The sequence below is a fragment of the Citrobacter sp. JGM124 genome (genome assembly GCF_018257795.1).
Taxonomy (GTDB): domain Bacteria; phylum Pseudomonadota; class Gammaproteobacteria; order Enterobacterales; family Enterobacteriaceae; genus JGM124.
The window spans coordinates 1-115,343 of record NZ_JAERJD010000002.1 but is presented as its reverse complement, the minus strand read 5'-3'; the positions used below and the strand labels follow the sequence as shown (position 1 = coordinate 115,343).

95 protein-coding genes and 8 pseudogenes are annotated in these 115,343 nt (G+C 46.6%); 51 read left to right on the top strand and 52 right to left on the bottom strand.

Annotated elements, in window-relative coordinates; all coding sequences use genetic code 11:
• Positions 1 to 418 precede the first annotated feature (418 nt).
• From JK154_RS03075 to JK154_RS03065, 3 genes are all read left to right on the top strand, one after another.
• Positions 419 to 2,299 carry a beta-glucoside-specific PTS transporter subunit IIABC gene (locus JK154_RS03075; RefSeq protein ID WP_211991044.1) on the top strand — a complete coding sequence of 627 codons (1,881 nt, stop codon included), beginning with the start codon at positions 419 to 421 and terminating at the stop codon, positions 2,297 to 2,299.
• Between the two features lie 17 nt (positions 2,300 to 2,316).
• Complete coding sequence (locus tag JK154_RS03070; RefSeq protein ID WP_211991043.1) at positions 2,317 to 3,735, top strand: glycoside hydrolase family 1 protein; 1,419 nt, start codon at positions 2,317 to 2,319, stop codon at positions 3,733 to 3,735.
• A gap of 269 nt (positions 3,736 to 4,004) precedes the next feature.
• On the top strand, positions 4,005 to 4,829 hold the full coding sequence (locus tag JK154_RS03065; protein ID WP_211991343.1) for a BglG family transcription antiterminator LicT: 825 nt from the start codon (positions 4,005 to 4,007) through the stop codon (positions 4,827 to 4,829).
• 248 nt (positions 4,830 to 5,077) lie between these two features.
• Here the strand turns inward: JK154_RS03065 and JK154_RS03060 are convergent, their stop codons facing one another.
• Positions 5,078 to 6,025: an AEC family transporter gene (locus JK154_RS03060; RefSeq protein WP_211991042.1), complete on the bottom strand. Its 948-nt coding sequence runs from the start codon at positions 6,023 to 6,025 to the stop codon at positions 5,078 to 5,080.
• A 64-nt stretch (positions 6,026 to 6,089) separates the two neighbouring features.
• Positions 6,090 to 7,721: a benzoylformate decarboxylase gene (mdlC, locus tag JK154_RS03055; protein WP_211991041.1), complete on the bottom strand. Its 1,632-nt coding sequence runs from the start codon at positions 7,719 to 7,721 to the stop codon at positions 6,090 to 6,092.
• A gap of 582 nt (positions 7,722 to 8,303) precedes the next feature.
• Between mdlC and JK154_RS03050 the strand changes: the two genes are divergently transcribed.
• Entirely contained in the window at positions 8,304 to 9,023 is a 720-nt protein-coding gene (locus JK154_RS03050; protein WP_249215752.1) for an AzlC family ABC transporter permease, read from the top strand.
• A complete protein-coding gene (locus tag JK154_RS03045; protein ID WP_211991039.1) occupies positions 9,020 to 9,310 on the top strand; it encodes an AzlD family protein in 291 nt (96 codons plus the stop codon). The genes JK154_RS03050 and JK154_RS03045 overlap by 4 nt, the downstream gene beginning before the upstream one ends.
• 107 nt (positions 9,311 to 9,417) lie before the next feature.
• Here JK154_RS03045 and JK154_RS03040 read toward each other — a convergent pair whose 3' ends face one another.
• Both JK154_RS03040 and cysI read right to left on the bottom strand, forming a co-directional pair.
• The gene (locus JK154_RS03040; protein WP_211991038.1) at positions 9,418 to 9,873 is read right to left on the bottom strand and encodes an Lrp/AsnC family transcriptional regulator; all 456 of its coding nucleotides are present in this window, start codon (positions 9,871 to 9,873) and stop codon (positions 9,418 to 9,420) included.
• Between the two features lie 125 nt (positions 9,874 to 9,998).
• A complete protein-coding gene (gene cysI, locus JK154_RS03035) occupies positions 9,999 to 11,687 on the bottom strand; it encodes an assimilatory sulfite reductase (NADPH) hemoprotein subunit (RefSeq protein WP_211991037.1) in 1,689 nt (562 codons plus the stop codon).
• 708 nt (positions 11,688 to 12,395) lie between these two features.
• Between cysI and JK154_RS03030 the strand changes: the two genes are divergently transcribed.
• Positions 12,396 to 13,451, top strand: coding sequence for an NAD(P)-dependent alcohol dehydrogenase (locus tag JK154_RS03030; RefSeq protein WP_211991036.1), 1,056 nt, complete (start codon positions 12,396 to 12,398; stop codon positions 13,449 to 13,451).
• Between the two features lie 105 nt (positions 13,452 to 13,556).
• Here the strand turns inward: JK154_RS03030 and JK154_RS03025 are convergent, their stop codons facing one another.
• The 3 genes from JK154_RS03025 to JK154_RS17830 all read right to left on the bottom strand — a co-directional run bounded on the left by JK154_RS03025 (position 13,557) and on the right by JK154_RS17830 (position 14,622).
• Complete coding sequence (locus JK154_RS03025; RefSeq protein WP_211991035.1) at positions 13,557 to 13,961, bottom strand: cupin domain-containing protein; 405 nt, start codon at positions 13,959 to 13,961, stop codon at positions 13,557 to 13,559.
• A 10-nt stretch (positions 13,962 to 13,971) separates the two neighbouring features.
• Positions 13,972 to 14,202 (bottom strand): carboxymuconolactone decarboxylase family protein, encoded by a 231-nt coding sequence (locus JK154_RS17835; protein ID WP_349291093.1) that lies wholly within the window; start codon positions 14,200 to 14,202, stop codon positions 13,972 to 13,974.
• Positions 14,203 to 14,346: 144 nt separating this feature from the next.
• Positions 14,347 to 14,622: a carboxymuconolactone decarboxylase family protein gene (locus JK154_RS17830; protein ID WP_349291088.1), complete on the bottom strand. Its 276-nt coding sequence runs from the start codon at positions 14,620 to 14,622 to the stop codon at positions 14,347 to 14,349.
• A 194-nt stretch (positions 14,623 to 14,816) separates the two neighbouring features.
• Here JK154_RS17830 and JK154_RS03015 point away from each other — a divergent pair.
• A pseudogene (locus tag JK154_RS03015) lies at positions 14,817 to 15,709 on the top strand (LysR family transcriptional regulator).
• A gap of 123 nt (positions 15,710 to 15,832) precedes the next feature.
• Positions 15,833 to 17,137, top strand: a complete 1,305-nt coding sequence (yjjJ, locus tag JK154_RS03010; protein WP_211991034.1) for a type II toxin-antitoxin system HipA family toxin YjjJ — start codon at positions 15,833 to 15,835, stop codon at positions 17,135 to 17,137.
• Between the two features lie 264 nt (positions 17,138 to 17,401).
• Here the strand turns inward: yjjJ and JK154_RS03005 are convergent, their stop codons facing one another.
• The 5 genes from JK154_RS03005 to JK154_RS02985 are packed head-to-tail and all read right to left on the bottom strand — an operon-like array spanning position 17,402 to position 22,029.
• The gene (locus JK154_RS03005) at positions 17,402 to 18,115 is read right to left on the bottom strand and encodes an ABC transporter ATP-binding protein (RefSeq protein WP_211991033.1); all 714 of its coding nucleotides are present in this window, start codon (positions 18,113 to 18,115) and stop codon (positions 17,402 to 17,404) included.
• A gap of 6 nt (positions 18,116 to 18,121) precedes the next feature.
• A complete protein-coding gene (locus JK154_RS03000; RefSeq protein ID WP_211991032.1) occupies positions 18,122 to 19,156 on the bottom strand; it encodes an aliphatic sulfonate ABC transporter substrate-binding protein in 1,035 nt (344 codons plus the stop codon).
• Positions 19,138 to 20,265, bottom strand: coding sequence for an LLM class flavin-dependent oxidoreductase (locus JK154_RS02995; RefSeq protein WP_211991031.1), 1,128 nt, complete (start codon positions 20,263 to 20,265; stop codon positions 19,138 to 19,140). Before JK154_RS02995 ends, JK154_RS03000 begins: the two co-directional genes overlap by 19 nt.
• A 13-nt stretch (positions 20,266 to 20,278) precedes the next feature.
• The gene (locus JK154_RS02990; protein ID WP_211991030.1) at positions 20,279 to 21,157 is read right to left on the bottom strand and encodes an ABC transporter substrate-binding protein; all 879 of its coding nucleotides are present in this window, start codon (positions 21,155 to 21,157) and stop codon (positions 20,279 to 20,281) included.
• A gap of 53 nt (positions 21,158 to 21,210) precedes the next feature.
• A complete protein-coding gene (locus JK154_RS02985) occupies positions 21,211 to 22,029 on the bottom strand; it encodes an ABC transporter permease subunit (RefSeq protein WP_211991029.1) in 819 nt (272 codons plus the stop codon).
• Positions 22,030 to 22,222: 193 nt separating this feature from the next.
• Here JK154_RS02985 and JK154_RS02980 point away from each other — a divergent pair, with 193 nt between their 5' ends.
• Positions 22,223 to 22,867, top strand: a complete 645-nt coding sequence (locus tag JK154_RS02980) for a CGNR zinc finger domain-containing protein (protein ID WP_211991028.1) — start codon at positions 22,223 to 22,225, stop codon at positions 22,865 to 22,867.
• Between the two features lie 210 nt (positions 22,868 to 23,077).
• Here JK154_RS02980 and JK154_RS02975 read toward each other — a convergent pair whose 3' ends face one another.
• Complete coding sequence (locus tag JK154_RS02975; RefSeq protein WP_211991027.1) at positions 23,078 to 23,959, bottom strand: LysR substrate-binding domain-containing protein; 882 nt, start codon at positions 23,957 to 23,959, stop codon at positions 23,078 to 23,080.
• Positions 23,960 to 24,062: 103 nt separating this feature from the next.
• Here JK154_RS02975 and JK154_RS02970 point away from each other — a divergent pair, with 103 nt between their 5' ends.
• Complete coding sequence (locus JK154_RS02970; RefSeq protein ID WP_211991026.1) at positions 24,063 to 24,767, top strand: SDR family oxidoreductase; 705 nt, start codon at positions 24,063 to 24,065, stop codon at positions 24,765 to 24,767.
• Positions 24,768 to 24,893: 126 nt separating this feature from the next.
• On the opposite strand, the gene JK154_RS02965 is transcribed toward JK154_RS02970, so the two are convergent.
• The 4 genes from JK154_RS02965 to JK154_RS02950 all read right to left on the bottom strand — a co-directional run bounded on the left by JK154_RS02965 (position 24,894) and on the right by JK154_RS02950 (position 29,251).
• Positions 24,894 to 25,958 carry an alpha/beta fold hydrolase gene (locus JK154_RS02965; protein WP_211991025.1) on the bottom strand — a complete coding sequence of 355 codons (1,065 nt, stop codon included), beginning with the start codon at positions 25,956 to 25,958 and terminating at the stop codon, positions 24,894 to 24,896.
• 107 nt (positions 25,959 to 26,065) lie between these two features.
• Positions 26,066 to 26,650 carry a flavodoxin gene (locus JK154_RS02960; RefSeq protein WP_211991024.1) on the bottom strand — a complete coding sequence of 195 codons (585 nt, stop codon included), beginning with the start codon at positions 26,648 to 26,650 and terminating at the stop codon, positions 26,066 to 26,068.
• 1,081 nt (positions 26,651 to 27,731) lie between these two features.
• Positions 27,732 to 28,202 carry a zinc-binding dehydrogenase gene (locus JK154_RS17695; protein ID WP_249215751.1) on the bottom strand — a complete coding sequence of 157 codons (471 nt, stop codon included), beginning with the start codon at positions 28,200 to 28,202 and terminating at the stop codon, positions 27,732 to 27,734.
• A gap of 170 nt (positions 28,203 to 28,372) precedes the next feature.
• Positions 28,373 to 29,251, bottom strand: coding sequence for an MBL fold metallo-hydrolase (locus JK154_RS02950; RefSeq protein ID WP_211991023.1), 879 nt, complete (start codon positions 29,249 to 29,251; stop codon positions 28,373 to 28,375).
• Between the two features lie 158 nt (positions 29,252 to 29,409).
• On the opposite strand from JK154_RS02950, the gene JK154_RS02945 reads away from it, so the two are divergent.
• Complete coding sequence (locus tag JK154_RS02945) at positions 29,410 to 30,300, top strand: LysR substrate-binding domain-containing protein (RefSeq protein ID WP_211991022.1); 891 nt, start codon at positions 29,410 to 29,412, stop codon at positions 30,298 to 30,300.
• A gap of 182 nt (positions 30,301 to 30,482) precedes the next feature.
• Here JK154_RS02945 and JK154_RS02940 read toward each other — a convergent pair whose 3' ends face one another.
• Together JK154_RS02940 and JK154_RS02935 are read right to left on the bottom strand one after the other, a co-directional pair.
• Entirely contained in the window at positions 30,483 to 31,547 is a 1,065-nt protein-coding gene (locus JK154_RS02940) for a methylated-DNA--[protein]-cysteine S-methyltransferase (protein ID WP_211991021.1), read from the bottom strand.
• Positions 31,534 to 32,307 (bottom strand): isocitrate lyase/phosphoenolpyruvate mutase family protein, encoded by a 774-nt coding sequence (locus tag JK154_RS02935; RefSeq protein WP_211991020.1) that lies wholly within the window; start codon positions 32,305 to 32,307, stop codon positions 31,534 to 31,536. The genes JK154_RS02940 and JK154_RS02935 overlap by 14 nt, the downstream gene beginning before the upstream one ends.
• Before the next feature lie 269 nt (positions 32,308 to 32,576).
• Between JK154_RS02935 and dsbG the strand changes: the two genes are divergently transcribed.
• Positions 32,577 to 33,350 (top strand): thiol:disulfide interchange protein DsbG, encoded by a 774-nt coding sequence (gene dsbG, locus JK154_RS02930; protein WP_211991019.1) that lies wholly within the window; start codon positions 32,577 to 32,579, stop codon positions 33,348 to 33,350.
• A gap of 349 nt (positions 33,351 to 33,699) precedes the next feature.
• On the opposite strand, the gene glsB is transcribed toward dsbG, so the two are convergent.
• Together glsB and JK154_RS02920 are read right to left on the bottom strand one after the other, a co-directional pair.
• On the bottom strand, positions 33,700 to 34,623 hold the full coding sequence (gene glsB, locus JK154_RS02925; RefSeq protein WP_211991018.1) for a glutaminase B: 924 nt from the start codon (positions 34,621 to 34,623) through the stop codon (positions 33,700 to 33,702).
• Between the two features lie 78 nt (positions 34,624 to 34,701).
• Complete coding sequence (locus tag JK154_RS02920; protein WP_211991017.1) at positions 34,702 to 36,303, bottom strand: methyl-accepting chemotaxis protein; 1,602 nt, start codon at positions 36,301 to 36,303, stop codon at positions 34,702 to 34,704.
• 334 nt (positions 36,304 to 36,637) lie between these two features.
• Between JK154_RS02920 and JK154_RS02915 the strand changes: the two genes are divergently transcribed.
• On the top strand, positions 36,638 to 37,807 hold the full coding sequence (locus tag JK154_RS02915; RefSeq protein WP_211991016.1) for a sugar transporter: 1,170 nt from the start codon (positions 36,638 to 36,640) through the stop codon (positions 37,805 to 37,807).
• 57 nt (positions 37,808 to 37,864) lie between these two features.
• On the opposite strand, the gene JK154_RS02910 is transcribed toward JK154_RS02915, so the two are convergent.
• Complete coding sequence (locus tag JK154_RS02910; protein ID WP_211991015.1) at positions 37,865 to 38,536, bottom strand: MarC family NAAT transporter; 672 nt, start codon at positions 38,534 to 38,536, stop codon at positions 37,865 to 37,867.
• Between the two features lie 208 nt (positions 38,537 to 38,744).
• Here JK154_RS02910 and JK154_RS02905 point away from each other — a divergent pair, with 208 nt between their 5' ends.
• Complete coding sequence (locus JK154_RS02905) at positions 38,745 to 39,149, top strand: MarR family transcriptional regulator (RefSeq protein ID WP_211991342.1); 405 nt, start codon at positions 38,745 to 38,747, stop codon at positions 39,147 to 39,149.
• 20 nt (positions 39,150 to 39,169) lie between these two features.
• Positions 39,170 to 39,547 (top strand): MDR efflux pump AcrAB transcriptional activator MarA, encoded by a 378-nt coding sequence (marA, locus tag JK154_RS02900; protein ID WP_211991014.1) that lies wholly within the window; start codon positions 39,170 to 39,172, stop codon positions 39,545 to 39,547.
• A gap of 69 nt (positions 39,548 to 39,616) precedes the next feature.
• Here marA and JK154_RS02895 read toward each other — a convergent pair whose 3' ends face one another.
• The gene (locus tag JK154_RS02895; protein ID WP_211991013.1) at positions 39,617 to 40,537 is read right to left on the bottom strand and encodes a LysR substrate-binding domain-containing protein; all 921 of its coding nucleotides are present in this window, start codon (positions 40,535 to 40,537) and stop codon (positions 39,617 to 39,619) included.
• A gap of 165 nt (positions 40,538 to 40,702) precedes the next feature.
• On the opposite strand from JK154_RS02895, the gene JK154_RS02890 reads away from it, so the two are divergent.
• Entirely contained in the window at positions 40,703 to 41,329 is a 627-nt protein-coding gene (locus JK154_RS02890; protein WP_211991012.1) for a LysE family translocator, read from the top strand.
• Here the strand turns inward: JK154_RS02890 and JK154_RS02885 are convergent.
• Positions 41,326 to 41,580: a DUF2526 family protein gene (locus JK154_RS02885; protein WP_211991011.1), complete on the bottom strand. Its 255-nt coding sequence runs from the start codon at positions 41,578 to 41,580 to the stop codon at positions 41,326 to 41,328. The genes JK154_RS02890 and JK154_RS02885 overlap by 4 nt on opposite strands.
• A gap of 284 nt (positions 41,581 to 41,864) precedes the next feature.
• On the opposite strand from JK154_RS02885, the gene JK154_RS02880 reads away from it, so the two are divergent.
• From JK154_RS02880 to JK154_RS02870, 3 genes are read left to right on the top strand one after another with little or no spacing between them, the layout of a single operon-like run.
• Positions 41,865 to 43,115: an SrfA family protein gene (locus tag JK154_RS02880; protein WP_211991010.1), complete on the top strand. Its 1,251-nt coding sequence runs from the start codon at positions 41,865 to 41,867 to the stop codon at positions 43,113 to 43,115.
• Between the two features lie 2 nt (positions 43,116 to 43,117).
• Positions 43,118 to 46,087 carry a virulence factor SrfB gene (locus JK154_RS02875; protein WP_211991009.1) on the top strand — a complete coding sequence of 990 codons (2,970 nt, stop codon included), beginning with the start codon at positions 43,118 to 43,120 and terminating at the stop codon, positions 46,085 to 46,087.
• Positions 46,084 to 48,222 carry a virulence factor SrfC family protein gene (locus JK154_RS02870; protein ID WP_211991008.1) on the top strand — a complete coding sequence of 713 codons (2,139 nt, stop codon included), beginning with the start codon at positions 46,084 to 46,086 and terminating at the stop codon, positions 48,220 to 48,222. Before JK154_RS02875 ends, JK154_RS02870 begins: the two co-directional genes overlap by 4 nt.
• Positions 48,223 to 48,356: 134 nt before the next feature.
• Here the strand turns inward: JK154_RS02870 and JK154_RS02865 are convergent, their stop codons facing one another.
• The 4 genes from JK154_RS02865 to JK154_RS02850 all read right to left on the bottom strand — a co-directional run bounded on the left by JK154_RS02865 (position 48,357) and on the right by JK154_RS02850 (position 54,621).
• The gene (locus tag JK154_RS02865) at positions 48,357 to 51,494 is read right to left on the bottom strand and encodes a CusA/CzcA family heavy metal efflux RND transporter (protein ID WP_211991007.1); all 3,138 of its coding nucleotides are present in this window, start codon (positions 51,492 to 51,494) and stop codon (positions 48,357 to 48,359) included.
• 9 nt (positions 51,495 to 51,503) lie between these two features.
• On the bottom strand, positions 51,504 to 52,769 hold the full coding sequence (locus JK154_RS02860; RefSeq protein WP_211991006.1) for an efflux RND transporter periplasmic adaptor subunit: 1,266 nt from the start codon (positions 52,767 to 52,769) through the stop codon (positions 51,504 to 51,506).
• Between the two features lie 99 nt (positions 52,770 to 52,868).
• Complete coding sequence (locus JK154_RS02855; RefSeq protein WP_211991005.1) at positions 52,869 to 53,213, bottom strand: copper-binding protein; 345 nt, start codon at positions 53,211 to 53,213, stop codon at positions 52,869 to 52,871.
• A gap of 22 nt (positions 53,214 to 53,235) precedes the next feature.
• A complete protein-coding gene (locus tag JK154_RS02850; protein ID WP_211991004.1) occupies positions 53,236 to 54,621 on the bottom strand; it encodes a Cu(I)/Ag(I) efflux RND transporter outer membrane protein in 1,386 nt (461 codons plus the stop codon).
• 188 nt (positions 54,622 to 54,809) lie between these two features.
• Between JK154_RS02850 and JK154_RS02845 the strand changes: the two genes are divergently transcribed.
• Together JK154_RS02845 and JK154_RS02840 are read left to right on the top strand one after the other, a co-directional pair.
• Entirely contained in the window at positions 54,810 to 55,493 is a 684-nt protein-coding gene (locus JK154_RS02845) for a copper/silver response regulator transcription factor (protein WP_211991003.1), read from the top strand.
• Positions 55,483 to 56,931 (top strand): Cu(+)/Ag(+) sensor histidine kinase, encoded by a 1,449-nt coding sequence (locus JK154_RS02840; RefSeq protein WP_211991002.1) that lies wholly within the window; start codon positions 55,483 to 55,485, stop codon positions 56,929 to 56,931. The genes JK154_RS02845 and JK154_RS02840 overlap by 11 nt, the downstream gene beginning before the upstream one ends.
• A gap of 76 nt (positions 56,932 to 57,007) precedes the next feature.
• Here the strand turns inward: JK154_RS02840 and murQ are convergent, their stop codons facing one another.
• On the bottom strand, positions 57,008 to 57,907 hold the full coding sequence (murQ, locus tag JK154_RS02835; protein ID WP_211991341.1) for an N-acetylmuramic acid 6-phosphate etherase: 900 nt from the start codon (positions 57,905 to 57,907) through the stop codon (positions 57,008 to 57,010).
• Positions 57,908 to 58,256: 349 nt separating this feature from the next.
• Between murQ and JK154_RS02830 the strand changes: the two genes are divergently transcribed.
• Both JK154_RS02830 and JK154_RS02825 read left to right on the top strand, forming a co-directional pair.
• Positions 58,257 to 59,114: an SIS domain-containing protein gene (locus JK154_RS02830; RefSeq protein WP_211991001.1), complete on the top strand. Its 858-nt coding sequence runs from the start codon at positions 58,257 to 58,259 to the stop codon at positions 59,112 to 59,114.
• 186 nt (positions 59,115 to 59,300) lie between these two features.
• Complete coding sequence (locus JK154_RS02825) at positions 59,301 to 60,221, top strand: bestrophin family ion channel (RefSeq protein ID WP_211991000.1); 921 nt, start codon at positions 59,301 to 59,303, stop codon at positions 60,219 to 60,221.
• Positions 60,222 to 60,267: 46 nt separating this feature from the next.
• Here JK154_RS02825 and JK154_RS02820 read toward each other — a convergent pair whose 3' ends face one another.
• A complete protein-coding gene (locus tag JK154_RS02820; protein ID WP_211990999.1) occupies positions 60,268 to 60,678 on the bottom strand; it encodes a rhodanese-like domain-containing protein in 411 nt (136 codons plus the stop codon).
• 90 nt (positions 60,679 to 60,768) lie between these two features.
• Between JK154_RS02820 and ftrA the strand changes: the two genes are divergently transcribed.
• Both ftrA and tam read left to right on the top strand, forming a co-directional pair.
• Positions 60,769 to 61,752, top strand: a complete 984-nt coding sequence (gene ftrA / locus JK154_RS02815; protein ID WP_211990998.1) for a transcriptional regulator FtrA — start codon at positions 60,769 to 60,771, stop codon at positions 61,750 to 61,752.
• A gap of 426 nt (positions 61,753 to 62,178) precedes the next feature.
• Positions 62,179 to 62,937 (top strand): trans-aconitate 2-methyltransferase, encoded by a 759-nt coding sequence (gene tam, locus JK154_RS02810; RefSeq protein ID WP_211990997.1) that lies wholly within the window; start codon positions 62,179 to 62,181, stop codon positions 62,935 to 62,937.
• 55 nt (positions 62,938 to 62,992) lie between these two features.
• Here tam and JK154_RS02805 read toward each other — a convergent pair whose 3' ends face one another.
• Positions 62,993 to 63,427, bottom strand: a complete 435-nt coding sequence (locus tag JK154_RS02805) for a multidrug/biocide efflux PACE transporter (RefSeq protein WP_211990996.1) — start codon at positions 63,425 to 63,427, stop codon at positions 62,993 to 62,995.
• Positions 63,428 to 63,515: 88 nt separating this feature from the next.
• Between JK154_RS02805 and JK154_RS02800 the strand changes: the two genes are divergently transcribed.
• Positions 63,516 to 64,385, top strand: a complete 870-nt coding sequence (locus JK154_RS02800; RefSeq protein ID WP_211990995.1) for a LysR family transcriptional regulator — start codon at positions 63,516 to 63,518, stop codon at positions 64,383 to 64,385.
• A gap of 87 nt (positions 64,386 to 64,472) precedes the next feature.
• Positions 64,473 to 65,096, top strand: a complete 624-nt coding sequence (locus JK154_RS02795) for a LysE family translocator (RefSeq protein ID WP_211990994.1) — start codon at positions 64,473 to 64,475, stop codon at positions 65,094 to 65,096.
• 62 nt (positions 65,097 to 65,158) lie between these two features.
• On the opposite strand, the gene JK154_RS02790 is transcribed toward JK154_RS02795, so the two are convergent.
• Together JK154_RS02790 and dcp are read right to left on the bottom strand one after the other, a co-directional pair.
• Positions 65,159 to 65,347 carry a YdiH family protein gene (locus tag JK154_RS02790; protein ID WP_211990993.1) on the bottom strand — a complete coding sequence of 63 codons (189 nt, stop codon included), beginning with the start codon at positions 65,345 to 65,347 and terminating at the stop codon, positions 65,159 to 65,161.
• 86 nt (positions 65,348 to 65,433) lie between these two features.
• Complete coding sequence (gene dcp / locus JK154_RS02785) at positions 65,434 to 67,479, bottom strand: peptidyl-dipeptidase Dcp (RefSeq protein ID WP_211990992.1); 2,046 nt, start codon at positions 67,477 to 67,479, stop codon at positions 65,434 to 65,436.
• Positions 67,480 to 67,689: 210 nt separating this feature from the next.
• On the opposite strand from dcp, the gene ydfG reads away from it, so the two are divergent.
• The gene (ydfG, locus tag JK154_RS02780) at positions 67,690 to 68,439 is read left to right on the top strand and encodes a bifunctional NADP-dependent 3-hydroxy acid dehydrogenase/3-hydroxypropionate dehydrogenase YdfG (protein WP_211990991.1); all 750 of its coding nucleotides are present in this window, start codon (positions 67,690 to 67,692) and stop codon (positions 68,437 to 68,439) included.
• 84 nt (positions 68,440 to 68,523) lie between these two features.
• Here the strand turns inward: ydfG and JK154_RS02775 are convergent, their stop codons facing one another.
• Complete coding sequence (locus tag JK154_RS02775; RefSeq protein ID WP_211990990.1) at positions 68,524 to 68,850, bottom strand: YnfA family protein; 327 nt, start codon at positions 68,848 to 68,850, stop codon at positions 68,524 to 68,526.
• A 106-nt stretch (positions 68,851 to 68,956) separates the two neighbouring features.
• Here JK154_RS02775 and JK154_RS02770 point away from each other — a divergent pair, with 106 nt between their 5' ends.
• Both JK154_RS02770 and speG read left to right on the top strand, forming a co-directional pair.
• Positions 68,957 to 69,301, top strand: coding sequence for a DUF1283 family protein (locus JK154_RS02770; RefSeq protein WP_211990989.1), 345 nt, complete (start codon positions 68,957 to 68,959; stop codon positions 69,299 to 69,301).
• Between the two features lie 57 nt (positions 69,302 to 69,358).
• On the top strand, positions 69,359 to 69,880 hold the full coding sequence (gene speG, locus JK154_RS02765; RefSeq protein ID WP_211990988.1) for a spermidine N1-acetyltransferase: 522 nt from the start codon (positions 69,359 to 69,361) through the stop codon (positions 69,878 to 69,880).
• A gap of 109 nt (positions 69,881 to 69,989) precedes the next feature.
• On the opposite strand, the gene JK154_RS02760 is transcribed toward speG, so the two are convergent.
• Both JK154_RS02760 and JK154_RS02755 read right to left on the bottom strand, forming a co-directional pair.
• Positions 69,990 to 75,428, bottom strand: a complete 5,439-nt coding sequence (locus tag JK154_RS02760) for a hypothetical protein (RefSeq protein WP_211990987.1) — start codon at positions 75,426 to 75,428, stop codon at positions 69,990 to 69,992.
• The gene (locus JK154_RS02755; protein WP_211990986.1) at positions 75,371 to 75,625 is read right to left on the bottom strand and encodes a hypothetical protein; all 255 of its coding nucleotides are present in this window, start codon (positions 75,623 to 75,625) and stop codon (positions 75,371 to 75,373) included. The genes JK154_RS02760 and JK154_RS02755 overlap by 58 nt, the downstream gene beginning before the upstream one ends.
• 388 nt (positions 75,626 to 76,013) lie before the next feature.
• On the opposite strand from JK154_RS02755, the gene JK154_RS02750 reads away from it, so the two are divergent.
• Positions 76,014 to 76,268, top strand: a complete 255-nt coding sequence (locus tag JK154_RS02750; RefSeq protein ID WP_211991340.1) for a DUF1161 domain-containing protein — start codon at positions 76,014 to 76,016, stop codon at positions 76,266 to 76,268.
• 90 nt (positions 76,269 to 76,358) lie between these two features.
• On the opposite strand, the gene bioD is transcribed toward JK154_RS02750, so the two are convergent.
• The 3 genes from bioD to JK154_RS02735 form a co-directional block, all read right to left on the bottom strand.
• Positions 76,359 to 77,039: a dethiobiotin synthase gene (bioD, locus tag JK154_RS02745; protein WP_211990985.1), complete on the bottom strand. Its 681-nt coding sequence runs from the start codon at positions 77,037 to 77,039 to the stop codon at positions 76,359 to 76,361.
• A 121-nt stretch (positions 77,040 to 77,160) separates the two neighbouring features.
• Positions 77,161 to 78,378: an ROK family transcriptional regulator gene (locus tag JK154_RS02740; protein WP_211990984.1), complete on the bottom strand. Its 1,218-nt coding sequence runs from the start codon at positions 78,376 to 78,378 to the stop codon at positions 77,161 to 77,163.
• 116 nt (positions 78,379 to 78,494) lie between these two features.
• Positions 78,495 to 79,406 (bottom strand): LysR family transcriptional regulator, encoded by a 912-nt coding sequence (locus tag JK154_RS02735; protein WP_211990983.1) that lies wholly within the window; start codon positions 79,404 to 79,406, stop codon positions 78,495 to 78,497.
• 175 nt (positions 79,407 to 79,581) lie between these two features.
• Between JK154_RS02735 and JK154_RS02730 the strand changes: the two are divergent.
• From JK154_RS02730 to yjiA, 6 genes and pseudogenes are all read left to right on the top strand, one after another.
• Positions 79,582 to 80,757, top strand: a pseudogene (locus JK154_RS02730) (MFS transporter); the annotation flags it as partial.
• A 72-nt stretch (positions 80,758 to 80,829) separates the two neighbouring features.
• The gene (locus JK154_RS02725; RefSeq protein ID WP_211990982.1) at positions 80,830 to 82,314 is read left to right on the top strand and encodes a carboxypeptidase M32; all 1,485 of its coding nucleotides are present in this window, start codon (positions 80,830 to 80,832) and stop codon (positions 82,312 to 82,314) included.
• Between the two features lie 152 nt (positions 82,315 to 82,466).
• Positions 82,467 to 82,886: an acid resistance repetitive basic protein Asr gene (asr, locus tag JK154_RS02720; RefSeq protein ID WP_211990981.1), complete on the top strand. Its 420-nt coding sequence runs from the start codon at positions 82,467 to 82,469 to the stop codon at positions 82,884 to 82,886.
• Positions 82,887 to 83,285: 399 nt separating this feature from the next.
• A complete protein-coding gene (locus JK154_RS02715) occupies positions 83,286 to 84,092 on the top strand; it encodes a serine protease (protein ID WP_211990980.1) in 807 nt (268 codons plus the stop codon).
• Positions 84,093 to 84,512: 420 nt separating this feature from the next.
• Positions 84,513 to 86,666, top strand: coding sequence for a carbon starvation CstA family protein (locus JK154_RS02710; RefSeq protein ID WP_211990979.1), 2,154 nt, complete (start codon positions 84,513 to 84,515; stop codon positions 86,664 to 86,666).
• 329 nt (positions 86,667 to 86,995) lie between these two features.
• Positions 86,996 to 87,967, top strand: a complete 972-nt coding sequence (yjiA, locus tag JK154_RS02705; protein WP_211990978.1) for a GTPase — start codon at positions 86,996 to 86,998, stop codon at positions 87,965 to 87,967.
• On the opposite strand, the gene btsR is transcribed toward yjiA, so the two are convergent.
• From btsR to JK154_RS02690, 3 genes are all read right to left on the bottom strand, one after another.
• Positions 87,962 to 88,681: a two-component system response regulator BtsR gene (gene btsR, locus JK154_RS02700; RefSeq protein ID WP_211990977.1), complete on the bottom strand. Its 720-nt coding sequence runs from the start codon at positions 88,679 to 88,681 to the stop codon at positions 87,962 to 87,964. The two genes, yjiA and btsR, sit on opposite strands and share 6 nt — an antisense overlap.
• Positions 88,675 to 90,372 carry a sensor histidine kinase gene (locus JK154_RS02695; RefSeq protein ID WP_211990976.1) on the bottom strand — a complete coding sequence of 566 codons (1,698 nt, stop codon included), beginning with the start codon at positions 90,370 to 90,372 and terminating at the stop codon, positions 88,675 to 88,677. The genes btsR and JK154_RS02695 overlap by 7 nt, the downstream gene beginning before the upstream one ends.
• 500 nt (positions 90,373 to 90,872) lie before the next feature.
• The gene (locus tag JK154_RS02690) at positions 90,873 to 91,799 is read right to left on the bottom strand and encodes a succinylglutamate desuccinylase/aspartoacylase family protein (protein WP_211990975.1); all 927 of its coding nucleotides are present in this window, start codon (positions 91,797 to 91,799) and stop codon (positions 90,873 to 90,875) included.
• Positions 91,800 to 92,131: 332 nt separating this feature from the next.
• Here JK154_RS02690 and JK154_RS02685 point away from each other — a divergent pair.
• A pseudogene (locus JK154_RS02685) lies at positions 92,132 to 93,687 on the top strand (ABC transporter substrate-binding protein).
• Positions 93,688 to 93,993: 306 nt separating this feature from the next.
• Positions 93,994 to 94,320 (top strand): Arc family DNA-binding protein, encoded by a 327-nt coding sequence (locus JK154_RS02680; RefSeq protein ID WP_283093654.1) that lies wholly within the window; start codon positions 93,994 to 93,996, stop codon positions 94,318 to 94,320.
• A gap of 128 nt (positions 94,321 to 94,448) precedes the next feature.
• Here the strand turns inward: JK154_RS02680 and JK154_RS02675 are convergent, their stop codons facing one another.
• The gene (locus tag JK154_RS02675; RefSeq protein WP_211990973.1) at positions 94,449 to 94,706 is read right to left on the bottom strand and encodes a colicin E3-like toxin immunity protein; all 258 of its coding nucleotides are present in this window, start codon (positions 94,704 to 94,706) and stop codon (positions 94,449 to 94,451) included.
• Positions 94,707 to 94,715: 9 nt separating this feature from the next.
• Positions 94,716 to 95,126 (bottom strand): annotated as a pseudogene (locus JK154_RS02670) (colicin E3/pyocin S6 family cytotoxin); the annotation flags it as partial.
• A gap of 272 nt (positions 95,127 to 95,398) precedes the next feature.
• Between JK154_RS02670 and JK154_RS02665 the strand changes: the two are divergent.
• The 3 genes and pseudogenes from JK154_RS02665 (at position 95,399) to ttcA (ending at position 98,645) form a co-directional block, all read left to right on the top strand.
• Positions 95,399 to 96,610 (top strand): annotated as a pseudogene (locus tag JK154_RS02665) (IS3 family transposase).
• 103 nt (positions 96,611 to 96,713) lie between these two features.
• Positions 96,714 to 97,664 (top strand): annotated as a pseudogene (locus JK154_RS02660) (site-specific integrase); the annotation flags it as partial.
• 48 nt (positions 97,665 to 97,712) lie between these two features.
• Positions 97,713 to 98,645 (top strand): tRNA 2-thiocytidine(32) synthetase TtcA, encoded by a 933-nt coding sequence (gene ttcA / locus JK154_RS02655; protein ID WP_211990970.1) that lies wholly within the window; start codon positions 97,713 to 97,715, stop codon positions 98,643 to 98,645.
• A gap of 275 nt (positions 98,646 to 98,920) precedes the next feature.
• Here ttcA and zntB read toward each other — a convergent pair whose 3' ends face one another.
• Positions 98,921 to 99,907 carry a zinc transporter ZntB gene (gene zntB, locus JK154_RS02650; RefSeq protein WP_211990969.1) on the bottom strand — a complete coding sequence of 329 codons (987 nt, stop codon included), beginning with the start codon at positions 99,905 to 99,907 and terminating at the stop codon, positions 98,921 to 98,923.
• A gap of 495 nt (positions 99,908 to 100,402) precedes the next feature.
• On the opposite strand from zntB, the gene JK154_RS02645 reads away from it, so the two are divergent.
• Entirely contained in the window at positions 100,403 to 100,834 is a 432-nt protein-coding gene (locus tag JK154_RS02645) for a hypothetical protein (protein ID WP_211990968.1), read from the top strand.
• Between the two features lie 75 nt (positions 100,835 to 100,909).
• Here JK154_RS02645 and JK154_RS02640 read toward each other — a convergent pair whose 3' ends face one another.
• Positions 100,910 to 101,242, bottom strand: coding sequence for a hypothetical protein (locus JK154_RS02640; protein ID WP_211990967.1), 333 nt, complete (start codon positions 101,240 to 101,242; stop codon positions 100,910 to 100,912).
• Between the two features lie 400 nt (positions 101,243 to 101,642).
• Between JK154_RS02640 and JK154_RS02635 the strand changes: the two genes are divergently transcribed.
• A complete protein-coding gene (locus JK154_RS02635) occupies positions 101,643 to 103,049 on the top strand; it encodes a hypothetical protein (RefSeq protein ID WP_211990966.1) in 1,407 nt (468 codons plus the stop codon).
• Positions 103,050 to 103,280: 231 nt separating this feature from the next.
• Here the strand turns inward: JK154_RS02635 and JK154_RS02630 are convergent, their stop codons facing one another.
• On the bottom strand, positions 103,281 to 104,492 hold the full coding sequence (locus JK154_RS02630; RefSeq protein WP_211990965.1) for an MFS transporter: 1,212 nt from the start codon (positions 104,490 to 104,492) through the stop codon (positions 103,281 to 103,283).
• Between the two features lie 107 nt (positions 104,493 to 104,599).
• Here JK154_RS02630 and JK154_RS02625 point away from each other — a divergent pair, with 107 nt between their 5' ends.
• The 5 genes from JK154_RS02625 to JK154_RS02605 all read left to right on the top strand — a co-directional run bounded on the left by JK154_RS02625 (position 104,600) and on the right by JK154_RS02605 (position 107,868).
• Positions 104,600 to 105,556, top strand: a complete 957-nt coding sequence (locus JK154_RS02625) for a LysR family transcriptional regulator (protein ID WP_211990964.1) — start codon at positions 104,600 to 104,602, stop codon at positions 105,554 to 105,556.
• Positions 105,556 to 105,732 carry a hypothetical protein gene (locus JK154_RS02620; protein ID WP_211990963.1) on the top strand — a complete coding sequence of 59 codons (177 nt, stop codon included), beginning with the start codon at positions 105,556 to 105,558 and terminating at the stop codon, positions 105,730 to 105,732. The genes JK154_RS02625 and JK154_RS02620 overlap by 1 nt, the downstream gene beginning before the upstream one ends.
• Positions 105,733 to 105,872: 140 nt before the next feature.
• Positions 105,873 to 106,439: a TetR family transcriptional regulator gene (locus JK154_RS02615; RefSeq protein WP_211991337.1), complete on the top strand. Its 567-nt coding sequence runs from the start codon at positions 105,873 to 105,875 to the stop codon at positions 106,437 to 106,439.
• A gap of 63 nt (positions 106,440 to 106,502) precedes the next feature.
• Entirely contained in the window at positions 106,503 to 106,979 is a 477-nt protein-coding gene (locus tag JK154_RS02610; protein WP_211990962.1) for a nuclear transport factor 2 family protein, read from the top strand.
• Between the two features lie 424 nt (positions 106,980 to 107,403).
• Positions 107,404 to 107,868 carry a hypothetical protein gene (locus tag JK154_RS02605; RefSeq protein ID WP_211990961.1) on the top strand — a complete coding sequence of 155 codons (465 nt, stop codon included), beginning with the start codon at positions 107,404 to 107,406 and terminating at the stop codon, positions 107,866 to 107,868.
• A gap of 41 nt (positions 107,869 to 107,909) precedes the next feature.
• On the opposite strand, the pseudogene JK154_RS17690 reads toward JK154_RS02605, so the two are convergent.
• Both JK154_RS17690 and JK154_RS02600 read right to left on the bottom strand, forming a co-directional pair.
• Positions 107,910 to 108,122, bottom strand: a pseudogene (locus JK154_RS17690) (IS110 family transposase); the annotation flags it as partial.
• Positions 108,123 to 108,496: 374 nt separating this feature from the next.
• The gene (locus JK154_RS02600; RefSeq protein ID WP_211991336.1) at positions 108,497 to 110,119 is read right to left on the bottom strand and encodes a peptide ABC transporter substrate-binding protein; all 1,623 of its coding nucleotides are present in this window, start codon (positions 110,117 to 110,119) and stop codon (positions 108,497 to 108,499) included.
• A gap of 279 nt (positions 110,120 to 110,398) precedes the next feature.
• On the opposite strand from JK154_RS02600, the gene mpaA reads away from it, so the two are divergent.
• Complete coding sequence (mpaA, locus tag JK154_RS02595; RefSeq protein ID WP_211990960.1) at positions 110,399 to 111,109, top strand: murein tripeptide amidase MpaA; 711 nt, start codon at positions 110,399 to 110,401, stop codon at positions 111,107 to 111,109.
• On the opposite strand, the gene ycjG is transcribed toward mpaA, so the two are convergent.
• On the bottom strand, positions 111,069 to 112,070 hold the full coding sequence (gene ycjG, locus JK154_RS02590) for an L-Ala-D/L-Glu epimerase (protein ID WP_211990958.1): 1,002 nt from the start codon (positions 112,068 to 112,070) through the stop codon (positions 111,069 to 111,071). The genes mpaA and ycjG overlap by 41 nt on opposite strands.
• 225 nt (positions 112,071 to 112,295) lie before the next feature.
• Here ycjG and tpx point away from each other — a divergent pair, with 225 nt between their 5' ends.
• Positions 112,296 to 112,802, top strand: a complete 507-nt coding sequence (gene tpx / locus JK154_RS02585) for a thiol peroxidase (protein ID WP_211990957.1) — start codon at positions 112,296 to 112,298, stop codon at positions 112,800 to 112,802.
• A gap of 77 nt (positions 112,803 to 112,879) precedes the next feature.
• Here the strand turns inward: tpx and tyrR are convergent, their stop codons facing one another.
• Positions 112,880 to 114,442, bottom strand: coding sequence for a transcriptional regulator TyrR (tyrR, locus tag JK154_RS02580; protein ID WP_211990955.1), 1,563 nt, complete (start codon positions 114,440 to 114,442; stop codon positions 112,880 to 112,882).
• A 145-nt stretch (positions 114,443 to 114,587) separates the two neighbouring features.
• A pseudogene (locus JK154_RS02575) lies at positions 114,588 to 115,280 on the bottom strand (TIGR01620 family protein); the annotation flags it as partial.
• Positions 115,281 to 115,343: the final 63 nt, after the last annotated feature.

Here is a 115,343-nt window from a genome sequence, read left to right as displayed (position 1 = left end):
ATGAGTTATGTGGAATCTGCCAGGGTAATATAATGAATATCTTGCAGATTTCACGCTGTACCGGGTTGACGACTATATAACTATGGCTGAAAAATACTTCTCGTACTCGTGAGTTACACGTTGTATACACCTTCCCATATTCCTGCCATATTCAGTATCAATTATTTGGGGGAGTAACGGACTTAACTTAATGCTGAAAAGTTATTTTCATGCGCTAAATCACAAATTTTAGCAACGGGAATTGTTTCCCGGCACCAGATTATTTATATCTGTTTGCAATGTAAGGACGTTATTGGGCATAGCCTGAGCGAAACCTGACCTGACCGTAGATATCGTTATATTTTCGATATTCTGCAGTGAGGTCAGGTTTTTTTTTGGGCTCTGGAAAATAAGCCAAGTATACCTTTAAGGTAACTATATGAATAATAAAGAACTAGCGACTGATATCCTACGTATGGTCGGCGGTGAAGAAAATGTAATCAATGTTGTGCACTGTGCGACACGGTTGCGCTTTTCTCTCCGAGATATACAAAAAGCAGATGTAATAGCATTGGAGAATCTGGATGGTGTGATAACGACCATGAAGGCTTCTGGTCAATTTCAGGTAGTGATAGGTAATCGTGTGGCCGATGTTTACCGGCAACTTTGTAATATTTCCTCACAGCTGAATGATGACACGCCTAATCAGAGTGGTCACCAAACTCAGAAAACAAATGCGGTTAGTCGCTTAATTGATATTATTTCATCAATTTTTACACCACTACTCGGCGCAATGGCTGCGGCGGGGGTTTTGAAAGGTTTACTAAGCATTATTCTCAGTGAAGGCTGGATGAACAAAACTGAGACTACCTATATTATTCTTTCTGCAGCTGCTGATAGTCTTTTCTATTTTTTACCTATATTACTTGCCGTAACAACGGCACGTAAATTTCAGGGCAATATCTATGTTGCAGCCTCTATTGCTGGGGCTCTCATTTATCCGACAATTCTTGAACTCTATACCAATGATGTAGAAACCACGTTTTTTGGTATACCCGTTATGATTATGAAGTATACCTCATCAGTCATTCCTATCATTCTCGCTATTTGGGTCATGTGTCATCTTGAACGCTTACTTAATCGGCTGATACATGAAACTGTTCGGAGCATTGTAACGCCTTTTTTATTGCTAGTTATTATCGTTCCTTTAACCCTGCTGACGATTGGTCCAATCGGTATTTATACCAGTGAAATAGCCGCTAGCTTCTTTGTCATGATCTTCAGCTTTAACTCTATTTTAGCCGGCGCACTGATTGCTGCAGTATGGCAAATATTGGTTATCTTTGGAATGCACTGGGCATTCACCCCGGTCATCATTAATGATATTACAACCATCGGCCGCAGCACGCTAAAGGCAGCTACGGTACCTGCAGTATTTGCCCAGGCAGGGGCAGTTCTCGGCGTTATGCTAAAAACCAAAAATAAGAAAATGAAGGCGCTGGCTGGCAGTACATTTATAACGGCATTGTTTGGTATCACCGAGCCTGCGGTTTATGGTGTGACATTGAAACTGAAAAAACCGTTTATTTGTGCTGTCATTGCGGCTGCCGTGGGGGGAGGTATCGTTGGCTACTCGAATAGTGCAGCAATTTCTACAGGTATTCCAAGTCTGATTACACTCCCCATTTTTTACGGTGAAGGTTTTGTTGGCCTTTTGATTGGTATTAGCGTTTCTTTTGTACTGGCTGCTATCCTGACTTATATCGTTGGCTTTAATGACACACCGGAAGATGTTGCCAACAAAGATCCACTGGTTGTAAATCCAGAAGATCTTAAAAATACACCAGAGACTAAACAACCTGCGCCATTAGCTGAAAAGATCAGTGCTCCAATGAGTGGCAAGATTATGGCGCTGAGTGAAGTGAACGATAAAGTGTTTTCCAGTGGTGTTGTTGGTCAAGGATTAGCGATTCAACCGGATAGCAATCAAGTATTTTCACCCGTTAATGGTGTGGTCGCCGCTACCTTCGACTCAGGTCATGCATTACAAATCATTTCGGACAATGGCGCGGAGATCCTCATTCATGTGGGGCTGGATACTGTTCAGCTAAATGGGCAGTTTTATACTTTACATACGGCAGCAGGGCAACAAATCAAACAAGGTGATCTATTAATAGACTTTGACAGGATTGCTATCGAAAAAGCAGGCTATGACACAATTACCCCAGTGATAATAGCTAATGCAGAAGACTATAAAAATATAGAAATACCTGAACAGCAGAAGGTATGCCCGGGTGACTTGTTGCTAACATTATCTTAAGAGTTAAGGAGTGAATAATGAAATACCGTCAGTTAAAACCTTTTCCAAGTGATTTTTTATGGGGAGCATCTACCTCTGCTTATCAAGTTGAAGGCGCATGGAATGAGGGTGGGAAAGGACCATCGGTTATCGATGCCCGGACACATTATCCTGAGGGAACCACTGATTTTACTGTTGCCAGTGATCATTATCATCGTTATCGGGAGGATGTTGCATTATTTGCAAAATTGGGGTTTAAAACATATCGGTTTTCTATTGCCTGGACGCGTATTATTCCTGATGGCGATGGGGAAATTAATCAGGAAGGTATCGAGTTTTATCACAATTTAATTAATGAAATTTTAAAACACAATATTGTACCTATTGTAACTATGTATCATTTTGATCTGCCTCAGGCATTGCAACAACAGGGTGGGTGGTACAATCGTAAGACAGTAGATGCTTTTATTCGTTATGCAAATGTTTTATTTGAAGAGTATGGTGAGAAAGTTAACTACTGGCTTACTATTAATGAACAAAATCTAATGATTTTACAAGGTGAGGCATTAGGAACATTGGATCCTCATCTGGCTACACAAGCCGATAAAAAGAAAAACCTTTACCAGCAAAATCATCATATGATGGTTGCGCAGGCGGCGGTAATGTGTGATTTACATAGTAAATTCCCACAGTCTAAAATTGGGCCAGCCCCTAATATTGCCGTCATTTATCCAGCAAGTAGTAAGCCAGAAGATATTCTCGCTGCATTCAATTATAATGCCATTCGTAACTGGCTATATCTGGATATGGCTGCTCGCGGTGAATATAATTCACTGGCCTGGCAATACATGGTCGAAAAAGGCTATGCCCCGGAAATATTACCTGGTGATGTGGATATTCTTAAAAGCGGGAAACCAGATTTTATTGCTTTTAACTATTACACAACACAAGCCGTTGAAGCCAGCCGTGGTGATGGCCAGGATGAAGTTATTCGTGGTGGTAATAAATTACTGAAATCAGGTGAAGAGGGGGTTCACCGTGGAGCAGCAAATCCATATTTACCACGTACTGAGTTTGGAACTGAAATTGATCCAGTTGGCTTTAGAAATACACTGCGTGAAATCTGGGATCGCTACCATTTGCCATTGTTGATTACTGAAAATGGATTGGGAGCATTTGATAAACTTAATGATCAGGGTGAAATTGACGACAGTTATCGTATTGATTACTTACAGCGTCATATAGAGCAAATGCAACTGGCTATTACCGACGGTGTGGAGGTTTTTGGCTATACGCCATGGTCCGCTTTAGATTTGATATCCACCCATCAAGGTTGCTCTAAACGTTATGGTTTTATTTACGTCAATCGTGATGAGTTTGACTTAAAAGATCTGCGCCGCATACCTAAAAAGAGTGCTGCCTGGTATAGTGATGTGATAAAGAAAAATGGTATTTAATTGCTTAATATCAATTGGTTAAATTAACGTCACTTACCGATAAAGTCGCACAGCAAGTTGACACGGAAATGCGTTAGGATGTAGTGTTGAAGAAGAGAGAAAACGTAAAATTTCTCTCTTCTTTTATAGATGTTAGTGATGCTTTTTTTGCTAATTATCTCTGTATCTGATCGCATCATCACGGGTGATTTGATTAGTGTAATAAACGTACTCTATGGCGATACCAGTGGCATGGGATACGGAACGTATTGTTGAAAGAGGTAGTAGTGATTACAGTAAAAAAAATATTAAGTAATAATGCTGTTATTGCCTTAGATGATCAACATCGTGAAATTGTTGCAATTGGTCGTGGGATCGGTTTTGGAAAAAAAGAAGGGGATGATGTCGACGCTCGTATCATTGAAAGCCAGTTTTTGAAAAAGAGTGGGGGAGTTAGTGATGTTATCAATGAGCTAGTGAATACAATACCTATAGACTGCCTGCTTATAACACAACATATTTTGCAATTAGCACAAGCGCGCTTATTTATTACTGTACAGGAAACCTTGATTTTTGCATTGAGTGATCATATCAATTTTGCGGTACAACGTTATAAAAAAGATCAGCAAATAAAAAACATGTTATTGTGGGATATAAAGAAGTTTTATAGTGCGGAGTTCTGTATTGCTCAGGAAGCATTGCAATTGATCAATGAAAAATTTGGTGTGCAGTTACCTGAAGATGAAGCAGGATTTATTGCACTACATATAGCCAATGCTCAGACTAATGATATGCATGGTACCCTGCAAAGTGCCACCATCATCAAAGATATTTTAACAATCATTAAAATAGAGTTAAAAATAAATCATGACGAGAACAGTATTAACTATCAAAGATTGATCACGCATTTAAAATTTTTTTCTATCCGCATGTTACACCGAAAAAATATCGAGCATGAAGATAAGCAGCTTTATGAGGGTATCAAAGAGGCAATGCCTGATGCATGGTTATGCGCTCGTAAAATAAGCGGTTATGTGAGTAAAAACTATGGTGATCCCCTGACCATGGATGAAATGATGTTTTTGACCATTCATATCAACCGGCTGATTGAGTGACTCATTACTTACGGCCTGTCATATAAGACAATAACTCTATCCCTGATAATAAAGTCTCCTCTTTATAATATATACTCTCCGGTGAGTATATCTCTTGCCAGGAGAGTAAAAGCCAAAAATAATCTGACAGAAACCAGTAATGTTTTAGTAACTGTCAGACCCAGCTACAGGCTCAATATTCATGAAGAGAATTAATCACCTTGCCATATATTTAAATGAATACTCTTCAGTCAGCATTATAATACTGGCTAACTACTGGTAAGCCAGATAAAACCTCCCATTGTGATCACTGAAAGAATAGTACTCCAAAACAAGGTTGATGCCATTTCTTGTTCTCCTGTCTTATATTCCACAGCAAAAATGACAGCTATTGATGCCGTTGGAATCGCTAACGTAACGGAAACTAAACTGCGTTCTACATGGGGTATTGATAATGCAATCATCATGGCAAGGATAACTAAAGGTAATACAATATTTTTACTTAACACATTGATTATCACAGGGACAGAAACACTTATTTTCTGTGCGTAAAGTACAGCACCGACGGCAAACAAAGCAACGCCTCCGGTAGCTTGACCTAATAAAATAAAAGAACCTTTTAAAAATTTTGGCATATCCAAACCAATCAATAATAAAATAAAGGCAAGGATAGGGGCCCAAACAACAGGCTGTATCAGTGAGTTCTTTATACTGTTAATAAATATTGAAAAAACATTTCCGTTGCTTTTCTGTGAATCATTATTGCTACCGGCTAAAAATATCAATGCTAAAGGGACCTGAATCAAATTCATTAACAGACTACCGACAGCAATAGCAATATCAGCCTCGGCAGGAAACAATACCCCCAGAACAGGTGTGCCAACAAAAGGTACAGCAGGGCCTGCGATGGCAATAGCACGCAGTGCAGCCAGCCGGGAACTTGATTTGAAAAGAATAAATGAGATAAGAAAGACAGCAGCAAATCCACCGATCATTCCAATGAATACCCATAAGAAAACATCAGCATTCTTGACAATGTCAGTTAGCGGTGTGCTGAGTATCCCTGAAAATAATAACAAAGGTAATGCGTACAGCATGACCATTCTGTTTAATACCGTCGCCTGGTCTTTATTAAATTCATGGCGGGAGCCAGCAAAATATCCGAGTAACAATGTTACAACGATAGGTAATAATGCGGTGATGATTGTATCTAACATTAAGTGACCTCTTATTTTAGAGGGTAGGGCGTAGTAAATAATCTACGCCCTTGGTTTTGTTTAATTATAATAAAGGTGGTGTTGTTGGAACAACAGGCACTTCAATGACGGTAGGGACTGAGCGCGAAAAAGCTTCTTTACATATTTCGTTTATTTCATCCAGCGTCTCAGCCCTGACGCCAATACAACCATAACCTTTTGCCAAAGAAACAATATCCAGATCTGGCAAATCAAGCCCCGGAACGCCTGGCGCATTCTCCAGTTCAGCGAAAGACTTCAGAATGGCGTATTCACCGTTGCGCGGCACAACAAATAGTACAGGCAATTTAAGCTGAGCGGCCGTCCATAACCCTTGAATAGAGTATTGTAACGACCCATCCCCGATGATGACCAGAACAGGACGATTTCGGCCACTGTCTCTCTCCGCCAGAGCTATACCTATGCTTGCAGGCAAATTCCAGCCTAAGCTTCCACTCGCGAACGTATAAAAAGAATCAGGTTGATTAATCGGCCATGCGGTATGCAGTTCACCCAAATTAGAAGGTGACTCTTCAATAAGTACAGTGTTATCCGGTGTAAATTGACGAAGTCCCTGAAAAAGAGCTAACGGAGAAAGGAGTCCACCTTTTTCTTCCGTCGTAGATGCAGCAGGGTGAGGAGACATTCTATGTTTTAGGCGCGGGGGTTCAGATACCGAGGCATTTCTCTCTGTTACAAGCCCAACTAATGCTTTTAATGCCAGTACTGGGCTGGATAATAGGCTATCGCCAACAGGTGCTCTTCCCGCTTCACCCGGATCATCTGTGATATGGAGTAGTTGTAAACCTTCTGGAATATACTCGCCCGCGACATAAGGATAATACCGGAATACAGGGGCGCCAATGACAATAGCAACATCATACCCCGCGAGTTTTTCTGATAATGGCCCGATAGCAAAAGGTAGCCCCCCCGCGTAGAGCGGGTGCTCTTCAGGAAAGGAGGGAACCTCTGATGCCGGGGCGCAGAATACATGGCAATTTAATTTTTCGGCTAATTGAATGCCAATATTCCAGCCTTCTCCTTTGGCAATACCCGGGCCATATATCAGCGCCGGCTTTTTAGCTTTTGATAGCTTTTCTGCAAAGTCAGATATACGAACAGGGTCTGGCCCAATTTGCGAGGCCACACTACGCACGACGGCACTCTCTGAAGCGGGCTTATCCCAGTCATCTAAAGGGATGGATAAGAATACAGGGCCTGCAGGGGGTTGCACTGCCATTGCATAAGCACGCATAAATGCAGCAGGGACATCTTCTGCTCTGACAGGTTCATAGCTCCATTTTATCCAGGGCTTAGGGAGTTCAGCAGGTGATACATTTGTTAGCCACGGCTCCATAAGAAGCATTTCACGTGTTTGATTTCCTGCGGTAATAATCAAAGGCGTTTTATTTTGAGCGGCTGTCATAATATTGCTCATTGAGTTACTAATGCCAGCGGAAGTGTGGACATTAACAATGGCAGGTTTTCTGGTCGCCTGAGCATAGCCGTCTGCTGCGCCTACAGCCGATGACTCATGCAGTGTTTGTATATAACGGAAATCTTTAGGGAAATTTTTTAAAAAAGTTTCTTCAGTTGAACCAGGATTACCAAATAAAGTGGTTAATTGCAGTTCACGTAATAGTTCAAAAGTGACATCACGAATCGTTTTCACAGTCATAAGTGTTCCTTATATCCTATAAGATAAATTGTATTGATGGATACTAAAGTTATTCTTATTTAGTTCCCATAATTAAATCCACTCACGTGTATAATAGGATACAGTATAGCCCCGATTATGAACTCAACAAGTCTGTTATGGCTGGATGTCCATGCCATTAATATATGATGCATTATAAAAAATAATTATTATGTATTCTCGCTGTGATAACTAAAATGTACAGAGTGGCAATATATTTTATATTAATGATATATTTTCTAGCCTTGTGAAATAAACTGTAATGCCATTATTTAAAATAATTACCTACATCTATGCTGAACTGTACATCTCTTTGTGAGTGATACTGGCTCAGGTCTGGGGCATGGTGGTCTCAACTGTGCAGGGCATTTCTTTGATGCTGAATACCACAGAAAGCCTCACTATTTCACCATGATAAATCACTACGCAATAGTTAACTTATAAAATAACAATCACAGCAATAGGGTGCCAAAAAATCTTGAAAATGATACCGCATCGCAACCCTATGCCAGTAAAGGTCACTTAAAATAACTGATCTTAAATAGGTCAGTTATGCGAAAAAAAATGCACAATTATTTGCCACAATGCAGAACAGAAATCAGACGCGGCGCTATTGCGTCTTTGCCCGTGTTGTTCGGTTTGATCCCCTTTGGCCTACTATTAGGTACCCAGGCTGTACAAAAAGGTTTGTCCGTTGAAGCACTGGCGTTGATGACAGGCCTCAATTTTGGCGGGGGTTCTGAATTTGCAGCAATTGCTTTATGGAGTTCCACACCTCAAATGCTGACTATCGTATTGGTCAGTATACTGGTGAATAGTCGGCATCTGGTTATGGGCGCATCGCTTACGCCCTATATCCGGCACCTTCCTCGGCGTAAAGCCTTGCCAGCCCTGTTTTTAATGTGTGATGAAAGCTGGGCAATCAGTATCGCCGATGCTCGTCGGCGTCAGGTTTCGGGTGAGGCGGAGTACCTTAGCCTGGCATTTTATCTGGGACTTGCCAGTTCGATGTGGATTATATGGGTAGGCTCAACCGTGGCAGGGGCTTTAATTGGGCCGCTGTTGGGGGATATTACCCGCTTTGGATTTGATATGGCGTTTCCTGCCGTTTTTTTTGTGTTGCTAAAGGGAATGTGGAAAGGGGTATATGCAGCATTACCTTGGCTGGTTAGTCTCATTTCCGCCGGTGTCACCTGGCATTTTGTTCCTGGTGCAGCTTATGTGCCGGTAGGTGCTTTCAGCGGTATCGTCACTATTCTATTTCTGCACAGGAAACCTGTATGAGCCTTACCCTGATGACCATTCTTTTTATGGCTATAACAACCTGGTTAACACGTATCACCGGGTATTTGTTACTCCGTGACAGAGTATTAAGCCCTCGTTTATCAGCTGTCATGGAGATAGCGCCCGGCTGTGTCCTGATCACCGTAATTGCACCACACTTTGTGACAGCAGAACTGGCTGATATTATGGCCTTGTTGATTTCATTGTTGGCAGCAATACGTTTTTCATTGTTTCCGGTGGTGATCATCAGTGTCGTTACCACGGCCATATTACGTTATTTATTTTAAGAAAATATCCTGTAAAAAATGATACCGCATCCTCCTTCGCGGAGCCGGATGTATTATTTTATATCGTTCCTGGTGATTATCGGCGGGTTGAATTCTCCCGCCGATAATTATTTAAGAGGAAGTTCAGACGTTTGTTTAATGGTTTGCATCGGGAGATCGGTTTTCAGGCTTTGGACGCCACGAATGCGTGCCAGGTGATCAGTCTGGAATTTTCTGTAGGTACTTAAATCAGATGTGACGACACGCAGCAAAAAATCACAGTCACCAGCCATTAAATGACACTCTACAACTTCAGGTAGTTGTTTGATTTCTCGGCAAAAGTGTTCGACTGTTTCCTCATCCTGACGAGTCAGCCAGACCCTGACAAAGACTGTCATATCCAGACCAAGCGTCCTGGGATTAAGTATGGCAACATACCGGCTAATCATACCGGCTTCTTCGAGCGATTTAACTCGCCTCAAGCAAGGGGAGGGAGAGAGCCCGACTTTATCCGCCAGAATATTATTCGCGATTCGACCATCTCGTTGTAATTCTTTCAGAATCCGAAGGTCTGTCTCATCCATTTTTAGCACCCATTCTGTATATCGTCATAAGTAACGAGGCATTATGCCATATAGCGATATTTTCATGTTTGTTTAAAAGAAAAGACAGTTCCTGGGCAGGCACTGCACCGATTCTCAGATTTTGGTTACAGGTAGAAGTCTACCGTGGAATTCAATACTGGCTGAACGATCTTGCTACGAATGGCGTAGTCACCAAAGGCTTCGTTTTTTTCACGATATTTTGCCCATTTGGTCAGTAATGAATCCAGAATGAGAATGATATCCTCCAGTTTTTGATTTTCCTGATAAATTCTGGGGATTCGGGTTCCCTCTCTATTACCACCGAGATAGAGGTCGTAACGACCTTGTGCGCGCCCCACCAGCCCAATTTCAGCGAGCATAGCCCGGCCACATCCGTTAGGGCATCCTGTTACACGAAAAATTACCGATTCCGTAGGGATATCGTTGCGTAAAAAAATCTCTTCCAGGCGGTCAATAATATTCGGCAAGACACGTTCCGCTTCAGCCATGGCTAACGGGCAGGTAGGATAAGACACACAGGCCATAGCGTGTTTACGTTGGGAAGAAACACTGTCATCAATCAACCCATACTGACGAGCCAGGGTATCAATCTGCTGTTTATGTTCCTCAGATACACCAGCAATAATAATATTTTGGTTGGGCGTCAGCCTGAAGTCTCCTTGATGTATTTTTGCAATAACAGCCAGTCCTGTTTTTAATGGTTTACCTGGTTTATCAATTAAGCGCCCACTTGGGATAAAAAGCGTCAAGTGATATTTGTTATCTGTGCCACTGACCCAACCGATACGATCCCCTCTGTGGGTGAATTGATAAGGTTCGACAGGCTGGAATACCAGACCAGCCCTCTGTTCAACCTCTGATTTGAATACTTCGACACCTACTCTGTCGAGGGTATACTTTGTTTTAGCATTACGTCGGTTAGTCCTGTTTCCCCAATCTCTCTGTGTTGATACAACTGCGGCTGCAACAGATAACGTTGCTTCTAATGGAATAAATCCCAGTTCACTGGCAAGACGAGGGTACGTTGTTTTATCCCCCTGCGTCATTGCCAGTCCGCCGCCTACCAGAACATTAAATCCCTGTAGTTTTCCCTCTTTACCCACCGCGATAAAATTGAGGTCATTGGCATGCAGATCCACGTCGTTCTGAGGCGGGATCACCACCGCAGTTTTAAATTTTCTGGGCAGATAACTATTACCTAAGATGGTTTCTTCCTCTGGGTGTTTTATTTTTTCACCATCCAGCCAGACCTCAGCATAGGCATTTGTTCGTGGTAAAAGGTGTTCAGAAATTTTTTTCGCCCAGTCGTAGGCTTGCTGATGGAGCGCAGATTCAACAGGATTAGACGTACATAATACATTGCGATTCACATCCCCGGCAGTTGCTCGTGAATCCAGCCCCAGATGGTGCAATAATTTATGTACTGGTTTGATATTTTTTTTCAGTACACCATGCAGTTGTAATGCCTGGCGGTTGGTTATTCTGATGCTGCCGTACTGTGTATGTTCTGACGCAAACTTATCAATACCAATCCATTGTTCAGGCGTTATAATTCCTCCTGGCAACCGCACCCGGAGCATAACAGTGTGCAAGGGTTCGAGCATTTGCCCTGTTCGTTCTGCTCGTATATCTCGGTCGTCCTGCTGGTACATCCCGTGAAATCGAATCAGCTGAAAGTTATCACCAAGAAACCCGCCAGTTAAGTCATTAGTTAAATCTTCTTTGATTGTTCCTCGTAATAGATGACTTTCTGACTTTAGTCTCTCATTGTCCGATAATTTTTTATCACTCATGAATACTTACCTTGATTGGTGTTTCGCTATTAATAAAGAAAATAAGTGCTATGTACGTTGTGTGATATAAACAGTTCAGTCTTTTTTTTAGATGGCAGAAAAACACAAAATAAGAATAAGATATGCGATAAGATTATTATGGTGTGAATGTGTGCTGAGGTACTGATGTCGAGTGGCAATTTTATTTATCAGGTAGGGTGGAAATAAAATAAGACGTTATTTATAACACGTCATTAAATATGGAAGAGTGTCTTAAATAAGTTATAAGCATTGGCCGGTAACAAAAAATGATGTTTTTCTCAGCACTATTGTTCACAGTTGAGGGCATGATGGTGGTCAATAGCAGCGGTTTATGGCACGACTCTTAAAAGAGTCTGCGATCTATGGTCTGAGCAGGGTACCTTCCCGGGTTCAGGGGATGTATCAACATGTCCTTTTTTCTTTCAAACCCCGTGCGGTTTGATTCATGAGTAAAGCTCATAAGGGCAAGTTCCGTGACGGGCTTAACCTGATCTTTTCTAACCGTTATGCTTGATGGGTGATCAGAAAGCGGGCAGGTGTTATCTGAGCCAGTACAACAAGATGACAGCATATGAAAGCCATTGTAGCGTTTATGAACAGGCCTAATCATGCACTCTGTTGCCATCTGGCGTTATTTATCTTGAGCGTGAATTCCACGCTATGTTACCCCCATTCGGAGATTTACTTATGACCTTAAATGTGAAGGGTTATGCCGCTTTTGCAGCAAAAGAAGATTTGGTTCCACATAATTTTATTCGCCGTGACCCTCGCGATAATGATGTCGTTATAGAGATTTTGTATAGCGGTGTTTGCCATTCAGATCTCCATAGTGCTTTTAATGACTGGGGAGGTGCTAAATATCCGATGGTTCCAGGACATGAAATCATTGGGCGTGTTATTGAAGTAGGGAAGGCGGTCACGAAATTTCGCGTGGGTGACTATGCCGGCGTGGGTTGTATGGTGGACTCTTGTCAGCACTGTAAACCATGCGAGCAAGGGCTGGAGCAATATTGTGAGGAAGGGAATACCTTAACTTACAATGATACCGACAGACATGACAATATGCCTACCTATGGTGGTTATTCTGACAAAATTGTGGTGACGGAGAAATTTGCTGTCAACGTTCCTGATACTCTGGATTTAAAAGGTGCAGCACCATTGCTTTGTGCCGGTATCACGACCTGGTCACCACTTCGCCACTGGAACGTTGGCCCGAATAGCAAAGTGGCTGTTGTCGGGTTAGGCGGGCTGGGGCATATGGCCATTAAACTGGCAAAAGCCCTGGGTGCCGAGGTGACGCTTTTCACTCGCTCACCGAATAAAGAGGCAGATGCCCGCCGTTTAGGCGCAGCGCATGTTGTTCTTTCCACTGATGCCGGGCAGATGCAGGATGCACATAACCAGTTTGATTTAATTATTGATACCGTTCCTTATGTCCATGACCTTAACCCTTATATTCCGACGCTGGCTCTGAGTGGAACTTTAGTCCTCGTTGGCTATCTGGGTGATCTGAATCCTATGCTGAACAGTACGCCGCTGATTCTGGGGCGAAAATCTGTGGCCGGGTCAGTTATTGGTGGGATTGCAGAAACGCAGGAAATGATAGATTTTTGTGCCAGGCATAATATCACCTCCGATATTGAACTGATCAATATTCAGGACATCAATACCGCCTGGCAACGGATGCTGAAGAGTGATGTCAAATATCGGTTCGTGATTGATATTGCATCGCTGAACGCCTGACAGAAATAGATATCTTTATTTTAACCATCTCCAGTGGAGATGGTTTTTTTTAAGCTATCGCCGGGCCGCTCGCCGTTTATTGACCACGTTTAGCAATAGCATGACTTATAGTGAGTTATAGTGTTCGTCATCTACCGGCTCAAGCCATTCATTCGATGCTCCCTCAGCAGGAACTTCGACAGCGATATGGGCAAACCAGCTATCTTTTGCCGCACCATGCCAGTGTTTCATTCCCGGAAGAATATTAACAACATCACCCGCGACCAACGGACGGGCGGGTTTATTCCATTCCTGATACCAGCCCTGGCCACCGGTCACCAATAATATTTGCCCCCCTTTATGGTGAATATGCCAGTTATTACGGCAACCAGGTTCAAATACGACATTACCTATTGTCACCCCTTCAGTCGATAGCATATTCAGGTAACTTGTACCCTGAAAGTATTGTGCATAAGCTTCGTTTTTAGGCCCTTTGGGAAAAATACCGTTTCCGTCAAATTTATCGTTCATAATAGCCTCATTAATTTGATGTTTTATTTTCATTATCCAAAAATTGTGTCAGTGTGTTCCTGGCATCCGTTACTGAAATATCCCCACATTCTGTTTCCAGTATGTCGATAAAATGGTGGAGCTGTTTGGTGGTCAGCCCGCTATTTCGGCTGATGGCATAATGGCTACTGAGTTGGCTGCTGACGCCGGGCATCACCGCAAGGGCCGATATTGTTGCCAGTTCCCGGGTAGACCAATTCAGTACATCACGTTGGAAAAGGTCACCAAAAAGATGAGCCTTAAGAAATTGGTCAATGGCTGGCGCAAACTCAAACAGTGCCCCAGTGACCGGTTTCCCAACAAGCCGAGTCTGATTCTCTGTACCGCCTGCCAGACTATTCCAGTTTTATGGCACTGGGGATGCATTCCGGCCTGTTTCATCAGTAACGCCTTTCCTGTGTCTGTTTTCCAGCACGGCCATCAGGGCAGAAATCGCATTCAAACTTCTGGGAAATCCACAATAGGCATAAAGATGAGTTAATATTTCCTTGAGTTCATTTATGGTTATCCCCGCATCCAGCCCCTTATGCAGGGCATTATGTAATGGCTCTATCTTTCCAATGGCGGCATACGCTGCAATAGGAATGACTGCTTGTTGTTTCTCGTCGAGCCTGTGTTGCATATACAATCCTCCAAACTGTGTGGCCATCATTGCTTATGACAGTGTCTGTATGCGGTGCCGATCCCGTTACCGGCAAAACTTGTCTGGAGTAAAGTGTACCAACTGAGATTCAGAAGAGTTATAGGGGTAAAATGATTGTGTTTATGAGCCAATTTCATGATTCAATGATCAATTCAATATTCTGAGGGTAAAGTGTGCTGAAAGAAAACTTTCATGAACTGCAGCTATTTCTGGCTGTGGCACAGGAGCGGAGCTTTACCCGAGCTGCCGCTAAACTGGGTGTTTCCCAGTCGGCGTTGAGTCATGCAATGAAATCCCTGGAGTCCAGGCTCAATATCCGTTTACTCACCCGTACCACGCGTAGTGTGGCACCGACTGAAGCAGGAGAACGAATTATCGCTTGCCTGGAACCCCGTTTGATGGAACTGGAGCAGGCGCTTGAACAGCTGGTTCAGCTTAATGGTATCGCCGCAGGGAATATTCGTATTTCAGCGGGGGAACATGCGGCAAAGAGTCTGGTGTGGCCTAAACTCAAGCCTTTTCTGCGAGAATACCCCGAAATTAATGTTGAACTGGTCGTCGACAATGGTTTTGTGAATATTGTTGAAGGCCGCTTTGATGCGGGAGTTCGTCTGGGGGAAGCCTTGACAAAGATATGGTCGCAGTGCGCATCGGGGCAGATTTGCGGCTGGTTGTCGTGGGTTCACCTGATTACTTCTCCCGTTATGGCATTCCTGATACGCCACAGGATCTTCAACACCATCGTTGTATCAATATGCGGCTTCCTACATTGGGTGGCTTATACCATTGGGAATTTGAAAAAGAAGGTAAGACACTGCAAGTTAAGGTTGATGGGCAGCTCACTTTTAATCATCTCTCTGAGCGTATTGATGCCGCCGAGTCCGGATTTGGGTTGTCGTTCATTCCAGAAGATGCGGTTCAACAACAACTGGAATCGGGGGCGTTGATTGAGGTATTACGCGACTGGAGTTCGGTGTTTCCAGGCTATTACCTCTACTATCCTAGCAGAAAACAACATCCGCCCGCATTTGCTCTACTCATAGATGCGTTACGCGATTCTGGTTAAAACGTCACAGGCCCGTCAAGAAGGCAAAGCCCTATCCAATGGCGGTGACAGGATCCAAAATAGCTGCTACATTATCTATTCAATAAGCTATTCACTGACCTATTCAACAAGCGATTCAATATAATGACAAACCGAGCCGATATGATATGCCAGTTACTACGACAGTCACCAATGACTGCCTTGCAACTTGCTGAAATAATTGGCGTTAGTCAGCCTACCATGTCACGGACATTAAAAACGCTGGGCGACAGTATTGTACGAATTGGGGCAGGGGTATCTATTCAATATGCGTTACGTGATGCATTTCGCGGATTCAGTTCCGCCCCTATTTATCGAATAAATGAAGAGGGGCAAGTAAAAACGCTGGGTAAACTTACGCCGGTTCATCCTGCTGGATTTGTCATGGAGCAGGCTGACAATGTTTGTCTCCACAGTGACGGGCTGCCATGGTGGCTATTTGACATGAGGCCACAGGGTTACCTCGGGCGTGCCTATGCCTCAACCTATTCAGCGAGTTTGGGGCTGTCTTCTAATCCAGAAGACTGGAGTGATACGGATGTCATCAGAGCGTTACTTGCTCATGGGCATGATGCAATAGGGAACCTGTTAATAGGAGAACAGGCAAGAAATCAATTTCTGGAGATGCCGTTACCGGCTCCCGTAGATCGGGCAACAACCTATCCGAATTTGGCACTGGCTGTCAGTTCCGGTGAGATACCGGGCTCCTCTGCTGGCGGTGAGCAACCCAAATTTTGTACTTATACCGACCGTGGGCACGTAATCGTGAAATTCACGGCACTGGACGATAACCCGGTAAGTGAACGGTGGCGGGATTTATTACAAGCTGAACACCTGGCGTTACAAGTGCTGGGCGTAGAAACGGAAGTGTTTGATTTTGAAGGGCAGCGTTTCCTGGAGATCCCGCGGTTTGACCGCGTGGGTCCATTGGGGCGTATAGGTCTTTTTTCTTTACGTGCCCTGGATGCGGAGTTTATCGGTAGAGCCAGAGATCATTGGCCAGTACTGGTTAATGAACTCGTTCAGCAGAAATATGTTCACCCGGATGCGGCTATTGGCACAGCGCGGCTTTGGGCATTTGGAATGTTGATTGGCAATACTGACATGCATCACGGTAATCTGTCATTCATCAGCGGCCATGGACGTCCCTACCATCTTGCGCCGGCCTACGATATTTTGCCTATGGGATTTGCCCCTAAATCAGGTGGCGAGATCGTAAACACGCTTCGTCCGGTGACACTGATTGAAGCAATTAGCGCAGAAACTTGGCGGGAAACACTGTCACTGGCTGAAGACTTCTTCGTTTTAGCCAGTGACAGCAGCCAATTGTCTGCCAGTTTTACCCCATGCCTTGAGGCATTACGCCGCCATCTTGATGACGCCAAATCACGATTGTCACGGTTGGGATAGTTGTTGTCATTGCAAAACAGGGGATTTCATTCGTCTGGTTTGTTATATCAGAGTCATTCATCTTTGCGCTACGTGAAATCTGCAGGGTTATGGACCACCAACATATCTCAGATTTCACGTAGCGATGCACGAAGTGATGGGTATTTGTACAGAACTTAGCAGCGTGACAAATAGCACTCGGGTAATAAGTCTGAAAGTACTGAAACTCTGCGGAAAAAACCGCCCAGTTAACCGCATCCCTCTGTGTTATAACCCACATTGAGGCTATCCTTCTGCTGTTTCTGCATAAACACCAAGATGTGCAAGTAAATCAGTTTTTAACCCATCAAGAATCGGATCAATCATCCGCCGCGGTCGGGGAACCTGCACCACAAGATTGGCAGTGATTCGTCCCGCGTCCAGCACAACGATCCTGTCTGCCAGCAACAGCGCCTCATCCACATCATGAGTAACCAGCAAAACACCTGGCTGATGACGGCGCCATAAATCCAGAACCAGCTTATGCATACTTGAACGGGTCAAGGCATCCAGCGCACCGAACGGTTCGTCCAGTAGTAGTAGCTCAGGTTCCCGGGCCAGCGCCCGGGCCAGCGATACCCTTTGTGCCTGACCACCAGAAAGCGTTAATGGCCATACTGCAGATTTGTCCCCCAGCCCGACTTCCTCCAGAGCCGCCCGGGCTATTTGCTGCTTATTTTTTGCTTTCAGGTTAAGTACGACGTTACGCCAGACGCGAAGCCATGGGTAAAGTCTGGGTTCCTGAAATGCCACAGCCACAGAGCCCGGTATTTCCAGCTTGCTGGCATGATAGCCTTCATCCAGACCTGCAAGGATACGCAAAAGTGTCGACTTTCCTGAACCACTACGACCGAGTAGGGCAACAAACTCGCCGGAAGCAATGTTCAACGTAATACCATTGAGTACCGGCGCGTTATCGGTGAAACTGCGGTACAAAGCCTCTATTTTTACACCGCTCATGCTTTCTCACTCCTGCTGTGCCACATTGTACAGACTGTTGTTCACATCGATCCGCTTTGTGGCCATGCCGCTGCGGGTGTAAAAGTCTGCGATTTCGTTGAACTCTTTCAGCGTTGTATCGTCCGCGGGCACTATGGTTGAGGGGGGAACCTGGCGAATAATATCCGCCACTTCTTTGGGGATGCCGGCCTTTTCATTCAACTCGGCTACTCGTCCCGGATGGGACTGTACCTCGTCTGCTTCTTTACGCATGGCGTCATACACTGCCCGCACCAACAATGGATGTGCTTGGGCAAAGCTGCGCGTTGTTACATGGACATTACGATTGAGCGAACCAATATCACTGGCGTAAGCCACCACCCGAGCGCCCGGCTCCGCCTGACCCATGGCAAAAAACTGTTCCCATACTGCCCAGGCATCAACCTGTCCTTGAGCAAACGCGGTTGCCGCATCAGTAGGGGAAAGGTAGACCACATTGACTTTTTCGATGGGTATATGATTATGCTCGAGAGCCAGCCGCAACAAGTATTCGCCGGTCCCCCCCTGATTGACGGCCACTTTTTTGCCAACCAAGTCAGCCACTGTTTTTATCCCACTCGCCCCGGTGGCAACAATTCCTTGATCTTTGCCTGAACTGCGTTCCACCGCGAAAACGACTAAATCATGATCATCGGCGGCAGCGCTAATAAAGGACGTGGAACTGCCGCTGCCAATATCAATACTGCCACCGCGCAGGGCTTCGGCTGTAGGGACATAAGCAGGGAAGGCCGGTTTCCAGTCTACGCGGCCGCCAGCGGACTTAACCTGGTTGTCAATTAAACCATCCAGCTGGGCGAGGGTTAAAAAATTAAAAGCCTGTAACGGGGATATACGCACAGTACCGGTATCCGCTACTGCGGGGGTTGGTTGTGCGCTGGCCAGGCCACAATGCGCCGCGACCCAAAGTGTGGCGATGCCGGTACCAAGGAAGCGGATCAATTTACGGCGCGCCTGTCCTCGAATGTTTAGTGCTGCTGAAGGGTTCAAACCAGATTTTTCCATGCTGTGTCTCTTTCTTTAGTCCAGGCCGAGGTGATGCCTGCGTCCGTCTTACGGGCAACCGGCAGATGAGGTAAAACTAATTCAGCGAAACGATAAGCTTCTTCCAGTAAAGGCATTCCGGATACAATAAAAACATCAATACCGGCATCGCGATAATCCTGGATACGCGCCAGAACCTGACTCGCACTCCCCACCAACGCTGTGCCCGGCCCGTGTCTGACCAATCCAATCCCGGACCATAAATTCGGGGCAATTTCCAGTTCCCTCAGATCCTTGGGCTTATTGCCTTGATGCAACGCGGACATACGCTGCTGGCCAACGGAGTCAATCCCGGAGACATAACTCTGTGCCCCGGCGATAGATTTCTCATCCATATGGTCATACAGATCTTGTGCCGCAGCCCAGGCTGCCTGTTCCGTTTCTCGAACAATGACATACAGACGAATACCAAATTTAATCTTGTCCGCCCGCCCATATTTGGCTGCTAATTTGCGTACATCGCGTATTTTCTCTTCGGCTTGTTGCGGGGTTTCTCCCCAGGACAGATAAGTATCAATATGTTTGGCTGCTACCTCATGAGCGGCCGGAGAAGAACCGCCAAACCACAATGGAGGCCGAGGTTGTTGATAGGGGGGCAGGGGCACTCCGGCATTTACGACGTTAATATATTTCCCTTTGAAGGTGACCGTTTCACCACGCAACAGGGCATTTAATACTGTCAGATATTCATCTGTGTAAGCGTAACGTTCGTCGTGACTTAAATGTACGCCATACTGCGCCATCAGTTTCGCATCACCATTGACGATATTCACCCGCAGCCGCCCGCGAGAAAATTGATCAAAAGTGGTGATCATTTTCGCCAGCAATGTGGGGGACAGTAACGGAGGATGGGCCGCTATCAGGTGTTGAAAATCATCGGTGTAGGGGATTAGTGAAGCACCCTGAACCCAGGCATCGTGCGCCCCTGTGGCCAGTAATGCCCCTGTGAACCCCAAATGGTCAACGGCTCTGGCCAGTTGCTGAAAATAGGGATAGGTTAACGTCCGCGCACCATCAGGACGCCAGGGGTAACGCCCATCCGGGCCAGTTAAATACCATAATACTTCCATTACATACTCCGCATTAGTTAACTGAAGAAGAAACAGCGAACCTATTTGTGACAGTGTCACTAATATCTCGACCGCCGGAAAGCAAACCATATTTCGCGAACAGATCAGCGTGTAACTGCTGCTCAGAAAGAAAACTGTCATCTGGCGGCGTTATCCCCCAGGGGCGGGACTGGAGTGCGGGCAACCACTGCTCGGCACTATTCCCGTTGACACCATCCAGCAACCTTGCCGCTTCGAATGGGTCATCTTCAGTAGCCTTATCAGAAATGACCAAGGCTTCGTATAACGCCTTGACTACCTCGGGACGTTGTTCCAGCACTTCATGAGTTCCCCAGTAAACCGAACGATTAGAAAAATGCACGCCGGGGCTGGCTAATACGCGCAAAGGGATTTTTGAGGCAAGCGTGGAGTAGAGTGGGTCTGTTGTGACCATGGCGTCCAGTAGCCCAGCAACCAATGCATCACCTGCGGTGGCAGGCAATAACTCCACCGCATTAACGTCATGCCAATGCAACCCCGCATAGTCCAGTTCTGCGGCAAGAAATTGCTGATGCCAGGAGATCGGCATCAGGGCAATATTTTTACCGACCAAATCCTGCAGGCTGTTAATAGGGGAATCGCGGTGAACGACCAGGCCTCCTTTTTCCTTTCGCGACCCTGACATACCGAATACAGCAATATCCAGCCCCTGATCACTTGCCAAAAGCGGCGGCGTAGCACCGGTTCCTGCAAGCTGTATCACGCCTAAACGTACCAACGGTAAGGTCTGTGCCCCGGCGGAGTGTATGAAGAAATCGATCCCCTGATCACGCAGGGCTTCTGTTTGTGTCTTCCTGCGGGCAAGAATCGACAGGGAGGGATTCTGCGGATGTACGCCAACGATAACCGTCATTCTTTTTTCCTCGAACAGGCAAATTTACATGTTGTTATAAGTAAAACGTGTCATCACCCGGCGTAAGCAACCCGCCAGCACAATAACCATTTCTCCAAGAGACGAACTAAGTAATCCGTGAATAAACCCAGCAGGGCGTACAGGCACACGCAGACCATCATGATATCGGTGCGCACAAACTGCCTGGCAGAGGTAAGCAGGAAGCCAATGCCGGAGTTAGCCCCCACCGTTTCTCCGACGATGATGGCAATCCATCCCAGAGCCAAAGCAAAGCGCAGACCCAAGAGTAGTGTGGGCAAGGCAGCAGGTAATAACACCTGAAAGGCGATCGCAAAACGTCCCATCTGTGCGACTCGTGCCACTTCCACCAGCTTAATATCCACGTTGCGAATACCGCCAAACGTGTTGACATAAAGTGGAACCATCACGCCGAGTGCCACCAGCAATATCTTGGGTGTTTCATCGATGCCAAACCATAGAATAAAGAGCGGTACTAAAGCGGTGAACGGAATGGTGCGGATCATCTGCATGGGTTTATCTAACATATCTTCACCCAGCCGGGAAAACCCGGCGATAAGTCCGGCGCTTAAACCTACGGCAATGCCTAACAATGCCCCCCAAAAGACACGAGTCAAACTGACCCACAATGCCTGGGGGAGGGTGCCATCAAGCATTAATTCCAGCGCTTTCATGAGAATACGATCAGGGCCAGGTAACACCCGGGCATTGAGATATCCTGTTGCTGAAAAAACATACCAAATTAGCACCAGCACCAGCGTTGAAAGCCATCCACGCAGGGCTCTCCACCACCGGCGGGGGGGACGAGGCTTATATGGCACCGCTGCGGTTGTATCGTTAATGATTGTGGTCATATAGTCGTGTCATGGATTAAATACATGACACGACTATATGAATCTGATCCTGGATAGACAAACATCAATTCTGGATAACCTTATGAAGGAATTTGGTAACGCAAATCACTACAAAGTTTTATACTCTGCATTAAGATTCTGTCTGCCTGCGCGCACAAAACCCACACAACAGACTATTTTAGGCAGGAAAATCATGAAAATACCTTTTCCCGCGATAACGCCACCGCCGCAAAATACGGCAGTGGAACCTGTATCGCTTCCTGCCGTTACTGAGAAAGAGTTAAGTTTGAAATTTCGGGCGGGATGTCTGGCGCTATACTTGGTAGAGACACTCGGGGAATGGACGCGAAGACGTTTTGAACGCATTATGAATGAAGATATTTGGCGTGACTGGCTGCATCATGTTGACCTGCCCCAGCCCGTTCAGCCAATATCCGAAGAAGACTTGGTGCAGATGCGCGAACTGCGTGCGGCAATTTATGTCGTTGTGCAAGCGGTACGTCGGGGTGACATCCCACCATCAGCAGAACTCGCATGTATTAATGGCTGGGCCGGGAAGGCTCCACCTCCCGTGGCTCTGGATAGCCAGGGTACAGGTCTTGACCCATACACGAGGGTGACCCAGCATCAGGTTCTGGCCTTAATTGCGAGGGACGCGGTAACATTACTCAGCGGGCCGCTGCGTGACAGGATCCGCGAATGTGCCAGTACCCAGTGTCCGGTGCTTTTTGTCGACAGATCGCGGCGGGGGGATCGTATCTGGTGTTCTGCGAGCTGCGGTGCTCGTCTTGCCACAGCTCGTTATCGCCACCGTCATGCATCATCATCCCACTGCTAGAAAAATCGTCTCGTGATGGTGATGTTTTCAGAATAAATACTTGCCTTTTAACCACCTGAAAGCGGTCTCCAGGCTTGTATAACAGATAACAGCGGCACACAGAATGGCTGATTATTGCTCTTTGTTGGCACAATAACGGTTGCGCGTCTTTTGCCCGGAAGCAGCGTCTGTCTGCAAGTGAATACAGTGTTCATCGCCCCGCAGTGAATATCATTCCCGGGAAATATGCCTGAGGTGTTTTAAACACCACTCCCATACTGCTTGTGCCGCTTTACTATTGACACTCGCACGTTTTCGTACCAGATAATAATCACCTTCAACATTACCCGCGTCTGCGACCATGACCAGTCTGCCTGCTTTAACGTCAGCAGCAACAAAAACTTCGCAAGCCAGCGCGACACCCTGTCCGGCCATTGCTGCATCAAGAGCAAGTGTCGTCTGGTTAAATAGTGCCCCGGGAGGCTTTCCGGCGGTCTGTAAAAAATCTGGCCAGCAGTTATTAGTGTCATGCAACAGCGGAAATGTACTTATCTGACTTGCGGCCAAAGGCAGAGCGATATTTTCAAGCAGGCGTGGGCAGGCTACAGCTATCAGGTGCTGACGAAAAAGCAGTTCTCCTTCCATCGTTGAAGGTAATGGGGCCCGGGACAACCGCACGGCGATGTCGACCTGATCGCGATCAAAATCCGCCAGGGTCTCTGTGGCGACGGTTCGTAGTTCTATGCCGGGGAAGGCAGCCTGAAACTCTCCCAGGAGGGGGATTATCAGTTTTGCGGCAACGGTTGGCGTCACGCTGATTGTTACGACATCCGGACGTGCCTGCAATCGGCTGGTTGACTCCACAAGGGTATCAAAAGCACGAGTGACGTCAGCAAGATAAGCTGTACCTTGTTGAGTAAGCGAAAGTCCCTTGGGAAGGCGATAAAACAATTTAAGCCCCAGATGATCCTCCAGTGCACGAATTTGTTGCGCGACCGCGCCTTGTGTCACGCCCAATTCTTCTGCTGCAGCACGGAAACTTAGTTTTCGCCCGGAGGCTTCAAAAGCACGTAAACCATTCAGTGATGGCAAAGCCCTGCGAGACAGCAACATAAATTAACCCTGTAGTTTTTCTACATCCATGACGTTTATTTATAGTGCGATAATACACAGTTTTCCTGACAGAATAGTTTTTTTATAAGGAGAGAAAACCATTATGGCTGTAGAAAAAGTGGTAATTATTACCGCAGGTGGGTCAGGTATCGGTGCTAAAACGGCCCGCAGGCTGGCGCAAGATGGACACAAGATTGCAATACTCTCATCATCTGGTAAAGGCGAGGATCTTGCCCGAAAACTGGGAGGTATTGGATTAACGGGGTCTAACCAGTCAGATGAAGACTTGCAGCGTTTAGTCGACCTTGTTATGCAGCGGTGGGGCCGAATTGACGGTCTCGTCAATTCGGCGGGTCATGGTCCCCGGGCAGATATTCTCGATCTGACGGACGAAGACTGGCATAAAGGAATGGAAATCTATTTCCTCAATGCTGTCCGTGCTGCGCGCCTTATTACACCCGTCATGGTGGCACAGGGTGGGGGCGTTATTGTCAATGTCTCGTCAGCCTGGACATTTGAGCCCGTTGACATTTTCCCTACTTCAGCGGTGTTTCGTGCCGGCCTGGCCGGTTTCACTAAGATTTTTGCTGACAAATATGCAAAAGATAATGTCCGCATGAACAATGTCATGCCCGGATGGATTGACAGTCTTCCGGCAACCGAAGAAAGGCGCAACAGCGTACCAATGAAACGGTACGGCAAGACTGAAGAAATTGCAGCGACCATCGCTTTCCTGCTATCGGAGGGCGCCGGGTATATTACTGGTCAGAATATTCGCATTGATGGTGGCGTCACCCGTGCAGTATGAAATAAAACAGCCGGATATCCGGCTGTTTTGAATAGATCCGACCACAAACCTCAGATTGTCCTGGTTCCACTATTCGTTCAAGTTTGTATTGAGCTATCAGTGATGAAGACGCAATATGATCTCTTTTTATTGCAAATCTTTTTCCTTCAGGAATTTATTCACTAAATCAGCAATTTGTACATTATTCATGTCAGAGAACGGGAAGTGGGTATTCCCTTTGATTCCTACGTCAGGAAGGTGAATAACGGTCACATCCCCGCCATGCTTGTTCACCACGTCACGCCACTCCCGGGCCATCGCCAGACGTACGCGCCAGCTGTCCTGTGCGGGCATAGCTACCGGTTTATCCGGTATGTTATCGCCGTAAATAATCAGAATCGGGATTCTGGTCAGTGCCATAAACTGCTCCATTGGCACAGGCTCACCCTTCAGCGTGTCGAACGCGCTGGGCATAGGGGCAGGGAGCTCTTTTTCCGGGAAGACAAAACTACTGCCAGGTTCAAAGGCGACAATGGCTTTGACCTTGTCGTTTTTCATCGCCGTGTACCAGCCGGGTCCACCACCCTGAGAGTGGGTGAAGAGGATAGCCGGGCCAGATTTATCCACGACGGCGGACATCGCATCAGAGATGACATTGATATCAAACGGCCCGGTATTCGGGGTCATCTGACGGAAATACTGATTCAGTGCTTCTTTATCGTGAGAGAACTGAACGCCTTTAAAATACTCAGGCCAGACACCAACACGGAACTGATTAAACCACATCTGCTCATCCGGTTTTGGCGAAACAGTTCCTTCTACCGTCGTGCGCCCGGCGTTGCCCCGACGTGGCTGGTGGACAAGATAAGTTGAAAAACCGCGACGCAGGAATATGTTCTGGAATCCTTCACGGCCATCCGGCGTGCTTTCCCAGGTTCGAGAGAACTGACCAGCGCCGTGCAGCATAACGATAGGATATTTATGCGGATTTTCCGGGATTTGGTAGAAGACAGAAGCATGATCGCCATGATAAGTTTGGCCAGCAGAGTTCAGCGGCTTTTTCGGGTCAAATTTACCAGGCGCGGTGGTGATAGTCCCGCCAGCAGAAAAGCTTCCCTGGTCCTGGATGACCAGTGGCTCGGCGTATACTGACTGCGCCACCAGGCTACCCGCCATTACGCATATTGCCAGCGTTTTTAAGATTGTCTTCAAGATTACATCCTCTGTTATGTTTGCCGTTCAATCATATCTGAGTTGTCAGCGTTAATTATTTAGCACTCCTGATTGCCCTTATTGGGCCGACTCATGAATGCGGACGATTAACTGCGTATTGTCTCTAACCAACTTGTTACCGTTTCAGTGGTTCTTCGCTCCTGGTCGCATTCAATGACCAGCGGTTTTTCCCGACGCGCAGTTGGGGCGAGACTGGCAAGGATGTCGTCGCTGTCTCCTTTACCGTAGCCACCGTGAGTCACGAAAGGGATGAGTAATTTTCCTGCAAGGTTGTGGCTGCTAAGAAACGTTTGTACTAGGGGAGGGATGCTGGTTCCCCAGACAGGAAAGCCTAAATACACAGTCTCATAGCGTGATATATCTACGACGCTATTTTTTAATGCGGGTCTGACTTCTCGTTCACGCTCATTTTTCGCCTGTTCAACGGTTTGGAAGTAATCTTCCGGATAAGGTGTAGCCGGTTCAATTTCAAACAGATCGGTATTCAGGCTGCGGTGAATGACACCCGCAATCACCCGTGTATTTCCGCTACGGGAAAAGTACGCTACCAGAACACGGCTTTTACCCTGCACGTTTGCGGTTCCGTTCGCCGCTGATGCCAAAGAAACGTTCGCCAGCGTGAGCCCGGCAAGTGCGGTGATTAACATTCTGCGGTTGGGATCATGCGCCATAATCCTCTCCTAATCTGATTCGAGACATATTGGGTGCCTGAGTAAGTTAACAAGGCTTTACAAAAGTTAGCCTCCAATGATGCCCTGGCAATGATGCCCTGGCCGCGGAGGGCCGGGGCATGTCCATCAGCGGTAGTCACTTCCACATAACCAGATTAACGAAGTTGTAGTTAAAGATAATTACGCGGCTTAAATAGGCGCTATGAATGGAACTCATAGACTTAATATGGGGAAGGATATTTAAATGATGCCCCTGAGATGACAGGATGAATCAGAAGAGTGTGAATCATATTTCAGCTGGATTGATAACAGATCATAATCAGACCGTTAGCTCTCCCGAACTCGTTGGGTGTGGTTACCGACAGACGAGTCAGAAAAGCGATACAGGGCAAACCTAACACGGTGGTCAGTTTTAGTTGACCACTACAAACTTACAATTTGGGTAAGTTTGTACATAGAAACACCCAACATTCCGAATGAGATGAAGTAAATGTACGATGACCTAATGGAATAAAAGGGCAGTGTCTCAAAATTCTCAACATACTGATTTCTGTGACTGAACAAGTGAACTATGAAGTAATAGTCCTGCGAATGTCATTTAACATAATATACATTATGCGCACCAACGTAAGGTTAGGTAGAATCCAGCATTCTGGCTGGATAAATCCCTCATATGGGTTTTAACGGTGTCTGGTCGCTGAAACTGTCTTTTGTCTCCGACCGTCAGCCCAATCTTCGCTGTACGGCCGCTAAAAACAAAACCCGTCTGGCAGCATGAAAAATGTTATGTGCTACTCGGCTTTGTGTTTGATGACCGGATTGTTAGTATGGTGCACGAGAGTTACCTCGTGTTTTATATAAGGATTCGACACCCATATCAAAACCGGTAACTCTCAACCTACATACGCATCAAATAAGGCTGGATGTTTATTTATTATGTGTGGCTGCGATTGGGATTGATATGTACCATCATCATGAAATTTGCGTATAGCACATCCTGTCTGAAAGATTGCTAACATATTCGGAATGTGGTCATTACGACTCTGGGCTTGGACGGCATCATCATACCGCCCTTGTGGACTTATAAATGAAAACGCAGTGCGAGGTTAAAGGCGTTGTCTGCTTCTACTATGATTTCTTCTGGATACTCACGAAAAGAAACGTTACCCTGTAACAAAACTTGCTTAACTTTATTCAATGAATCAGTTTTTAGACTGAGTGCGACCATCCGAGTTGTACCATCATAATCAGATGGCAGGTCACCAAAGCGTGAATTAAAATAGGTCGCTGGGGCTATGCGAACTGTCGCTTTACCTGCTTTGATCAACAGTGAGCCTTCCCTACTCTGCTGGATAAATTGCATGCCGAAAAGGATGATCTCATCAGCACCAAGTTCCCGTAAGCGTTGTCCCTTTTCTTCACTGCCCGCGCAGGCAATCACTGTGGCTCCTGCTAGCTTCGCAAGTTGCAAGCAGCAAACACCGACCCCACCGCTGGCGCCGAGGATCAGTACCTTTTCACCCGGTTGAATCTGACCAATGCGCTGCATCATTCGCCAAGCCGTACCATAGGCAACCGGCAATGCAGCAGCCTGGGCAAAACTTACATTGTCTGGCAGGTGAACCAGTTGATTTTAGCGGAGTATTTCACGGCATAGTACTTCATTCTGTCTAAAAAACATCCGTAGCGTAGGATGTTTTTCGTTTCACAAGTAGCCTCCCATTAATGCCCGTATTCTTCAATGTTGCTAATATGATATCCCTCCGCAGTGGCACCGATATATACGAATCCTTCTTCTCCCAGGTGCATGCCCGCCACTAGCCAGTTATTTTTAGTTACCTGTCCCAGAATTTTTTTCCGAGTTTCTTCCGCCTGAACGGGATTATTATCGAAACGGATAGAAACTGCCGGGTGTTCTGTCTGAATGTAGGGATAGTGGACAATATCGCCCCATATCAGCAGGGTTACATTATCTGAAGTGATTTGGAAGCCAATATGACCAGGCGTATGTCCAGGCAAACATACAGACTGAATACCTTCAATGATTTCATCACCGTCGGTGAATCGTAATTTCTCTGCGTAAGCATCAAGAGTACGGCGCGCCAAGGATATTTGACGTAATTCTCGCTCACCTGCGCTCTGTAGCCTGTTATCATCAGTCCAGAACTCAGCCTCCTGTGGATGCAAATAAAGCTCCGCATTTTTATAAATGGGGCAACCTTTTTTATCCAGCAAGCCTCCTATATGGTCAGGATGCCCGTGTGTCAATAAAAGGGTGTCGATATCAGCAGGAGATATACCGAGCTGTTTAAGATTTTCCAGGAGCAATCCCCCTGCGCCATTCAATCCCCCGGTACCGGTATCAACCAGAATGACGCGTCCCCGGCCGCGAATAAGGTAACAGTTAATATGGATATTATCGGGCTCAGTAATACCATTACTGCGCTGAATATCCCCGGCATCAGATATTTCAATACCCGACAGAAGCTCCAGGCTGGCAGCCATATCACCGTCACTCAGAGCGGTAATTAAAAAATCACCCACTTGACGTGAAATGAAAGATGGGTCATGAGCATAAAGAGGGGCTACGGCATCAAGCATTTAAATTTTACCCTGGTTGAGTGAATGGCGGGATGTTGCCGCATAGTGACTTTTCGTCATGCTAAGTGGAGAATTTTAATTTATAAAGCGATAATATCTCATTAATCAGTGACATTTAGTCATTGATCATGATTGAGCCGACATTGGAAACAGTTTATATGCGCAAGAAGGTTCCCAGCACAACTGCATTACAGATTTTTGAAGCAGCCGCAAGACACAATAATTTTTCTCGTGCTGCGGTAGAGCTTTCACTGACCGAAGGTGCGGTTAGCCGGCAGATTGCGCGCCTTGAATCGTTGATAAACTGCCAGTTATTTGACCGTGCGGGAAGTCGTATACAGCTTAATTCCGTCGGGGAGCACTACGCCGATCAGGTAAGAGAAATACTTGAACGTCTGGACAGAGATACCCAATATATCAGCGGGATGCATAAAAAAAACAGCCACCTTAACATTGCTGCCCTGCCAACGTTTTCCAGCCGCTGGCTTATTCCGCGGTTGAGTCGTTTCAAGAAGCGCCATCCCGAGATTACACTGAATATAGCCGCCAGAACTGACCCGTTCATTCTCAGTGGGAGTGGCTTTGATGCAGCGGTTCACTTTGAGGATCCTGCATGGGCAGGCATGAATATCTCTGTTCTGTTTCAGGAACGACTGATACCTGTTTGTCATCCTGCTTTGCTCTCGAATGGTAATATTCCCGAACAACTGAATGTGTTGCCGCTGATCCATCGCCGCCAGAACCCGGACGCCTGGTATCGCTATGCCCAGGAAAGTGGCGTGGTTATTGATAATCCAGCCCGGGGGCCACGCTATGATCTGCATGAAATGGCCATCGCGGCAGCTCTCAATGGCCAGGGAGTAGCCCTGCTGCCGCGGATGTACATCGAAAATGAGCTTAACAGTGGGGTTCTTGTCTCTCCCTGGCTGGCATCGGACACCTTGAGTAAAACATTCTGCCTTATAACGCCTCCGGGACCTGAAACCCATGATATGGCGCTTCGGGCCTTTCAATCTTGGTTGCAGACTGAGGTGACAATCAACAATTAGAGATACAGCACTCGGCTGCGTGTGACATTGTCACTTACGTTGTAAAACAAAAGACGAACGAATCAAGATGATGCGGCGTTTCTTCTGTTGGGGGAGCAACCTTCTCCCTGCGATATTTCGCCCTGACAGAATCGGGTAAGTCTTCCCGCCGAGTCTTTCGATTGCTTGCCGGATTGATGGGTTCACGACGAGTTAACGCTGTCCGCAACGTTTTTTTCATGCTCAATCAGCCATGTTTTACGTGCTATGCCGCCACCGTACCCTGTCATTGATCCATCTTTACCTATAACTCGATGACAGGGTATCACTATCGCCACCCGGTTTGCGCCATTCGCCGCAGCCACGGCACGTATAGCCAGTGGTTGATTAATATCTTCAGCAAGTGCCTGATAAAAGGTCGTTGTCGCAAAAGGGATACCAGACAACCCCTGCCAGACTTTACGCTGAAATTCGCTGCCAGGTAAATCCAGCGCCATTGTAAATTGCTGACGATGACCAGAAAAATACTCAGTTATCTCTTTTACTGCCTGCCTGGTATGATCGTTTTCACCTGCGATAATTGGCCCTTTTAATAATCGCTGTAAGTCACGAAATTCTGTCTCCAGCATGCGACGATCGGTAAACTCCAGTAAGCAGACCCCTTGTTCTGAGGCACAGACAAACATCGGCCCGAGCGGCGTGGTAAAACGATGAATCATAATCACTTGCCTTAAAATACTGGGAGCAGAACCCGTGATTTTCTTATAGGTGTAACCGAAACCACTGAGTGATTCATAACCATTATCAAAAGCAACCTCAGTGGTCGAGCGCCCCCCTTTCAATTCCTGAAGGGCCGTGTTAATGCGCTGCATTCGCTGAAAGGCCTGAAAAGTCAGACCATGATTTTGTAAAAACCAGCGGCGAACGCGCTCCGGGCTAATATTTGATAGTCGCAAATCAGCGTCAGTAACACGCATTTTGGGCCTTTCACGAACCAGCTCGAGCGCTTCCTTAATAAACGACGGTGCCGTGTGTGCATTTTCTGTCGGGCGACAAACTTTACAGGGGCGAAAACCTGCTGCAAGGGCTGATTTGACATCGTGATAAAACTCGACATTCTCACGTTTCGGCTTCCTTGCACGACAGACAGAAATGCAAAAGACTCCCGTGGTTTTTACGCCGACAAAAAAGACCCCCGTGTATTGCGGGGCACGGTTAAGCAACGCCTGGTACCAGGTATCACATTGCTGTTCATCAGTAACTTTCATCGTGCAAGACTCCACTGAAGGACTGCCGGGACTGTATCAGATACATAAGATGACTCAGGTATTGCTGAAGTTTGTCATGAATGATGTTACCCATTGAAATACGCTGCACTCCCAGCGCCATCAAATGGGTAAAGTCGGGTAATCCGGGCATACACATGACATTCAATGGGAGTTTCAGCTCTCTGGCAACGATATCGATATCTGCCGCATCGGTCATGCAAGGCACGAACAATCCATCGGCGCCAGACTGAGTATACAAGTGACCACGATAAAGCGTCTCTTTTAACGCATTTTCCCTGCCGAGAAGAAAGGTATCCGTGCGAATATTAATAAATAACGAAATATTAATTGCTGACAGGTGATGCCGAATTTCCCGGAGTTTAGTAGCAAAAGATTCCGTCTCTTCAATGCTTCTGACACCATCAGTCACCTTGCTGTCTTCCAGGTTAATACCCACAACACCAAGCTCGGCCAGAGACTTAAGGTTTGAAGCTATTTCAAGAGCTGAATGACCAAATCCTGCCTCCACATCCACACTCAGAGGAAGGCTACTGGCAGATTTAATATGTTTAACAATAAACAATAGCGCCTCAAAAGGTATAACTTCTCCATCATCATATCCCAGGGTCGCGGCAATGGCTGCACTGGACGTCCCTAAAGCTTGATACCCGGCCTGCTGTGCAACTATTGCGCTACAGGCATCCCAGACATTGGCTATAACCAGGGGGGTGGTTTGATAATGCAACGCAGTAAAATCCATAACATTCTCCTGTTGTAAATGCAGGTCAAATGTAGATTGTTCATTGAAGGTGTCACAACCGAAAAATAGACGACCATTTTTGTATTACAACTTGAAATATTGAGTGAAAGAGACTGTCACACCGGGGAAAAACTGATCTCGACTTTATCCCTCTCTGTTGGGATACTCATTTTTGAACAGACATTGCGCCGCCCAATTGATAAAGAGAAGTTTTCATAAATAACAGGGACTTTTCTACTACCAGCGGCTTTTTTAGGTCAGGAGTGTCAATGAATAAAGCCCACACACTTGTACTTACCTTCTCCCTTTTGGTGTCGGCAGGAACCTCCGCTGCCCCACTCCCTGCCCCTATTACAGCACTTGAAAAACAAGGATTTGAGTTAAAAGGCGAGTTTACAGCGCCTGGAGGGTTGCCTGGTTACGCCATGCAGTTCCAGGGGCAAGGAACTACTGTCTATTTAACCCCCGATAAGCAACACGCCATAATGGGCAATATGGTGGATGCCAATGGTCGTAATCTCAGTGATGATGTTGTTGAAAAATTTGTCTATGCACCTATGGCAAAAAAAATGTGGGACGCCCTGGGCTCCCATCGCTGGATAGCGGTCGGAGAAAAAGAAGCCCCCCATATTGTGTATGTTTTTGCCGACCCTTATTGCCCTTACTGCACAGCATTCTGGGAACAAGCGCAGCCATGGATAACATCAGGCAAAGTCCAGTTACGCGTATTGCTGGTCGGTATGTTGCGTCCTGACAGCGGACAGAAAGCCACAGGGATATTAATGTCAGAAAACCCGTCTAAAACACTGGCAGATTATGAAAACAGCAAAGGAAAATGGGTTTTGAGCTCACCCGAAAAAATTTCCCCGGCCATAGAGGAAGCCCTGAAGAATAACCTCGCGTTAATGGATGAATTAGGTGGCAACGTGACACCCGCCATTTATTACCTTAATGCTGATGGCCGGCTCCAGCAGCATCAGGGAAAGCCGGATGAAGCAACCCTGAATACCATTATGGGAGAACCGCAGAAAAGTGCTGACTGATGTCAGGGACTTTGTCCCTGATTAAGACTGAGTAAGAGTATAATGCTGAGGTGTTATTTTTATTGCACCTGATAAAATGTATGTTGTAACTATTAAAAGCATAACTACATACAATGCGTAACGGTTCCTAATGGTTAGCTCGATAAAGTTTAACTGGGGTTTAAATTAGTTGTTTTATATTTACCCTTTTAAAAGCAATCATCGGAACGGTAATGCAAAAGAAATCACGGTCAGAACGAATACTCTCAGCGGTTATCATCACTACGGTGTTGCTAACCGTGACTCTTGTCACTCTACTCTGTTTACGCTTACCGATGAATATCATTACAGAATAGAACGTTCCCGGTGGTTAAAACACTGAGCGGCCTATCCGCCTGGACAAAATTTCTAACGCCGCAGTACCAGCAAGAGAGTTACCTGAAGGGTCAAGTTCAGGGCACCATACGGCTATGGATAACTCATTAGGAACAATAGCAATAATACCGCCACCGACCCCAGACTTCCCCGGGAGTCCGACACGGTAAGCAAACTCACCTGCCCCATCATACATGCCACTGGTCATCATCATAGCATTAATCTGCCTGGCGTGTTCCGCGGGGATGACAGGCTTCGCATGGAGTGTCCGCCCCTGGTTCGCCAAAAAAACAAAGGTTCTGGCCAGCTCCACACAGCTCATACTCAATGCACAATAGTGAAAATACGTTTTTAACACTGTCGTGACGTCGTTATCAAAGTTGCCAAAGGATTTCATTAGCCAGGCAATAGCCGCATTACGTGCAGAATGTTCAAATTCAGAACGGGCGACTTGGGCATCATAAGTTAAATCATCCGCAGACGATAACCAACGTACGACTTCCAGCATTCGCTGTTTTGGGGCACTCAGGCGGGTTTGCAGCATGTCGCAAATCACCAGCGCGCCTGCGTTAATAAAAGGATTACGAGGTTTACCCTGTTCCAGTTCAAGCTGAAGCAAAGAGTTAAAAGGCTGGCCGGAAGGTTCCTTACCCACCCTTTGCCAGATCTCATTCTCGTCATATCGTTGCATCGCCAGCGCCAGGCTCATGACTTTCGATATGGACTGAATAGAGAACCTCTCTGTTGCATCACCGGCGGTAAACAGCTTCCCATCAAGGGTACAAACAGCCATCCCCAATTTATGGCCGGGTACAGCGGCAAGCGCCGGAATGTAATCCGCAACCCGGCCTTTCCCCACCAAGGAACGAACCTGATCCAGGATCTCTTCCAGTAACTGATTATCTAATGCCGGCACCATAAACTCCTGAGTGAAGTAACGAAACCGGCGGATTATACCAGAGCCAGGAGTGACAGATCAGTACTATCCTTAGTTTGTCTAACAGGCCATTTGAAAACGCGTGACCGCTTTTTCCAGTCGCTGGGATTCACTCAACAAACGCTGTGATGTCTCAGTCGAGGCTTTAATCAGCATACCGGTCTTATTAACGGCCTGATTAAGCGTTGTGATCCGTTCAGTGACATGAGAAACGCTGGTATCCTGATCAGCCGAAGCCGTGGATATATCGTTAAGTAAGCTACTCAGTCGTACCACTTCCGAAATGACATTCCGTAACTGTTGTTCAAGTTGAGTGACAGCATTATTGCCATGTTCAATCCCTTGTAGTGAATGACTAATCAGAGACTGAATTTTCTGTGTCGATTCACTGCTTTGTTTAGCCAGCAAACCGACTTCGCGCGCGACGACGGCAAAACCGCGCCCCTGATGCCCGGCATGGGCCGCTTCAATCGCGGCATTGAGCGCCAGAATATTGGTCTGGAAAGCGACATTCTCTATCATTGAGACGATCCCTTCCATCTCTGCGGATCGGCTCACAATATCCTGCATTGACGTGTTTACCGTCTGCATCATACGGTCGCCGCCAACAACCATTTCCCGGGTTTCCTGAGCCCGGTGATTGGCCTGGAGCGCATACTGATTATTTTCCTGCACTAGGGAAGCCAGGAAATCGATATGTTGTACTACCCGGGCGAGTTCCTGCTCCTGACTAAAAGACTGCTGAGACAACTCGTTATTCCCTTCGGCCAGTTGGCCAATGTTTGACAGTAAGGTGGAAGATGACTCTCGGACTTCAACAACAAGCTGCTGCAGGCCCTGCTGCATAACCAGTATACTGTCATAAAGCTGTCTGACTTCCCGATTTTTGGTATTCATCACGTTGGGAAGACGGGATAAATCCCCCGCGGCCATCACATGCAAATGTTTAATTAAAGAACGTAATGGAAAGATGACCCACCGGCCAACGGTAAACCAGACTGTGACGGCCACGAACAGCAAGATCCCTAACACAAAAATAAAAAGCTGCTGTGCCCGCCCCAGGCTTTGTAATAAAACCTGCCCTGATGATTCGGTTAATTGCTCATTATCTTGTTGATAGCGAGCATAACTGTCGTTAAAAGCACTCTGAAATGCCTGAACAGGCACGGCAAAAAAACTATCAAGGGAAGATGATTTTTGCAATCCGTCTAACTGCTCCTGCAACCCATCGAAAAGCATCTTATAGTTTTGGGCTAAATGCGCGGATTCTGTCGGGTGTAATTTTTCCCAGGCCCGGAAGCTTTCCTGAGATTTTTTTAAGGAGGCATCGGCTTCTTCAACCAGGCTTTCCCAGCTTCCTACTGAACCCACCTTTTCATCCTGAAGGAAATAAATACCAGCCCGATTCAATAAGTCGCTGGTCATTAATAGTGAACTGCGTGCTTGTTCCATTACCACTTGTTGATCATGGATTTTTTGGCTATCAACCACACTGATCTCTGTATTACGTAAAATATTGGACAGTAATAAAGTGGAAAAAAGCTGGAGTAAGGAGAATAAGGCGATAACACTCACTATACCGCCTAAAAGGCCAAATTCACGACGCAGAAAAAATACCGCAATGAACGACTTTAGTTGACGAAAAGTTTTACTTATCAGCATGATTATCTTAAACAAGATGACATTTTGCGCCAGTGTAACCAGCAATTATGACAAAAATATTTCACTCTTCGTTATGCATTAACACGGTTAACGCGTTAATTTCATGATTTTTTTCAAACCGTTAAATAAAGAATCAACAAATTAAACTTTTTTGTTGAACAGATACACACATTCATTACAGACTTTTATTGAACGTCATTTTTTGTGACGTTGTCACATAAAAATGACTTACCTGGCTCTGAAACTAAGATGTAAATCACAAAATGGGTTGTATGCATGCAAATAGCCCCCTATCATTTCCATACTTATCCCTCACTGGTCAGCTAATTCATCAATGCCTTTAAATATCGTGTCCCGTAGAACTGCGTGGCTACGGGTCTTCATGCTATCCGTTGCCGCATTTATATTTAACACCACAGAGTTTGCGCCTATCGGTTTGTTGTCAGATATAGCCCAAAGCTTTGATATGCAAACTGCGCAGGTTGGCATCATGCTGACCATCTATGCCTGGGTCGTTGCACTCGCCTCCCTGCCCTTTATGTTATTAACGGCCAAAGTTGAGCGCCGCCGTTTATTGATTGCCATCTTTGTTCTGTTTATTGCGAGCCATATTCTCTCCTCCTTCGCCTGGAATTTTACCGTGTTGATCATCAGTCGTATCGGCGTGGCCTTCGCCCATGCCATCTTCTGGTCTATTACCGCATCTCTGGCGCTGCGGATGGCTCCCGCAGGCAAAAAAGCGCAGGCACTGAGTATAATCGCTACCGGCACCGCTCTGGCGATGGTCATGGGATTACCTATTGGCCGCATTATCGGGCAGTATTTTAGCTGGCGAACCACTTTCCTGGTTATTGCCGTCATCGCCACCTTGACGCTCATCTGCCTGACTCGTCTGTTGCCAAAACTGCCAAGTGAACACTCAGGATCACTCGCGAGTTTACCGGTGTTGTTTCATCGCCCGGCCTTATTAAGCCTTTATTTGCTCATAGCTATCGTAGTTACCGCGCATTACACCGCATACAGTTATATTGAACCTTTCATACATAACGTTGCTAATCTGAGCGAAAATTTTGCCACGTTCTTATTACTGATCCTTGGGGCTGCCGGCATCATTGGCAGTATGCTGTTTGGCAAGTTAGGGAATAAATATGCCCCTCAGCTACTCAGCTGTGCCATTGCCTTACTGGTGTTATGCCTTGTACTCCTGTTGCCTGCGGCATCAGGCGAAAATCGCCTTATTGCATTAAGTGTATTCTGGGGGGTTGCATTTATGGTCATCACCCTGTCAATACAAGCCCAGGTTCTGTCTCTGGCATCAGATGCGACAGATGTCGCCATGTCATTATTTTCGGGGATATTTAATATTGGGATTGGCGCCGGGGCGTTGCTGGGCAATCAAGTGAGCTTACACCTGTCAATGGCAGATGTGGGTTATATTGGCGCGATTCCTGCCTTGGCGGCATTTATATTGTCAGTGATTATCTTTCGCCGCTGGCGCTTGTAAAAACGGCTGGCTAACCGATGCCCGCTCCCCCATCACTGGAGAGCGGGCATCAAACCGTCAGACTGGGTAGGTTTTTATAATCTCAAGAATACCATTAATAATAAACTGGACCCCCATACAGACCAGCAAGAAGCCCATCATCCGTGAGATCGCATCAATCCCGCCTTTACCCATCACTCGCATAATTGACCCTGAGCACAGCAAGCTGACCCATAAAATCAAACCCACTATCAGAAAAATAAGTGGTGGGGCAATGGTGAGTACCCAGGGTGCAAAATCATCACTTTGCCTCACCGCTGAGGCAGAACTGATTATCATGGCAATAGTACCTGGCCCTGCCGTGCTGGGCATCGCCAGGGGGACAAAAGCGATATTGGTATCAATGTCTTCGGTTTGTTCCTCTGCCAACTCTTTCGCTAACGCAGCAGAAGGGATTGGTTTAGGGGCTGGAAACAGCATCCTGAAACCGATAAAGGCCACGATAAGGCCACCAGCAATACGCAAGCCAGGAATTGAAATGCCAAAGGTATTCATCACCACCTGGCCAGCATAGTATGCCACTATCATGATAATGAAGACGTTAAGTGACGTCATATAAGCAATACGATCACGCTGTTGCTTATTCATATTCCCGGTCAGACCAAGAAATAGTGCTAATGTTGTCAGTGGGTTAGCCAGTGGTAGTAGGACGACAAGCCCAAGCCCGATGACCTGTAATAATTCAATCATATGCGTTCCATTTTCAGCGAGAAGTAGCCAACTCAATCCTGTTATTTAGGTACCTTGTAATATCTATTTTCATCTTTTAGCTATTTGTGGCATCTGACATAACGCCAGATTGACATATAGTTTCATACTAAATAGTATCTGGCGTTACTAATTACTTGCCTGGGCAAATATTTTGAGTCGTGATAAGAACTGTGATTTGTTTAACGAAATGATCCCCCTGGAGCGATTGATTCATACCGTCGGCCAGCATACCGAACGTTTGTTAAACGACGCATTATACTCACTCGATATTACTGCTGCTCAGTTAAAAGTGCTCTGCTCCATTCATCACCAGGCCAATATTTCGCCGGTCGAGCTGAAAAAAATCCTCTCTGTCGATTTAGGGGCTTTGACGCGAATGCTTGACCGTCTGGTATGCAAAGGATGGGTGACACGTTTGCCGAATCCTAAGGATAAACGTGGAATTCTGGTAAGTCTGACGCCAAAAGGTGCCGAACTTTGCCAGCAATGCCACTGCACTGTCGGGCTAAGTTTACACAATGAACTGACAAAAAATTTGACCGATGACGAAGTAGAAACACTCTATAAATTACTTACAAAGATACTGCCGTAAACCTGCAAAGAGGTAGCACTATGTCCAGACAAAACAACGATGCAATCACTATTCATAGCATTTTAGACTGGATAGAAAATAATCTGCAAAGTCCTCTCTCCCTGGAAAGAGTGTCACAGCGATCAGGTTATTCTAAATGGCATCTACAGAGAATGTTTAAGAAAGAGACGGGATACTCATTGGGGCAATATATCCGAAATCGTAAGCTGACAGAGATAGCACTGAAGCTGCAAGATAGTAATGAGCCTATTTTGTACTTAGCTGAACGTTATGGTTTCGAGTCACAACAGACGTTAACCAGAACCTTCAAGAACTACTTTTCAGTCCCCCCCCATAAGTATCGGGTTGCCCGTATGGCTGAAGACAATAAATACATTCGACCGATTAATCACTGCTGATATAGCCGATGTATGACACAAACGGCCGCGACGTTGCGGCCAGTGTCGTCTTTTTCCGCCTTCATGGACTCACATCCCAGTCTCCGCCCCCAGGCATTCCACCCCTTCTGGTATACCCGTCGGTACGCAGGCTTTAAGATACTGATACAGTTGCAGACTGTTTTTATGGGTTAACGTCCCTTCAGGACAAACAAAATAGTAACTGTCACCGGTGGCAATAGCCTGAGAAAATAGCAACGCCAGCATTCCGCTATGAATAGCATCCTGGCTCAACAGCAAATCCCCCATGGACACACCATGCCCACTGGCAGCCGCCATATTACCCTGCTCAAGGGTATCAAATACCATTCCCCTGGTAACATTCATCCCGGGGAAAGCGCCTGTTCGTTTGAGCCAGCGCCGCCAGTCTCGGCCATCCGGTGAGGGATGGATAAGCTCGCAAGTGAATAAATCTTGCTGCGCCTGTGCCACCAAGTCCGGCGCACAGACCGGAATGAGCCATTCATCGAACAGAAGATGACTTTCAACATGTTGCCCGTATTGCCCTTTACCCAGCAAAATAGCACAGTCATAAGGTTCCTTCGTAAAATCCACCGTATCTGTATCCATCCAGACACTGGAAACCTGTACCCTGGGTAACGTATTGTGCTCACGGAAAAGACGTAATGTATTTAATAGCCAGCGCATGGTGAGTGTTGACGGCGCCTTGAGCCGAATATCTTGTTGATGTCGACGGAAAGCATGACAGGCTTGTTCCAGATGACGAAAACCTTCTTCGAGTTGTGCTGCCAGCCTGCACCCCGCCTGAGTGATATCCACTTTAGGGCCCTTACGAACAAACAACACACAATCAAAATAGTGTTCCAGTGTTCGGATATGTCGGCTGATCGCGCCCGGCGTCACATTAAGGTGTTTTGCCGCATGGCTAAAAGATCCCAGTCGGGCAGCACTTTCAAAAGCCCGTAGGGCATACAGTGGAGGAAGTGACATAGCACAGCCCTATATTGAGTTTTACTCACATTGAAGCGCAGTTTTATCCGCTTTTCAATCTTCCTCTCTTCAGTGAAAATCACCGTCAGTCACTTTACCCCCCGCTTTCCCGATGAAATCCACTCAAAATGCATCCGGGGCCCGTTCCACTGGAGGATTTTACTGATGAACACACCCTTGTTAGGTACTTATATACTGGCAGTGATACTGCTAATCATGACCCCCGGCCCCGTAGTCGCCCTGGTGACCCGCATTGCGGCCAGCTCAGGTAGCCGCCGGGCACTGGCCACAGTAATAGGAACCAATGGGGCATCATTCGTGTTAATGGCGCTGGCCATACTGATGCTCAACGGTGTCATGACATTGAGTGTCTTAAGTCTCGCCATACTGGGCTTGCCTGGCTCATTTTATATTGGGTATCTGGCATTACAGGGGATCATGATGCCAATAAACACACCAGGCAAGGCATCAACGGGGGGTTACAAGAGCGGGGTATGGGGTGGTTTTATTACTGGTTTATCAAACCCGAAAGATATTCTGTTTTTTGTCGCTTTTTTCCCACAGTTCATCACCGTTACGGCCAGTTTCAGCACCAGCGTGCTGGTCCTGGCCTTGATCTGGCTGGTACTGGATTTTGCCATACTATCATTCTACATTCTGGCCATTAAACACTGGGTCAGCCCTGACCACCAGCGAGCAATAACGCTGATATCCTCCTGGATACTCCTGGTCATTGCCTGTGTCGGAGCCGTGTATAACGGCCTGGCGGTGATCCGTGCATTTCCCAGTTAGTCCGACTGGATCTCACCCCATTTGGTCAGTTGTTCCCGGCGGATTTCTTCTTCGTCTTCCTCTTCTTTATGATAGTGGTGATGCCCTTTCTGGGCGATAGCAGTACGTAATCGTTGCTGTTGCTGATAGCGTTGCTCACGAGGCAACGTGTCGTCATCACTCAGCGCAATGAGTAATGTATTCATTTCAACAATGACATGCCGGGTCAGTGTCTCATCAACCTGCCGGATAACATCGTCCAGATGTGCCATGACTCTCTCCTGATGGAATATGGGCAACGATTGCCCTTAACGGGTGGTTTAGTTACAGCCTGCGATCCATGATAAATAATAGCTTAACTGAATGATAAAGAGAAAACCCTTACCAGTGACCTCTCCCGCTAAAAATACAGAGGGTTGTTGCCCTGGCAGCAATTCAATAGCCTGATAATTTATCTATTTGTTCATCTCTTTACCCGTTTGACTTAAGGACAAGTCGTTAAAATGGGACGATGAAGATGGCTCTCGGTCGAGCTATCAAGAGCAGGATGAATAACGTGATAAACTCATTATTGCGCAGCGGATGCCCGGACAACTTTCTGTCTCTGGGGGAAAATGGGCAGGCTGTGTTTGACTCAGCCCTACAAATCCGTGAAACCCTACGTTTGCGCAAGCAGCAAGCTGCCGCTGATACCTTGGCTATTCCACAAAGCAATGAGAGTGGCAGTCGCATTGACTGGTATGCACCTGTCCCCGGTAAGATAACCAGTTGGGCCGCTGCCAGTGAAGATCAACGGAGCGCCGCACTACACTACCTTGAACATTGTCTGACAAGTGTTAACTTACTCGGCCTTCAGTGCCAGCGCAGTGAAAAAACCGCCCTGCGATTATTCGGTTCGCTGTTGGGAAATGCTTTCCAGTTTCCGGGCAGCCAGTATATCTATTTGGTGGGTGATAAACCTGTTATTACCTTCTGGGGATTCATCAATCAAAATGAGCACCCCAAAGGGGATGTGCTTGATTGCCTGAAAGTCCGTGAGCCACGAGAAACCACAACGCCTCTGACACCCGCGCCTGCCGAACCAGTCCAGGTGAAAGAGATAACCCGTGAGCCCTCCATGATATCCGAGGAAGCGGGTGTGGTAGCCTCCCCCAGGCCCCGGATTAATGTGCAGAAATCACGCGGGAAGTTATCTGCAGCAGTGGCCTTCGTCGTGCTGGTCATTCTGGTGGGTAGCGGTTATGTTTATACCCAACACCGTACCAGTGAAACGTTGACAGAAATGCCTGACGTGGCGGTGTCAGCGCAACCTCTCATCCAGACAAATGTCCCAGCTTCCGCCTTACCTCTGATGCTGGCAGAGGTTATCCCCCCTGTTGCTGACGTGCCAGAACCCGCGTCTCCCCCAGTCACGCCTCCCGTTAAAGGCGCATTGGTTATCCCGCCAGAGCAGTTAAAAACGGGCTCAACCAAATTTCTTAATGGCACCTGGCAGGCTCGGGTGCAGTTCAGTTCACCGATCGCCGGTAAACCTCCGGCCTTGCGTTACCGCATCATCAATAACAAAGGTACCGTAAGGTTGTTCAACAGCGATAATGTCCTCTGTAAGGCTGACGTTTTTTCGGGCCTTCAGCAATCTGGCACCCTGATGATAAAGAGTCGGGGTAACGCACGATGTGATGACGGGAGCCGTCATGTATTGCCGGAGATATCCTGTAAATCAGGCAGTAATGGCCTCGCGGAATGTACTGGTCGTTTCGAGGGTGACAACCTTGCACAAGTCACCTTTCAAAAAGTGAGTAATTGATTATGCTGGCTACACTGTTTAACTATAAATCGAGCGTTACGCTGATCGAAAACAGCGGTATTCAGTTTCTGGATTTCGGACTGACACCTCAGTGGCAGGATTCCCAAAATGGCCGTTTTGTTCGTCAAACGGCCAATGGTCCACTGCTACGGGTTGACTACGGTGTGATCCCTGACAAGTTTACCCTCCCTGCTGAGAATGGCGCAGCACCTGAGGTTGTCAAACCAGAAAGCACTCTGAGTCTGTCGCATTCTTTGCGGGTGCTGGATAAAGTCTGGCTGCCTTTACCATTCCTGCGCCTCAATGCGACACACACCAGTACCCCTGGACCGGATAACTGGGCTCGGATCCAAATTCGTACCCTTGATAAACCTGATACAGCCGGAAATACCGTGCGTGTGACCATTGCCCTGGATACGAAACTTGCTGAAGAGACCAAGGGCACCCAGCCGCTTGCCCCGAATATCAGCGATGTGCGTAACGGCACCCGATTTTCCCTTGCCTGGAAAAACCAGGAACTTAACGAATTTCTGGACCAGACTTGGGTCGATGGCTGGTTGCGGGAATTGTTCAGCCAGTTTTGCAATGAGCATGAATTTCGGGAAGAAAGTGACATCGCCAGGGCGCTGAAAATGTTCGAGTACCAGGGACATTATCTTAACCTCCTTGAGATGGTGGGTACTCAGCTGGCTATTCCTGAAGTAAAAATAGTTACCGCCACATTACAGGCGGAAATGATTCCAGTGGATTTAGTACTGGATGTGGGTAATACCCACACCTGCGGTATCCTGATTGAAGATCATGGCTCTGAAAACGAGGGGCTGCGCCAGACATCTGAACTGCATATCCGCTCACTGAGCGAACCACATTTCATTAACCCGCCCATGTTTACCAGTCGCCTTGAGTTCAGTGAGGCTAAATTTGGTAAGCAACACTTTTCCCTGGAAAGTGGACGTCATGATGCTTTTGTCTGGCCTTCTATTGTTCGCGTGGGTGAAGAGGCACACCGACTGGCCTGTCAGCGTCAGGGAACCGAAGGTGACAGCGGTATTTCAAGCCCACGACGCTATCTCTGGGATAATACCCCGGCACACCAGCACTGGCGATTTAGTCAGCTGAATACCAGGACACAGCGCGAACCCCAGGCGACAGCTTTTCCACTCATGTCATTAATGAATGATGAGGGGCAGCCACTCTACACACTACCAATCGAAGATCGCCTGCCCGTATTCTCGGCACAGTACAGTCGTAGTTCACTCATGACCTTAATGCTCTGCGAGCTGCTCGCCCAGGCATTAATGCAGATTAACAGCGTTGGTTCACGGCAAAATATGAACCGGCCTACGGCACCACGCCAACTGCGTAACGTGATCCTGACATTGCCTTCTGCCATGCCCAAACCGGAACGTGAGTTGTTCCGCCTGCGGATGGAGGAAGCGGTCGCCCTGGTCTGGAAAGCACTGGACTGGCACCCAGCAGATGACGACTTCACCCATGAGCAAGTAACTCAGAGCCTGCGGCCCATGGCGCAAGTACACATGGAATGGGATGAGGCGACTTGTGGCCAGCTTGTCTGGTTGTATCATGAAGCTATCGTTAATTATGCAGGGCAAACGGATCGTTTCTTTGAAACCCTCACCCGCCCGGATCGTCTGTCTGCCGAAGCCACCGCAGCTGGAAAAACGTTGCGTGTTGCCTCCATTGATATTGGTGGTGGAACCACAGACATGGCCATTGTTCAGTATCAGCTGGACGAAGGGACAGGACGTAATGTGAAAATCACGCCCCGGTTACTTTTCCGTGAAGGTTTTAAAGTCGCCGGGGATGATGTATTGCTCAATGTGATTCAACACAGTGTGCTACCCGCGTTACAAAATGCCATGACACGGGCCGGCGTCGTGGACGCCGCAAGTCTGATGGATTCTCTGTTTGGTGAGACGACTCGCCAGGCAACACAGCTAACCCTGCGTCAGCAAACCACCCTCCAGCTTTTCATTCCTCTTGGGCATAAGATTTTAGCCTTTTGGGAAGCCCATGGTGAAGAAACACCAGAATCCATTCTGGATAGCACCTTCGGTGAACTATTGCCCCATCCGCTGACTGATAATGTTATCAATTATATCCAACAGGCTGTACAACAGGCTCTGGGTGCCAATGCACCGCTGTTTGATATTATGGCTGTGCCACTCCATGGAAATATCGCCCAACTACAAGATGCTTTACTGACCGGGAAATTCACCATCACCACACCGTTACAATCTCTGTGTGAGGTGATTAATCTCTACTGCTGTGATGTCTTACTGGTCACCGGACGATCGGGTGGTTTGCCGGGTATTCAGGCTTTGCTACGTCATTTACAACCGGTACCAGTTAACCGCATGATCTGGCTGGATGACTATCCCACCCTGGAAGGCTGCCCATTTACTGACACAGATACGCGGGGCAATCCAAAATCGACTGCCGCGGTGGGTGCGATGTTATACAGTCTGGCGGGAGACTTACGTCTGCCCCACTTCAATTTTAAAGCGGCTGATATTCAGGCTTACTCGACAATACGTTACCTTGGTATTCTGGAAGAGGATGACAGCCTGCAGGATGTGAATATCTGGTACCGTGATATTGACCTGGATGACCCCTGGGGGCATCTGGACAGTGGGCTTGCCTTCCCAGTGCGCAGCAATATACGGCTGGGTTTCCGCCAGCTGGATAACGCACGCTGGCCAGCCACCCCACTTTACACTCTGGGGATCAATTCCCCTGAACTGGCAAAAGCCGTTGCCGGCGACAGCGTCCTTTATGTGTCGTTAAAACAGACCTCAGATGCCTGCGCCTTTACCCTGGCAAAAGCCTGGCTGTCTGATGGCAGTAATGTCCCGCTGGAACAGCTCAGTTTTAAACTCAACACCCTCGCTCACAGTGACAACGGGGTGATGCATTACTGGATCGATAACGGGAGCGTATACCGCAAATGAATCCCACCACCCGCCATTTTGATAAACTGATCCATTGGGTCACCACCACCCGAGCGAGCAGCATATCCTTGGATCACCAGGCAGACAGCTTGCTGGTGAATTTACAACAAATGAAAGCCCGTGCCAGACGTCTTGACACTCTCAAGCATCAGCCCATGACCATCGGATTCTATGGTCATGCCCAGGCAGGAAAGCATGCTCTGATCAGCACCCTACAACGCCACCCCAGTCAGGGGGTTGAGATTCTGCTTGGTGATAAGTCACTGGACTATCTTACTCATATTAATCCCGGAAATGTTCCTCCGGCCATGGGGGTACGTTTCACTCAACGATCCACGATTGATCACCCCCAATACCCATTACGACTGGCTCTTTTTAGTGAGTGTGAGCTGGCCTGTCAGTTTATAGAACGCTACTGGCGGGAAAATACGGCGCCGCGCCATCTGCCAGCAAGTGTAGTCGCCACCCGTCTGGCAGAACTGGAAACCCGGAGCTTACCTGATACACTGAGCTCCACCTATCAGGAAGATGTCGCCCTGTTATTACTGGAGTACCGACGCCTGCTGCGTCGCGATGCCCGTATGGGTGCCTCACTGGAAATACGTATCAGTGAACTGGCTCCAACGCTGGGGCTGCACGATCGGGCTGAACTCTTCTCACTCCTCTGGGGAGAGGACCCTCACCTGACACAGGAATGGCGCGAACTCGCCCAACTGCTTGAACAACTGAGTCACCCGGAACAGGTTCTGGCCCCCGCGAGCCTGCTAGTTGACAGTTTTATGTTGCCAGCGGAGGGGTTCCTGACCCCTGTCAGCCCCCACAGCACGTATAAAACCCATGATGTATTGGTCTGTCCGTTGATTAATGGCATCTCTCTGCCCCCATTAAATATTGATCAGCAGCAACTGAGCCGGATTTGTGCAGAAGTTATCCTGACGCAAAAAGCCGGTTCCGCCGCCCCTGATGTGGATTTGCTGGATATCCCCCAGGGGCAACTCGCCTGTTACACCCGTCGTTTACAGCCGGATATTGTGCTCGTCTGCAATGCCGTTAGCCATGTTCGGGACACCCAGACGACAGGCAACGCCTTAAAATACTGGGTTCAGAACACACAGATAAGCGGTAACGGTAACTCGCCAGGCCTGATTTGGGCGATAACGTCCGCTGATTCACGCTTTACCAGTGGCATAAATCTGGATGAGAGCGTACAGCGTAGAGTCGGGCAGGCTCGCACCCACTGGGGGACATTACAAGCCCAGGATAGTCGTAATATGCACCTCCTGCGTGACTGGGTCCTGGGGGTGCTGACACCCGAGCATAAAGCTCAACGCTTGACTGCATTAAATAGCGCGCTGGAAAAACAAGTCCGGGATCTGTTTCGTGGCTTCACCAATCAGGCGCAACGCACACCAGAGCAGGAAAAAGAACATGCAGAAAAACTGGTTCGAGCCTTACAGGGCCATGTGCTGCAGTTAGGCTCGATGCTGTCCGACTTGGTTCCCTCCAGAGAAACACTGAAACAGTGCTGGTTACTCAACCAACAGCAGGCATCAAAGACCCCCCATGACCTGGGCCTCAATATAGATCTGTTTGCTGATGACGGCATCTCTGAAGAGGCCAGTAAGCAAGGCTTTTCCTATGCAAAGGCTGTTCATCGTCAGTGGATCAACCACCTGCGCTCCCCACTACAACCATCGGCAGAACATCCGAGGCTGGCAGTCTCACTAGAGCTCTGGCACAGCCTGTGTGAAATACTGATTGTTATCAGTTACCGACTGGGGCTCCCGGAATTACTGGAAAATGCGAGCGATGAATCCCAGAGCGAGCTGGCCATTGCCAGGAGTCACAGTGCCCTGGGGGATTTTGTCGCCTGGTTAGGCTATGGGAATATGCCGACAAGCCAGCGTCCGTTGAGCCGCATTAATAAACAACAGCCTCTGTTTGCTCCAGCAAGCCCAGTGGATATTAATCAGCGACTGAGCAAACTGGGGGATCAGCCCCAGCGTACCAATGCCAGTTATGCCTATGACTGGTTAGTGGCGCTCTATACCCGGGCTATTGAAAACCAGGGGTATCGCATTCCACAAGAGAAAGATGATCAACAGCACCTAATCCTGCTGAAACTCCTGGCGTAACCGCACGCAGGGTCAGGGATGAGATCGATCCCTGACCCCTGTTGTGGCCGCTCACCCGCCGTTCAGGGTATCTCACGCCCCCGTCCCGGTCTTTTTTTGTGACAACGTAACAAAATTATTCCCCTGAAGATGCATTACCGCGGGTGTCTGTGCAGCCAAATAAGCTTGTACGCGGCAGGGATGATAAATAACGAAAGCAATGGGGCGGTGATCATCCCGCCAATCATGGGGGCCGCAATTCGACTCATGACCTCCGATCCTGCCCCTGTCCCCCAGAGTATTGGCAACAGCCCGGCCAGGATTACCGCCACTGTCATCGCTTTTGGCCGGATCCGCAATACCGCGCCATGATACAGAGCATTATCCAGGGCCTGTTCACTAAAGGTGTCGGACGCTGAAAGGGAGGCATCTGCATTGATTGCCTGACGCAAGTACAGCAGCATCACCACGCCGAACTCTGCCGCCAGTCCGGCCAGAGCAATAAATCCGGTCCCCGTAGCGACAGAAAGATGGAACCCTTGCCAGTAGAGAAACCAAATCCCCCCCACCAAGGCAAACGGTAAACTTAATAAAATAAGCAAGGCTTCATCGACCCGGCGGAAAGCCAGATAGAGCAGCACAAAGATAATCATCACCGTCATCGGAATCATCAGCTTAAGCTTTTTAGTGGCATGCTCCAGTAGTTCAAACTGACCAGAGAACGTCACACTGGTACCGGGTTTAAGTGTGACCTGGCTGTTAATAGCTGTTTTTAAATCACCCACGACGGAAACCATGTCACGCCCTCGGGCATCTATATAGATCCAGTTACTGGGTCGTGCATTTTCAGTTTTCAGCATATTCGGCCCGGTTGCCACATGAATATCTGCCACATCCCCGAGGGTGATCTGCTGTTTTGTCGGCGTCAGCACAGGTAACCGTTTTAACGCTTCAGGACTGTCGCGATAGGCTTGTGGGTAGCGAACGGTGATCGGATACCGGGCGATACCCTCCACGACTTCCCCGGTTTGGGAGCCTCCAATCGCGGTGCTGACAAACAGCTGTACATCATCAATATTCATCCCGTAACGGGCTGCTTTTTCCCGGTTAATATCAAGGGTAATATAACGCCCCCCTTCCAGTTTCTCCGCCAGGGCAGAGGTAACACCGGGTACCCCACGGGCAACCTCAGCGATACGCTGGGCTGTTTCATCAAGATCGGCCAGCACTGTACCCGAAACTTTAATCCCTATCGGGCTTTTAATTCCGGTGGATAACATATCAATACGATTACGGATCGGTGAGACCCACAGGTTGGCAAGTCCAGGTAACCTCACGACCTTATCCAGTTCTTCAATCAGCTTTTCTGGTGTCATGCCCGCACGCCACTCACTCGGGGGTTTTAACTGAATCGTGGTTTCCAGCATTTCCAGAGGGGCGGAGTCGGTCGCACTGTCAGCCCGGCCAGACTTGCCAAATACCGTTGCGACTTCAGGCACAGTTTTAATCAGACGGTCAGTCGTTTGTAACAAGGCTCGCGCTTGTGCCTGAGAGATCCCCGGCAATGTGGAGGGCATATAGAGTAAATCCCCTTCATTAATTGACGGAAGAAATTCCCCCCCCACTTTGCTCAATGGCCAGAGCACCGTCAAAATTGAGAAGAATGCCACTGCCAGGGTCAGTTTAGGCCAGTGCAGCACGCGCAGCAGTAGCGGGTGATAGATCCTGATCAGGCCGCGATTTAACGGATTACGAGTCTCTGCCGGAATGTTACCGCGAATAAACAACCCCATTAAAATGGGAATGACCGTGATAGCCAGCAGGGCCGCGCCTGCCATAGCATAGGTTTTAGTAAAGGCTAACGGGCCAAATAAACGGCCTTCTTGCCCCTCCAGGGTAAAAATAGGAATGAAAGACAGGGTAATAATCAGCAGGCTGATAAACAGTGCGGGGCCCACTTCAACGGAGGCCTCAGTAATCACCCCCCAACGAGTGGTATTGCCCATGGTTTCCCCTGGGTGCTGATATTGCCACTCTTCCAGCCGCTTGTGGGCGTTCTCTATCATCACCACTGCAGCATCAACCATTGCCCCAACAGCGATGGCGATCCCCCCCAACGACATGATATTGGCGTTAATCCCCTGGAATCGCATGACAATAAAAGCGATAAACAACCCCAGCGGCAGTGAGATAATCGCCACCAGCGCAGAGCGGAGATGCCAGAGAAAGAGCCCACAAACCAGGCCAACCGCAAGGAACTCTTCCAGTAGTTTAAAACTCAGGTTATCAATAGCACGGCCTATGAGTTTGCTGCGGTCATAGGTCGTGACCAGTTCCACGCCTGCGGGTAGACTGCTCCTCAACGTGTTCAGCTTATCTTTAACCGCTGTTATCACCTCCCTGGCATTTTTCCCGGAACGTAAAATAATGACACCCCCCGCGACTTCACCATCACCGTTCAATTCAGACATTCCTCTACGCATTTCCGGGCCGGTCTGTATTCTGGCGACTTGCTTTAAATAAATGGGGACACCCTCCCCCCCAACGGCAAGAACAATCTGGTTGAAATCGTCAATTGATTGCAAGTAACCGGTGGCCCGTACCATATACTCGCTTTCAGCCCGTTCAATGGAAGATCCACCAACCTCTTGATTGGCGGCATTCAGCGCGGTAGTCACCTGCTGTAATGTAATGCCGTACTGGGCCAGTTTCAGTGGATCGACCTGAACCTGATACGCTTTGACCATCCCCCCGACAGAGGCAACTTCAGACACATTCGGGATAGTTTTCAGCTCATATTTTAAAAACCAGTCCTGCAAAGCCCGGAGCTCGCCCAGATCATGGTGACCCGTTTTATCCACCAGGGCATATTCAAAGATCCAGCCCACACCGGTTGCATCAGGGCCTATCTCAGAGCGTACTCCCGACGGGAGTTTGTTCTGGGCCTGATTCAGGTACTCCATCACCCGGGAGCGGGCCCAATACTGGTCAGTTCCCTCTTCAAAGATGACATATACCCAAGAGTCACCATACTGAGAAAACCCCCGCACCGTTTTGGCCCCGGGAACGGATAGCATCGTGGTGGTCAGTGGATAGGTGACTTGATTTTCCACAATCTGTGGTGACTGCCCGGGATAAGACGTTTTGATAATTACCTGTACATCAGAAAGGTCAGGCAAGGCATCCACCGGGGTATTGACCAGCGTCCAGCCCCCCCATACGCTCAAGAAAAATGCGGCCAGTATCACCAGGAAGCGGTTGGCGACAGAACGCCGGATAATCCATGTAATCATCAGGGTTCCTTAATGTTCAGAATGATCTGCATGTGTCATCGGGGAGGCGCTCTGATTCTCCAGCCGTTGCAGTGCGCCGTTGATATTGACTTCGGAATCAATCAAGAACAAACCGTTAACCACCACGTTCTCCCCTTCACTCAGGCCCTCAATAGCCGCATATGATTGTGATTCCTGTATCAGCCTGATGGCCTTCGGCACGAAATTCCCCTGCGGACCCACGGTAATAACCCGCTGTTGCTTACCTGTGTCGATGATGGCTTCGGCAGGTATCAGTAAACTTTCTGGCCCCTGAAGATCGAGTGCCACATACGCATTCATCCCCGGTTTTAATCGTTCCTGTTTATTAGTGACCTGCAAACGTACCTGCAAGGTGCGCGTCTCAGGATCCGCACCTGGCAATAAGTACCACTGCTCAATCGGAAAAACTTCATCCGGGTAAGCGGGTATCGAAAGTCTGAACTGCGTTGATGTTTTGAGAAGTGGAGCGAGAGACTCGGGTACTGCAACACTGACCCAAACCGGGTCAATCCCCTGGATTTGTGCAATCACTTTATCTTTTGATATATTCATCCCGTTACGTAAATCAAAGAGGGTCAGTACCCCGTCAATCGGCGCTTTCAGGGTAAAGCGCGTCTGGATTTCACGTTGTCGGCGCAAGCGCTGAATGTCCTCCTCAGGCATTCCGGCCAGCCGTAAACGTTCAAGTATCCCTCCCATTTGGGCTCCATTACCGTGGGTTGATGACAGCAGCAGGTATTCGCTCTGGGCCTCAACCCAGGCCGGGATGGTCATCTCCGCCAGTGGTGTCCCCCGTGCCACCTTATCCCCCAGTGTCAGCGGGAAGACCCGTTCCACAAAACCATCAGCGCGAGCCTGTAGCGAGGAAAACTGGTAGTCGTTAAAGCGAATACTGCCCGGTAGCCTCTCAGCGAACGGTAACGATCCCTTACGCACTCTTTCGGTTTTCAGCCCGAGGTTCTGAAGTAACCCCGGATGGATATGCACCCCATTTTGCCCATCACTGGGCTGCACTTCATCCCGGTACTTCGCGACCAAATCCATATCCATAAATGGTGACTTACCGGGTTTATCAAATTGAACATCGGGGCGCATCGGGTCATACCAAAACAGAATGTCTTTATCTGTGGGCAATGTAGATATAGCTGTAGACTCATGGGGGAATAAGTAATAATTCGCTGTCATAATAATAATTCCGCCCAGAATAAAGCTGCTTATTATACTGACGGTGTATTTTAATCTTAAAGAAACCATAGCTGTTCCTGCCGTGCGGGAATAACTCCGACGCTTTATATAAAGTATCACCCGGGAAGTAAATTATCTGTTGAACTTAAAAGGGATGTGTATTAATTATTACTCTGGCTGAATATCCTGTAACACATAATCATTTCCTTGTTGGAAAAAAGAAAATTTTACCCGATTGCCAGGCGCTAATTTTTTCAGCGGGTCAGTCGCTGGTGAAAATTTAAATCGCATGGTCATGGCAGGCCAGTTAAGCCCGGGGATAGCACCATGGGCAATGGTGACTTTGTGCTGAATGAAATCAATGGCTTTAATCTCACCACTGCCTGTGCTGACCACGTCTTTCAGTGAAAGATTACTATGATGCTGGTCATGATGCATTTCACTGGCCTGAACAGAACAGGCAAAATGCAGCGAAAGAAGCCCGAAAAAAATAATGCCAGCGGTGAATTTCATATAGTGTTCTCCTGAATAAAAATCATGCTTTCCAGCCACCACCAAGAGCGGCAAATAAATTAACTTCATTGATACTTTGTGCATACTGTAAATCGACAATGGCTTGCCTGGTAATAAACAATGAACGTTCCGCGTCTAATACATTAAGATAACTGACCACACCATCAGAATATAATTTTTGCGCACGTTGCAATGATATATTTAATGAATCACGGTAATGCTCCTGGCTAGTGAGTTGTGCTCGTAAACTCTCACGGATGGCTAAACTGTCCGCAACCTGTTTAAACGCATTTTGAATTTTTTGTTGATAATTCACCCGTGCTTGTTGCTGAGTAATATTAGCCAGTGTAAGGTTCGCTTCATTCCGAGCCCCATTAAATAAGGGTAACTCTATTTTGGGCACAAAACGCCACAAACCACTCCCTGCATCGAACAGGCTGGTCAGCTCACTGCTGCTGCCTGACAAACCACTGGTGAGGTTAATAGCGGGGTAAAATGCTGCCCTGGCAACACCAATATTGGCATTGGCAGCTTTAATCTGGTATTCCGCCTGTAAAATATCCGAACGTTGTCGCAGTATTTCTGAAGACAGATGTGCTGGTAACCTGACCGGGTGAAGATGGATACCGCTACCTGATGCCTTCAGAGGCTGGGGTTGGTAGTAACCCAGCAATAACTGGAGCGCATTAGTGGCCTGTGACAGCTCCCCTTGCCGTTTGGCAATGTCAGCATCTGTGCTGGCAATGATCCCCCGGGCCTGTTCCATGGCCAGTACATTACTTGCCCCACTGACGACTTGTTGCTCGACCAGTGCAGCAGCCTGCTGATAGTTACGACGCGTCTCAAGCGCTATATACAGTTGCTCCTGAGCCTGCTGTTGGCTGAAATAGCTGCGGGAAACCGCCGATACCAGCAAGAGATAGACATCCCGCCGGGCGGCCTCGCTGGCAAACAGGTTCTGCTTTTCTGCTTCACTACTGTTCTTTAGCCTGGCAAAGAAGTCCAGTTCAAAACTCAAGTCCAGCCCGGCATCATAGCGTTTATCCGTTCCGTTATCTCCGGCCAGTGCCCCTTGATATTCAGCACTGGATGTCCCATTCAGTTGCGGGGAGCGATTTGCGTTAGTCGCGGCGTATTGTGCCCGGGCCTGCTGTACCTTCAGCGCCGCCATTTTTATATCCGGGTTATGACGTAATGCTTCATCAATCAGTTGCTGAACCCATGGGTCAGTAAAAAAATTGCGCCAGCCTGAGTCCTGCCATCCTTCAGTATCCGGTACTAATCCGTTATGGGATAACGAGAACTGCTGGGGCACAGGCAGTTCCGGAGGATGATAATCCGGTGCCAGGTTTACGCAACCGGTCAGGAACAATACCGAGCTAAATCCCCAGGCTTTTAATCTGAACATATGAATTCTCACCACAACAGGCCGGCCTGCGGCATCCAAATAATAACGGTATACCCGTACCTTAGCGGAGGGACTCTGTTGGCGGGGTGACAGGATAATGACAACCTTGTCATTATTGGATGAAGCCGTTGATATCATCCCCCGGGATATTAGAATGGGCAGCAGAGAGCGGGACACAGGATAGGCAGATGAAAATTTTGATTGTCGAAGATGAAGTCAAAGCAGGTGAATATCTGTGTAAAGGACTTCATGAGGCGGGTTTTGTGGTTAATCTTGCGGATAATGGCCTGAATGGGTACCACCTTGCCATGACTGACGACTATGACCTGGTCATTCTGGATATTATGCTGCCTGATGTGAATGGCTGGGACATTGTGCGCCTGTTACGCAATGGGAATAAAGGCATGCCTATCCTGCTTCTGACCGCACTTGGTACTGTTGAACACCGGGTAAAAGGTCTTGAACTGGGGGCTGACGACTATTTGATTAAACCTTTTGCCTTTGCGGAACTCCTGGCCCGGGTACGCACGTTGCTACGTCGTGGCGCTACAGTGATTCAGGAGAGCCAGTTTCAAATTGCCGACCTGACCCTCGACCTGGTATCACACAAGGTTCGACGAGGTCATACCCGGATAAATTTGACCAGCAAAGAGTTTACCCTGCTGGAGTTTTTCATGCGTCATCAGGGGGAAGTACTACCACGATCACTGATTGCTTCCCAAGTCTGGGATATGAATTTTGACAGTGATACCAACGCCATCGATGTTGCCGTTAAACGCTTGCGCGCAAAAATAGACAATGATTACGAACCCAAACTCATTCAGACCGTGCGTGGGGTCGGATATATGTTAGAGGTTGCGGATGAAGTTTAGCCCTGCGGGCCGCCCCTTCTCATTAAAGATACGACTGACTTTTTTTATCAGTCTGGCGACGATTATCGCCTTTGTCATATTAACCAGCATTATGCTTAATTCAGTGAAAAATCATTTTGCTGAAATGGATGTTAAAGATCTGAATAAAATCAAGATGACTATTTCATCTATTCTGCTGAATCCTGCCGAGTCAGAAGCACAGAAGGTCGAAAAAATCAGTGTTATTCTGGCCAGTTATCGTCACATTTCAGTGCTGTTACTTAATTCAGAAAACCAGATGCTCTACCAGTCTCCTGACGGGCCCAATCTGCTTCCGATACTGAAGACCCGAAATTTTGTGGAGAGCCTGAAGTCTGGCAAGGTTTTTCAGTGGCGGGATGCCACACTTAACAGCGTAAGCCAGGATGATAATTCCCAAAAGGTCTACCGGATCATTGCCGCCTCTGCCAGTGCTCCTTACCATGATAAAAATTCCACCTGTACTTTTGTCGTCTCCTTTTCCATTGATTTTCACCTGCATTATCTTGATGAATTGAAATATAACTTATGGCTTATCGCCGCGGTGATGTGCCTGCTGATTGTGTTAATTGTTCTGTTTGCCGTGCATAAAGGGCATACCCCCCTGCGCCATGTCAGTATGCAGATTAAGAATATCTCGTCAGAAAACCTGGATGTCAGGCTGGATCCAGAACAAGTGCCTGTCGAGCTCGAACAACTCGTCATCTCGTTTAATCATATGATTGAACGTATCGAGGATGTCTTTACCCGACAGGCCAATTTTTCAGCCGATATCGCCCACGAAATCCGCACCCCGATAACCAACCTGGTCACACAAACCGAAATTGCCCTGAGCCAGCCGCGCAGTAAAAAAGATCTGGAGGATGTGCTCTACTCCAGTCTTGAAGAGTATAACCGTATGGCTAAGATGGTCAGTGATATGCTGTTCCTCGCCCAGGCCGATAATCGCCAGTTGATCATTGAGCATACCCCCATCGATCTGCGCGCGGAAACGCTGCGAGTCTGTGAGTTTTTTGAAGCCTGGGCAGAAGAGCGGAATGTCACACTGGATATCCGTGGTCATGCCGGCTGGGTTGCCGGAGATGCCCTGATGCTAAGGCGAGCCATTAATAATCTGCTATCAAATGCCATTCGCTATACCCCTGAGGGGCAGTCGGTACAAGTGACACTCAGCAACCAGGATGAATGGGTAAAATTAGTGATTGCCAATACCGGTGTCGTTATTGGACCCGCGCATCTGCCCCGCTTATTTGACCGTTTTTATCGGGTAGACCCTGCACGTCAGCGCAAAACCGAGGGGAGCGGTATTGGCCTGGCCATTGTCAAATCGATTATTTCCGTACACCTGGGGAAAATATCCGTCGAGTCAGATAAGGTATCGACACGCTTTACCTTGTTATTGCCACGCTTAATCAGCTGATGTCATGCGCGCTCATGGGGCTACTGTGATCAGGCCTGTCCGCCCCCCGATCACAGAGTTGTATTACGAAACGGACTCACTTACTGAGGGCCTGTCGTATAAACCCGTTGTTTTTATTCAATAATGTACTGGCCTCACCCGCAGATAACCCGCTCAGTATCATTAAAATGGCCGTTTTGCAGTGACGCTGGCAGGCATTAAGTGCCTGATCTGCCTCTTCCGCTGAACAGTCCGTGGCTTGCATGACAATATTGACCTGTCGCTGGATGAGTTTGGCATTGGTCGCTTCGACATCGACCATCAAATTGCCGTAAACTTTACCACTACGGATCATTGAGCCGGTGGTTAGCATATTGAGCACTAATTTTTGGGCCGTACCTGCTTTCATACGTGAAGAGCCGGTCACCACTTCGGGGCCAACAACAATATCGATAGCAATATCAGCGCACAGACTCATCGCACTCCCGGGATTACAGGATACAGAGGCCACTGTTGCCCCGACACTTTTTGCATAGTCCATCGCTCCCAGCACATAGGGTGTACGCCCACTTGCCGCAATACCGACCAGCACATCTTTCTCATTGAAGTTTATGTTTTTTAAGTCCTGAGCACCCATTTCAAGGCTGTCTTCTGCGTTTTCTACCGCTTGTAGAATAGCTTTATGCCCCCCGGCTATCATCCCTACCACCTGAGAGGCCGGTGTGCCATAGGTCGGTGGACATTCACTGGCATCCAGAATGCCTAAACGCCCGGACGTCCCGGCACCGCTATAGATCAACCGTCCTCCTTGAGAAAACGCGTTTACAATCGCGTCCACGGTTTGTGCTATCTGGGGTAACACCGCCTCAACGGCAAGGGGAACCTTTTTATCTTCCTGATTAATAACAGTTAACATATCAATCGTGGATAAGGTATCAATTTCAGCACTTGCAGGATTACGACTCTCAGTAATCATTTTTTCTAAATTAATTTTCATCATGCTATCCATTAAAGTTATCTACTGACTATCATATGGAATATTCTATTACTATCAAGTGATCTTAATCACGTAAAAATAATTACGCAGTACAGTGTTAATAATAGCAATCGCAAGAAATATTTCGATAAGTGCATTAAAATTCAATAAATATTGAGGAAGCATGGTCCGGAACACCCAGTTAATAAAAAGGAATAAATTATTATTTTAGCGCCTGTTGCTTGAGGTTTTAGCCTGTTCCGCTTCTGCCTGTTGCCCCTTGTGGAAGGTTTCATCCTTTCCGGATTTCCCTCCCGCTTGCTTCGTCGTTATGATAGAGCTCCTTGCTTTTCATATCGGGTGAACTCTGATGCGCTGCTTACAACGAATTTCCCTTAATAAAGATAAATTCACACCAGGTGAACGACGGATCGCTGACTATCTTTTAGCCCACCCGGAAAGACTCAAACAGTGTTCATCCCAGGGGATCGCTGGCCAGTTGAACATCAGTCAGTCCAGCATCGTAAAGTTTGCCAAGCGATTGAACTTTAAGGGGTTTACTGAGCTTAAAATGGCGCTGATCGAAGAGTGGGGACAGCTGAATACCCAAAGTAACCTGATCAGCGAGCATTTGCACAGCAGCATCAGTATTAATGATAGCCCGGCAGTTATCGCTGAAAAGCTCTGCCTGGAAAAACAACAAGCATTAAGAAACTCCACAGATAATCTGGACATGGCCCAGCTGGAGCAGACCATCACGGTGATAAAATCAGCACGCAGGATCCAAATCACCGGTATTGGTGGTTCAGCCCTGGTAGGGAAAGATTTGGCGTATAAACTGATGAAAATTGGCTATCCCGTTATGAGCGAAATGGACAGCCATGTACAGATAACTGTTGCCCAGTCGTTAGGCCCCGGAGATGTACAGATCGTCATTTCCTACTCAGGTTCACTCAAAGAGATTTTACTGGCGGCAAACGTTGCAAAAAATAACGGTGCGACACTGATTGCCGTGACATCATTACAAGACAGTCCCTTACGCTCGCTGGCGGATTATACGCTGGATACCCTGGCCGAAGAGACCCGCTGGCGTAGTTCTTCCATCTCCGCGCGTACTGCCCAGAATACGATTACTGACCTGCTTTTTGTCTGCCTGCTACAAGCGGACAATGAACGAAGTCAGCAGTATATTAGCCGCAGTAAAGAGATGATTGATCAGTTGAAGTAAACAATGGCGGTCAATGCTAACGGTTGCGCTACTCTCCTGCCAACCGCTCACTCTTTATTGAGACAATAAGCATAAAATAGTGACACTGTCACTATCTTCATTAACATATAAAACACACTCCTTGTTGATCTCCACCCTGATTCTGCCGTTAAATAACGCATTCCTATTACTACCCCGATAACCTTTATGATTGTTCGTCCCAATCAGCACTGGCTGACACGTCTGTTTGTCTGGCACGGTTCAGTGCTGGAAAAAATATACTCGCGACTGCTACTGAACCTTATCCTGTCTATTAGCGTCATCTTCTTTCTGCCCTGGTATGAGACGCTCGGCGTCAAGTTAACAATGGCCCCTTTTAGCGTCCTGGGCGTGGCAATCGCTATCTTCCTGGGGTTCCGTAACAGTGTCTGCTATGCGCGTTTTAATGAAGCGCGTATTTTGTGGGGACAGCTTGCTATCACCTCACGCTCACTGCTCCGGGAGGTCAAAACCGTGACCGGGCAACACCCGGGATCTGTTCGGACATTTATTAATCTACAACTGGCGTTTTGCCACAGCCTGCGCATGTCCCTGCGCAAACTACCACAACCGGAAATACTGAGCCGCTATCTGTCCCCTGAACACGTCTCCTGGGTGAGTCAGAGCCACGCCTGCCATAATCGTATTCTGGTATTGATGGGGGAATGGTTAAATGAAAAACGTCAGCAAGGCCTGCTCTCTGATATTCTGTGGCAGAGTCTTAATGAGCACCTCAACACCCTTTCCAGCATATCCGGGGGCTGTGAACGAATTCTCTCTACCCCGCTGCCCTTTGCATATAGCCTGATACTGCACCGCACTGTCTATATTTTCTGTATTATGCTGCCGTTCGCACTTGTGCCAGACCTGCACTACATGACCCCGTTTCTGTCGGTGTTTATTTCTTATACTTTTATTGCGCTCGACTCACTGGCCGAAGAGCTGGAAGACCCCTTCGGCACCGAAGATAACGACCTGCCACTGGATGCCATTTGTGTTTCCATCGAGCGTGATATCCGGGATATGAATAATGACAACACTAATTTACCGTCGGCCTTAAAGCCGGATCGTTATTATCGTCTCTACTAATCTGTCAGAAATAGCCTTATCCCCTGGACTAAGGCTACTTTTCTGGTCACTGGCCTGAATGGCCCAATGATACTAAAGTAAAGCCTTCATCCAGCCAGCCGGTTATTCCACCCAGCATCAGTTTCACAGGGCGCCCTGACAGGGCGAGTTTCAGCGCCGCACGGTCAGCACCATTACAGTGGGGGCCGGCACAATAGACAACAAACAGCGTTTCAGCGGGCCAGCATGCTAACCGTTCCGCGGTAATATGCGTGTGATGCAAATGTATTGCACCAGGAATATGTCCAGATAAATAGGATTCTTCAGAGCCAATCACATGTAACAGAACAAAGGGCGGTGCCCCTCGTTGTATCGCTGCATGAACATCTGCACAATCTGTCTCAAGAGAGAGTTTTTGCCTGAAATGGGCCGCGGCAAGACTTGCATCAGCGGTCAGGACATCAGTAACATTACACATAAACACCCCATACTCGGTTAATGAGAGTTTATTGTGTGATATCTGGATATGAGTTGACTGCCAGCAAAGATGACGATTAACGTATAGATCATGACAAAAACATCCCGGAATGTAGAAAATTCACTGGTGGTAGCACTGGCTTATGACGGGCTCTGCACATTTGAGTTCAGTATTGCTGTCGAGATTTTTGGATTACCGCGCCCGGAAATGGGAGACAACTGGTACCGTTTTTTAGTTGCTGCTATTGAAGACGGCCCCATTCGGGCAACCGGGGGGATTAGAATGGTCGTTGATGGTGAACTTTCACTGCTGGAGCAGGCTGGTACTATCATTGTCCCTGGATGGCGGCATATTGATGCCCCGGTTCCCAAAACATTATGCTCCGCATTACAGGCCGCCCACCAGCGTGGAGCCCGTATTTTGTCTATTTGTTCCGGTGTTTTCGTGCTTGCCGCAGCTGGATTGCTGCAAGGCAAACAGTCCACAACCCACTGGCGGTATACCGCTGCGTTAGCCGAGCGTTATCCTGAAACAAAGGTGATCCCTGATGTACTTTATATTGATAATGGCAATATTTTAACTTCTGCGGGTAGTGCGGCTGGTATTGATTTGTGTCTGTACCTGGTGCGCCGTGACTTTGGAGCGACGATTGCCAACCAGGTCGCCCGGCGTCTGGTTACCCCACCCCATCGCCAGGGGGGACAGACGCAAATTATTGAATGCGCGTTACCGACGGAATATGAAAGTGAGCGTTTTGCACCGCTGTTTGACTATCTCCACAACCACCTTGAACAGCCTCACACGCTGGGAAGTATGGCCAGCCATGTGGGCATGAGCGAACGAACTTTTTTACGCCGTTTTGAAGCCGCGACCGGCACCACACCAGCACGCTGGTTGTTACAGTCAAGGTTACAAAAATGCATTGATTTTCTTGAAAATAGTCATTTCAGTATCGATATCATCGCAGAAAAAACAGGTTTCTCAAGTGCTGCAAATCTACGCCACCACTTTCGTAAAAATTTATTGAATGCACCACAAAAATACAGGAAATCATTCACACTCAAAAAACATTAAATCTATTTCCAAAACAATTGCCGCTTTGAGTAAAGTATTGAAAAAATCATTTTATACTTTATTTTATTCTACCGTATCATCATTCACGACGAATATCCCCGCAGCCCTGCGTCTATATTAAGTCATTTCAGATCTATTTTTATACCCGTTCACATAATCTCTTTCATCTATTATGCATGCATCACCGGTTGCTGCGTAATAAACGACAGAGTACCGCAGTGCGGCCTTAAATTTGATCTCTGTGTTCAGGTTTAGCAGGCTCATATTCAGCAAAAATCATCATTGGTTACGTTAGTTGTTTTTTTCACATATATGAATTATACCTACTACAATAAGAGCTATAAGGTAGGTCATTAATAGTGCTTGTTATATTAAATCTTTAAAGTTTCAATAGAGTTTGAACGACCAGTAATTGAAGGTAATGAAATGCAGGACTGGAACCCAATATCTTATTTACAATTCGCGACAGAACGTACCCGCCCGGCTGAAGAGTTAGCTAACCGAATTAATTACCCTCAGGCCAGATCCATTATTGATCTGGGTTGCGGCCCAGGAAATTCGACCGCCGTATTATGCAAGAAGTATCCTGTGGCAAAAATTGTCGGTATCGATAATTCCCCTGCCATGCTGGAAAAAGCCCGAAACATGCTGCCAGGTTGTCAATTTGAAGCAGCTGATATCAGCAACTGGCGATCCCAGAAGAAGCAAGATGTCATTTTTGCCAATGCGTCTTTGCACTGGATAAACAACCACGACGTATTATTACCACATCTGGTGAGCCAGCTCGTGCCCCAGGGGGTACTGGCAATTCAAATGCCAGACAACTGGCAGGAACAGACACACCGTCTGATGCGTGATGTTGCCGAAGAACTCAATGCGCCTTTTTATCATCAAAACACGGTTCTCAAGGCTGAGTCCTATTACCATTTACTCAGTCAGGCGGGTTGTCAGGTCGATATCTGGCGGACAACTTATTTCCACGAGCTTCCGTCCACCCAGGCCATTATTGACTGGTTGCTTACGACAGGATTGCGCCGTTTTGTGAATAACTTAAACCTGCAACAGCAAGAAGCCTATCTCCAGCGCTACCACAAGTTACTCAACGAACACTACAAAGAGCAGGACAATGGCAAGGTACTTATGCCCTTCCCGCGCCTGTTTATCGTGGCGCGTAGGATGGTATAGAAAAACAGCAAAGCCAGATTATTAATAAATCTGGCTTTGCTGACATATGCTGCGGCTATCTCTCTGTAACGTGTCGTAGACGACGAGCGCGTAGCCAGTCGTAGCAGGCATTAAAAATAATGGTGTAAGGCAAGAAAAACAGAAAGAAACCGATCTCTACCATTAATGCTTCAAGCAATGAGATCTGCAACATCCATGCCGCCAGGGGTAAACCAATCAGAATAAACCCACCTTCAAACCCCAGGGCGTGGCCCACCCGTAAAATGAAGCCTCGCGGCCTTCCAGGCAGGAAAAATTTATCAAAACCTGCGTTATAAATCATGTTCCATAACATGGCGACAGTGGACAGCATGATAGCCAATGCCCCCATCTGAAACAGGGGCTTATCCATTAACCAGGCCGCTGTCGGCGCACAGATAGCCAGCGCGATCACTTCAAACGACACCGCATGAATAATACGCTCGCCCAGGCTACGATTCTGCTTTTTCATCCACTCACTCCCTCTCACTGAATGGGCTTATTATCATCGTAATTCATGATACAATTAAGTTAGTATCCATCTATAAAAGCGATAGATAATGCACTATTCACCTGAAGCTCTCGAAGCTTTTCTCTATGTTGTTGAGACAGGATCATTTTCTGCAACAGCCCGTAAACTCAAAAAAAGTCAGTCGACTATCAGTACGGCGATAGCCAATCTGGAGCTTGATCTTGGTGTTACCCTGTTTGATCGCAACAGCCGCTACCCTGTCATTACTCAAGATGGGTTACGGGTATTGCCTTATGTTAAAGCCATTTTTACAGCCAATGAGCGGCTCGAAGCACTTTCCGTCAGGCTGACAAATAATATTGAATCCCGTCTCAGTTTTGTCCTCTCTGACCTATGGGAAACGGCGCATCACGAGTCGATTTTGCAACAGTTCTCTGAACGTTACCCTGATACGGAATTTGAATGCATTATTGCCGAAGATGATGACGTGATTGACTCAATTCAATCAGGCCGTTCACATGTGGGCGTATTGCGGGTACAAAAAAAATACCCTGTAGATATCTCTACAGCTCGTCTTCAGGTAGGCACGGAGATGGCTATTTTTATCCGGCAGGATAACCCCCTGGCCCGGCTCGACAACGTTGATATTGATGCGTTACAAACCGTGCGCCAGCTCGTGTTGAAAACCTATGTTAGTCCGGATAATGTGCTTTCTACTGGCCCGGTCTGGTCATCACCATCTTTGCTCATGCTACTTGAAATGGCTGAACAAGGTTTTGGCTGGGGAGTACTGCCCCGCTGGCTGGTGCTGCAATTTGGTCATCACGTTTTGAAGGAGTTATCCGTAGAAGGCTGGCCACAGTTGTTTGAAGTAGACGTCATCTGGTCGAATAAAAATCCACCCGGACCGGCGGGACGCTGGCTAATTGATGAACTACATCATCGACAGCCCACGTAGTCACTTTATGACGAAAAGATAAAATAGTGATTGTCTGTACTGCTGCTCCACGTTATTAATTTTATTTTTCCTGTGGGATAAAAACCAATGAACACCATCACAACCCTGTTTGCTATTGCTGCAACAATTGGCTTAGGTGCCATCAGCCCTGGCCCGAGTTTTGTTTACGTCGCGCAAAACGCCGTCGCCCGCTCTCGGAGCCATGGTTTGGCAACGGCGCTGGGTACCGGCGTGGGAGCCGCTATATTTGCTCTACTGGCCGTGCTCGGTCTGCAAGCTTTTTTACTCGCCGTGCCAGTCGCTTATACCGCTCTTAAAATTGCCGGGGGTATCTATTTGCTGTGGCTCGCTTATAAAATGATACGCCACGCCAGGGCCCCTCTGTCGATGGGACATGCCGCCACTGGTGAAAAAAGTCTGATGGCGACATTTCGTGATGGCCTGTTCACCCAGTTAAGTAATCCTAAAACCGCGGTGGTTTTTGCCAGTATTTTTACTGCGTTGTTACCCCGGGAAGTTCCTGCTTACTACTATATTGCGCTGCCATTGATAAGTTTTATTATCGATGCAGGCTGGTATTCCTTAGTGACTGTCGCCTTATCTACCGAACGTTCACGCCATGTCTATATTCGGTTCAAAACGGCTATTGATAGAGTGGCGGGAAGTGTCATGGCTGTGCTGGGCCTGAAACTGATCATGTCTTCCCGCTAGGGAGCCGCTGGTTTAAGCTAACAAGGCCTTCAGGCAGAAACCCTGTGCTGGCCTTTTTATCGCTAGTGTATTCCCAGCTGCCTTGCATAAGATATTTCTTCACGCAGTTCTCTTGTGGTTAACCCCTGCAGATCAGCAAACTCCAGCGTCAGTTGCTGGAGCTTACTAAGATACTGGGCTGGTGTTAGTGGTTTATCCTCCCGGCGAAGGAATTCAATCGCTAACATTACTGGCGTCATTCTGGTGTCCATTTTTTCCTCTTAATTGCACATAAACGAAATATAATTATAGCCGCAATCTTAGGGTTTGAGCAAAAAATAACCAGAATTATTGGCGGTTATTCGACCAGCCCACGATTTTTTAACATAGGTTCACGCAACGGGGCGTGTCCACGCCAGTTCTCATAAAGCTGTTCAAGATCCCGGCTATTACCACGCGACAGAATCGCATCCCGAAAACGCTGACCATTCTCACGAGTCAGCCCACCCTGCTCGACAAACCACTGATAGCCGTCATCCGCCAGCATTTGTGTCCAAATATAGGCGTAGTAACCCGCCGCGTATCCCCCGGCAAAAATATGGGCAAAATAGCTGCTGCGATAACGGGGGGGAACACTTTCCAGCGAAACCTGTTCACTCTCCAGCATCTGCTCTTCCTGTAAGCTGACATTTTCAATGTGATCATCGCTGTTCAGGGTATGCCAGCGTAAATCCAGTAATGCCGCCGCCAGCAGCTCGGTCATGTCGTAACCTTTATTAAATTGTGCTGATCGGAAAAGCTGTTCTCGCAATGCATCAGGCATCGGGGCACCACTTTGATAATGGCAAGCATAGTGAGCAAAAACATCAGGCTGGCTTGCCCAGTGTTCATTAATTTGCGACGGGAACTCTACAAAATCACGGGGAGTATTGGTGCCAGACAGTGTCGAATAACGCTGGCTAGCAAAAAGGCCATGCAAGGTATGGCCAAATTCATGAAATAACGTGGTGACATCATCCCAGGACAGTAGCGCGGGCTGCCCAGAAACCGGTTTTAGATAATTACAGACATTATAGATAACTGGCAATGCACTGTGCAGTGTGGATTGTTCAACAAAATTACCCATCCATGCCCCACCAGACTTGCTATTACGGGCAAAAAAATCACCGTAGAACAGTGCCATACCACGGCCATCTGCATCAAAAATTTCCCATACCTGCACATCCTGGTGGTAAACAGGAATATCAAAACGCTCTACAAATTTGATCCCAAAAAGTTGACTGGCAGCCCAAAAAACGCCCTTATGGAGCACATTGTTTAATTCAAAATAGGGTTTTATCTGTCGGGCATCGAGATGATACTGCTCACGTTTGAGTTGTTCTGCGTAGAACTGCCAGTCCCATGCTTTCAGCTCATATCCACACTGCTGTTTATCCATAATCTGCTGAATCGCCTGCTGCTCACGCCCCGCTCTTGCTGTCGCCGCCGGCACAATTTCACGCATAAAATTTAATGCCGCGGCGGGAGTCTTTGCCATCTGATCGGCGATTTTCCATGCTGCGAAATTCTCAAACCCGAGTAATGCTGCCTGCTCCGCACGCAATGTAACCAAACGAGCAATAATAGCCTGTGTATCATTCTCATCATGTTGTTGTGCCCGATTCCAGCCTGCATGAAACAGTTTTTCCCTTGTTTCGCGGTGCGTCAGTGTCTGTAACGCCGGTTGTTGTGTGAAGTTGAGTAATGGGATCACCCAGCACCCTGCCTGGCCATTTTCTGCAGCTGTCTGTGCTGCGGTGGCAATTTCACTGCTCGTTAAACCATCCAGATACTGCAAATCATCAACGACTAATGCGGCTGCTTTATTTGCAGCATGGAGTCGTTGATTAAACTGGCTGGTTAATTGAGCGATTTCTTTATTAAGCGCTTTGATTCTGGTCTTTTCGGACGTATTCAGCGTTGCCCCTGACAAACTAAAAGACTGCCAGACGACTTCCACCAGACGTAATGATTCACTGTCCAGGGATAATTGATGACGCTGTTGGTAGAGGGCATCAAGGCGACTGAATAGGCGCTCATTGAGCCGAATATCATCCGTCAGGGCTGCCAGTTCGCTGGAGATCTCCGCTTCCAGTTGATCAAGATAGTCATTGGTATGGGCAGCGACCATGGCATAGAAAATAGGTGTTACCTGCCCCAACATCCCCCCGCTCTTTTCAAGTGCCAGGTAAGTATTGTCAAAGGTAGGGGCATCGGGATTATTGGCGATCGCGGCGACTTCAGCCCGCTTAAGGCCAATCGCTTCATTAAATGCCGGACGGTAATGCTCATCCCTCAAACGATCAAAATGCGGTGCCTGATAGGGTAAGACACTAACAGCCAGCAACGGGTTTTCATGTGCCATGGGTTACTCCAAAAATGTAAAAAGGTATTGATAACGTAGAGATACGTTACACAGAGAAAGAGATTTATCCGTTATATATAAAGGATGGCAGTGAGTTTTCCCTTGTCAACGCCAAAAATGGCCATTTTAAATGGTGAAATATATTTATGCATTACCCTGAGAGTTTGTCGTGATAAGGTAATCCAAAAAGTAAACACAGAGGAGACCGTGATGATTATTTTGGTTACAGGGGCAACTGCAGGTTTTGGTGAAAGTATTACTCGCCATTTTATCAAGAATGGCCATCGCGTGATTGCCACAGGGCGCCGTCAGGAACGTCTTGATGCTCTGCAGAAGGAACTCGGAGACGCGCTTTTTACTTTGGCGCTTGATGTACGTTCCCGCCCGGCAACAGAAAAAGCACTGGCTGAACTACCACAAGACTGGCGTAATATTGACGTGCTTGTTAATAATGCCGGCCTGGCCTTAGGGTTAGAACCTGCCCAGAGAGCCAGCCTTGATGACTGGGAAACGATGATAGATACGAATAATAAAGGACTGGTCTATATGACCCATGCCGTGCTCCCGGGCATGGTTGAGCGTAATCAGGGCCATATTATTAATATCGGTTCCACTGCCGGGCGCTGGCCTTATGCTGGTGGCAATGTATACGGTGCGACCAAAGCCTTTGTTCGTCAGTTCAGCCTGAATTTGCGGGCAGATCTCCAAAAAACGGCCCTGCGTGTTACGGATATCGAACCAGGTCTGGTGGGCGGGACGGAGTTCTCTAACGTCCGCTTTAAAGGAGACGATGCTAAAGTTGAACAAACCTATGAGAATACCAACGCCTTAACACCGGAAGATGTGACTGAAGCCGTATGGTGGGTGGCTAACTTACCAAAACACGTCAATATAAATACCCTGGAGATGATGCCTGTCAGCCAAAGTTTTGCAGGCCTGAGTGTCAATCGTCAGAGTTAATTAATAACACCACGTACAGGAAGCAGAAGTCATTCCAGCACTGCATCACTTTTGCTTCCCGTTATCACATACCCGCCTGGTGTGTCAGGCTTTTCCCCAACCAGCAACAATAATGAGCATTCCACAGCCCGCAATAATCGCCCCACTCCAGTCATAAACGCTGAGTTTAACCCCATCAACAAATCGTAACCACAGCAACGCCGTTATCACATAGACGCCACCGTAAGCCGCATAGACACGTCCGCTGGCAGCGGGATGCAGAGTCAGTAACCAGACAAAAATGGTCAAAGAGAGCGCCGCCGGAACTAATAGCCATGGCGATCCAGCACGCTTTAGCCACAGCCATGGTAAAAAGCAGCCAATAATTTCTGCCAGTGCCGTGATAAAAAAAAGCAACGTTGTTTTAATCATAGTGTCAGAATAATCGGATTATAAGTGCTGGATGCCGGCAAGATAGGCGCTGACATTCAGCAATGGTATACTGCAAAGAAGTGCAACACCTTAAAAGGAAACGGTTATGAAGACAAGCCTTCTCAAACCTTTAACAACAGTCAGCCTCGCTCTGGTATTAAGTGCTTTCTCACTCACTCATTTTGCCCATGCTGAAACCAGCAAACTGATTATTGAATCGGGTGACAGTGCTCAGAGCAAGCAACATGCCAGTATGGAAAAAGAACAGTGGAATGACACTCGTTCACTGCGCACTAAAGTCAATAAACGGGTTGAGAAAGATTTCGATAAGGATAACGCTGCTTTAGACTTGCGCGACAAATGTCTGGAGAGTGTTGACGTGAATGTTTACTGGGAACCCAATACACAACGTTGTCTCGATCGCCGTAATGGCCGCACCGCGACCCCTTAATCTCTTTCATCGTTATGCTCCTGGTCGTCAGGAGCTTATCTATCTTCAGAGTCCATCATGAGCAGCGATTTAGCTATCAAACTTCGTCCACTTGAGCGTGAAGATCTCCGTTTTGTCCATCAGCTGGATAATAATGCCAGCGTGATGCGCTACTGGTTTGAAGAACCCTACGAAGCTTTTGTTGAGTTGTCAGATCTCTACGACAAACATATTCATGATCAAAGTGAGCGACGCTTTGTGATTGAGTGTAATGGTGATAAAGCCGGTCTGGTTGAACTGGTTGAAATCAACCATATTCACCGCCGGGCTGAATTCCAAATAATTATCTCTCCGGATTACCAGGGCCGTGGGCTGGCTTCCCGGGCCGCCCGGCTGGCAATGGATTATGGCTTCAGTGTTCTTAATTTGTACAAGTTATATCTTATCGTCGATAAAGAAAATGAGAAAGCGATTCATATCTATAAGAAATTAGGTTTTATCGTCGAAGGCGAATTGATAGATGAATTTTTCAGTAACGGTCAGTATCGCACAACTATTCGTATGTGCCTTTTTCAGCATCAATTTTTAAAACAACGTTAGTATGCGGGGAACAGCCGACAAAAAATGAGTGATGACTTTTTGCAACCAGATAACCTGAGTAAACGGATAGCAATATATTCCCGTACAGTTATCCGTTACTCAAAATTTTTCATTCCATCGAGGTGAAGCTATAACTGCTACGCGTATACACCACTTCACTCGCGGTACCATCAGGATTTAACAGTTGTTCAGCGTGAATAACAGTCAGCGTTTCAAACACATCATCAAAACGCATTACAATATTATTAAATGGCTTGCCCTCAACATTATCATTTAATTTTATATAAGCTATTGGATCAAGGATTTCTCCTTTTATATCCTGAACAAGATCATATAAGTAAATATAGCCGTCATCAAAAGCCAAAACAGCCACCGCATTTAATGCTGAAAAAGCCACCGAGATGATATTTTTCTTATGGTAGACAGAGAATGGTTGATAGAATGCCCTCATTAATTTTCTTTTTCTGTCATAAATAATAATATTATTAGTATCAATATGTTTATAACCTAAAAAACGTTGATCCTGACTGACAAATGAGGGGTTATAATTCAGTGGCGGACTCCATAATACAGTGCTACCATAATTTTCTACCCAAAGCCCGCTTCTGACGTAGTAAAATATTCCATCATCATCAATGATACACAAAGAATAATCATCACCCACAGCACGTTCAAATTTTGATAATAACTTAGCATGGATAATAATGTTTTTATTTAACGTTCTTTTATCGACGGCGTCTTTATTAACAAGATCATACAGCAGTAAGTTTTTTTTACTATCTATAATAGCCATCCATTTAGTTTTTGGACTGATGACGATATGTTCTACGTCAAAATCTGCTGAGTAACGGTAAGGATAAGCATCACCAAAATAAGAGTTAGTAATATAAATACAAGCAAGTTTTTTATCATGAATCACTCTGGGATACATGTCTTTTTCATACATGAACTGTGTGACGGTTATAGGGGTGCTGTGTCTGGCTTTTGGCAACCAATATATATCTATGTTTTCATTAATAGGCGGTGTTCCATTAAGATTTTTTTCCGCCGCCTGAAGGATCAATGGCTCCTCTTCCTCGTTATAATGCACCCAGACAGCTTCATGTGTTGTGTGGTGCCCCACGATTAAAAAACCATTAATATAAGGCTGGTATTTATCATTTTGTAACCTCACTTTTCTTATCAGTGGCAGATAGGGTAAACTTTTATGCCTGAGTAATGGCTGTAACTGACGCTGCCATGTCATCCACAATGCCGCTGCGGGGTATTTTTTCTGAAAGCTTCGCGTGTCTTTATGTAATTGCCATGAAAAAACTTGCACCAGTGGTAGTTGTAATGTTTCCTGCCGGTCAATGTGATTGAGACGTTTAAGAAAGGCGGCCTGTAATAGCCGCATAACTAGCTTATTATTATGTTTATGGTTGCTGATATTAATAATATCTATCATGTTCGGGAATCTTTCCACCGAGAAGAAGTGTTCAATTAATTCATCATAGTGCAGCCTGACAGAATTTTTAGGTGGTACGGATGATTTTGATATGGATATAAACTCAAAACTTTCAGTGAACAAATCATACTGCAACCAGTATATTTTAAGCTCAGAATCACTGTCGCAACGCAATGGATATAACTGATTGACAGGATTTCCCAGTGAATAATAAGAGTTTTTGGCTCTTAACTTTACATTAAACCTTGAAGATATAGCACCATTAACTAACAGTGTAGGAAACTGTTTTATTTCATCATTGCAGGTATCTGTTAATACCCTTTCCAGGGCCATGCCAATATGGGGGGAATCTTTTTTAAGAAATGGTTTTGCCACAGAGAATTTATTCAGTAAGGAGTCAAGGGAAACAATAAACGAGGGAAGAAAACCGTTGTGGACACTGATAACAAATTGATTCCTGATGGCTGTGACGCCCAGTTCAAAATATCTCCCATGAACATTCAAAAACAGTCTGTCAGACAAGTAATGTAAGCTTTGAGCATAATACTCTGTTCCATTACTATTGACAGGGAAATGCCCGTAATATGAGTAGGCACTATTAAAAACTGATTTATATGCATTAACCGAAGGCGTTTCAGGTGTTATAACCATCCTCCCCTGACTGTCTTTTTTAATATTGAACGCAGGACTGTCAGACATAACTGACTTTACCTCAACCAAATCCCCATCATATAACAATCGTAACTGCTTCTCCTCTGGAAAATAAAGATAATGAACATTGCTAATTTTAATTATGGTCAACATTTTGCTGGCCAGCATGCCATCACCAGAGAGCATGCACTGATACCCGGGATAATATATGAGATGACTGAATTGTTCTTCTTTACTGGGTTTAAACACAGCTTCAGATGTGTGCTGCATGCTTTTATTATTGGCTGAAAGTGTCCTCTCAGCAAACATTTCATAAGGTGACCAATGAATAATATCACATGTGTTTTTTGAACTGTCCCTGCAAATGCATCTAAAAATGACACCATTTAATTCATCACCATCCAGTACGACATAGACAGTATCTTCGTTATCGGTGACTTCATCAGTGATGCCCAAAATCATATCCACATCATCACTATTTTTATGGTAAAGGTAATACTCTCCTAACTGATGGACCTGTCCGTATACTGCAGAATAATCGGTAGTGTTTTGAGATTCAGGGAGATGACGTGTGCCTAGCCGACCAGATGGTCTGGATACCTTCATAAATATTTTTTTTGCAGAGTCACCAATAGATTTGGTTCGGAAACCAATTGCTATTAATTTACTGGCATTCTTAACGGAAAATAAAGAAGCATTAATTGCACTACCTTTTATAATGGCTAATGCGGCGGCACCGATAATATTTTTGAGTTCTTTTAGCAATCCAAAACCCGGATCAAGGCTACTAATAAAGAGATCGACCATCGAAGACTTTAACATACTGTGTTCGTTGAGAATGGTATTATAGATATAAAGATCACTCCCGATTTTCTTCCATAGTATTTTTCCATCCTTTACAAAAACTTTATTTTTCTTAACCATAAAAGATAAATCTATAAATCGCTCACTGACTCTTTGTGTCGTTTTTACGGCTTTTGACCCCATGGGCAAAATTAAAAAAATACCATCCATTAAACAGCTGACAAAAGCATCTGTTGCATCATCGCCCTGGAGAGACTTAGCGCAGGAGTAAAAGGGAATGAATAGTTCTTTTGCCACTTCATAGATGTCCACATCTAAAGATGAGAGTTCCTTATTGATTTTTTTAATGAAAAGATCGATCTCTTTGTTTTTTTGTTCCAGAATCTTATTAATGAAAACTTGAGTTGGTTCTTTTTCTGAAACTGTAATATTAGACTCACGATCAACCGACACAGACAAATTCAATAGTGAAGAAGGATAAAAGGACCAGTCTTTAAAAAAGACCCCTATTTTCTGCAGAATGTTCTCATTATTTATATCTATTTTCTGCAATAGTTCTTTATGCGTACAGTCCAGCGCATAAAGTCTTTTTTCGCCATGAAAACTGGCTCTGAAAAACAAATAATTATCTTTTACAACAAATTTCTTTAAAGGTGGGCCTATCCGTAGCTCTTGAGGAAAACGATGTTCATTTAACTGTATCTTAACCATTTCCAATGCGGATTTATCTATAAAATCAAAATCATCACCGTCCAGCTTTGGATTAAAAAAGTCATTTTTGGTTAAAGCATTCTCTATAAATAACTGAATGTTTTTTGTCACCATATTAAAATAATCACGCCGAAGCCTTCTGAACTTGTATTTTATCGTCGGTATTTTTATCCTGAGCAGCTGTCCACGAGGGCCCTTTATGTCACACCACGCTTGCTCTTGAGTAGATTCAATAAACGTCTCTTTTGTTATAGACTCATAGTGCGCTGGCCGAATGAAATATAACTTTGGATTATCCGTTCTACAAAATCGTCTTAATATATCGTTAGCAAATTCATTTTCTGAAAACCAGGGTTTATCATTGACATCATCTGCGCAAGTAACGATTTCTTTTATTTGCGTAAATATATGATTAGATAATTCCACACGTTTGGTCAGTGCTGTTATAAATATATTCCATAAGCCATTGAAATCAGGGAGCCTGTCTGGTGTCAATGAGGAATCTAAATATAGTGCGATAAACTTTAGCCCCAAAGAAATCTTGTACTCACTCCCCTGATAAAGCTCACCCTTTACAAAATAGCTTAATAATTTTATTCCATTTTCTATAGCAAGACCTTCCTTATTTTTAATGTCATCAAAACCAGTAAACTCCGAAGATAAGTAAATCATAAACCAGGTAATACTGCCAACAAGCACATCTGAGTAACGATTTAATGACGAGTTTAAAAATGACATGTCGGGGTTGAGATATTTATTATAGAAATCAGAAAGTTCACTGGAGGCTTCATCATGTAAAAAAAACCGCCTGTCGTTAACTACCTCTGTCTTGTAACGCTCAATTGAGATATATCTGTTGACTGAAAACTTATAAAGTAAATAATCATCTAAAGACTCACCATAGATCAGCTTTGCCAGTAAATCGGATGTTAACTGATGCTGGACATCAGCGCTCATTATTTCATAGTCCCTTTCCCCGAATAACCCGGTTCCATACAGGTAAATCCTTGCTATCTGAGCTTCATGGAAAGATTTTTCAGAAATCAACCCCAGTGCTAGCTTACCAAGCTGCTTGTTATCAACATTAAATGGGACATTTACATGCGAATTAATATATCCTATAAGTCGATTACGGCACCGCTGAATCATCAGGCCATCTTGTTCTGTAATGCCATCAATCATTGGAGAAGCAGCTGTCAGTATTGTTTTTCCTGGTTCGACAGTCGAGGCCTGGGATGATATTAAGGTTGTCGCCTCATCCTGACTATGCTCTGGTAAAGGGCAATAGCAGAATCTATTATTTTTTTTGATAATAATATCTTGCTGATCATCCGCATTGTTATCACGCGGTCTTTTTAACCGTATTCGTTGGCAACGTTCGGAGATTACTTCAGCGTCACACTCTGGATACAAATTATTTCTTCCGACGGGTATCGGTACATTTAATGGTGTAGATTCACGTTTATGAAGTGAATTATACCCCTCCGATATATCGCTGGTCTCAGATGAAATAACAGGCCTCTGTTCTTTTTTCACGGCTGTTTTTAAACTCGCGCTGTGAATCCCCTCGCCCAGACCAGCGTGAGCGACATCTTGTAATAACGAGCGAAAACCAGGCTCTGTTGCACTGTTTTTATGATTATGTTGATTGCTATATTCACCCGTCTTTGATGCTCGCTTGAAATATAAACCATACCCCCCGCCCGTCAACAATAATGCAATTCCCATTAACAGCCCAGTTTTAGTTTTTATGGACAATGCTGGTTGTCGGAAATCATCCCGCTGCCTTAAGCATTGGGTTAGATCATTGGCTTCCTGATATAAACTATCACCTTCAGCAAGCACAGTATCAAGGCTAATCACGGTATCTGAGGTATTTACATCAGGCGCTTCCCTCCTCCTGGTGCAGAAAAAAAATTTGCCATAAAACTCCAAAAATTCTCACCCTTTTCTTCCAGGTGACTGTCATTATTATTGTAATATAAATATTCAGGGTTATTATTAATTGATTCAATGTTTCTCGTTATGGATAAATCAGAACTGTTCGCTTCATTATCTGAACGCTCACTATTTTCGGGTGGAGAAATATGACTACTGATCAAATTATTTTCATAATCTGGCGTTACTGGCATGGCTATCATCCTTTAATTCAACGACATCATCACTAATATAATCACAGAATCCAGAAAAAGATGAAAGCAATATTTTCTATATTATAAACCTATAAAACAGGATTTATTATGATGCTATACATATAGTATTTCACTATATATTAGCAAACATTTGAGTATTTGTTTTTTAATTAAAAACATGTTGGCGATATTTATTAATAACAATATAATTTAATTATCCTTTATCGGTAAACGTGGGAAAAAGCATTGCTATCCTTGTTGTCAGCGGAAATTTATTCCCGTCCATGCAGCATTTTTCTCTGGATGCGTCATAATAGAGAACAACAAGCATGATGCTTCACGTAAGCAGTACCATCCTTATCATTCAATTCACTTTAAGGAAAATATGATGAAACGTTCCATTTGGTTAGGTATGTTACTCTGTACTATAACGGCACCCGTGCTGGCAGCGCCAGGCTCTTGTGAGAGTGTTAAAGCCAGTATCCAGCAAAAAATCATCGCTAATGGCGTGCCAGAGTCAGGTTTCTCTTTGACGATTGTACCCAACGACGAAGTCGATCAGACGGGTGCTAATAGTGTTGTTGGCCATTGTGCAAATGACACCTATAAAATTGTCTATACCCGTTTTCGTGATAACGGCTAGTTTGCTATATGTTCCGGGGGCTTAGTCATTCAGGCCCCCAAGTCATTCCCCCTTTGCCTGCCACCCTGCTCTTTTTTTGAAAATATCAGACTACGTATAAGCCGGGAGCAATGTGTTGGTGGCTAAATCAATATACTGGCTGAGATCTCGTTCTTCAGGGCGAGAAAGATAAGGTATTTCACCAAGTAATGGGCAGGGTAATACCTGGCTGAGGGCATCGATGATCCTGGCATAGTTAGCCATGCAGGGATTGATCCGATTGGCGACCCAACCAATAAGCGGTAAACCATCATGCATGATAGCCTGTGCGGTCAACTGGGCATGATTGATGCAACCATCCTGAATACCAACAACAATCAATACAGGCAGCTGCTCTTTGATAACCCAGTCAGACAGCGGTCGTCGATCATTCATCAAACTTCGCCAGCCCGAACATCCTTCAATGGCCACACTGTCATGTTGACAACCCAGTTGAGCTAACCTGTCAGAAAGCAGGTGATAATCCATCCGGGTATCATCTTCTGAACTCCCTCCTTCACATAATACCAGGGGGTTGATGATGTCGGCTGGCAGAGTGACACTGGATGTGCTTTGCAGCAAGTCTATCTCTTTTTGGTAACCGCCTGACTGTTTTGCAGAATTTGTTCGGGCCACAGGCTTATAACCTACTGCACTGCGACCATTTTTGACAAGAGCTTGTAAAAAAGCCCGAGCAACAACGGTTTTCCCGACCCGGGCATTCGTGCCCGTTATAAAGAAACGTTTAAGCATGGTGTTGCTCCCGACGCTAATGGCGTAAGCGACTATGAAAAAATAGGTTGACTCGGGAAGTCTAAAAGAAAGGTCACCAGGCTGGTTTGAGATAACGCAATATTTTAGTTCAAGATATGAATTATCCCTGTAACAGGCGCACCAGTAGTGAACCATCATACATCGCATCCTTGATTAGCGCGGTTCCGACACCGGTGCCTTGATGACTAAGCTGGGTGCTGTCTACTGAGATATGGTTGCTATAAATTGGTAGTGACTGCTGGTGCAAACAATCACGGATGGTGGCATGCAAAATGGCAGAAGCCCGATTCAGTGGTGAACCAATCAGGATTTTTTGTGGGTTAAACAGGTTAACCATAATAGCCAGAATACGGCCAACATTTTTTCCAACCCCAACAATGAGATCTTTTGCCAGTAGATCCCCCCGTAAGGCGGCATCACATAACGATTCTATGGTTAATGGCCTGCTGTGAAGCAACGATCCCATGGACTGCTTCATACGCTGGTGAGCCAGGTCCAGCACGCTTTCCATGCTCGCTATTGTTTCCAGACAGCCATGGTTGCCGCAATAACATATCTTGCCATAGGGATCCACCTGGATATGCCCAATCTCCACCAGAGTACTGCTTCCCGCATGGAGTAAACGCCCGCCGGTGATCACGCCCGCACCAACATGCTGATCGATAACAACCTGAATGACGTCACTGATCCCCCGGGAAGCACCAAACAGGCTTTCAGCCATTGTCCAGGCACTGATGTCATGCTGAATAAAGACAGGCACACCAATACGTGTCGAGAGTTCCTCACCCAACGGCATATCGGTCACATCATAAAACGGCATCCGATGGACGACCCCACGCACCGTGTCGATGATCCCCGGTAAGGTGATAGCGATGGACGTCAGACGTTCAAGTTTCTGCTGATGGCGCATAAAGAACTGATCAACATGCTCCACAATGCGTGTGAGTAATGGCTGAACACTGACTAATTCCAGCTCAACACACTCTTCAACGACTTCACAACCATTTAAATCGCGCAATGCCAGCCACAGTTCTCCCCGGGTAATACGTAGAGAGAGGAAGTGCCAGGCATCTGTCTCAAGTATTAACCCCACCGCGGGCCGCCCTCGCCCCCCGGGATCTTGTATTTCAGTTTCCAGAACTAAATGGGCTTCGACCATTTCGCGAACAATTTTAGTGATACTGGCGGGAGCCAGCTGTGCCAGGCGTGAGAGGTCAATACGCGATACCGGACCATGTGTGTCTATCAGGCGATAAACGGCACCCGCATTCATCTGTTTAATCTGATCGATATGGGCCGGCTGACTAGCAAAAACCACGTAATACTCCCTTTATTTTCACCCAGTAAAATAAATTCTAACTATGGTGAAACACTTGTCATCGCATATCGCCAAATATTTACACCACATTGTGACGTGTTGCACATAGTCTGCGTTTAATCAGTACTTTGCAAGCAAACTGATGATTCGCTTAACAAGTCAATTATTTTTATTGCCTGCTGTGACAGCTCTCGATGCCTGGCCCACACTAACCATAATTCCGAACGCGCATCAGGCTCTTCAATGGGTAACCAGACCACATCACTTAAGCGTACACGTTGAAAAGAGGCTGGCAGAATAGAAACACCGAGCCCGGCAGAGACCAGGCTGATGATCGTCATCGCTTCTCCCACCTCTTGTGTAATGTAAGGACTAATATTATGGCGCTGTAATAATCCAAGGATATCCTCATACAGCCCGGTGCCAACGCGTGAATCAAAAAAAACAAACGGTTCCCGGGACAACTGAGTCAGGGAGATTGATGTGCATCCCGCCAGTGGATGCAGGCGATGTACCAGGGCACGCAGAGGCTCACGTAGAATTTGTCGCCATTCCAGGTTGTCAGGCAATTTAGTATTGCGCATTAAGCCCAGCTCCAGTTCTCCCTCACTCAAGGGAGTTATCTGCTCCCGGGTGTTCATTTCCCGCATGAGAATTTTCACATCAGGGTAGAGACGACGAAAGGTGGATAAGCTTTCAGAAACCGTCTTGATAAAAGGAGCCGAAGAGGTGAAACCAATTTTGAGCTCACCACTTCGCCCTTGATGTAGCCGGGCCGCACGGGATGCCGCATCATCCACAAGACTTAAGATCTGTCTGGCATCCACAAGAAACTGTTGCCCGGCGGGAGTCAACGCCACACTGCGGTTAGTCCTTGCCAGCAAGCGAGCACCAATTTGCGTCTCCAGCATTTGAATCTGGTGGCTCAACGGTGGTTGAGAAATACGCAAACGTTCTGCGGCATGGCCAAAATGCAGCTCTTCTGCAACGGCAACGAAGTATCTCAGGTGGCGTAACTCTATATTCATATTTTTAAAGTATCATTTAAGATTATTAATATATTAGACAGAACATTTACGATTTTCTACCCTTAGATCATTGATAGCTATATTGTTCTAAGGATCTATTGTGAGCGCGACTTCTGACGTCAATCTCGTGGCTGGAGAGAAGATTGATGTTGATAACTCCCCCCTAACCTCCAATTTCATTAAACGTGGTACACCTTCATTTATGCGCGTCACTCTCGCCTTGTTTTCTGCGGGTCTGGCGACGTTCGCCCTACTTTACTGTATCCAGCCTATTTTGCCGTTATTGTCTGATGAGTTTCATATCAGCCCGGCGGGTAGTAGCCTGTCACTCTCGATAGCAACCGGGATGCTGGCATTAGGTTTACTCTTTACCGGCCCACTATCGGACTCTATCGGCCGTAAAAAAGTGATGGTTACCGCACTGTTGTTAGCTTCCTGCTGTACGCTGTTATCAACACTGATGACGAGCTGGCACGGTATTCTGGTGATGCGAGCCCTGACAGGGTTGTCCCTCAGCGGTGTTGCCGCCGTGGGGATGACCTATCTCAGTGAGGAGATGCACCCCAGTGTGCTTGCGTTCTCTATGGGGTTATATATCAGTGGTAACTCGATTGGGGGAATGAGCGGCCGGTTATTAAGCGGGATCTTTAGTGACTTTTTTAACTGGCGTATCGCTGTCGCAGTGATTGGTTGTTTTGCCCTGGCATCAGCGTTAATGTTCTGGCGGATACTTCCTGAGTCACGTCATTTCCGCCCGCTGCGTTTACGTCCTAAATCATTGCTGATCAATATTCATCTTCACCTGCGGGATAGCGGTTTGCCTTTGCTGTTTATTGAAGGTTTCTTACTGATGGGAGCCTTTGTGACGCTGTTTAACTATATTGGTTATCGCCTGATGGCTGGGCCATGGATGTTAAGCCAGGCCGTTGTCGGTTTGTTATCGCTGGTCTACTTGACCGGAGTATGGAGCTCCCCGAAAGCCGGAACCATGACCGAAAAGTTTGGGCGCGGCCCGGTTCTTATCTCCTCAATATGCATTATGGGCTTAGGCCTTGCACTCACCGTGTTTTCCACACTGGTGCTGATATTTATCGGTATGCTCCTGTTTGCCGGGGGATTCTTTGCTGCGCACTCCGTCGCCAGTAGCTGGATTGGCACCCGGGCCAGACGAGCCAAAGGCCAGGCCTCTTCACTCTATTTGTTCTGTTATTATTTAGGTTCCAGTGTCGCTGGTACTTTAGGGGGCGTTTTCTGGCATAAATACGGATGGGCAGGCGTTGCTGGCTTTATTGGCCTGTTATTGTGTGCCGCTGTCGGTATTGGTATCCGCCTGCATCAACGGACACATTAATGGTGCGGAGCCTCGTTTTCAGGGCGACTTAATGTTATTTTCGTGCGAATAAACATCTGTCTACGAGGCTATATGCAAAAGCAACATTACAACGAATTAAGCCGTATCTTTTTACGCCTGTCGCGTTTTGATCACCTCAATGCCATAGCCAGCTGGGACATGTCCACCATGATGCCGGCTAACGGCAGTCAGGCCAGAGGGGAGGCGCTGGCTGAACTGAGCGTCTTGCGGCACCAGATTCTTAGTGACAAAAAAATGGCCCGTCTGATTGATGCCGCTGCACAGGAAAACCTCGATGATGTTGAGCGTGCTAATCTCGAAGAGATCAACCGCCAGTATCAAAACGCCATATTGTTACCCGACAGCCTGGTAGAAGAACAGTCCCTGGTGGGATCACGTTGTGAACATGGCTGGCGGACCCAGCGTCCCGCTAATGACTGGCAGGGTTTTTCCACTAATCTCAAAGAGGTGGTTCGTGTCAGCCGCGAAGAGGCTCAATTCAGATCCCAAGCCCAGGGCCTTTCTCCTTATGATGCCCTGCTCGACAAATATGAACCTGGTATCACCAGTAACAAGCTGGACGGGTTGTTTGGCTCACTCCGCGACTGGTTGCCAGGCTTACTGCAAAGGGTTATCGATAAACAAGCAGCAGAGACGGTTATCATTCCAGAAGGCCCCTTCGCGACAGAAAAACAACGGCAGTTAGGCCTCGATGTGATGGGTGTCCTGGGTTTTGATTTTGCTGGTGGACGCCTGGATGTCAGTGCTCATCCATTCTGTGGCGGGGTTCCAGAAGATGTTCGTATTACCACTCGTTATAATCAAGACGAACTTTTTACCGCCCTGTTCGGGGTTATTCATGAGACCGGGCATGCCCGTTATGAACAAAACTTGCCTCGGCCCTGGCTGGGTCAGCCTGTTGCCCTGGCACGCTCGATGGCCATTCATGAATCCCAGAGCCTGTTTTTTGAAATGCAATTAGGCCGGAGCGCCGCTTTTCAGCAGTTGCTATTACCAAAAATTATCAGCCACTTTGGCCAGCAGCCTGCCTTTGAGTTAAGCAACCTGGTTAAGCTCAGTCAGCGGGTTGAACGGGGACTCATTCGTGTTGATGCTGATGAAATCAGCTATCCCGCCCACGTGGTACTACGTTATGAAATTGAACGAGCACTGATATCTGGTGATATTGACGTCGACGATATTCCAGCCCTGTGGGACGAAAAAATGCAAGAATGGCTTGGACTGTCCACGGCGGGTGATTACCGTAACGGTTGCATGCAGGACATTCACTGGACTGATGGCTCATTTGGATACTTTCCATCCTATACCCTGGGCGCCATGTATGCAGCACAACTCTTTGCGGCAGCCCGTCGCGCTTTACCAGAACTTGACACTCAAATTGCCGAAGGGGATTTAGAACCGTTATTTACCTGGCTTAAGCAAAATATCTGGCAGCATGGCAGCCGTTTCAGCACCTCCCAGCTGATATCCAATGCCACCGGGGAAGACCTTAACCCACTGTATTTCCGAAAACATTTAGAATCACGCTATCTCTGATATAACCAGTGTCGGGACGTTTACCCGACACTGTACATTCCGTTACATACCGATACCAATCACTCACTGACGCTTCTATCCCACAAGCCTATAGTTCCATTCAACGGCCCCGCAGTGGGGTTGACACACAAACAAATATCGAGGGTATCGAGATGAAAAAAGTATTAGCTCTGGTTGTTGCCGCTGCTATGGGTCTGTCTTCTGCTGCTTTTGCTGCTGATACTACAGCAACGACTGGCGCAACCAGCACCACCACAACCGCTCATCATGTAAAACATCATCATGCACACGCTGCACAAAAAGCCCAGGCAGCCAAGCACAAGAAAGAAGCCAAACCTGCTGCGGAGCAGAAAGCTCAAGCCGCTAAAAAACATAAAAAAGAAGCTAAACCAGAAGTAGCACAGAAAGCACAGGCTGCTAAAAAACACAAAAAAGACGCTAAACCAGAAGCCGCTCAAAAAGCTCAGGCAGCTAAAAAACATGCTAAACCAGCCGCTGCTCAGAAAGCACAGGCCGCTAAAAAACACCATAAAAAAGCCCCAGCTAAAGCATCAGCACAACCTGCTGCATAAGACCATTGCCTGATAACGGGCATACTGAATGAATATAAAAGCACCCGGCTCTGTCGGGTGTTAGTTACTGAAAAAAGAGAAACACACTGCGTGTTGCCTCTTTTCTTGCTAACTCACGGACGATCAATAAATTGATTTGTCTGCTTTTATATTGGGCGACATCTATATCGTCCAGGGCGAGTTCAGGTTATCATGCCCCGTCGTGTGGGATACTCCTTTGGAGGCCAATTCATGTTTCGACGTTATCGTTTCGAATTTATTTTGGCCCTGGTCATTGTGTGTGGTCTGATTACGTTTAGTTTCTGGCTACATTAGTCTGGCCTGTTGTCAGGTTTAGTTTTTGGTGGCTTTCAATTTAACCGCTAGACTAGTTAAAAACCGTTGTCCTTTAGAGATGTTATGCGCAATAGTATTGTCTATTTTTGGAGCACCCTCTGCCTGTTACCTCACCTCAGTCTGGCCTATGCGGCAAACAGCACTGAAGATAAGAAAACACTGTTCTTCGGCGAAGATAATCGTACTCATATTACCCAGACAGCTGAGGCTCCCTGGGATGCCATTGGACAACTGGAAACTGCCAGTGGTAACTTATGCACCGCTACCCTTATCGCGCCCCAGCTTGCCCTGACTGCCGGGCATTGCTTACTTCAGGCACCCGACGGTAAATTTGACCCCCCTGTCGCACTGCGATTTATCACTAATCACGGCCAATGGCGTTATGAAATTCGCCGTATTGAAGGGCGTGTGGAAAAAAGCCTTTCGCAACGGCTAAAACCCAATGGCGATGGCTGGATAGTTCCTTCCCATGCCGCACCCTATGACTTCGGCTTGATTATCCTGCGCAATGCCCCTCAGGGGATTACTCCGCTGCCACTCTTTGAGGGAAATAAACAGGCACTCAATGATGCGTTGAAAGCGGAAGAGCGAAGAGTCACACAAGCTGGCTATCCAGAGGATCATTTGGATGACCTCTATGCCCATAACCGCTGCCTGATTACCGGCTGGGCGCAAACATCAGTTCTTTCGCACCAGTGCCATACATTACCCGGCGACAGCGGGTCACCGCTCATGTTAAAAACCCCGGAAGGCTGGCGAATTATTGCGGTGCAAAGCTCCGCCCCTGCGGCTAAAGATCGTTATCGTGCAGACAATCGTGCTATCTCTGTCACCGGATTTCGGGACAAATTAGCCGCATTAAGTCAGTAACGCCCGCCCGGGCCCAGAATAGGTGCCCGGTCTCTGGCCGACTCTCTGTTTTCCCCCTCGCACGCCATGCCATTCTCGGTACTTAAATTGTTTCTGGTCGATATGCAAAAGCGATGTCAGATCAATAAAACCGCTAATTCTTCCATTTTTTTCTGAATATTTGTTTCTATTCAAAGCTTATCGCTGCCCACAGGCGTGATATCAATCACAAATTTCGTTGCCGTCGTTCCTGATACTGACCGCTCATCCCCTCAAATAACCGCTTATTCTCCCCTGTGACCGCTTATCAGTTTTCCCCCTTCTTAAGGTGTAATTTTGTCACCCTGTTGCCTGGGAAAATAGGTGCCCTCTCTGGCGGAATACTGATACAGCAAATCAGAGCAGAGAGGTTTATCAGACATTAAAATAACCAGGTCGATTATGAATAAAAATTCATTGTTCAAACATATACCATGGATAATCATCGCCATTCTGGGGGCTTGCTGTTTAGGCGTTGTAGCCCTGAGACGTGGCGAGCACATCAGTGCTCTGTGGATTATCGTGGCATCTGTCTCTGTATATATTGTTGCTTACCGCTACTACAGTCTCTATATTGCGCAAAAAGTCATGAAACTTGACCCAACACGCGCAACACCCGCCGTCATCAATAACGATGGCTTAAACTATGTTCCTACCAACAGTAAAGTACTCTTCGGCCACCACTTTGCCGCGATTGCGGGTGCGGGGCCGTTAGTTGGGCCTGTTCTTGCCGCGCAAATGGGTTATCTGCCGGGGGTTCTCTGGCTGCTTGCTGGTGTGGTACTGGCAGGTGCCGTCCAGGACTTTATGGTGCTGTTTATCTCTTCTCGTCGTAATGGTGCTTCTCTTGGGGAAATCATTAAAGAAGAGATGGGCACCGTGCCTGGTACCATTGCCCTCTTTGGCTGCTTCCTGATCATGATTATTATTCTCGCCGTGCTGGCATTGATCGTGGTTAAAGCGCTGGCAGAGAGTCCATGGGGTGTCTTTACTGTCTGTTCTACCGTGCCTATTGCCCTGTTTATGGGGATCTATATGCGCTACCTGCGGCCTGGCAGAATAGGTGAAGTCTCGGTTATCGGGATCATTCTATTGGTGGCAGCTATCTGGTTCGGTGGTGTCATTGCACATGACCCGTACTGGGGCCCGGCTCTGACCTTTAAAGATACAACTATCACCTTTGCGCTTATTGGCTATGCTTTTGTTTCTGCACTGCTACCAGTATGGCTAATCCTGGCACCGCGTGACTACCTAGCCACCTTCCTGAAAATCGGTGTTATTGTCGGTCTGGCTATCGGTATCGTTATCCTTAACCCAGAACTGAAAATGCCCGCCCTGACTCAGTATGTGGGAGGTAATGGTCCACTGTGGAATGGTGCCCTGTTCCCGTTCCTGTTTATTACCATCGCCTGTGGTGCGGTATCAGGCTTCCACGCCCTGATTGCGTCCGGAACAACACCTAAACTGCTGGCTTGTGAAACCGATGCACGCTTCATCGGTTATGGCGCCATGCTGATGGAGTCGTTTGTTGCCATGATGGCATTAGTGGCTGCGTCTATCATTGAACCCGGCCTCTATTTTGCTATGAATACCCCGCCAGCGGGTCTCGGTATTACTATGCCGAACCTGCATGAGCTGGGTGGCGAAAATGCTCCTATGATTCTCGCCCAGTTAAAAGATGTGACGGCGCATGCGGCCGCCACCGTCAGTTCCTGGGGCTTCGTCATTTCTCCTGAGCAAATACTGCAAACGGCGAAAGACATTGGTGAACCTTCCGTGCTGAACCGTGCTGGTGGTGCCCCAACGCTTGCTGTGGGTATTGCGCATGTTTTCCACCAGATCATGCCACTGGCTGACATGGGCTTCTGGTACCACTTCGGTATTCTGTTTGAAGCCTTATTTATTCTGACCGCACTGGATGCCGGTACCCGTTCAGGCCGCTTTATGCTGCAAGACTTATTGGGTAACTTCGTCCCATTCCTGAAAAAATCTGACTCCTGGATTGCCGGGGTCGTCGGTACTGCTGGTTGTGTTGGCCTATGGGGATATCTGCTGTATCAAGGGGTGGTTGACCCGCTGGGCGGCGTTAAAAGCCTGTGGCCACTCTTCGGTATCTCGAACCAGATGCTGGCAGCCGTCGCCTTGATCCTGGCAACAGTCGTACTGGTTAAAATGAAGCGTGCCCAGTATATTTGGGTAACCCTGGTTCCTGCTGTCTGGCTGCTGGTCTGTACCACTTGGGCCCTGGCTCTGAAACTGTTCAGCAGTGAGGAAAAAATGGAAGGCTTCTTCTATATGGCCAGCAAGTATAACGACCGTATTGCCTCAGCGGGTGCGGATGTCACACCTGCACAGTTGGCGAACATGAAACATATTGTGGTCAATAACTATACAAATGCAGGCTTGAGTATTCTCTTCCTGTTCGTGGTGTACAGCATTATCTTTTACGGTATCCGCACCTATCTGAAGGCTCGCGATAGCAAAGAACCTACCGATAAAGAAACACCTTACGTACCTGTCCCGAAAGAAGGGATTAAAATCTCTTCAGGTCACTGATCTCGTTAATAATAAATCCCGCTCCGGCGGGATTTATTTTTTATCAGCATCCCCCCTCTTTACGAGAGGAGTTATTTCAGGATAGCTTTACACTTTACCCATTTGTCAAAAAACGGCAGAGCACTGGCTAGCGGGTTCAACAGCGATAGATCTTGCCAGGACGAGGCGACAGGTATATTTACCGGGGCGCGTGCCTGCGTTTACCACGTGCAGAGACATTATCGCCATAACCCCATTGATGACTGACAGAGCATTCTTTCTGGAATACCGATACGCCCGCTATGGCGCCGAAAGTAAAGACGGAATGCGTTGTTAAGAGGAGCAAAATCATGAAACCGATCGCGGTTACTGTTTTAACAGGTTTCCTTGGTGCAGGGAAAACTACGCTGTTACGCCATATTCTCCATACTCAGCAAGAGTACAAAATCGCGGTTATTGAAAATGAATTTGGGGAAATGCCCATCGATAACCAGCTGATTGGTGAGCGGGCAACGCGTATTACGACACTGACTAACGGATGTATATGTTGTACTCGTTCGGGTGAGCTGGAAGCCGCATTGCTTGATTTGCTCGACAGCCTTGATAAAGGCGAAGTGCAGTTTGACCGACTGATGATTGAGTGTACGGGGATGGCAGACCCCGGGCCCATTCTACAGGCATTTTTTTCCCATGACGTTATCTGTGAACGCTATTTATTAGACGGGGTTATCACCCTGGTTGATGCTGTACACGCAATGGCCCAGCTAGACAAATTCCCGTTAGCCCAGTCACAAGTTGGTTATGCTGACCGTATCTTACTCACCAAAACGGATGTCGCCGGTGAATCTCCCGCATTGATGGAACGCCTCCAGCGTATCAATGCAAGGGCTCCTGTTTATCCAATGGTGCAAGGGGATATCGACCCGTCACTGTTGTTTAATACCCGTGGATTTATGCTGGAAGAGCATATTGTTCCCGCGAAGCCCTTGTTTCACCGTATCGCCCCACAGCAAAACAGCGTGACATCCATTGTGGTGGAATTTGACTACCCAGTTGTACTGGGTGACGTATCCAAAGTCATGGAAACACTACTGATCAGTTTTGCCGATAACCTGATGCGCTATAAAGGAATGCTATGGATAGTGGATCAACCTTGCCGTCTGTTATTCCAGGGCGTTCAGCGACTGTACAGCGCTGACTGGGATCGTCCATGGCAGGCTGACGAAACGCCGCACAGTACCATGGTGTTTATTGGCCAGGATCTACCAGAAGACGAAATTCGCACAGCTTTTGCCAGCTTAAAACCAGATACCCCACTATAACCCGACGGTTTCTTTCAATGTTTTCAGGTAACGGCGGCTGACCGGAACAATTTGACCATCACGCAGCAACAGTTCCGCCTGGTTTTTATCCTCCAGGCGGATCTCTTTAAGATAATCCATATTAACTAAATACTGACGGTGACACCGTAACAAAGGGGTTCGCGTTTCTAGCGTCCGCAGTGTCAGTTCAGTAAAACTTTCCTGACCATCATGCCGGGTAACATAAACTCCACCAATTCTGCTGCTGACGAAAGCGACATCTTCCAGTTGTAACAGCCAAATACGGTTACTGCTAATGCAGGGAATGAATTTTAGTGGTTGCTGGAACTCGGATAACTGGGAAAGGTTCTGAGCCTGGTTCCCCATGCGCAGCCTTTCCAGTGTTTTCTGCAACCGCGCGGGCTGAATAGGCTTTAACAAATAATCGAAAGCACATTGTTCAAAAGCCTGCAGCGCATACTCCTCAAAAGCAGTGAGAAAGATGATATGTGGCCGGTGTTGTTGATCCAACATACCGACCATTTCCAGGCCACTGATACGTGGCATCTGAATATCGAGAAACACAACGTCCGGGCGGATTTTATGTATCATACCAATGGCTTCTATTGCATTGGTACACTCGCCCACAATCTCAATATCACCTTCATCTTGTAAGTGTAATCGTAGATTCTCCAAAGCCAGCGGTTCATCATCAACTATTAATACTCTCAACATTTCTGTTCTCCGCTCGGTAAACGTAACGTCACCCGGGTAAAATAATCAGGATCACAACTGACAGAGATACCGTAGTCGTCACCAAAACGCGCACGCAGACGTTTATCCACCAGACTCATGCCCAGTCCTCCTTCGGTGGATTTTGTGGTGCGGGGTTGGTAAAGCCCGGCATTATCCTCCACCTCAACGATAACACCGTCATCGTTACGGTATGCACGAATCACAATATTGCCATTGCTCAGTAGCTGTGACGTGCCATGTTTAATGGCGTTTTCCACCAGGGGCTGTAGGGTAAAGGCTGGAAGTTTCTGGAAGAAAAACTCTTTCGGTACCTGTAAGTCTACTTTCAACTGGGATGGAAACCTGGCCAGCTCAATTTGCAGATAGGCATTCACATGCTCAAGCTCCTCTTCGAGGGTCACGACCTCAGAGGAACGCTTGAGATTCTTACGAAAGAAGGTCGACAGATACTGCACCAGTTTGCCAGCCTTTTCGCTGTCATTACGGATAACAGCCAGCAGCGTATTCAAAGCATTAAACAAAAAATGGGGGTTAACCTGGGCATGTAATAGTTTAATTTCTGACTGGGCCAGCAACGCTTTCTGTCGCTCAAAATTGCCCGCTAATATCTGCGCTGACAGTAACTGTGCGATCCCCTCACCCAACGTGCGGTTAATAGAACTGAACAGACGGTTACGTACTTCATACAATTTGATCGTGCCAATAACCTGCTGATTCTCACCGCGCAGAGGAATAACCAACGTGGAGCCGAGTTTACAGTTAGGATGAATAGAACAACGGTATGGCACTTCATTGCCATCAGCATACACCACTTCATTATGCTCAATAGCCCGCCAGGTATAACGTGAGTTTATAGGCCGCCCCGCCAGATGATGATCGTCACCAATCCCGGTGAATGCCAATAGTTTTTCCCGATCAGTAATCGCGACGGCGCCAATATCAAGCTCTTTTAGCAGCACCTGAGCCACTCGCATGCTGTTCTCTTCATTAAATCCCTGACGCAATATTCCCTCGGTGGATGCTGCCAGTTTTAAGGCTGTGGCAGAAAACGCTGAAGTATATTTTTCAAACATGGCACGTTTATCGAGTAAAATACGCATAAACATTGCTGCACCAACCGTATTGGTGACCATCATGGGGGCCGCAATATTACTGACTAAATGCACCGCCTCGTCGAAAGGACGGGCGAGCAAAATGATAATCAGCATTTGTATTATTTCAGCAACAAAGGTAACCGCACCAGCGACCAGTGGATTAAACAGCCTGTCAGTACGGCCTTGTTTCACCAGAATACTGTGTGCCAGCCCGCCCAGCAGGCCTTCAGCGATAGTGGATATCATGCAGCTTAATGCTGTCATTCCCCCCATGGAATAACGATGTAGCCCCCCAGTCAGCCCGACTAACCCCCCGACTACCGGGCCACCAAGCAGGCCACTCATGACCGCGCCAATTGCCCGAGTATTCGCAATGGAATCATCGATATGCAGACCAAAGTAAGTCCCCATAATGCAGAAGATTGAAAAGGTTATATAGCACAGTAACTTATGAGGAAGACGAACAGTAACCTGAACTAACGGAATAAATAATCGCGTTTTGCTCATCAACCAGGCAATAACCAAAAAGACACACATCTGCTGCAGCAGCAATAAGACTAGGTTAAATTCATACATTCTTGAATATCCGTAACCCAACAACCCGTTCATTTCAGGCACTTTAATTCAAAGTGAAGCTGGTGCGTTTACCAGGCCGGGAACTACCACGGCGGCTAAGAAAAAATGCACAATATTTGATAAGCAATTCTGGCCTATTGTATTGCAATTGTCGATGAGGATATAGGGAACATTTTGTCGGTCTCCGTGTGCGCAAGCACTCTCTTTTCATCTGTCAGGAGCGAGTAAATATCAGACGTGGTCTTTATGGGTGATCCACCGGTGGAAAATGGTGCGGAAATCTGGCCTGTCAAAAAACCAGATTTGGGTATCACGCGTAATTCAGCAGAAAGTCATCCTTGAATGATAACCAGAGGAGAACAGTCCTGAGGCAAAGAAAGCGGAGAGTCCACGCATGATAAGGTTATCCTGCCTGTCTCTGTGTCGTGAGAGCCTGCCCCCATAGAATGCGGGTTATCACACTGACGACACATGTATCATTATTATATTTCAATGGAATTCTAATGATGGGCAATACCAATCAGTGCATCACCCACCGTCACCGAAAGACTGGTCAAATAGTAAAGTACACGACCGTCAAAATCGGATGTAATGGTCTCCAGTATTTCGCCTGAAACTGCCCGTATTTCACCCAGTATATCGCCGTGCCGGACTTCTTCTTCCAGCGTAAAGAACGGATACCACAATCCAGTAGCAGGCGCTTTCGGGATCCATAAATCCACGACAGCAATTTTATTGGTATCCAGAACCGGCACATCGGATTGTGTAATATTCAAGAAATTTAATACCCTATAAATTCCAAGAGTGAGTTGCTCCACCGTATTCTCAGCCCATAAACCATTACCGCTAACTTCAGCAATAATTCCCGGTAACCCGACCTGTTCTGCAGCATCAAGGGTATATCCGTGCCCGTCTGTTGATACGGCATGAGGCAAGCCAAAAGTCTTTGCCAGCGCCTGTGCTTTAGCATTGTTTCGGGGGAATAGAGTAAAAGGACTCAGTGACTCGACCAAGTCCCCCCCATGCAGATCAATATAAGCATCAAAAGATGGGAAAACATTCTGAGTTAACCAAAATGCCAGTCTTTCTGATTTACTGCCTTGTTCCTTACCAGGAAAAACACGGTTAAGATTTTTATTATCCTCAGGGAATACAAAAATACTGCGCTGATAAAACCCATTCACATTTAATATTGGCAAAACAAAAACTGAACCCGAAAGATGGGCTGAATCAAGATTTTTTAATCTCAATGCGGCTTCGATAGAGCAGAACTCTGAGCCATGAACGCCTGCCGTAATCAAAAGCCTGGGCCCCGGCTTGTTACCGATGATATGAATGAAAGGAAGTTCTGTATCATTGCCAACATTGATACTGCCCTGGTACGTTCCTGCCTTATTGTTTTTTAATAGCTCATTTATTCTCGTCATTTAATACCCCAAACCATTACTACCAAAGTAATGAAGTTATCACTTTCACACACAGGGCATAAATGCAAATGTAAGATTAAGATAGCAATAAAAGTCATTTGCAAGACAAACCATTAGGCAGATACTTAGCGCAGATGATTTAAATATAATTAAAGATACAAATGATGATAGTAAATAGCACAAAAAATAATACGTTACTACTACGTAATAAAAAAATGACCCACCGAGACTCCTTTCACCCGGTACATATAACAGCGGGCGCCGGGATTATAATAAGATACTAGAGGTTCTACAGTTTGATGCAAAGTAAAATAAAGATATTAATATTATTAATGGCCAGTATGGCAAGTATTCCTGCGTGGGCAAAACCCAGTGCTTTAGTCTATTGCTCAGAGTCGTCTCCCGATGGATTCAATCCACAAACCACTCTGTCTGCCGCGACTGGGGATGCTGGTGCAATGACGATATTTAATCGGCTGATAGAATTCAAACCCGGGACAACAGAGATAGAACCCGCACTGGCAGAAAAATGGAGTGTCAGTGAGGATGGGAAAACATACACATTCCATTTGCGAAAAAATGTTTCTTTTCAGTCAAATAAATATTTTACGCCCACAAGAAAGTTTAATGCTGATGATGTTATTTTCACCTTTGAAAGGCAAAGTGATCCCAATAACAAATTCCATAAATTATCCGGGGGGCAGTATCCTTTATTCGAGGGTTCAGGAATTAAAGGCCTGATCAATAAGATAAATAAAATTGATGAAAATACGGTCAGTGTTGAGCTAAAAGAACCAAACGCAACCTTTTTATCTCTACTTGCTATGGATTTTGCTTCAATACAATCAGCAGACTATGCAGAGGCCTCTTTTTCCGCGGGGCATCCTGAGCGAATTGATTTATACCCCCTGGGAACCGGGCCATTCACTTTAAAAAGATATGAAAAAGATTCAAGGATTTTTTATACTGCATTTGATGATTACTGGAAAGGCAAGCCTAAAATTGATCAGCTGATTTTTTCTATCACTCCTGATGCATCCTTGCGTTATGCAAAACTCATTAAAAATGAATGCCAAATAATGGCTAACCCTAACATCCCTGATCTGGGGAATATCAGTAAAAACCACCAGGTTAAACTGTTGAAATCTCCCGGTTTAAATACTGGTTATATCTCATTTAACACAGAAAAAAACCATTTGATAATAAACTAATCAGACAAGCGCTGACCGAAGCCGTTAACCAAAAAGATATTCTTAACGCGGTATATCAGGGACAAGGTACTGCGGCGAAGAATCTTATACCGCCGACATTATGGCCTGATGACCGTGAGCAGCCAGAAGTGACTTATTCTCCTGCGCATGCTAAAGAGTTACTGGAAAAAGCAGGTTATCCGAATGGATTTGAAATTACACTATGGTCATTACCTGTTAAGCGCCCCTATAATCCAAACGGCAAGCAAATTGCCGAAATGATCCAAAGTGACTGGGAAAAAATAGGTCTGAAAGTTAACATCGCCACATATGAGTGGGCCGAATATATAAAACGAGCGGTCGCGGGTGAACATGACGCACTCATGATAGGCTGGACGGCAGATTTTGGTGATCCCGACAATTTCTTTAGTTCATTAACCTGTGCGGCAGTGAAAGGCAGTTATAATTTTTCACGCTGGTGTTATCAACCTTATGATGACTTAATTTTACAGGCCAGGGCCATCACCGATCAGACTGCACGATCCGAACTTTATAAAAAAGCGCTGAATATAATAAGAGAGCAAGCACCTGATTTGTTCCTGGCACACTCCACAATTTATGATGTTATCGATAATAATGTAAAAGGATATACTATTGACCCGCTGGGAAAACATAATTTTTCAAATGTAGAGCTTTAATCCTGCTAATCGTTTTCCATCAATATCGTTCAAAATGCCCGGGACTCGTCCTGGGCTTTAACTATATTGAAACCAATATATTTTTTCTTACCTTAATCCGCACACCCTTTGCCATGCCACACATGACAATACAATGCTAATCACAAGGAATTGCTATCACGGGTGAAAGCTGCCTTCGCCACAAGAAATATCAAAAAATGGTAATACACAAAAGAGCGTTGAGCACGCAACGCTCTTCTGTGTGGTCATCAGACCTCCCAGTGAGTGTCGTCCTTCTGGTGGGGGCTGGAAACGCAGAACAAATAACTGCGTACTGATTTAGGCCATATCCATGACTCTTTAAATTCTGCTGTAAAACGTGCTGGTATTCGTCGCCGCAATCCGTACCATACACGGCGCTCTATGAATTCAGAGATTATTCACATTCTTGAGAGTGCTTTGGAGGCTGATGGCACGACAGATAATTTCAATGACTTGCCTGAAATTAATATAATAAATGGGAGAAATGATGGGCAGGTCGAATACATTCAAGATGCAGATAATCTAAGGAAACTATTGAATAGTGAGGTAGATAGGTTTAAAAAAAACCTTTTCAACAGTTTCTACGAAGCATTGAACAGTAAGGATAAATAGTGAAATCCGAACTCCAACCAACAAAAAGCCCACCTGGTGGGCTGATAGCTAAATCAATAATGAAGGTTCCAGCATTCATCCATAAGCACTGGAACCTAGCACTACATTTCATCCATGATGGATTATCATTACCAATTTCCATCTCGGTAATCAAAGCTTACATAATATGACCCCTTACTCAGATCAATTTCATCTTTAAAGAGAGGTTGCAATAAAGGAATCCATTCTTTGCTCACTTTAAAATCACCGTTGTTAATACTACCGTCTAAGGGAATACCCAAGCTTTCAATGACAGAGCCATCATCACCAAAGTCCTTAGAATACTCCTCACCTTTAAATTCATTTGTTTTTTTGTCAAACCAAGTCAAGTTAAATTTCAGTCCCATATAGTCCTCTCAAAGATATCGTTTAATATTGCGCTTTGGTTCTGCAGGTTTCAACTGTTTACCTGTTTTGAAATCAAATGCACCAAGATGCTTCCCATCACTCGCTTGATACCCTTCAAGCTCACCATGACTAGAGTCCCATTCATAAACCTTACGGCCTTTATCGCCAATCCACCGCTTGCGCAGTCCACCGCCTCCCTGCAATGGGGTCCCTGGTGTCCCTTTTTTTAATTCACCCACCCCCTTTATATCTTCGGTCTTTGGTGCCGGATGGTATTCATGTCCGTAATTTTTCGTGCCTTTCCTTGGCTTCTTTTTTTCTTCATTTAATTTATTTTCAGCTTCTTTTACTTTAGTTTCTTTTTGCTTACGGCTTTCAAGGGCTGCATTCAAAACAGCCTGAGATTTTTTGATATCATCCTGACGATCAAGAATATCCTTACGTAATTGGTCATAAATCTCAATAGTTAGGTTTTTAATTGCATTGCCAACCTTTAACCCATCATCTGTTGGAGCTGATATGTCATACTTTAGTACGGTATTTACATATCCAGACCCACCAAGTTTAATCAACTGGTCTAGCTTTAACTGGTCATCAATAGTTTCTTTATAAATGACATGTACAGTACCACCGTAGAACATACCGATAGGCTGGGTGTAGTGGCACACTGAATTTGGCCACCTGAATAGAGGTGATATCATCACCTCACAGTAAAAACAGGTGACATTATGACCGGACGTAACAGACGCAATTTTAGCCCCGAGTTTCGCCTCGAAGCTGCCCAGCTTGTACTCGATCAGCATTACACCGTTGCCGCCGCTGCTACGGCAATGAACGTCGGCAAATCCACAATGGACAAATGGGTTCGACAACTGAAAGAAGAGCGAGCGGGAAAATCACCCACTGCTTCACCCATGACACCTGAGCAGATTGAAATACGCGAGCTAAAGAAAAAACTTCAACGTTTTGAAATGGAAAGAGATATATTAAAAAAGGCTACCGCGCTCTTGATGTCAGACTCCCTGAACAGTTCTCATTAGTTGAGAAACTCAGGGCGCGGTTTCCCGTTGCCGTCGTGTGCAAAGTGTTTGGGGTTCACCGCAGCAGCTATAAATACTGGCGGCAGCCAAAGAAACCTGATGCCACACGCGTGGTATTACTCAGTCTTGTGCGTGAAAGCTATCGCGAAAGTAATGGTTCCGCAGGTGCTCGTAATATTGCCGCGATGGTCACGAACAAAGGTGTAAAACTGAGTCGCTGGCGGGCAACAAAACTGATGAAAGAGCTTCGTCTCATCAGCTGTCAGCAGCCAGGTCATCGATATAAAAAGGCGTCTAAAGAAAACATTGAGATCCCTAATTATCTGGATCGCCAGTTTGCTGTTACCGAGCCTAATCAGGCCTGGTGCGGTGATGTGACTTATATCTGGACGGGAAAACGCTGGGCTTATCTGGCTGTAGTACTCGATTTGTTTTCCCGTAAACCGGTTGGCTGGGCGATGTCATTTTTCCCTGATTCAGCACTGACAGGTAAAGCCCTGTCGATGACCTGGGAAGCACGGGGAAAACCGGCTAATTTACTGTATCACTCGGATCAAGGCAGTCACTATACCAGCAGGAATTTCAGGCAGTTACTGTGGAGATATCAGATAAAGCAAAGTCTGAGTCGCCGGGGGAATTGCTGGGATAACAGCCCGATGGAACGTTTTTTTAGAAGTTTGAAAACAGAATGGGTGCCGGATAATGGGTACGCTAATTTTAGCGAAGCCAGCACAGCGATAACGAATTACATAATGGGATATTACAGCCAGCTCAGACCCCATCAATATAATAGTGGCTTGACGCCGAATGAATCAGAACGATTGTTCTGGAAAAACTCTAAAGCCGTGGCCAGTTTTGCTTGACCACTACAATTCCAGCAATATCCAGCAGGTATCCACAACGGGTTCAAACAAAATCACTTCTTTTAGTGAATTGGTTACAACTTGGTTAGAAAACAGAAGAATTGAGCTATGTGCCAATACCTATCGTAAAACAGGTTCGCAACTAAAAACCATAACAAAGATAGTCGGCGCTGAAACTCTGATAAGAGAAATTACGCATAACGATATACTGCGATACCGAACTGAATTGCTGGAGGGAGCGACGATGTACTCCCTTGAAACACGAGCTAACAAGATTGGGCGGAGCGTACGAACCGTTGATAATTATGTAGCATTGCTATGCTCTCTTTTACGTTTCGCTCATCGTTCTGGGTTCACATCTGAAAAAGCATTTGAGGGAATAAAAAAGCTACAGAAAAGTAAAACTAAGCCCGATCCGCTAACACGTACTGAATTTGATAAATTAATGGATGCTAATGATGGGCAACGAAGAAACCTATGGCAATTCGCGGTTTACTCTGGCCTGAGGCATGGGGAGCTTGCCGCTCTGGCGTGGGAAGATATTGATCTCAAGGCTGGAACTGTCAGTGTAAAAAGAAGCCTCAATACGCTAGGTATGTTCGGGCCACCAAAAACAGAAGCAGGAATACGCACAGTCGCACTATTACAACCTGCAATCGATGCCCTTGTAGCCCAACAAGAACTGACCGGTAAGTATCCGAAGACTGAAATCGTTTATCATCACCGCGAGTACGGCCATACGGAGCGTCAGCGAGTCCATTTCGTATTTATGCCGAGAGCCAGGAATGGCGAGCAAAAACCGTATTACTCTTTAAGCAGCATTGGTGACCGTTGGAACTCAGCTGTAAAACGTGCTGGTATTCGTCGCCGCAATCCGTACCATACACGACACACTTTCGCATGCTGGTTATTAGCCGCAGGCGCTAACCCGTCTTTTATTGCCAATCAGATGGGGCATGAAAACGCGCAGATGGTATATGAAGTCTATGCCGCATGGATAGAAGAGATGAATCATGAACAGGTAGAAATGCTGAATGAGAAGCTAGCATTCTAAAGAGTTTTGTCCCATTTATGCCCCATTTGATACTTGAGTAACAGTTAAATGATTGATAAACAACAAGAAAACAAGAAGCAGCAGTACAACTTGAATAAGTTGCAGAAACGTTTGCGCCGTAATGCTGGCGAAGCAATTGCTGACTTCAATATGATAGAAGAAGGCGACCGTATTATGGTCTGCCTGTCCGGGGGGAAAGACAGCTACACCATGCTGGAAATTCTGCGTAGCTTGCAGAAAAGTGCCCCCATTAATTTTAGCCTGATAGCGGTTAACCTCGATCAGAAACAACCCGGCTTCCCGGATCATATTCTACCCGCCTACCTCGAAAGCGAGGGGGTGGAGTATAAAATTGTGACCGAGAATACTTATGGGATTGTTAAAGAGAAAATACCCGAAGGGAAAACGACTTGCTCACTCTGCTCTCGCTTACGTCGTGGTATTCTCTATCGCACAGCTACTGAGTTAGGCGCCACAAAAATCGCCCTTGGACACCACCGTGACGATATCCTCCAGACACTCTTTTTAAATATGTTCTATGGCGGCAAGATGAAAGGCATGCCACCAAAACTAATGAGTGATGATGGTAAACACATTGTCATTCGCCCACTGGCTTATTGCCGTGAAAAAGATATTGAACGCTTTGCCATTGCGCGTAATTATCCAATTATTCCGTGTAACTTGTGCGGTTCACAACCTAATTTACAGCGTCAGGTTATTGCCGATATGTTGCGCGACTGGGATAAACGTTATCCTGGACGTATAGAGACCATGTTCAGTGCGATGCAGAACGTGGTTCCTTCACATCTCTGTGACACTGAATTGTTTGATTTTAAAGCCATAACCCATGGATCAGACGTTATCAATGGCGGTGACATTGCCTTTGACCGGGAAACATTGCCACAGCAGCCTGTCGGGTGGCAGCCTGAGGAAATGGATGAGATAACGCATCAGCGGCTTGATGTTCTGGAAATAAAGTAATGCATTGCCCCCCTTAAATCGGGGGTAATTTACTGCGTGTCACCGAAACAGCAGGCAAAAAAAAGCCGACTCGTTACAAGTCGGCATCATCGGAATTAATTGTGCTATGCATTAATTCTTAAGAAGAAAGTAAGACAAATATGGAGCACAACGCCCATGTTTCACATATGACGCTGCATTCACCTGCGGGACACAGTATTAACTAAAAGTGGCTCTCATTTTTTGATTTTGCTCAATTAAAAAAGGGTTTATACAAAAAATCACACATCCCCGGCTTATATCCACTTCCTGTGATGCAGCCACCACGTCACACAGCCAATGATGATAACCAACGCCGCACAAAATAGCCCGAAGCCAAATGTCCATTCCGCACCCGGTATACCACCGAGGTTGACACCAAATAACCCGGTCAGAAACGTACTGGGCAAAAAAACCATAGCCATAAGCGACATGGTATAAGTACGTCTGCCTAACGCTTCCTGCATTAATTGCGAGATTTCGTCTGTCATCACCGCGGTTCGTGCAATACAGGCGTCAATTTCATCCAACCCTCTTCGCCCCAGCCTGTCCGCCACATCCTGCATGAGTCGACGCTGGTCATCATTTATCCAGCTGATACGTTCATTTGCCAGACGGGCATAAACATCACGCTGGGGAGCCATATAGCGACGCATGACAATTAGCTGCTTGCGCAGCAATGCAAGACTGCCGCGGGGTGGAACTTTCTGGTCGAGTAGATCGTCTTCAAGATCAATAATTTTATCGTGCAAATGCTCAACAAAATCACTGGCATGATCAGTCAGTGCGTCACACACACTTACCAGCCAGCTTCCACTGTCCGTAGGCCCTACATTAGTGGAAAGATCACTGATCACATCATCCAGTGCTAAAATAGTACGCTCACAGGTGGTAATGATAATTGTGTCATTAATAAACAAGGGCATGGCGACCATTTGCTCGGGGCGCTCTTCTGTACCACCGTTCACACAATGCAGCGTGATGAGAGAGCCTTCCCCCAGTCTGGATACACGTGGCCGAAGGCTTTCTCCCGTCAAAGCATCACGGACGCTGTCTGGAATTAATGGGCTATTAAGCAGCCAGTTTGCACTATCCTGTTGAGTATAATTAAGGTGTAGCCAGCAGGGGTGCTCCTTATCAATGATACTGTCGTTATCGACAGGCTTAGCACCGCCTTTACCATTCAATTGCCAGGCAAAGATCGCATCTGGCACATTTAATTCGCTACCTTTAATCACACCCACTACCATCATCCTTATTCGGGATACTGTTTTTCATAGTCTAGCGCTCTTCAACCGTAAGGCAATAGCTTGTGACAGCGCAACATCGGTTGTTTTGTTATAAAAAATGTTAAATGCAGCCTGTTGCCCGTGAAAAGCTGATTAACAAGATCAATATATTAGTAAAAATACCGGTCCATATCGTGGATATTTTATCTCATGGTAATGCTTCTCTGATGAGCAAATGAGAGCCTTATAAAACGTGGTTCAAACCCCATAAAACAACATTAATGTATCATTATAAAACATTTTTGTTAATCACTGTGCTACACTGAATTACTGGGTCATATATTCAGGATTAGTATTGTGGCCCTTTTGCCATTAGCGGAAAGCCCCCGCATGCCTGCCGGGCTGAAATGGCAAAGATACCGCCACGCTAAATAGATAACGTATTATATGATGAAATTTTGTCTTTCAATCATCAGCCCATGGCTGATGCAATAACAATAAGGTTAATATATGTTCAGGTATCCCATTACGGTAGCTTTTGACGAAGAAACAGGTGAGTATGAGATCAGCTATCGTGATTTTAATGATCTTTATTCCAGCGCTCTGACAGAAGATGATATTGAGCTGGAAGCAAAAGATGGGCTAACGAGCTTTATTGCTGAGTTAATAGAATCACGCATTCCCGTTCCAGTAGCATCACTGGGCGAAGAAACCGATATTCGTCTCCATTTACCTGTGCTTACTTGTTTGAAAATAGCGCTACATAACGCCATGATTAACACGGGTACACGCAAGGCTGATTTAGCGCGTAAACTGAATCAGAAAGGCCCGCAGATTGATCGGCTGTTAGATGTTGAGCATGCTTCCAAGGTGGAAACACTGGAACAGGCATTATATCTTTTAGGGTATGAAGTATCCGTCTCTGTCGACAAGCTTTCCTGATTTTAACCGGGGGCTGTTGATCGCCCCCTGTTATTCAAAACAGCATCACCGGATGATCCGCGGATGTTTATCTGCTCAGTCCACATTCCATAGTGTTTCATCAAGTTCTAATATTATTTTATTATTCACTATGTTATAACTTACCTCCCCTTTTCCTTCAAAGACCTCATTCTGCCCATTACAAGGCGCAAAATAATTTATCTTGCAACAGTAATTTATTTTCTCAGCCGAGATATTGGTTATGGTAAATGAGTCATCCACGATGGCGTAGCGAATATCCCCACCGTATGCAGATAAAATAGTCCCGCTAAAAACAGATGCGTGAGCCTCTAACAATTTACTCAAATCAACCATGCTCTCTACTGAATTTTCATCTAACGGTATAGTATATTTTCTTATATTATTCATCACCATCCTCTAATAAAAATTATTTTCATATAACATCACAACAATACGCATCACTTTAAAAAGGCACGAAGCAATACCACAGTTAATTATAATGTGCATATAATAAAACTTCAAATAGAATAGCAGATCTATGAAATGGGTTTAATCCATAATAAAAGACAGTGACTCATGAAATAACTTTCATACATCTGCCTCCTGCTGGCAATGTCAATAGCAAGCACCTGCACTGTTGGAAATTGATATATCACCTGCCATTAACATGTGAATATATCAAGGCATTAATGACAAATATTACAACACAGAACCAACACTGTACCTTGTCAATATAAACGCATTAATTGAATAATTGCATGCCAAAATAAAGCCAGACTAATACACATTTAATTAATAAGGAAGCCCTATGCCTAAAATATCTAATCAGCTTTTTTTAAATAGTGACCTTGATTATAACGCCACAATTAAAAAAAATGAACCCATTAGAATATCGATTGGTAACAACCTGGACTCAGCCAGTTCATCATCAAATAAATGTACTGGGCAATGGAGCCTGTATTATAACAGGCAAAAAGACAGCGAATCAAAAGAGATGAACAGTTTAGCGGAGACAAAATCGATACCTGATCAAGAACTTATCCAGATTGATCATGATGTTCAATGTGAAGCTGAAAATCGCTATAATATCATCCAGTCACGCGAAAAACATGTTGCCGCCTCACCGTTAATTTCCGCAAGTAAAAAAAATATACTATTAAGTATCAGTATTCTGCTCGGCTCTGCCGCCGCTGGGGCATTCGCTTTACGTCATTATGTGGATGCCACAAAAAATATGACCGTAGCACCGCTTTCTAATTCATTACGTAATAATATAACTGAAAAAAGATTCCCACCCATAACCACTGAAAAAACCGATTTCTTTGTACCTTCTATGCATCCAGTCACTCGAAAAACTGATGCGCCTTATCAATACTACAGCGATATAAGAGGTACAGATCCTCACACTCTGTTTGACAATGATGCCAGAGTTATCGCCCTTCTTAAAGAAAATGGTTTACTGGCATATAACTCTGAAAATAATATAAGAAAAGAATACTTACTCCCGGCTGTTGCAAAGTATATCCATAATACGAGTGCCGAGGACTCCCAACAATCCTACAGAGAGAGAATGGTGGCAAGAAGTATTGTATTAGAGGAATCATCTTTATTGGAAGATCAGAAACATTATCTGGCTAATCAATCAGATCAGGATATTATCCAGAAATGGTTGTTTTATGATGTTTACGGTATGTCTACCGGGCAATACATTGCCAACAAAATGAAGGAGCATGAAGAGCTTAGTAATTTAAAAATAGGTGACTTAAATAATATGCTGGGCTTTAGTCAGCTGATGGCAAATAAACTGTTCAGCTATCATGTCATACCCGCAGACCAGTGGGGAGAATTTAACCTCATGTGGTATAAGTATTTAGGCTCTGAAATCCCGATGTTAAGATGGGATGATACAGACATGAATCACATCCCACTTAAAAGTCATGAATTTGCCGACTTATTTACAGGCGCAATGGTTCTGGATAAAAACGGTTTTCTCAGAATACATCAGCTTGAAGAATTGATGGATGCTGGAAAAAAACAATGGAGTAAAGCAATAAAAAATGGTGTTGATGCAAGTAAAGTAGATCTTTATACGCTACCTTCCTTCATTGTTCTGGCTGCCAACAAAAAAGATTTTGTAAATGTGCAAAACAGCAGTGCTGAAATTTGTTTAGCTGTCATAGATCAATACCTGGAATATCGGAAAGAAACGGTCTAGATAATAAATCATAAAACCAATACTTTTTTGATATTCATGCCCTTATTTCTAAACGCCTGCGATATAACGTATACAGATACGTTCTGTTAAAACGTTATACCGCAGATTTCCTGTACACGATAAATATAAGCCCCCCTTCCCTCGCCTTCGTATTGATTCAAGCTTACAACGGACTACCCGGATAATCGGTAGCAGGTATTTCTCTTTCAGTTGTGAATAACGCTGTGGAAACTACGCTGTATGAGAATGACGGGACGGAATCATACGGATAATCGCGCTCGCTAATGCCGCTCCCGACAGCAGTATAATGACCCCATACCAGCCGCACCATGCCAGCACCGCACTACCCAGTGCGGAGCCTATGGCCATTCCGATAAAAACGCCGGTAAAAAGTAGCGCATTCAGGCGACTACGGGCAGCAGGTTCCAGACCAAAAATAAGGGTTTGGTGAGAGACTAACGAAGCCTGAACACCGAAATCAAAGAGTACAGCAGACAATCCCAGTAAAATGAGTTGACCATAGACTGGCAGAAGCGCCTGCATAAACAATACGGCAAAGGCCAGAGTTGCCAGTCCAGCAGCCAGCAATGCTATTTTCTCTGGTGCATGACGATCAGCCAGGCGCCCCGCCATTGGCGCCGCCATGGCACCTGCCGCACCCGCCAGCCCAAATGCCCCCGCTGTCGCGCTTCCCATTCCGAACTGAGTATGTAACATCACCGCAAGTGTAGACCAAAATGCACTGAAACTAACCGATAATACGCCTTGAGCAAGTGTTGCCTGCCGCAGTTCAGGATAGCGTTGCCAGAGTTTTCCCATTGAAATCAGCAGATCAGGATAGCTTATCCGCATAGCCGGAACGAGGGAAGGCAGCCGCCGCCAGAGTATCAGCGTCATCAGCAATACCAGCCCTGCGGCAATCAAAAACATACTACGCCACCCGGCATACTGGGCAACAAAACCGCTGACGACTCTCGACAATAATATCCCCAGCAATAACCCCGTCATCACAGAGCCAACCACCTTACCCCGCTGGCTGGCCGGTGCCAGATGTGCCGCTGTTGGTACAATATCCTGGGCCAGTGTTGCCGCAATACCAACAACCAGACTCGCAACCAGTAACTGATATACTGAACTCACCACTGCGCTCATGAATAGCGCAAGCGTCAGCAGGATCCCTTTAATCAAAATCAGAGTCCGCCTGTCATAACGATCCCCCAGTGGCGCAAGAAAAAGTATTCCAAGGGCATAACCCGCCTGCGTCAGTGTCGGAATTAATCCGCTTGTACTGACACTGGTTTGTAAATGACGGGTAATGATCTCCAGCATAGGCTGGTTATAATAAATAGAGGCCACACTGAACCCTGCCCCGGCGGCAAGCGTTAATACCGTTGCAGGTGATATGGTGTGTTCATCTGATAGAGGACGAGATGCTGTCGACATGACGCAATTTCCCAGTTTTAGGTGATGTTGAATGAGAAGGCCATTCTTCTCTGATTTTCCCTTAATCGGTAGCTGCCTGGCAGGTAAAATAGTTATACGATACGCGTATGAACAAAAAACAAATAAACAGCATTGACCGTATAGAACTGATGCAGACCTTTCTGCGCATCGTTGATGCAGGCAGCCTGTCCGCTGCTGCACTATTACTCGGCATGACCCAGCCAACGATCAGCCGCCGTCTGAAGACGCTTGAACAACTATTGGGACTAAAACTGATTCAACGAACAACCCATCAGATGAAGCTGACGGAAGAAGGTGAACGGTGCTATCAACATGCCAGTGCCTTACTGGCAAGCTGGCAAATGATTGAGGATGATTTGCTCGGTGCCTCTGAGACACCCCGGGGTACGCTCCGTGTACTGGTACCCCACGCCTTCGGGCAAGACCAGATGATTGTGCACCTGCAGCGTTTCCTTGCACGTTATCCGCACATCACTGTTGAATGGATGTTAAGTGACAGAACGCCCGATTTTCTGGCGGAAGATATTGATTGCGCGATACATGTCGGCGCCCTGACGGACCCGACAGTAGTGGCCCGACTGGTTGCAGAAGTCCCGCGCATTGTCATCGGCGCACCTGCACTCCTGCAGAATCGTCCTTTTCCTGAGCATCCTCAGCAACTACAGACACTCCCCTGGATAGCCCTGAGCACATTCTACCGGCACAATGTTACTCTGACACACGGATCGACAAATGCGGAATATCCTTTTGATATTCAACCACAGCTACTGACAGACAGCCTGTATGCCTTACGTAACGCGGTATTAAACGGCATCGGGATAGGTATCACCTCCGAATGGATCGTTGAAGAGGATATCGCCCAGGGTACGCTTATCCATTTGACTCCTGAGTGGCATGCTCCCCCATTGCCTGTATATCTGGTATATCCATATGCCCGGTACTACCCGGTAAAGCTGACGCTCTTCCTGGCAATGATGCGCGAGGCGATGCCTGTTTTGAGCGGAACACAGTACCCACGGCAAGGCGTGGCCCGGCAAACCTGATGCCCGGGTTGCAGGGAGAGCGGTATAGCGCCTCCCTGCCAGGGAAAGTGAGCCGTTATCATCTGTCGTGGTATTCCCAACCAAGCCTGTCACCCCATTTCATTCCTGAAAGCTTGCCATTCTCTGATGTCCTTGAGGCAGGTATCCGTCAGCCAAAAACACGGATGTTCAAGTAAACGAGAGCAAGCCTCACGCCAGCAGGAATAAGGGATAAATGTGCCCCTCATATCGCTGATTTTAATGAATGCCTTTACTAAAGAGCTACATTTTTTATCTGCCACTTGATGATGTAGAACGATCGTTCTACCATTACTTCATGAACAGAGAAACGACTAACCCAAGAGATAACATTCTCGCGACTGCCGAAAGGCTTATCTACCAAAACGGCATCCATGCAACAGGCATAGATCTCCTGGTGAAGACGTCAGGCGTGGCCAGGAAGACGATTTATCGCCATTTCGCAAATAAAGAGGACGTGGCTGCAGGCGCCCTGAGCGCTCGTGATATCAGGTGGCTCGCATGGTTCAGGGCTGAGTGCGATAAGGTAAATACCCCACACGAGCGCATCCTGAATATGTTCACTGTACTGAAAAACTGGTTTACGTCTGCAGAATATCGTGGCTGTGCGTTTATCAATACTGCCGGTGAGGTCAGTGACTCCTCTGATCCTGTTCGCCAGATTGCCAGGCGACACAAGCAGAAATTACTGGATTACATATTTGAACTTACCAGGCAATTGAACACAGAGCAGCCTTTGGATCTCGCCAGACAGTTGTTCCTGCTTGTTGAAGGCGCGATCACCATGTCACGGGTGATGGGTGACAGCAACGCAGCCGACGATGCCAAATCTGTCGCTCAACTGCTACTCAAACAGGTCCTGTGATAAGGCCTGAGTTATGTTGGCGTAAAATTAACCGAACGATCGAACTTCACTTGAGGTACTACTATGCCAGGCTCACATCTGCGTCCACCATTCCCTCCGTTCACCCGCGAGACCGCAATTCAGAAAGTACGACTCGCCGAAGACGGGTGGAACACCCGTGATGCCGAAAAGGTGTCACTCGCCTACTCTCTGGAGACAAAATGGCGTAACCGTACGGAATTTGTAAACAATCGCGAAGAGGCACGAGGGTTTCTTGAGCGTAAGTGGAAAAAAGAACAGGAGTATCGCCTCATCAAGGAGTTGTGGGCATTCGATGGTGACCGAATCGCCGTCCGTTACGCTTATGAGTGGCATGATGACTGCGGCAACTGGTTCCGTTCTTATGGAAACGAAAACTGGGAGTTTAGTAAAGATGGCCTGATGCATCGCCGTTATGCGTGTATTAACGATATGCCCATTAAAGAAAGCGAGCGTAAGTTCCACTGGCCGTCAGGACGCCGTCCTGATGACCATCCGGGTCTGTCTGAGCTGGGCCTGTAACGTCCCTTATTTACCCTGAAAATGCCGGGCTGCTGATAAGTAACCCGACAAAAAAGGCCATTAGAGCGCTTCCGACATACTGAATATGTTCCCGGAAGGGTAACCGAGTCCCCCCTGTTGTGGTCATAACCGTGGTTGCCTGTAGCTTGCGGAGGCTTTACCCGTTCGTTACCTTCAGACGTTGCAATAACCTCATAGCACTCAACCACATCACGCCACGGGTAATGAGGACCAGAGACCCGATAATATCAGCAGGCACCACGATGATACGGTGAAAGGCTACTGCATTGAAGGTGGCGAGCTGCCACATCTGAGCCGGCACTTCATCAGCATGATTCGTCTTTCTTAACTAAAGTTAGCGCTATACTTTGCCGTTAATGGTCAATTGATAGTTTTCACCCCACAGCGCAGAGAAGATTAAAAAATGAATTATTTTGAAATAGCGAAAGCAGCCATCAACCCAACAGGGTACTTGCTTGAGATGGCACTCAAGGCAGCTGCTGATGCTTTCTCCTCTTCCTCCTCTAATGAAAACACCACGCCTGAGCAACTTAGTGAAGCAGCCGTTAAAGCCAGTATTACTGCTAATATCCTTTCTGAACAAGCCAAGGTTGAACAAGAGTTATCTATAGCCAAACGAATACTCATCGCAGAAGAAGTTGAGATAGAGGAGTTTTACGATGTATCTGGATCGGGTGGTTTAGGTGCTAAATCTGATGGGGACGCCCTTCACCTTGGGGCACACGCTGAAGGGAAAAAAGTAACCAAGCGAGTCATAAAGTTTAAAGGATTTAACTCTGAAGCAATATCACTCCTTACATCCTCGGTGGCGGCGGAAATAAAAGAACAGAATGAGGCAAGTCAGCAAAATGTAGGTTCTGACTCTTAGACTCTTTCATAAGATTGTAATGGTCAAAAAAAATTGGCCACGGAATACTGATGGGGTCTGAGCTGGCTGTAAGGCCTCATGATGTAATTTGTTATCACCGTAATGGCCTCACTAAAATTGATATAGTCATTATCCGGTACTCCCCCCGTTTTCAGGCTTCGGAAGAACCGTTCTATCAAGCTATTATCCCGGCAATTCAGACTCTGTTTTACCTGATATTTCCACAATAACTGTCTGAAATCATTACTGGTGTGGCGGTATCCGATACAGAGTGATTTAGTGTGTCACTGCACGCCACTGCCCGGCCCTTGAGCCACCGTTTCCCATACGTAGAGAAGTATTCATCACTCTCCTGGATCGTACTCCATTTGCTACAAGTTTTTTGGCCTCAACTCGCTGCCGGGCTGACAGAAACATACAGACCTTCAAGGTCTGTAACTCTACAGGTATTTCAGGCTATTAAACTTAGTGTCGGTTAGCATTGATGGTATCCATTTAGAAAAAAACACCGTCAAAAAATGCGTCTTTCAGCTATGGAAATAAATGGTTAAAAATAGAAAATGGCGCGGTAAGCCGCGCCATTGCTGAATTTCTATGCGGTTAGTACAGGTAAGCTGGGGCACGTATTCTATTTATGTTCCACAATGTACATTGTCCGGCTATAGGCAACATCTTCCGGGTTATTTATTGGATAACCTTTTAACCATGGCTTAATCAGCCGGCCGTTGGTGTACTGATAAATAGGCGCTATCGGTGCTTGTTCCAGCAATATTTTTTCAGCCAGATTATAATCCTGGTTACGTGCTTTATCGGTAGTTTCAAGGGTCGCCTGATTAAGTATTTTGTCATAGGCAGGTGAATTAAAGCGTGAAATATTGCCGCTGTGGGTAGAACTGAGCAGGCTTAAAAAGGTTGATGGTTCATTATAATCCCCAACCCAGGACGCTCGTATCACATCAAAATTGCCGGTATTACGGCTGTCAATGTAGGTTTTCCACTCCTGGTTCTGGAGTTTAACGTCCACACCAAGATTTTTCTTCCACATTGCTGCCACCGCAATTGCAATCTTTTGGTGGTTTTCAGACGTGTTATATAACAATGTGAGATGCAGGGGTTTATCAGGCCCGTATCCTGCGGCACGTAATAACATTTTCGCCTGAGCATTGAGCTCTTCCTGACTCATTTCTTCAAAGGGGGAAGGATCAGGGACAAAACCTGCTGTGACTTCCGGCGTGAAGTGCCAGGCGGGTTTTTCACCCGTCCCTAAGACCTTATCAGCCAGTATCCGGCGATCAATCGTCATATTCAGTGCCTGGCGCACCCGGGTATCTGCCGTAGGTCCCTTTTCGGTATTAAACGCGTAGTAATAGGTTCCCAACTGTGGGGGGGTATAGACTTCCCCCGGAATATCTTTCAGCAGTTTATGATATAGCGCTTTGGGGAATGACTCCGTAATATCGATATCCCCGGCCAGATAGCGCTTAGTGGCTGCCGTTTCCTGGTTAACAGGAATAAAAGTGACCTTGTTCAGGACTGTTTTATCATTGTCCCAATAATGGGGATTACGCACTTCTACCAGTTTCTCATTCACTACACGGTCTTTTAACGTGTAGGCTCCATTACCCACTAAATGGCCCGGTTTAGTCCACTCATTCCCATACTTTTCGATAATATGCTGTGGCACAGGATAGAGTGAAGCATTCACCGCCAGACTGGGAAAATAGGGAACAGGTTTATCTAACTGGATACGTAAAGTGTGATCATCAAGGGCCGTCACCCCCAGTTTATCGACGGGCATTTTACCATCGATAATATCCTGTGCATTGAGTATGCCCGCAAGGGCCGCAAACCAGGCGAAGGAGGAGCTGTTTGCCGGATCAACCAGCCGCCGCCAGCTATAGACAAAATCCTCCGCTTTTAGCGGTGTGCCATCCGACCAGCGTGCATCGTCACGCAGGGTGAAGATCCAGGTTCTATTGTCATTACTCTGCCACTGTGTAGCGACACCGGGAACAATATCCCCTTTTTCATTCTGATTAGTCAGGCCTTCAAACAGATCACGAATTACCTGGATTTCAGGTAAGCCAACAATTTTAACCGGGTCAAGACTGGCAGGCTCATCCTTGATGTGCCGAACTAACTCCTGACGGTCAGCCAGTTTCGTTCCGGCAGGAACATCCGCCGCCAGAGAGGGTTGAATCAGTGCAGCCAGGGTCAGTGCGCAACCACTAAATCGAAGGGTCATTTTCATCATTTTTTCTATCCATATCAGCTTTATGCGCGAAAAAGAAGTGTCAGTTAATGTAGCCTGGTTCAGGACGTTAATTCTACAGAAACTGTCACATCTCTAAAAATAGCTGGATAGCTGGCAAGTCACGCCCTATTTTCAGGTTATCTTCTTTTTGTTCTGATTCGTGCGTGATGATGACGCAAGGTGTCTGACTGCCTATTATTGACTTGCTTAAGCTTATGTTCTGGTAAAACATAACTCACACAACACCAGTTCCTGGGTTCCCTTATAAGGATGATTATGTCTCTCACCCGCCCGCGTCACCAGCGAGGTCATTTGCCTCCTGGCTGTAAACAATATGGCAGTTCAGTACTCGGCGCCCCACTGCTCTATTTTCCTGCCACGGTAACCCACCCCGCGGCAGGGTTGATTATTGCTGGCACTCATGGGGATGAGAATGCCGCGATGGTGACGCTATCTTGTGCACTGCGAACCCTGGAACCACATGCTCGCCATCACCACGTGGTGCTGGCGGTTAACCCTGATGGTTGCCAGCTTGGGCTGCGTGCAAATGTGAATGGTGTGGATCTTAATCGTAACTTTGCCAGTAGTAACTGGCAAAGTGGCGACACGGTGTATCGCTGGAATAGCCAGGCCGATGAGCGAGATGTTCTCCTGTCGACGGGGCATGCACCGGCCTCTGAGCCAGAAACTCTAGCTCTCTGCCAATTAATCAATGAATTGCAACCCGCATGGGTCGTATCATTTCATGACCCACTGGGTTGTATTGAGGATGAAAGGAATTCTGACCTTGGCCACTGGCTGGCTGCAGAATTTCAGCTGCCGCTAGTAAGCCATGTAGGATATGAAACACCCGGTTCTTTTGGCAGTTGGTGTGCTGAACGTGGCCTGCATTGTATCACTGCAGAGTTTCCGCCCATCTCGGCAGACCTGGCCTGTGAAAATTACCTCAGCCCGATGACCCGTTTACTCCGCTGGCCCGCGACTTAAAGACAAGTGAACCGCAGTTAAAGACTAGCCCTGGCTGAACATCATGTTTCAGCCAGGTAGGGCCATCAAGATCAGCAAAACGCGCACTCACAGCCAGGGGCAGTGCGGCATTGATAGCCCTGGAACTGCAAAGCATGCAACCGACCATAATGCCAAAACCCTGCTCTTCTGCTGCCTGAGCTAACAATAATGCTTCGGTTAACCCCCCCGTTTTATCCAGTTTTATGTTCACCATGTCGTAATGCCCCTGTAGCCCTTTAAGGCTGTCGCGGGTGTGACAGCTCTCATCCGCACAAATCGGTAACGGATGAGGAAACAGGGCAAGTGCATGGTCATGACTCGCCGGGAGGGGTTGTTCCAGCATGGCGACATTTAACTCTGCTAACCGCTGGCAACGCTGTGAAAGTCCATCCGGTTGCCAGGATTCATTGGCATCGACAATCAAGACCGCATCAGGAACCGCAGCACGGATCGCCGAGATACGTTCATCAACTTGTTCGTTATTCAGTTTTATCTTTAACAACGAGGCCCCATTTTGCCACAAACTGGCTGCGGAGCTCGCCATCTGTTGCGGGGTACCAATACTGACGGTTTGAGCTGTGGTCAGCTGTCCCGGTAAACTGCTCCCTGCCAATGCAGCAATAGTCGACCCGGCTGCTGCTGCCTCAAGGCTCCATAATGCGCTATCAACCGCATTACGCGCAGCCCCTGCGGGCATCACTGTCTGGAGCGCCTCACGAGTGATACCTTGTTCTATCGCCGGAATAACTGCGTGAATTTGCGCCAGAACCTGCTCAGGGCTCTCACCATAACGAGGGTATGGGGTACATTCACCACTCCCATGAACGCCGTTTTCACTCACCTCCACCACGACCACAACAGCTTCATTCCGTGCGCCACGAGCAATAATAAAAGGAGTATGTAGCGGAAAGCTTTGTGGATAGGCCTTAACTCTTCTCATGCTTCCTCTTTTTTAACAACCGCCATGATGGACAGGCGTGTATGTGAGCCTGATAAACTCTCGCAGGGTCAGCAAGAGCAGTCTGCTGCAAACTGGCGATATAATGACAAGTTCCGGGCGTCACAACAGGGAGTTTTAACTTTTACATAAGTTTTTTATATTCATTCATTGAATCCTGGAATACACTGTTTTAGGTGTTAATTCAATGTAAAAGGAAAAGTTGACATGTCACAAACCGTTCATTTCCAAGGTAACCCAGTAAAAGTTGCTGGTCAGATCCCAAATGTGGGTAGCAAAGCAGCCCCCTTCACCTTAGTTGCCAAGGATCTTTCCGATGTATCACTGAGCCAGTATGCCGGGAAACGCAAAGTTTTGAATATTTTCCCAAGCATTGATACCGGTGTTTGCGCGGCATCTGTACGTAAATTCAACGAACTGGCAACGGGCCTTGATAATACAGTTGTTCTGTGTATTTCTGCCGACCTGCCTTTCGCTCAGTCCCGTTTTTGTGGTGCAGAGGGTCTGAACAATGTGGTGACCCTTTCTACTCTGCGTAACCCTGAGTTCCAGCAAACTTATGGTGTAAGTCTGGAAGAAGGCCCACTGAAAGGCCTGACAGCGCGCGCTGTTATCGTATTGAATGAACAAGATGAAATCATCTTCAGCGAGCTGGTGAATGAAATTACCACCGAGCCAGACTATGCAGCCGCGCTCGAAGCGCTGAAAGCTTAATAAACTTTCAAATTCAGTGCGATAATAATTAAGGAGGGGAAAGCGAACGCTCCCCCTCTTTTTTATTCAGTTCACTCTCACTCTTCACCTTTTTTATGGCCCAGCCCATATTCACGCAATTTATTGGCAATGGCCGTGTGGGACACTCCAAGTCGTTTTGCCAGCTTACGCGTACTGGGGTAACTGCGGTAAAGCTGAGTCAGCACTGAACGTTCAAAACGTCCAATAATTTCGTCCAGTGAACCCTGAACCGTTTCTTCCCCGGCGGCAATATGGGTGGAATCAAAATCTGGCAGGACAATATCCTGAGGACGTAATTCATAGCCATCAAGCTGGGTCAATGCACGATAGAGGGTATTTTTTAGCTGACGAATGTTACCCGGCCAGCCATACTGTGTCAGTAAACGACTTAAATCTGGCGCCAGTCTGGGACGCTCGACCCCTTGTTCATCAGCAAAGCGCGCCACAAACAGTTCAGTGAGCGGCATAATATCTTGCGGGCAATCGCGCAGCGGCGGTAACGTTAGCGTCAGCACATTAAGCCGGTAGTAGAGGTCTTCACGAAACAGCCCTTTCTGTACCAGTTCAACAAGATTTTTCTGTGTGGCACAGATGACCCGAACATCAACATTTACTTCGTGATCTTCCCCTACCCGGCGGAATGTTCCATCATTAAGAAAACGCAGTAATTTGGTCTGCATTCGTGGGGACATTTCGCCAATTTCATCTAATAGTACCGAGCCGCCGTTAGCTTGTTCAAAGAAGCCTTTCTTGCTTTCCTGAGTATTGGCATAGGCTCCGGCAGCATGGCCGAAGAGCTCACTCTCAATAACATCATCCGGGATTGAGCCACAATTCAATGCCAGGAAAGGTTTTTGCGCCCGCGGGCCACTTTTATGACAGGCATTGGCAAACATATCTTTGCCCGTGCCCGTTTCCCCCACAATTAGCAGTGGTGCATTCAGTAACGCCAATTTACGTGCCTGTTCGACTATGTGGCGCATCTTCTGGCTGACCGCAACAATAGAATTGAAGGCGTCCATATCATAATGAGACAGTTTTTGAAGCTGACGTCCCATCCGCACAGTGGATCGCAGCATGACCACGGCACCAATCAGTACAGCAATGCCCTCCTCGTCTTCAAGGTTGACCGGCGTGGCTTCCATCAGGAAATGCTGGCCATTGATCACCAGGTATTCGGTGTGTGATTCCTGGGGGGCACTTTCCAGCCAGCGCGCAAAATTAAAGTCACTGATCAGTGAGGCAATCTGGCTATTACGCAGGCGATCTTCGGGTAAATTAAACAGCTTGCAACTGGCTGAGTTTGCTCGTTCAATACGGCTTTTTAAGTCCAGGGACAGCACAGGTTCCGGGAGCGCCTCCAGCAGAGCACCCAGCGCACGGTGTTCCATCTCTGAAGGCATCCATGAGATAGTGCGCACATCAGTCACCCCGGGAATACGCCGGATTTCAGCCATTAAGCGGCTGAATGCCTCGAAATCGAGATGAGTGAAATTAAGGTAAATACGCCCTATAGGATCGATATCAATACCGCGCAGGTCGATACTACGCAATACCAAGAGATCAAGCAGTTCGCGAGTCAAACCAAGACGATCCTGACAAAAAACTTCCAGACGCATGCAGGTGACCTTATTTCATACTGAAAATATTCGATTAGCCGATAATACCTTAGTTTAGCCCTTGCCAACAGTAGCGTGTCATGAATAGTTGACAGCGAACTGGCAATGAAAACATCCATTATGGAAAAGGCTCAGTCTTTCTGTTCTACTCTTGTTCCCTGCCTGCGGGGACCTTCACTTTTGCTTTATTGATCACCGTTTTTAACTGACCGATAAGCTGTTTACGGAAGTCCCCCAAACGGGGTTTGTCATCTTCAAGCCATGGCAGCGGTCGACAAAGTTCCATGGCCTTAATCCCCAGACGCGCTGTTAACAGACCCGCACCTAATCCCTGGCCTATCCTCGCGGAGAAACGCGCGGTAATGCCCTGAGACATCCACTCAATCCCCGTGTCGCTAATCAGTTCACTGGCCCCGGCAAAGGCAATATTCACTAATACCATGCGAAATAATCGGATGCGGCTGAAGTACCCCAGCTCAATACCATAAATTGCAGCAATACGATTAATCAGCCTGATATTACGCCAGGCAATAAAGGCCATATCGACCAGTGCTAATGGGCTGACAGCAATCATCATTGCCGATTCAGCAGCAGAACGACTAATTTCCCGGCGCGCCTGCTCATCAAGCACTGGCTGTACCCATTGGGCGTAAATAGTCACGACTTCGCGGTCATTATGTGTTTCATGCAGTGCATTTTCAAAGCGTTGCAAAGCCGGGTGGCTCTTATCCAGCCCCGCCTGTTGGGCCAGTTTTTCACAAAATGCATACGCTTTACCCATACCCTGACTATTGAGTAACTCACGGGCGTGATCTCTTTCATCTGCCCGTTGCCTCATATCCGCATGGATGCCGCGCTGGATTTCTTAATTGGAGACAAGTTGCAATGAACCAATCAATTT

Excerpts from the sequence above, each read along its gene's own strand:
- JK154_RS03075 (WP_211991044.1), top strand. The coding sequence starts at position 419 with ATGAATAATAAAGAACTAGCGACTGATATCCTACGTATGGTCGGCGGT.
- JK154_RS03070 (WP_211991043.1), top strand. The coding sequence starts at position 2,317 with ATGAAATACCGTCAGTTAAAACCTTTTCCAAGTGATTTTTTATGGGGA.
- JK154_RS03060 (WP_211991042.1), bottom strand. The coding sequence starts at position 6,025 with ATGTTAGATACAATCATCACCGCATTATTACCTATCGTTGTAACATTG.
- mdlC (WP_211991041.1), bottom strand. The coding sequence starts at position 7,721 with ATGACTGTGAAAACGATTCGTGATGTCACTTTTGAACTATTACGTGAA.
- JK154_RS03050 (WP_249215752.1), top strand. The coding sequence starts at position 8,304 with ATGCACAATTATTTGCCACAATGCAGAACAGAAATCAGACGCGGCGCT.
- JK154_RS03045 (WP_211991039.1), top strand. The coding sequence starts at position 9,020 with ATGAGCCTTACCCTGATGACCATTCTTTTTATGGCTATAACAACCTGG.
- JK154_RS03040 (WP_211991038.1), bottom strand. The coding sequence starts at position 9,873 with ATGGATGAGACAGACCTTCGGATTCTGAAAGAATTACAACGAGATGGT.
- cysI (WP_211991037.1), bottom strand. The coding sequence starts at position 11,687 with ATGAGTGATAAAAAATTATCGGACAATGAGAGACTAAAGTCAGAAAGT.
- JK154_RS03030 (WP_211991036.1), top strand. The coding sequence starts at position 12,396 with ATGACCTTAAATGTGAAGGGTTATGCCGCTTTTGCAGCAAAAGAAGAT.
- JK154_RS03025 (WP_211991035.1), bottom strand. The coding sequence starts at position 13,961 with ATGAACGATAAATTTGACGGAAACGGTATTTTTCCCAAAGGGCCTAAA.
- JK154_RS17830 (WP_349291088.1), bottom strand. The coding sequence starts at position 14,622 with ATGCAACACAGGCTCGACGAGAAACAACAAGCAGTCATTCCTATTGCA.
- yjjJ (WP_211991034.1), top strand. The coding sequence starts at position 15,833 with ATGACAAACCGAGCCGATATGATATGCCAGTTACTACGACAGTCACCA.
- JK154_RS03005 (WP_211991033.1), bottom strand. The coding sequence starts at position 18,115 with ATGAGCGGTGTAAAAATAGAGGCTTTGTACCGCAGTTTCACCGATAAC.
- JK154_RS03000 (WP_211991032.1), bottom strand. The coding sequence starts at position 19,156 with ATGGAAAAATCTGGTTTGAACCCTTCAGCAGCACTAAACATTCGAGGA.
- JK154_RS02995 (WP_211991031.1), bottom strand. The coding sequence starts at position 20,265 with ATGGAAGTATTATGGTATTTAACTGGCCCGGATGGGCGTTACCCCTGG.
- JK154_RS02990 (WP_211991030.1), bottom strand. The coding sequence starts at position 21,157 with ATGACGGTTATCGTTGGCGTACATCCGCAGAATCCCTCCCTGTCGATT.
- JK154_RS02985 (WP_211991029.1), bottom strand. The coding sequence starts at position 22,029 with ATGACCACAATCATTAACGATACAACCGCAGCGGTGCCATATAAGCCT.
- JK154_RS02980 (WP_211991028.1), top strand. The coding sequence starts at position 22,223 with ATGAAAATACCTTTTCCCGCGATAACGCCACCGCCGCAAAATACGGCA.
- JK154_RS02975 (WP_211991027.1), bottom strand. The coding sequence starts at position 23,959 with ATGTTGCTGTCTCGCAGGGCTTTGCCATCACTGAATGGTTTACGTGCT.
- JK154_RS02970 (WP_211991026.1), top strand. The coding sequence starts at position 24,063 with ATGGCTGTAGAAAAAGTGGTAATTATTACCGCAGGTGGGTCAGGTATC.
- JK154_RS02960 (WP_211991024.1), bottom strand. The coding sequence starts at position 26,650 with ATGGCGCATGATCCCAACCGCAGAATGTTAATCACCGCACTTGCCGGG.
- JK154_RS17695 (WP_249215751.1), bottom strand. The coding sequence starts at position 28,202 with ATGATGCAGCGCATTGGTCAGATTCAACCGGGTGAAAAGGTACTGATC.
- JK154_RS02950 (WP_211991023.1), bottom strand. The coding sequence starts at position 29,251 with ATGCTTGATGCCGTAGCCCCTCTTTATGCTCATGACCCATCTTTCATT.
- JK154_RS02945 (WP_211991022.1), top strand. The coding sequence starts at position 29,410 with ATGCGCAAGAAGGTTCCCAGCACAACTGCATTACAGATTTTTGAAGCA.
- JK154_RS02940 (WP_211991021.1), bottom strand. The coding sequence starts at position 31,547 with ATGAAAGTTACTGATGAACAGCAATGTGATACCTGGTACCAGGCGTTG.
- JK154_RS02935 (WP_211991020.1), bottom strand. The coding sequence starts at position 32,307 with ATGGATTTTACTGCGTTGCATTATCAAACCACCCCCCTGGTTATAGCC.
- dsbG (WP_211991019.1), top strand. The coding sequence starts at position 32,577 with ATGAATAAAGCCCACACACTTGTACTTACCTTCTCCCTTTTGGTGTCG.
- glsB (WP_211991018.1), bottom strand. The coding sequence starts at position 34,623 with ATGGTGCCGGCATTAGATAATCAGTTACTGGAAGAGATCCTGGATCAG.
- JK154_RS02920 (WP_211991017.1), bottom strand. The coding sequence starts at position 36,303 with ATGCTGATAAGTAAAACTTTTCGTCAACTAAAGTCGTTCATTGCGGTA.
- JK154_RS02915 (WP_211991016.1), top strand. The coding sequence starts at position 36,638 with ATGCCTTTAAATATCGTGTCCCGTAGAACTGCGTGGCTACGGGTCTTC.
- JK154_RS02910 (WP_211991015.1), bottom strand. The coding sequence starts at position 38,536 with ATGATTGAATTATTACAGGTCATCGGGCTTGGGCTTGTCGTCCTACTA.
- JK154_RS02905 (WP_211991342.1), top strand. The coding sequence starts at position 38,745 with ATGATCCCCCTGGAGCGATTGATTCATACCGTCGGCCAGCATACCGAA.
- marA (WP_211991014.1), top strand. The coding sequence starts at position 39,170 with ATGTCCAGACAAAACAACGATGCAATCACTATTCATAGCATTTTAGAC.
- JK154_RS02895 (WP_211991013.1), bottom strand. The coding sequence starts at position 40,537 with ATGTCACTTCCTCCACTGTATGCCCTACGGGCTTTTGAAAGTGCTGCC.
- JK154_RS02890 (WP_211991012.1), top strand. The coding sequence starts at position 40,703 with ATGAACACACCCTTGTTAGGTACTTATATACTGGCAGTGATACTGCTA.
- JK154_RS02885 (WP_211991011.1), bottom strand. The coding sequence starts at position 41,580 with ATGGCACATCTGGACGATGTTATCCGGCAGGTTGATGAGACACTGACC.
- JK154_RS02875 (WP_211991009.1), top strand. The coding sequence starts at position 43,118 with ATGCTGGCTACACTGTTTAACTATAAATCGAGCGTTACGCTGATCGAA.
- JK154_RS02870 (WP_211991008.1), top strand. The coding sequence starts at position 46,084 with ATGAATCCCACCACCCGCCATTTTGATAAACTGATCCATTGGGTCACC.
- JK154_RS02865 (WP_211991007.1), bottom strand. The coding sequence starts at position 51,494 with ATGATTACATGGATTATCCGGCGTTCTGTCGCCAACCGCTTCCTGGTG.
- JK154_RS02860 (WP_211991006.1), bottom strand. The coding sequence starts at position 52,769 with ATGGTTTCTTTAAGATTAAAATACACCGTCAGTATAATAAGCAGCTTT.
- JK154_RS02855 (WP_211991005.1), bottom strand. The coding sequence starts at position 53,213 with ATGAAATTCACCGCTGGCATTATTTTTTTCGGGCTTCTTTCGCTGCAT.
- JK154_RS02850 (WP_211991004.1), bottom strand. The coding sequence starts at position 54,621 with ATGTTCAGATTAAAAGCCTGGGGATTTAGCTCGGTATTGTTCCTGACC.
- JK154_RS02845 (WP_211991003.1), top strand. The coding sequence starts at position 54,810 with ATGAAAATTTTGATTGTCGAAGATGAAGTCAAAGCAGGTGAATATCTG.
- JK154_RS02840 (WP_211991002.1), top strand. The coding sequence starts at position 55,483 with ATGAAGTTTAGCCCTGCGGGCCGCCCCTTCTCATTAAAGATACGACTG.
- murQ (WP_211991341.1), bottom strand. The coding sequence starts at position 57,907 with ATGAAAATTAATTTAGAAAAAATGATTACTGAGAGTCGTAATCCTGCA.
- JK154_RS02830 (WP_211991001.1), top strand. The coding sequence starts at position 58,257 with ATGCGCTGCTTACAACGAATTTCCCTTAATAAAGATAAATTCACACCA.
- JK154_RS02825 (WP_211991000.1), top strand. The coding sequence starts at position 59,301 with ATGATTGTTCGTCCCAATCAGCACTGGCTGACACGTCTGTTTGTCTGG.
- JK154_RS02820 (WP_211990999.1), bottom strand. The coding sequence starts at position 60,678 with ATGTGTAATGTTACTGATGTCCTGACCGCTGATGCAAGTCTTGCCGCG.
- ftrA (WP_211990998.1), top strand. The coding sequence starts at position 60,769 with ATGACAAAAACATCCCGGAATGTAGAAAATTCACTGGTGGTAGCACTG.
- tam (WP_211990997.1), top strand. The coding sequence starts at position 62,179 with ATGCAGGACTGGAACCCAATATCTTATTTACAATTCGCGACAGAACGT.
- JK154_RS02805 (WP_211990996.1), bottom strand. The coding sequence starts at position 63,427 with ATGAAAAAGCAGAATCGTAGCCTGGGCGAGCGTATTATTCATGCGGTG.
- JK154_RS02800 (WP_211990995.1), top strand. The coding sequence starts at position 63,516 with ATGCACTATTCACCTGAAGCTCTCGAAGCTTTTCTCTATGTTGTTGAG.
- JK154_RS02795 (WP_211990994.1), top strand. The coding sequence starts at position 64,473 with ATGAACACCATCACAACCCTGTTTGCTATTGCTGCAACAATTGGCTTA.
- JK154_RS02790 (WP_211990993.1), bottom strand. The coding sequence starts at position 65,347 with ATGGACACCAGAATGACGCCAGTAATGTTAGCGATTGAATTCCTTCGC.
- dcp (WP_211990992.1), bottom strand. The coding sequence starts at position 67,479 with ATGGCACATGAAAACCCGTTGCTGGCTGTTAGTGTCTTACCCTATCAG.
- ydfG (WP_211990991.1), top strand. The coding sequence starts at position 67,690 with ATGATTATTTTGGTTACAGGGGCAACTGCAGGTTTTGGTGAAAGTATT.
- JK154_RS02775 (WP_211990990.1), bottom strand. The coding sequence starts at position 68,850 with ATGATTAAAACAACGTTGCTTTTTTTTATCACGGCACTGGCAGAAATT.
- JK154_RS02770 (WP_211990989.1), top strand. The coding sequence starts at position 68,957 with ATGAAGACAAGCCTTCTCAAACCTTTAACAACAGTCAGCCTCGCTCTG.
- speG (WP_211990988.1), top strand. The coding sequence starts at position 69,359 with ATGAGCAGCGATTTAGCTATCAAACTTCGTCCACTTGAGCGTGAAGAT.
- JK154_RS02755 (WP_211990986.1), bottom strand. The coding sequence starts at position 75,625 with ATGCCAGTAACGCCAGATTATGAAAATAATTTGATCAGTAGTCATATT.
- JK154_RS02750 (WP_211991340.1), top strand. The coding sequence starts at position 76,014 with ATGAAACGTTCCATTTGGTTAGGTATGTTACTCTGTACTATAACGGCA.
- bioD (WP_211990985.1), bottom strand. The coding sequence starts at position 77,039 with ATGCTTAAACGTTTCTTTATAACGGGCACGAATGCCCGGGTCGGGAAA.
- JK154_RS02735 (WP_211990983.1), bottom strand. The coding sequence starts at position 79,406 with ATGAATATAGAGTTACGCCACCTGAGATACTTCGTTGCCGTTGCAGAA.
- JK154_RS02725 (WP_211990982.1), top strand. The coding sequence starts at position 80,830 with ATGCAAAAGCAACATTACAACGAATTAAGCCGTATCTTTTTACGCCTG.
- asr (WP_211990981.1), top strand. The coding sequence starts at position 82,467 with ATGAAAAAAGTATTAGCTCTGGTTGTTGCCGCTGCTATGGGTCTGTCT.
- JK154_RS02715 (WP_211990980.1), top strand. The coding sequence starts at position 83,286 with ATGCGCAATAGTATTGTCTATTTTTGGAGCACCCTCTGCCTGTTACCT.
- JK154_RS02710 (WP_211990979.1), top strand. The coding sequence starts at position 84,513 with ATGAATAAAAATTCATTGTTCAAACATATACCATGGATAATCATCGCC.
- yjiA (WP_211990978.1), top strand. The coding sequence starts at position 86,996 with ATGAAACCGATCGCGGTTACTGTTTTAACAGGTTTCCTTGGTGCAGGG.
- btsR (WP_211990977.1), bottom strand. The coding sequence starts at position 88,681 with ATGTTGAGAGTATTAATAGTTGATGATGAACCGCTGGCTTTGGAGAAT.
- JK154_RS02695 (WP_211990976.1), bottom strand. The coding sequence starts at position 90,372 with ATGTATGAATTTAACCTAGTCTTATTGCTGCTGCAGCAGATGTGTGTC.
- JK154_RS02690 (WP_211990975.1), bottom strand. The coding sequence starts at position 91,799 with ATGACGAGAATAAATGAGCTATTAAAAAACAATAAGGCAGGAACGTAC.
- JK154_RS02675 (WP_211990973.1), bottom strand. The coding sequence starts at position 94,706 with ATGGGACTGAAATTTAACTTGACTTGGTTTGACAAAAAAACAAATGAA.
- ttcA (WP_211990970.1), top strand. The coding sequence starts at position 97,713 with ATGATTGATAAACAACAAGAAAACAAGAAGCAGCAGTACAACTTGAAT.
- JK154_RS02645 (WP_211990968.1), top strand. The coding sequence starts at position 100,403 with ATGTTCAGGTATCCCATTACGGTAGCTTTTGACGAAGAAACAGGTGAG.
- JK154_RS02640 (WP_211990967.1), bottom strand. The coding sequence starts at position 101,242 with ATGAATAATATAAGAAAATATACTATACCGTTAGATGAAAATTCAGTA.
- JK154_RS02635 (WP_211990966.1), top strand. The coding sequence starts at position 101,643 with ATGCCTAAAATATCTAATCAGCTTTTTTTAAATAGTGACCTTGATTAT.
- JK154_RS02630 (WP_211990965.1), bottom strand. The coding sequence starts at position 104,492 with ATGTCGACAGCATCTCGTCCTCTATCAGATGAACACACCATATCACCT.
- JK154_RS02625 (WP_211990964.1), top strand. The coding sequence starts at position 104,600 with ATGAACAAAAAACAAATAAACAGCATTGACCGTATAGAACTGATGCAG.
- JK154_RS02620 (WP_211990963.1), top strand. The coding sequence starts at position 105,556 with ATGCCCGGGTTGCAGGGAGAGCGGTATAGCGCCTCCCTGCCAGGGAAA.
- JK154_RS02615 (WP_211991337.1), top strand. The coding sequence starts at position 105,873 with ATGAACAGAGAAACGACTAACCCAAGAGATAACATTCTCGCGACTGCC.
- JK154_RS02610 (WP_211990962.1), top strand. The coding sequence starts at position 106,503 with ATGCCAGGCTCACATCTGCGTCCACCATTCCCTCCGTTCACCCGCGAG.
- JK154_RS02605 (WP_211990961.1), top strand. The coding sequence starts at position 107,404 with ATGAATTATTTTGAAATAGCGAAAGCAGCCATCAACCCAACAGGGTAC.
- JK154_RS02600 (WP_211991336.1), bottom strand. The coding sequence starts at position 110,119 with ATGAAAATGACCCTTCGATTTAGTGGTTGCGCACTGACCCTGGCTGCA.
- mpaA (WP_211990960.1), top strand. The coding sequence starts at position 110,399 with ATGTCTCTCACCCGCCCGCGTCACCAGCGAGGTCATTTGCCTCCTGGC.
- ycjG (WP_211990958.1), bottom strand. The coding sequence starts at position 112,070 with ATGAGAAGAGTTAAGGCCTATCCACAAAGCTTTCCGCTACATACTCCT.
- tpx (WP_211990957.1), top strand. The coding sequence starts at position 112,296 with ATGTCACAAACCGTTCATTTCCAAGGTAACCCAGTAAAAGTTGCTGGT.
- tyrR (WP_211990955.1), bottom strand. The coding sequence starts at position 114,442 with ATGCGTCTGGAAGTTTTTTGTCAGGATCGTCTTGGTTTGACTCGCGAA.